The following is a 110,699-nucleotide window of genomic DNA, read 5'->3' as shown; positions in this document are numbered from 1 at the left end:
AGAGCTTCTCGCCAATGCCGACCGCGCCATGTACCGCGCCAAGGAACTCGGCCGCAACACATTGCAGCATCACGATGGCGGCAGCACGCCTGTCGGAATGCCGCTCGGCGAGCACGAGGAATTGCACCAGGCGATCACCTGCCACCAGCTGTTTCTGCAATACCAGCCGCAGGTCGATCTCGCCACCGGCCGCATCACCGGGCTCGAGGCGCTGGTCCGCTGGAACCATCCTGCCAAGGGCAGGGTGCCACCGGTCAATTTCATTCCGCTTGCCGAAGAGACCGGCCTCATCGTCCCCCTCGGTCTCTGGGTGCTGAACGAGGCCTGCCGCCAGGCGCGCAACTGGCAGGATATGGGCCTGACGCCGCTGACGATCGCCGTCAACGTCTCGGCCAAGCAGTTCGCCGATCCGGATTTCGCAACCCATGTCGCCGAGGCGCTGGAGCGTCACCGCCTGCAGTCCCGCTGGCTGGAGCTTGAAGTCACCGAAAGCGTGGTGATGCAGAATGCCGAACGCGCACTCGCCATGATGGAAACGCTGCGGGGACTTGGCGTGCGCCTGTCGATCGACGATTTCGGCTCCGGCTATTCCAGCCTTGCGGCGCTGAAGACCTTCCCCTTCGACCGCTTGAAGATGGACCGTTCGCTGGTCGAGGCACTGCCGGGCGACAAGACCGCCGTCGCCATCGCCTCGGCGGTCATTTCGCTGGCGCAGACGCTGAAGCTCTCGGTTCTCGCCGAAGGCGTGGAAACCGACGCCCAGATGGATTTCCTGCGCCAGGCCCGCTGCGAGGAGGCGCAAGGCTTCCGCTTCTCCCGGCCGGTCTCCCCGGAGGAGATCCCGGCATTGCTGCGGGCGCGTAGTCTGTAGTGCATGTCGCCCAAAGTGTGCAGCGGTTTTGGGAGAACGACATGCACAAAGGAAACATTGAAAGATCGATCAGGTCGATGTGAGGTCTTTCAAACCTTATTTTACAAGCTTGCCGATCGCCTCGATCTCATTCGTCCATATGCCCGCCGCATAGTTCTCAGGCAGCCGCGCCAGTTGCGAGGGGCGGTCGATGCCGGTGGAAAAATCGCTGCCGCGATAGGGGCCGAGCACGAAAACCTCGGTCCCGGCATCCGCCATCCGATCGATAAAACGATCCGGCCAGCCCCAGAGCCACGGCGCGATATTGATCGGCACCAGCATCATCGCCTGTTTGCATTCGTCCGGCAGCAGGCCGGTCCAGCCATAGCCGATATAGCCGAACAGGCAGCCCTTCAGGCTCTTGCGCGAGGCGGTCTTGATATCGGGCGCCATCAGGCGGAGCACGTCGATCGGCTCGTCACCGCCATAGACGATGATCTCGGCCCGTCTTTCCCGGGGAAGTCCATTGAGGACCGCGGCGAGCTTTTCGCCCTCGGAAGGATCGCGGCTCTTGATGTTGACGAGGAAGCGCCGATCCGGAAAGGTGGACAGCACCTCGGCAAGCGTCGGCATCATGCCGATGCCCCGGCCGCGAAAGGGAAAGGTCTTGCCGCCATCGGCGGTATAGCCATAGCCGATGTCGAGTTTCCTCATGTCAGCCATCGAATGCTCGCGGGTGACGCCATGCCCGTCGGTGCGGCAGTCGAGCGTCCAATCGTGAAAGACGGCAAATTCGCCGTCGGTCGAGGGATGCACGTCGATCTCGACGATATCGGCGCCGGCCGCAAAACCTGCCTGCATCGACGGAAGTGTGTTTTCCAGATAGTCGTGTTTCGGCGGCAGCATGCGGCGCGCCGTACAGGTGTCGTTCTTGAGATCGGTTTCGTCGAACCGCTGGGCGATGCCGCGATGGGCGAGCAGCACTGGTTTTCCGGATCGATGCTGCGCTAGCATACTGGTATTGTTGAGGTAAATTCCAGCCGCGGCAATGGCTATCACCGCCGCACAATAGAAAAGCTTCCTGCCCAATGCTGATCCCCCTGGTTGCATCGCAAGAGCTAGAAAGCGATTCCGGTTGTTCTTGGGCTGTTTTCCGGCTTTTCTATGCTGCGGCAACAATGAGTCTGATCGCTATGGAATTTGACGACGACGAGCTCACCCATTTCGAAGCGCATGGCGCCGCTCCGTTGCCGCCGGCGGCAGTCGACGGTCATGTCGCCCATGACGGCGCCCGTATCTGGTATGCGAGCTATGGCTCTGGCCCACCCGTCATTCTGCTGCATGGCGGCCTCGGCCACAGCGGCAACTGGGGCTACCAGGTCCCGGCGCTCGTGCGCCGCGGCCGCCGCGTCGTGCTGATCGACAGCCGCGGCCATGGACGAAGCACCCGCGATTCCCGTCCTTATAGCTATGAGCTGATGGCTTCAGATGTGCTCGCCGTCATGGACGAACTGCATCTCGACAAGGCGGCCATCATCGGCTGGAGCGACGGCGCCTGCATCGCTCTGATACTCGCCATGGCGGCGCCGTCGCGGGTCGAGGGCGTCTTTTTCTTCGGCTGCAACATGGATCCGAGCGGCACACGGGAATTCGTCGCGACTCCGGTCATCGACCGATGCTTCAGCCGGCACGCCAAGGACTATGCCGCATTGTCCACCACGCCGGATGATTTTAATCCATTCGTCGAGGCGGTCAGCCTGATGATGCGGACAGAGCCCAACTACCAGGCCGCCGACTTGGGCCTGATCCGCGTGCCGGTCGCGATCGTGCTTGCCGAGCACGACGAATTCATCAAGCCAGACCATGCCGAATATCTTGCCCGCAGCATTCCGAACGCTGAGATGATCTATCTCACAAGCGTCAGCCATTTCGCGCCGCTGCAGCGGCCGTCGCAATTCAATGCCGCGCTGGAATCCTTCCTTGATGGAATAGGGTCGTGACGATCGCCGTCGTTGAGCCGCGGCGCATTCGCCAGTCCCTTCTTCCTGCCCTCTGGCCTCGCGCCCATTTCCCGCTATCTCTCCATTCATGAGACCTGATGCGCTGCTTTATCCCGCCCCGGAGGGGCTCTATTGCCCGGAAGGCGGATTTTATGTCGATCCGGTGCGGCCCGTCGAGCAGGCGCTCGTCACCCATGGCCATTCGGATCATGCCCGCCCGGGCCATGTGAACGTGCTTGCCACCCGCCAGACGCTCGACATCATGCGCTTGCGTTACGGCGACGGTTTCTGCGCCAGCGAGCAGGCGGCAGCCTTCGGCGAGGAGCTGCTGGTCAACGGCGTCAAGGTAAGTTTTCACCCGGCCGGCCATGTGCTTGGCTCTGCCCAGATTGCCATCGAGAAGAACGGCACCCGCATCGTCGTCTCCGGCGACTACAAACGTCGCCCCGACCCGACCTGTGCCGCCTATGAGCCGGTTGCCTGCGATGTCTTCATCACCGAGGCGACCTTCGGCCTGCCGGTCTTCCATCATCCCGATCCGATGGACGAGATCGGCAAATTGCTGGCGTCGCTGCGTCAATTTCCCGAGCGCACCCATCTCGTCGGCGCCTATGCGCTCGGCAAGGCCCAGCGCGTCATCCGGCTGCTGCGCGATGCCGGTTATGCCGAACCGATCTATATCCACGGCGCCATGGAAAAACTCTGCGACTATTATATCGAGCAGGGCATCGATCTCGGCGAACTGCTGCCGGCGACGATCGAAAGCCGCGACAAATCCGCCTTCACAGGCGCCGTCGTCATTGGCCCGTCCTCGGCCTTCGCCGATCGCTGGGCCCGCCGCTTCAACGAACCGCTGCCGGCCTTCGCCTCCGGCTGGATGATGGTGCGCCAGCGCGCCAAGCAGCTCGGCGTCGAACTGCCCCTCGTCATCTCGGATCATTGCGACTGGCCGGAATTGACGGAAACCATCCGGGAACTGCACCCCGCCGAAGTCTGGGTGACCCATGGCCGCGAGGAGGCCCTGGTGCGCTGGTGCCAGCTACAGGGCATCAAGGCGAAACCGCTGCATCTGGTGGGTTACGAGGATGAGGGGGATTGAGAAGATGAGCAATATCCCGCGTCAAGACCCCTCCGAAGTCGGGAGGCACCCATGAAAGCCTTCGCCGACCTGCTCGACCGGCTGGTGCTGACCCCCAGCCGCAACGGCAAGCTGAAGCTGCTGACCGACTATTTTCGCGATACGCCGGATCCAGACCGCGGCTACGGCCTTGCCGCCATCGCCGGCACGCTGGAGGTTCGCAACGTCAAGCCCGCCATGCTTCGCGAGCTTGTGCTGGAGCGCATGGACGAGGTGCTGTTTCGCTATTCCTATGATTATGTTGGCGATCTTGCCGAAACCATCTCGCTCGTCTGGGACAATGAGAGGGATATCGACCGCTCGGCCCTTGCCCAGCCGCGTCTCGGCGAGGTCGTCACCGGCATGAATGCGCTCGGCCGCACCGAAGTGCGCAGCTACGTCCGCGACCTGCTCGACCGGCTGGATTCGTCCGGCCGTTTTGCCTTCATCAAGCTTGCGACCGGCGCCATGCGCATCGGCGTTTCCGCCCGCCTTGCCAAGCAGGCGCTCGCCGATCTTGGCGACAAGGACGTTATCGAAATCGAAACCCTCTGGCATGGCCTGCAGCCGCCTTACGAGACATTGTTCGAATGGCTGGCGGGTGGCGGCGAAAAACCGGTGCTGGCGACACCGGCGATCTTCCATTCCGTCATGCTCGCCAATGCGGTGGAGGAGGGCGACCTGACCAGTCTCGATCCGGTGAATTATGCCGCCGAATGGAAGTGGGACGGCATCCGCGTCCAGCTTTCGCGCTCCGGCGACAGGCGCAAGATCTATTCCCGCTCCGGCGACGACATATCCGGCGCCTTTCCCGATATTCTCGACGCCATCAATTTTTCAGGCGTCGTCGACGGCGAGCTGCTGGTCGGCGGCACGGCCCGCTCCAACAGCCCGACCCGCACCTTCTCCGACCTGCAGCAGCGCCTGAACCGCAAGACGGTGACGGCAAAAATGCTTGGCGATTACCCCGCTTTCATCCGCACCTATGACCTGCTCTTCGATGGCGATGACGATGTCCGCGGCCGCACCTATGTCGATCGCCGCGACCGGCTGACCGAGATCATCGACCGCGCCCCGCACGATCGTTTCGACCTCTCGCCGCTCGTGCCGTTCTCGTCATGGGAAGAGCTCGATGCTCTGCGCGCCGCCCCGCCCGATCCGGTCATCGAAGGCGTGATGATCAAGCGCCGCGACAGCATCTACCAGGCCGGCCGCATGAAGGGCCCCTGGTTCAAGTGGAAGCGCAACCCCTATAATGTCGATGCGGTGCTGATGTATGCCCAGCGCGGCCACGGCAAGCGCTCCAGCTACTATTCCGATTTCACCTTCGGCGTCTGGGCCGACGACGAGGACGGCGAACAGCTTGTGCCCGTCGGCAAGGCCTATTTCGGCTTCACCGATGCCGAGCTCGAGCTGCTCGACAAATTCGTGCGCAACAATACCACCGAGCGCTTCGGTCCGGTGCGCGCCGTGCGCGCCGACAAGGATTTCGGCTTCGTCGTCGAAGTGGCCTTCGAAGGCATCAACCGCTCGACCAGGCACAAATCGGGGGTCGCCATGCGTTTCCCCCGTATCGCCCGCCTTCGCCCCGACAAACCTTCCTACGAAGCCGACCGGCTGCGCACGCTGATCGCCATGATCGAGGCCAAGCCAGCGTGAAGTTGCATGCCCTGCGCAACAATGACGCAGGGCAATATTTTCAACAGCATGTGTATTGGCGGCAACGATCTTCCGGTGCAGATTCTGCGTGCCGGGGAAATGATGGATGCTGCGTTATGAGCTCGCGTGAACGAAATTCCCTTTTCCTCCAGCGCCGTGCCGTGCTGGCGGGTCTTGCCGGTGCACTTGTCCTGCCGCGTATGGCGGCCGCTTTCGATGTGCCGGACGAGCCGCGGCTTGCCAAGCGTGACTATGCCAAGGTCCGCCACCATTTCCGCACCAAGCTCTTGCAGAAGGGCCCGGCGCCTGACAAATACGAACCGCTGAATGCGCCTGCCGATGCCGACAAGATCTTCTACCGCTCGGGCTACGGCGAGCTGGAGCTGGCGGCCTGGGTCTCGAAATACAAGCGCGAGCGCGCCGCCAGGCCGGCCGTGCTCTTCCTGCACGGCGGCAATGCCATGGGCATCGGCCACTGGCAGCTGATGAAGCCCTATATGGATGCTGGTTACGTCGTGATGATGCCGTCGCTGCGCGGCGAAAACGGCCAGATGGGCAATTTCTCCGGTTTCTACGACGAGGTCGACGACGTTCTCGCCGCCACCGAACGCCTGGCGCATCTGCCGGGTGTCGACCCCGAACGGCTCTTCATCGCCGGCCACAGCATCGGCGGCACGTTGACCATGCTGACGGCGATGAGCACCCACAAATTCCGCGCCGCCGCGCCGATTTCAGGCAACCCCGATGCCTTCCGCTTCTTCAACCGCTATCCGCAGGATATTCGCTTCGACGATAGCAATGCGCATGAATTCGAGGTGCGTTCGGCGCTATGTTACGCCCACAGCTTCAAATGCCCGGTCCGCGTCGTCCACGGCACCGAGGAGCCGCATTTCAACGACCGCGCCGATCTGCTCGCCCGCCGCGCCCGCGGTGCCGGCGTTCATATCGAGACCGAAACCGTCGCCGGCAACCACACCTCGGCGCTGCCGGCCGAGATCGAACAGAGCATCCGCTTCTTCCACGGGGTGGCGGCCTGACTTTCGCCGCCGCCTTTCTCACCCCAACGCCAGCCTCGCGCCAGCCGCAGATGCCATCGTTCCGGCAGATATCGCTGTCTGCCGATCGTTGATAAGGGTGGTTCCATGAATTTTCTGCGCCGGGTCTTCCCGATTGCCGGGCTCGTGATTGCGGTTGCGTCGCTGAGCGGCTGCAACATCCTCATTCCCGATGTCGCCGCCGATTCGCCCGCCCGCTTCGTCCAGGAAACCTCGCCGGTCTTCTATCAGCCGCCGGGTGTCGATCCGCGCCGGGTGCGGCCGATCCCCGATCAGCCGGTGCCGCAGACGCGCGAGCTCTACAAGACCCAGTTCCACCAGACCTATGGCCTGCCGGTCACCAATCCCGTGCACATGGCAATGTATGGCCAGCTGCGGGACGAGGATTTCACCCTGCCGGCGATCCCGGTCAGCCGCGTACAGCCGCAGTTCCTGCGCCAGGAGGTCGATTATCAGACGGTCGAGCGTCCCGGCACCGTGGTGATCGATACCAAGGCGCGTTTCCTCTATTTCGTCGAGGGCAACGGCAAGGCGATGCGCTACGGCGTCGGCCTCGGGCGCGACGGTTACGCCTGGTCGGGCCGCGGCGTCATCCAGTGGAAGCAGAAATGGCCGCGCTGGACGCCGTCGGTCGAAATGGTCTCGCGCCAGCCTGAGGTTCGCCCCTTCGGGGCGGAGAATGGTGGCATGAATCCGGGGCTGATGAACCCGCTCGGCGCCCGCGCCATGTATATCTTCAAGGACGGGCAGGACACGCTCTACCGAATCCACGGCACGCCCGACTGGCAGTCGATCGGCAAGGCCACCTCGTCGGGCTGCGTGCGCATGTTGAACCAGGACGTCGTCGATCTCTACGACCGCGTTCCCGCCAAGGCCGAGATCGTTGTGATGTAGCGCTGCAACAGCGCTGCTGATATCGTCCGCTTCAGGCCGGACACGTCTGCGTGAAGCTATGGTTTATTTGGCGCAAGCCGATAGATCTCTCTTGTTGTTATCGGCATCGGACGAATCGCTGGTTTATGCGGCGTCTCGTCCGGCTTCCCGCATCAAAGGAAATCAGTCCCGCGTCATGAGCTTCGATAGACATCTTTCCCGCCGCAGCTTTCTTTCCTTTTCGGCGTTGACCGCAGCCTCCGCGCTCGCCGGCTGCGCCTCCTCGGCCAATACCGTGACATCAGGCGATACGACGATCATTTACCGTTCGCCCATGCGCCTGTTCCAGTCCCCGGGTGCGTCGAGCGTGCCGAGTGGGGCCGAACTTGCCGTCATGTATGGCCCGATCGAAGACGGCGGCTTTCTCATTCCAGCCGTTCCTTACGAGCAGATCGATCCGCGCTATTATCGCCAGCGCGTCGTCGATCCCACCGGCCAGCCCCCCGGCACCATCGTCGTCGATACGCCGTCGCGCTTCCTCTATCTCGTCCAGGGCGACGGCATGGCGATGCGTTACGGCGTCGGCATCGGCCGCGAGGGTTTCGCCTGGCAGGGCTCGGGCGTCATCCAGTGGCGTCAGAGATGGCCGCGCTGGAAGCCGCCGAACGAGATGGTCGCCCGCCAGCCCGAACTCGTCAAATATTCGATCGAGAACGGCGGCATGGAGCCGGGTCTCAAGAACCCGCTCGGCGCCCGCGCGCTCTATATCTTCTCGAACGGAGAGGACACGCTCTACCGCCTGCACGGCAATCCCGACTGGCGCTCGATCGGCAAGGCCGTCTCGTCAGGCTGCGTGAGGCTGATGAACCAGGATATCATCGATCTCTACGATCGCGTGCCGACCAAGGCGCCCATCGTCGTCTGGCAATGATCGTCACCGAGGCGGCCGCAATTCGGCCCGCCTCGGATCGATCGCTTTGCCCGGGCAAGCTGGCGCTTTGCCCCCGGGCAAGCCGATGCTTTGCCCCCGCGGAAAAGGGTGCTTTCCCCTGGGGCAACAGCCTCATTTTGTGCCCGCGAGAGAATTATTTTCCGAAATACCATTGCTTAATTCGGCAAATATCCTACATGGTGCGTATCGAATTGCTTGCGACCTTTGTCCACGCGCTTGAGCGCTCCGTCAGATATCCTCTCAACATCGATACGGCTTGTCGGATATCTTTCCGCAGGCGAACACAAACGGTTGAAAAGGAGATCGTTATGAATTCAGGCGTCGTCAAGTGGTTCAATGGCACTAAGGGTTTTGGCTTCATTCAGCCCGATGATGGTTCTACGGACGTTTTTGTCCATATCTCAGCGGTTGAACGCGCCGGAATGCGCGAACTCGTTGAAGGTCAGAAGATCCGCTACGATCTCGTCCGCGACAAGAAGTCCGGCAAGAATTCGGCCGACAACCTTCAGGCCGCATGATTTGTCATTCGCCTAGGCTGGCCATGTGCTGGCAGCAAGCTGACCAAGGATGTACTGGCAGCGAGCTGACCAGGGATGGCGGTGAGCTGCCCATACCGGCAGCGGGCTGAGTGACTGGAAGAGGTCGGGTCCGAGCCCGGCCTTTTTGCTTTGATCGCAGGCTTTTCCGGAATGCCCGGTCGTTCCTGAATGACCCCCGGTCGTTCTGATTGACCGATTGAGCAGCCGAGGAGTCGAAGGGACGCTGAAATGGGCAGACCAAACTATAAAGTCGGCGACATGATTGTGCTGAAATCCGGCCTCACCCGCACGGCGAAAGCTGACAAGCGGTGCCGGATCTCCAGCATCCTGCCCAACGACCATGGGCATGTGCAATATCGTGTCCAGTTCGACGCAGAGAATTTCGAGCGCCGCATCACTGAGGCCGACATCGATACCGGTGAATCTCCGTCGAGGGCTTCCCCTGAGGCGGCGGCCAAGTCCGACGGCGCCGAGCCCTGGCTGAAGTTTTCGAGCATCAAAATCGGGAAGTAGTTCCGGGTTTTTATTTTGGCCCGGGGTTTTAATTTTGAACAGTGCGGCCTCGCCGCCGCAACAGGAAGGATATCGTTTTGCAGGTACTCGTCAGAGATAACAATGTCGATCAGGCGCTCCGCGTGCTCAAGAAAAAGATGCAGCGGGAAGGCCTGTTCCGGGAAATGAAGGCGCGCAGCGCCTTTGAAAAGCCATCCGAGAAGCGCGCCCGCGAAAAGGCCGAGGCCATTCGCCGCCAGCGCAAGCTCGCCCGCAAGAAGCTGCAGCGCGAAGGTCTGTTGCCGGCACCGAAGAAGGTTCTCCGCCCCACCCGCTAATCCAGGCCGTGGGGCATCACGGCCCACTGTGGCATCACGGCCCAACCGTGAAATCACGGTTCAGCCGTGAATCATGGTTTCTGCCGTGGAGCCATGGCTTGCAGCGCCGCGCGTCTTTTCCAGGCGCGCAAGGAGGCTGTAACACTTGAATTTCAGCATAATTCCTTGAGCCGATTCCGATTTGAGGAACTATGCAGTAACGCCGCCATCACCTGGGAAAGGGGCACATGACCGCCACCAAGGGAGAATTCTTCAATCCCGCCAAGCTCTCGTCTCGCGACAAGGCGGAAGCGACCGATCACACGGCGCGCGCCATTATCGCCGCCGAGGCGTCGGCCCGTGACAAGAAGACGGAGAAGCTGAAGGCGCTGCGTTTGCAGCAGGAGGCCGAGGCCGAACCTAAAGCGGCGCCTGCAAAGAAGCGCCGGTCGCCGGCTAAGCCACGGCCCTGATCCCGGCGCGCATACCGGCTCTGCCGGGTAATGCGTTCAGCCGTCGCCCGTGCCGGCCCGCCCGAGATTGCCCCGCAGCCGATGCAGCATGTCGCGCATCTCGGCCATTTCCTGAAGCGTGCAGCCTGCGGCTTGCCCGATCGCCGTCATGATCGTATCGATCTCCCCCTTCATTGCCTGACCTTGCTGGGTCAGCGACACGATCACCTGCCGTTCGTCGCGCAGGTCGCGGATGCGTTTGATCAGTCCGCTCTGTTCCAGCCGTTTCAACAGCGGCGACAGCGTGCCGGAATCGAGATCCAGTTGCTCGCCGATCGTCTTCACCGGCAGCTCGCCGCGTTCCCAGAGCACCAGCATCACCAGATATTGCGGATAGGTCAGGCCGACCCTGTCGAGGATCGGCTTGTAGGCGCGGGTGAAAGCATGCGCCGTCGCGTAGACCGCGAAGCACAACTGCTTTTCCAGCCGCTTCTCCTCTTGCGGTATCTCGATCGTCTTCGTCGTGTGCGCTTTCATATCCATCATCCTTGAGGCTTGATTGTCCTCTTTTCGAATTCGAAATGCAATTTGCAAAATTCACTTGCGTACAATTTAATTGTGCGATAATAAAATCCAACCCGATCGAAGGGCCAACCAAAGGAGATCGTCATGCCTATTCTCTATACGACCAAAGCTTCTGCCACCGGCGGCCGCGCGGGCCGCGCCGTTTCCGAAAACGGCGTTCTGGACGTGACGCTGACCGTTCCCAAGGAACTCGGCGGCGACGGCGCGACCGGCACCAATCCCGAACAGCTCTTCGCTGCCGGCTACTCCGCCTGCTTCCTCGGTGCATTGAAATTTGTCGCGGGCCAGCAGAAGGTCAAGATTCCCGAGGATACGACGGTCTCCGCCAAGGTCGGCATCGGCCCGCGCGAAGATGGCGGCGGCTTCGGCATCGAAGTGGCGCTGACGGTCAACATCCCGGGTCTGGACCGCGAAACGGCTGAAAAGCTTGCAGCCGCAGCCCACATCGTCTGCCCCTACAGCCACGCGATGCGCACCTCGACCGAGGTCCCGGTCACCGTCGCCTGATCGGGCTTAAAAACTTGGTAGCCGTATCGGCTGCCGCCATCTGCCGGCCGGATAGCGTGTTTATCCGGCCGGTCTCGGCGTTTCTATCGTCATTCATGACAGCGCCTGCAGATCCTGCCGCAGCCTTGCGACGCTGCCATCCGGCAGCTTTCCGTCGATCATCGCATGCGTGCTTTCCCAGATCGGCAGCGCTTTTGCCAGCACCGCCTTGCCCTCAGGGGTGAGGCTCAGCAGCCGGCCGCGCCTGTCCCTCGGGTTCTCCATCACCGTCACCCAGCCCTTGCGCTGCAATGGCTTCAGCGCCGCCGTCAGCGTCGTCTGGTCCATGGCGAGCAGGGCGGCGACCGGCCCCATAGGCGGCGGCTCCGGCCGGTTCAGCGACATCATCAGCGAAAACTGCCCGTTGGTCAGCCCGGCCGGCCTCAGCGCATCGTCGAACAGCCGGGCAAGCGCGCGTGCTGCCCGCTGCACATGCAGGCAGAGGCAGGTGTCGCGCACCATCAGCGTCGTGGAAAAGGGAATCTCGATCGAATTTGACATGCTCCATTTCTATTGATATCAATGTATTTAGTCAAGGAGAAGGAGATGAGCCGGCTTCACCGGCAAGCGCCGGAGGAGGGCGCATTTCATGCAGAACGAGGTTGTTTCCCGCGAAGAGTGGCTCGAAGCCCGCCGTGCCCTGCTGGTAAAGGAGAAGGAGGAGACGCGGCTGCGCGACAGCGTCAACGCCGCCCGTCTGGCGCTGCCCTGGGTGAAGGTCGACAAGGATTATATCTTCGAAACGCCGGAGGGCAGGAAATCGCTCGCCGATCTCTTCGACGGCCGCAGCCAGTTGCTGATCTACCATTTCATGCTTGGCCCGGATTGGGATGCCGGCTGCACCGGCTGCTCCTTCCTGTCCGATCATATCGATGGCGCCCTGCCGCATCTGAACAATCACGACGTCACCTGGGTCGCCGTTTCGCGCGCGCCGCTCGACAAGATCGCCGCCTACAAGCAGCGCATGGGCTGGCAATTTCCCTGGGTCTCTTCCTTCGGCAGCGATTTCAATTTCGATTATCACGTTTCTTTCAGTCCCGAGGATCTTGCCAAAGACAAGGTCTTTTACAATTTCACACCGATGCAGCCGGCTGATGCCAATGACGAACTGCCGGGCCTCAGCGCTTTCTACCGCAACGACAAGGGCGAGCTCTTCCATACCTATTCGAGTTATGCCCGCGGGCCGGAAGAACTGATCGGCACTCTGATGATCCTCGACCGCGCGCCGAAGGGCCGCAACGAGGACAGCACGATGAATTTCGTGCGCCGCCACGACGAATATGAGGAGGCCGCCAAGGCGCCATCCTGCTGTCACTGAGCCGGAGCATGATGCCGAAAAGTGTAAGCGGTTTTCGGGCGACATCACGCTCTAACTATCCAGCAATTCCAGCAAGACTGCGTAGCGGTTTTGCGTCCGGAATGCGGAAAACAGACACCACCATCACTCAAGGGAGAAGAGGATGATGAAGACCGCTGAAGTGCTGAAGGAACATTCCTTCCTGGAAAGATTGCTCGGCGACTGGACCGTGACCGCACCCGACATGAGTGGCGGCGAGCCATGGACGGAGACCGTCCGCTCGCTGCACGGCATCTGGTTCGTCGCCGAAGGGACCGGCCGCATGCCTGATGGTAAGGAGGCGACCAGCATCCTGACGCTCGGTTACAACGACGCAAAAGGCAAGTATGTCGGCAGCTGGATCGGCAGCATGATGGACTATATGTGGGTCTACGAGGGTGCGGTCGACGCGTCAGGCAATGTGCTGGACCTCTATACCACGGGCCCCGACTTCAATGGCGAGGGGCTCGCCGATTACCGCGAGCAGATCATCTTCGTCGACGCCGATCACCGCACTTTCGTCTCCAGCGCCAAGCAGCCGGACGGCTCCTGGAAGCAGTTCATGGAAGCACATTACGCCCGCAAGATCTGACAATCGCGGCGCTCACCCTCGAGAAAAGGGGCCCCGCAAAGGGGGCCCCGAAGAGGGGCGTCGAAAAAGGGAGAGTAGGATGTCTGAGACGCATGGAAAGTTCATCTGGTGCGAGTTGATGACCCCCGACACATCAGCTGCCGCGAAATTCTACAGCTCGGTCGTCGGCTGGACCACCTCCGAAATGAAAATGGAGGGCATGCCCACCTACACGATCTTCGAGGCGAACGGCATCGGCGTCGCCGGCCTGATGGAATTTCCCGCCGAACTCGAAGGCAAGGGCATTCCGCCGAACTGGACGGGTTATGTCGACGTCGACGACGTCGACCAGACTGCCAAGGATTTTGCCGCCAATGGCGGTTCGGTCCGCCGTCCGCCGGAAGACATCCCGACCATCGGCCGCTTCGCCGTCGTCGCCGATCCGCACGGCGCGGTGCTCTGCATCATGACGCCGGCGCCGATGGATAAGCCCATGCCGGAACTGGCCTTCGACGCCCCCGGCAATATCGGCTGGCGCGAACTCTATGCCGGCAATGGCAAAGAGGCACTGGCCTTCTATTCCAAGCTGTTCGGCTGGACGAAGGACAGCGAGTTCGACATGGGCCCGATGGGCGTCTATTACCTTTTCGCCCATAACGGCAGGCAGACCGGCGGCATGATGACCAAGCCGGAAAACATGCCGATGACCTTCTGGTGCTATTATTTCATCGTGCCGACCCTCGATGCCGCGATCGAACGTGTCACCTCAGGCGGCGGCAAGGTCGTCAACGGCCCGATGGAAGTCCCCGGCGGCAGCTGGATCATCCAGGCCACCGACCCGCAAGGCGCCTTCTTCTGCCTGGTGGCGCCGAAGCGCTAGGTTTTAGCGCGTCGTTGGCGGCGTGCCGTGAGGCCCCCTCATCCGGCTGCCGCCACCTTCTCCCCGCTGGGGCGAAGGGATTTGCCGCAACGTCTCGACTCCCTCTTCTCCCCAGCGGGGAGAAGGTGCCCGTAGGGCGGATGAGGGGGCTGCACGGCACACCGTTAACAACAATTATGCTCCGGATCCCACCATCCATCATCCCCCAACCGAAGCAAAGAACCCTTCCGGGCTCTCCACCTCCACCAGCCGCTTCCTCTCGATCAGCCAGAACCGGTTTCCCACCGCCCGCACGAAACTGCGGTCATGCGAGACCAGCAGGCAGCTCGCTTCGTGCGCCATCAGCTCGCTCTCCAGCGCCTCCTGTCCGTCGATGTCGAGGTGGTTGGTCGGTTCGTCGAGCAGGTAAAAGTTCGGCTCCGTCAACCTCAACACCAGCATGCCGAGCCTGGCCTTCTGGCCGCCGGAGAGCTGGCCGATCGGTTTTGCCTGCATGTCGATCGTCATGCCGGCGCCTGCCAGCAAGCCCCGCGCCCGCTGGTCGCCGACATCGAAGCGGCGGATGATCGTGCCGATCGGCGTGTCGGTGTCGGCAAGATCGGCAAGCGCCTGGTCGCCATAGCCGAGTACCAGCGAAGGCGTCGCCTTGATGCTGTCGCGCGCCGTCTCCGGTCTTTCGATCGCCTGCTTCAGCATCGACACCAGCCGTGACTTGCCGGCGCCGTTGAGGCCGAGCAGCACGATGCGGTCGCCCTGGCAGATGAATTGCCGGCCGGTCTTGAAGAGCAGCGTTCCATCCGGCGTCGTCACCCCCGCATCCTCCAGCGTCACCAAAACCTTGGCATGCGTGCCGCGATTGGCGAGCCGGATGGCGCCGGCCGAGCGCTCGAGATGCGCCGGTTTTGCGGCGTCCTCCAGCTTCTCCGCCCGCTGCTTGAGCTGCTTCGTCTTGACGACGAGCAGGTCGCTGCCGGAATTGATGCCGATATTGTTGAGCTTCGCCGCCTGCTTGCGCAGCTGCTCCGCGACCTTCATGTCGCGCTCGTAGCGCCGGGCCTCTGACGCATCGGCCTCGTCGAGGGCGGCGCGCGCTCGTGTATAGGGCAGGGCGAAGACCGATGATTGCTCCGGCCGCAGGAACAGCGTCCGGTTGGTCGTCGCATCGAGGAAGGCGCGATCGTGGCTGGAGAGGATCACCGGCACGTCGCGCGGCAGCGCGTTCAGCCAGCCTTCCAGCTGCGCGATCTTTTCAAGGTCGAGATGGTTGGTCGGCTCGTCGAGCAGAAGCACGTCGGGTTCGCTCACCCAGGTGCGGGCAAGCATGGCAAGCCGCTGCCATCCGCCGCTCAACTGCTTCATTGGCCGGCCGCGCATGGCCTCCGGCACGTCGAGCGATTCCAGCACCACGTCGACCCGCCAGCTTTCGCTTTCGGCCTGATCGGCCGGCAGGGCCTGCAACACCGCATCGTAGAACGGCGTGTCGAAAAGGGCAGGTGGCACATTCTGCGCAACATGGCCGACGGTCAGCCCGCGCGCCTTGGTGATCTCACCGTCGCTCGGCTCCAGCGCGCCGGTGATGCAGGCAAGCAGCGTCGATTTCCCCCGCCCGTTGGCGGCGACGAGGCCGATGCGGTCGCCGGCATTGACGACGAGATTAAGCTTGGAAAACAAGGGATTGCCCAGCGTCACGCCGAGATTGCGGATATTGATGAGTGTCATGATCGTTCTCTGGTCTTGACCGGGTATCGAGTGCGATCCAAGGGCATTCAGCCATCACGGGATTGCGCGTATCGGATCCGGGAATTGAGAAAAATGCGCGCGCTATAATTTACGGCGCTGCATTGGCCACGAAGGGCAGACCAGGAAGAGATGTCGAGAAACGGTCTCTGGTCAGCCCTGCAAACGCATTTGCAGGGCGTTGACGGGACCACGCTGGCGAAACTGAAAACAATATTGCATTGCGTGATCCTCCTTTCTCAAAAAAGTTGCGTGATCCAAATAACATTGCCCGCAAAAAGAGGCAAGAGAGCCGGATGCAAGCCGATAGCCGGCCGATATGCGAGCTCGCAGGCGATCATACGATGACCAAGCCTCCATGCCGACCATTGCCACATCATCAAAATGGTCGGATATAGGATCAATTGATTTAATATCCGTCAGGAGGAAGATGTGGCAAGATCATAGCCGCAGAGTGCCATGTGGTCTCCGCTCGACACTGTGTTCGGTACGGTCGCAAGGGGTGAGGATCACCTCGGCAGCGATCTGGACATCGGCCTTGTCGCAGCCTGGGCCGAAGTCGTTCTTGCGAAATAGCCGCGGTGGCGCTGGCAGCAGCGATATCGCCCAAGTCCCGATTTATCCACTCAGCCCACCACCAGCCAGCTCCAGCCGCCGCGTTATCCCGATGCTCTCAAGGAAGGTCTCGTCGTGGCTGACGACGATGAGCGCCCCATCATAAGCGCGTAGCCCGGCCTCGACCGCTGATATCGAGTCGATGTCGAGATGGTTGGTCGGTTCGTCAAGGATCAACAGCGGCGGCGGTGCCGAGCCGAGAACGCAGGCAAGGCCCGCCCGCAGCAATTGCCCGCCGCTCAGCGTCGATACGGTCTGCAACGCGGCATCGGCCCTGAACATGAAGCGGGCCAGCGCCGCCCGGCAGGTATTTTCATCGGCAAGCGGATTGATCCGGCGGAAATTGTCGCGGATCGAGGCCGACGGATCGAGAAGACTGACTTTCTGATCGAGCATCGCGAAAGCGGTCATGACGCCGACCGTGCCGGCCCAGGGTTTCAACTCGCCGGTAATGAGCGCCAGCAAGGTCGTCTTGCCCGAGCCGTTGCGGCCGGTGATGGCGACCCGTTCCGGTCCCGTCACATCGAAGGAGAGATCGCGGATGACGGGATCATCAGGCTGGTAGCCCGATGTCACGCCATCCATCTTCAGCACGATCTTGCCGGTGGGCAGTCCGGTCGGGGGCAGGGTGACCGACAAGGGCTGCAGGATTTCGATCTTCTCGCGCGCCGCCTTTGCCTCTTCCAGCGCCTGGGCGCGCCGGCGTTCGGCAAGCCGGGCATTGTCGCCGCCCGTGGTTTCGCTCCGCTCCTTCATGCCGCCGAGCATGATGCGCGGAATGCCGCCCTTGGCGGCCGTCTTCCGGCCGGCGCTGTCCCGTTGCGCCTGACGTTCCACCGTCGCCTGCGCTTTCCTTGCCACCTCCGCCATGCGTTTTTCGGCTTCAGTAAGATCACGCTGTGCCGCCGCAAGCTCAAGCGCCTTGCGCTCGCGATAATGGCTCCAGTTGCCGCCGTAGCGGGTGGCACCGAGCGACGTCAGTTCGACGATCGCATCGACGCTTTCGAGCAGTTCCCGGTCATGGCTGACGATGATGGCGCCGGCCCGCCAGCCTGACATCAGCGCGATCACCGCCTCGCGGCCTTCTCGATCGAGATTGTTGGTCGGTTCATCGAGCAGCAGAAAATCCGGCTCGGTGAAAACAAGCGCCGCAAGCCGGGCACGGGTGCGCTGCCCGCCCGAGAGTACCGCAAGCGGCGTCTCCGGCGGCGCGTCGAGCCCGGTCCGAGTGAGCGCTGCGGCAATGCGCGCCTCCAGCATCCAGTCCGCCGATGCAAGCTCGTCGGCCGTTGCCCCGCCAACTTCGGCGCGGCGAAGAACAGCCAGCGCATCGGTGACGCCGAAGAGATCGGCGACCGTTTCGTCAGACGCCACCTGAACGCTCTGGCGCAACACGCCGAGACTGCCGCTGTGGGATATCGTCCCCGAGTGCGGCTGAATATCCCCGGAGACGAGCTTCAGCAGCGTCGTCTTGCCGACGCCGTTGCGCCCGACAAGACCGGTCCGCTCAGCCCCGAAACTCAGCTCGAGATTGGAAAAAAGCGGCCGCCCGTCAGGCGTGGACCACGAAAGTTGAGAGAGAGTGATGGATGCAGGCATGGATATGGATTTCCCCGTTGGCAAGGCGAACTGGCGTTGCGATCGGGTTGAAATCCATTGCGGCACACATCCTGTTGAAATGGTCGATGGCGGGGAATTTAGGGAGTAAAGGCTGAAGGTTCAAGCAAAAGAGCCGACTTTCCGCCCCGTTTTTCTCGGCGGGCTTCATCCTGAGATTGCCCCTCACCCTAACCTTGCCGGGGTCGAGCCACTGGTCTCGACCCGTCCTGCGGACCCCGTAAAAACGGGGAGAGGGGACGTGCCCTGCGAGAGGTTGGTGGCCCTACCGCTTCAAACTCCCCAATATCCCGCGCACCAGCGCCCGGCCGACTTGTGTCGCCACCGTGCGCGCCACGCTCTTCATCGCCGCTTCGACCACCGTTTCGCGCTGGTAGCCGGAAGTCCTGCCGCGCGACTGGCCGCGGCCTTGCTGGCTGTCGTCATTGCTGCCGCCGAAGCCGGGCAGGGTCCAGCCGGAGGTGGTGCCCGGTTGTTGCTCTGCCGCTTCTTCCTGCGCTCGCTTGGCGGCCTCGGCATCGGCCGCCTTCTTTGCCCGCGCCGCGAGCAGTTCGAAGGCGGATTCGCGGTCGACATCCTCGTCATAGACGCCGAGAACCGGGCTCCTGTCCATGATCTGCCGACGCTCGTCATCCGTCACCGGGCCGACGCGGCCGGATGGCGGGCGGATCAGCGTGCGCTCAACGATCGAAGGCGCGCCCTTGGCCTCGAGCGTCGAGACCAGTGCCTCGCCAGTGCCGAGATTGGTGATGACGGTGGCGCAATCGAAAGCTGGATTCGCACGGAAGGTATCGGCGGCGGTCCTTACCGCCTTCTGTTCGCGTGGCGAATAGGCGCGAAGCGCATGCTGCGCCCGGTTGCCGAGCTGGGCGAGCACCGTTTCCGGCACGTCGAGCGGGTTTTGCGTCACGAAATAGACGCCGACGCCCTTGGAACGGATCAGCCGCACCACCTGCTCGACACGTTCGGTCAGCACCTTGGGCGCGTCGTTGAAGAGCAGATGCGCCTCGTCGAAGAAGAAGACGAGTTTCGGCTTTTCGGGATCGCCCACCTCGGGCAGTTCCTCGAAGAGTTCCGAGAGCAGCCAGAGCAGGAAAGTGGCGTAAAGCCGCGGGTTCATCATCAGCTTGTCGGCGGCCAGCACCGAGATCTGGCCGTAGCCATTATGGCTGGTGCGCATGATGTCGGTGATCTTCAGCGCCGGTTCGCCGAAGAAATGCTCCGCACCCTGCTGTTCGAGGACGAGCAGCGCCCGCTGGATCGAGCCGACCGAGGCCTTGGAGATCAGCCCGTATTGGTTGGAAAGTTGGCTGGCGTTCTCGCCCATATAGTTCAGCAGCGAGCTGAAATCCTTGAGGTCGAGCAACGGCAGCCCGCCCTGGTCGGCGATCTTGAAGGCGATGTTGATGACGCCTTCCTGCGGTTCGGAGGCATCCATCAGGCGGGCGAGCAGCAGCGGTCCCATCTCGGCGATGGTAGTGCGCACCCGGTGGCCCTTCTCGCCGAACAGATCCCAGAAGATCACCGGAAACTGGTCGAATTCGTAGTCGGTGAAGCCGATCTGCTCGGCACGCTTCGTCAGGAAATCCTTGGGCTCGCCCTTGGCGGCGATGCCGGAAAGGTCGCCCTTGATATCAGCCGCAAACACCGGAACGCCGGCCCGCGAGAAGCCTTCGGCTAGCACCTGCAGCGTCACCGTCTTGCCGGTGCCGGTGGCGCCGGTGACGAGGCCGTGGCGATTGCCGAATTTCAGGTCGAGATATTCCGGCTTGTTGATGCTGTCATCGGGATTGCGGCTCGCGCCGATGAAAATCTTGCCTTCCTCGATCATTCGGAATGCTCCCTTGGGGCTCTGCCGCCATTTGTATGAGAAGGCGTGCTTCTGCCGCCTTCATCGAACCATCGTTTCCCTGTTATAAGCAGGCATGCGCATGCGGACAACTGTTTGCATTGAAAGCAAAACCGGACAAAGTGCGGCCCGGGGAGGGGCCGGCTTGAGTTGCGGTCGAATCTCGATTAACGTTGACGTTAACGTCAAAAACAGGAGGCTGACGATGAATGAAATTGTGACCCAGATCGCCGATCGCGTGGGTATTGCGCCTGATCTGGCCGAAAAGGCGCTCGGCATGATGCTCGGCTTTCTGCAGCGCGAGGCCGCCGATGGCCCGGTCGCCAAGATGATCGAAGCGATCCCCGGCGGCGCCGATCTCGTCGCCCAGTTCAACGGCGCCGGTGCCGGCGGCGGCGGTCTGCTCGGCGGGCTGATGAGCTCGCTCGGCGGCGGCGGCATCATGGGGCTCGGCCAGCAGCTGATGGGCGAAGGCCTCGGCATGGGCGAGATCACCTCGCTTGCCAAGGAGACCATCGCGATCGCCAAGCAATATGCCGGCGAAGAGGTGGTCGACGAGGTCGTCGCTTCCGTCCCAGGCCTCAGCCAGTTCGTCTGAGACGAGGGATCGGCAGGAGCCTCGCTTTGTCGCGGGGCTCACTGTTCTCGCCACACCGTGGTGAAAAGCAAGCGCTGTCCCTATGGAAGGAGAGCTCGTGACCGTCTGGCGCCCGTCGCAGCAGATCAGGGTGAAGGTGATCGGCCTCGCCTGGCGGAAAGACCAGTTGCTTGCCGCCGAAGTGGAGGATGACAGCGGTCGTATCAAGGGCGTTCGCCCGCTCGGCGGTGCCATCGAATTCGGCGAAAGCCGCGAAGAGGCCCTGCAGCGCGAATTCAGGGAAGAACTCGAGACCGATATCCGCATCGTCGGTCCCTGGCATCTGCTTGAAAACATCTACCAGCATCAAGGCGCAATCGGTCACGAATTCATCTTCGCCGCCGACATCGAACTGGCCGATGCATCGCTCTATGAGCGCGATGAAATCCGCTATTCCGAACTCGACGAGACGGCGGCGACGGCACGCTGGTTCGGCCGTGACAGGCTGCGGGACGCCGGCATCGATCTCTATCCGGCAGGTCTCGACAGGCTGCTGTCGCGCTGGCGCGATTGAACCTGATATCGATCGCTCTGAGGCGCCATATTTCGATCGCCAAACTTTGATCGTCCGCCCCCGCTACCGGGGGAACAATGAGGTCGTCCTGCTGTTTCTGTCGCATCGCTGAAACCATAGGGAATAGCATCATGCGTATGTTTCTTGCAGCAGCCTCGATCATTCTCCTCGGCTTCGCCGCTCCGGCTTTCTCCCAGGCGCTTGCTGATATGGACTCTAGCGGCCGCTTCGGCGGCATGCCACCCGGCACGGTGCCGGGGGCGGAATCCAGCGGCGGACTCATGATTCCGCTCGATTCAATCGAAACCGGTGATATCACCGTCGTCATTCCGTCCGATCGGACCACTTGCCCGCGGCCCGGAACGCGTCAGTATCGCGCGGCAGAGCGCGACGGTACGCTAAGCGACGCCTGCCGCTGACGGGATAGCCCAGATCAGAAAGCAGGACCGGCTATTTGTCGTTTCTGTGCAGCACGACGCCGAGTTCGTGCCACTGCCGTCTGTCGCGCTGGATCAGTTCATCGGCTGAGGCCGGTCCCATGCTGCCCGGCGCGTAAGCGTCAGGCACGCTCTGATCTGTAGCCCAGATATCGAGGAAGGGCTGCACCGCCGCCCATCCGGCCTCGATGCCGTCGGCGCGCTGGAACAGGGTCTGGTCGCCGATGAAGAGATCGTAGAGCAGTGATTCATAGCCGGTCGTCTTGGCAATGTCGAATTTGTCGGCATAGCGGAAATCGAGCGAGACCGGCACGGTATCGACGGAAAGCCCCGGCGATTTGATCGAGATTTCCATGCTCAAGCCCTCGTCCGGTTGCACCTGGATTACCAGCCGGTTCGGCGGCAGGCGGCGCTTGACGTCGGTCTCGCGAAACTGCGCGAAGGGAACCGGCTGGAAGGTGATGACGATCTCGGTGTCACGCGCCGTCAGTGCCTTGCCCGTCCTGAGATAGAAGGGCACACCGGCCCAGCGCCAGGTATCGGCATAGAGCTTCAGCGCCACGAAGGTCTCGGTCCTGCTGTCGGGTGAGACGTCCTTGGTATCGCGATAGGCCGCAAGCTCAGCACCATTGAGCGGGCCTGCGCCATAGGCGCCGCGCACGCCATGCGTCTTGGCCTCTTCCGGCGTATATATACGCAGCGCCTTTAGCACCTTGCTCTTCTCGTTGCGGATCGCTTCGGCATCGAAGCTGTTTGGCGGTTCCATGGCGATCATCGCCAGCAGTTGGAAGAGATGGTTCGGCACCATGTCGCGCAATGCGCCGGTTGCATCGTAGAATTTGCCGCGGCTGCCGACATCGACGATTTCGGCGGCGGTGATCTGCACATGGTCGATGTAGCGGCTGTTCCACAAGGACTCGATCATCATATTGGCGAAACGCGCCGTCATCAGGTTCTGCACCGTCTCCTTGCCGAGGAAATGGTCGAGGCGGTAGACTTGGCCTTCCCCGATCTGCGCGAGGATCTGTGCATTGAGCGCCTGCGCCGAGGCGAGATCGGTGCCGAACGGCTTTTCGATGGCGACGCGGCGGAAGGTGCCGTTGCTTTCATCGGTCAGGCCATGGACGGCGAGCTTCTCGACGATCGTGCCGAAAAAGGATGGCGGCACCGCGAGATAGAAGGCGGCATTGGCATGCGGCCCCAGCCGCTTGCCGATCTCGACGAAAATATCGTCCTTGGTGAAATCCCCGGACGTATAGGAAATGCGCCGGCGCAGGCTTTCCCAGGCCTCGTCCTTCACTGTCGGCTCTTCGCCGCTCAGATGGTTGAGGAATTGGTCGAGCCGCCCGCGCAGGAACTCGTCGTCACCCGGCTCTATGCCGATGCCGAGAATGTGGAGATCGTCGCCGACGAGGCGGCTGCGCGTCAGATTGATGATCGCCGGCACCAGCAGGCGGCGCGTCAGGTCTCCCGTGGCGCCGAAGATGACGAGGGTGACCGGCGGGGTAGGGGCAGCGTCCATGTGTCATCTCCTTGGATTTTCCGGCCGACTATAATGCGTGCCGGTCTCGCCGCAACATAGGCGGCGAGGGGTAACAGGCATTTGACGTCCTCTGGCGCTTGCGGCCGCCCCTCATCCGCCTGCCGGCACCTTCTCCCCGCAGGCGGGGCGAAGGGGATATGCCGCGACCTCTCCGTTCCCCGCCAGCCTCTCGCATGGCACGTCCCCTCGCCCCGTTTACGGGGAGAGGGTTAGGGTGAGGGGCAAGCCACACGGCAGGTTTTAGGGTGAGGGCTACCATCGGCGCGAACCGGACATGCCGGCAGCGGCCGCCTTTACCCCTTCACCGCCACCATGAACATCCTCGGAAACCGCAGCAGCACCCGCCCGTCCGACATCCTGGGATAAGCCTTTTCCAACCGCTCCAGATAATCCGCCAAAAATGCCGCACGATGCTCTTCGCCGGCATGGGCGAGATAGGGCATCAGCCCGGTTCCCTTCACCCATTCGACGATCGCCGCAGCATCCGCCATCGGGTGATTGTAGACGCTGTGCCAGATATCGACGCGCGCGGCTTTGGCGATCAGCCGGCTGTAATAGGTGGACGGCGGCGGCAGCGGCTTGCGGCGCACGCTCTTCGCCTCGAAGGCGGATTTCCACGGGCCGGCATAGGCGGTCTCCTCCATCGTCAGATGCGAGGGTTCGCCGAGATTGTCGGGCATCTGCACGGCCAGGACGCCGCCTTCGGAAAGCCCGTCCATCAGCCGGTCGAAGATATCGAGATGATCGGGCAGCCATTGGAAGACGGCATTGGCAAACAGCAGATCCGCGGGCTCAGTCGGCTGCCAGATGCCGAGATCAGCCTCGACGAAGGCTGTGCCCGGCAGCCTTTTGCGCGCCGCCTCCAGCATGTTGATGTCGCTGTCGAGGCCGGAGACGCCGGCAGCCCCATAACGCTCGATGATGAGTTCGGTGGAATTGCCCGGCCCGCAGCCGAGGTCGATGGCGCGAAGAAGACTCTGCAACGGCACCTGTGCCAGAAGATCGCGCGCCGGTCGCGTGCGTTCGTCCTCGAATTTCACATATTGGCTGGCGGACCATGCCATGGCGGTACCTCCTGGTGTCGGACCACGTCTTCCATGCGGATGGTGTCGGTGTTGCTGCCGTCGATCTTGACGGCACGGGCCAAGCCGTCACCCTCGATCTTCAGACACAAGTATTTTGTCGACGCGCCTCCCGTCGAGATCGATGACCTCGAAGCGCCATCCACCTCTCGTGAAGCTCTCGCCCAATTCGGGCAGATGTTTCAGCTCTTCCAAAACCAGGCCGGCGACAGTCTGATATTCCAGATCGTCATCGAGCCTGAGGTTTAAGAATTCAGCGAATTCGTCAATCGGCGTCCAGCCCGACACGAGATAAGAGCCGTCGTCTCGACGAGCGATGGCCTGTTCATCGACAGGTCCCTCCTGCAGAGCCCCCATGATTGCTTCCAGAATGTCACCTGACGAAACAATCCCCTCGAAGTGGCCGTACTCGTCGAAAACCAGCACCATGTGAACGGGCGATTTCCGGATGGCTTCAATGACATTGATGGCAGTTGAAAGGTCTGAAACCACCGGGACATCTTGCGTCAGAGCCTTGATGTCGACACTGCCGTGTTCGGACATCGAGTCGTAGAAGTCTTTGACCGGAAGAATGCCGATCACCTCGTCCGAACTGCCTTTTCGAACGGGCAACCGCGACCGCTTTGTCCTGTGCAACTGGGTCCGAATTTCATCGAGGCTGTCGTCAATATCAATGATTTCCACGTCCCGTCGGGGCGTCATAAGCGCTCGGGCGGTGCGGTCCGCCAGCCGCATGACGCCTGAGATCATCGCCGATTCTTCGCTTTCGATAACGCCAGCCGACTGCGCCTCGGCCAGAACAGTTTTGATCTCTGCATCGGAGACATTGTCGCCACCTTTTCCTGCCTGGCCCAAGAGCTTCAGCACAAGATTTCCGGAGGCGTTCAGAAGCCAAACGAGTGGCAGCGCGATTTTTGACAGGACTGCCATGGCGGGTGCGACCTTGGCCGCAACCGCTTCGGGTTCTCGCAATGCGATCTGCTTGGGAACAAGTTCGCCGATGATCAGCGAAAGATATGTGATTGCCACAACGACTGAACCGACGCCAATGGCATCAGCGGCCGTCGATGACATCCCTTGTGCCTCCAGCCATCCGCTCAGGCGAGCGCCGAGCGTGGCCCCCGAGAAAGCGCCGGATAGAACGCCGACCAGCGTGATGCCGATCTGCACCGTGGAGAGAAAACGACCGGGGTTTTCGGCAAGCTTGATCGCTTGAGCGGCACCCTTGCTCCCGTTGTCGGAGAGAACTTTTAGGCGGGCTGTTCGCGAGGACACAACGGCCAGCTCCGACATGGCAAGCACACCATTCAGGATGGTGAGAAACGCCACAATTCCAATTTCCAGAAACACAGGGACCCTATTCGTTGAGGTTATAATGCCGCATTCGTCAGGCGAAGCGACGAGGCATTCGAAGGGACGCTACTATAGACGCATCGCCTATCGTCTTTCTATCATCGTGTTGACATCAGTGCAGCTTCCATCAGACCGCTCGTCTGAAGTGAAAGTCAGAGGCATCGGTAAAATCGGGTAGGCCCGCGCGGCCACCGGTCATTGACAATGGTCTGGGAAGCGGTCCTCTCTGCGGGAGGCTTGATATGCCTGAGGCGAGGCGGAGGTCATCGCACCGTCTACAATGGTCGCCTGCTTCCTCGGCCGGGAGATCCCGGTTGGAATGGGCGGAGCTTGTACTGGATGGGTCGCTGTCAGGCATGTCGCAATTTTGACGGTGAAACAGTGCTGACGCAAGAGGCGCCGAACGAAAATCCTTATAGCGTCTTGATATGACAGTTTCGCCAACGGATTGCTTGTGAATGCGGCGCGAGACGCCGTGGGGTTTTACGAAGCGCTCGGATGGGCTGTCATTGAGGCCGGTCATGAAAACCCTGTGCTGACAAAGGAATTGCGAACCAGGCCTCAATGGTGAAGTATTGCGCTGACCGCGAGCTGCTCTGACGTTCTCGTGGAACCTCTCCAAAAACGACGAGGTCACAATGCTCATCATCTTTGGCGGTCTGCCTGGCAGTGGAAAGACGACGATTGCCCGCGCTTTGGCTGACCGGTTGAATGCGGTCCATGTGCGCGTCGATACCATCGAGCAAGCAATCCGCGCTTCCGGAATAGCCGATGATGCCGGGCCTGCAGGCTATATCGTGGCTTACGGTATTGCCGGGGACAATCTGACCCTCGGCAGGACCGTTATCGCCGACTCCGTCAACCCACTTCGGATAACCCGGTCGGCATGGCTTTCAGTCGCGCAAGCGGCCGGGGTGACGGCGGCCGAGGTCGAGGTCGTTTGCTCGGACAAAGCCGAACACCGCAAGCGCGCTGAAACGCGCCTCACCGACGTCGAAGGTCTGGTGAAGCCGACATGGCAAGAGATTTCCGAAAGAACCTATGACGAATGGCACGATGCAATCGTCATCGATACGGCTTCGAATACGGTCGATGCCGTTTTGGATGAACTGGTGAGCCGATTGAAATCGCTTGATGCGATGAATGAATGATCTCGTTTCCGAGCCGACACGTAAGGCGAGGCGGATCTCATCGCAGCGTCCTATAGCGGCCGCCTTCCTGGGCGGTGATTCCGGTTTGTCTGCCCAGTGGCCTCGTCTGTTTGGGCGCCCCGGCGTGGCTGATGGTAGCTTTGCTGGTGATTTCCGCAAAATCCTATCGTCCGATAGACAGGTTCCCTGTCGCCAATTCTGCCCGGCAAGCCTCACCAAAATCGAGGAGAAAGTTCATCTCGCCGGAACGCGCGAGATCGCGGATTTCAGAGAGTGAGCGATTGGGCGTCAAATAGGTCTCGACGATCCTTACCATTGCCAGCTCGGCTCCATCCACGACCGGACGGGATGCGATCAGACGCATGTGGGCGACCAATGCATAAAGCAGCACGAGGTCGGAGACGTCGTCCTTCTGGTGGCTTATTGCGTCACCATAAAGCCGCGTGGCTTCGGTGATGAAATCGGAAAACAGCTTTTCGCGTTTGGCAATCTCGGCCTCGCGTTGTTTTTCCTTCACCTGTGATCGATGCGTCATCCAGGTGGAGGCAAACGAGGTCAGGCTGCCAATCGCGATGCCGGCGAGCCCCATCAGAGCAGAGATGTATGCGTCCATGAGATTTCTCCTCTCGGAAAGAGCCGGCGCGAGCACCACGTAAATGACAGGGCGGGTGGCGGTTAGCCCAATGCCCAAGCGTGCTGGTCAAAAAGTCAAAGGTTTGCCAGCGCGAAGCTTGGGAGGCTCTACTCGGGAGCCGGAGGCCCGACCCAGACGCCGGCTGGTATCTCAGGGATACAATTTGCCAATCCGTCGAGCATGCCTTGCAAGACGCCCTCGGTCAGCTCCTCCATCTTGTCGCTGGGGCCGACGAGGCGGTCCACCAGCAGCAAAGTGAGTCCATGCATATGCGACCAGAATATTAGAATAGCCCCATCAATCTTACGTGTGTTTGCCGCGGTGTCTGGAATGAGGCGCCCGAGAGCGCCGTCGCATATCGCCTCTACCACAAGGGCTTTCATGTTATTTGCCGCGGTTCTTTCGATCGCGGGACGCCCATCCTCCTGACTGCCAAGGTAGCCGCCGAACATCAATCTGTAGAGCGCCGGATTGTTGACGCCGCCGGAGACATATGCACGCGCCATAGCTGCCAGCCGCTCGCGCGGACTGTCGAGTTCCTTGGTCGCTTCGGCCATCCGCTTCGCAAGGAGCTCAAATCCGACCGCCGAGACGGCTGCCAGCAATTCCCGCTTATCGGCGAAGTGTTTGTAGGGGGCGTTGTGACTGACGCCCGCCCGACGTGCGAGCTCACGAAGCGAAAACTCCGTGCTTTGAGACTCGCTGAGGACGTCCAGGGCGGCTTCTACGATCGCCCTATGCAGGTCGCCATGGTGGTACGGGCGCGGGTCTTTCGGGGAAATGTCTTGGGTCATGCCATCCATTTAGATTGTTAAGTTGCTCGCGTCAACATTCTGCCGAGCATATGTTGACATTGTCCACTCTAACACCTAAGTGGGCGATGTCAACATATGCTGCGGCCGATCTGGAACGGCAGTGGGATCAACAACCGAGGTAAACTGCATGGCCGCTCAACATCCCGTCAAAAACAACAGGCACCGCATAGCGGAGCGTCCGCCATTCGAGCGTATCGCGCTGCTGCTGCAAGGCGGAGGGGCGCTCGGTTCATATCAGGCCGGCGTCTATCAAGCATTGGCCGAAGCCGGTCTGCATCCTGACTGGGTCGCCGGCATCTCTATCGGTGCCATCAACAGTGCCCTGATTGCGGGCAATCCGCCTGAAAGACGAGTGGAGGCGCTCCGGGGCTTCTGGGAGACGGTAACCGCCCCGGCTCACGGGTTTCCCACTCTGTTTTCGGCGATGCTGGGGGCGATGGGGTTCCAGGGTGATTTCGCGCGTGGCCTGCTCAATCAGGCACATGCCTTCGCCACCCTTATGGACGGCGCCGCGGGCTTCTTCACGCCCCGTCCGGTGCCACCCTTCTTTTCCGCCGCCGGCAGTATCGAGGCGGAAAGCTTCTATGACGTCGCACCGCTGAAGGCGACGCTGGAACGGCTGGTGGACTTCGACCGCATCAATACAGGGACCATGCGTTTCAGCGTCGGCGCCGTTAACGTGCGCACCGGCAACTTCGAGTACTTCGACACCACCACCCACACTATCCGCCCCGAACATATCATGGCGAGCGGCTCCCTGCCGCCTGGCTTCCCGGCCACGAGGATCGACGGCGAGTGTTACTGGGACGGCGGCCTCATCTCCAACACGCCGCTGCAATGGGTCCTCGATAACGCGCCGCGCCAGGACACGCTGGCTTTTCAAGTCGATCTCTGGAGCGCGAGTGGCGAGTTCCCGCGTGACCTCCTCGGAATCGAACTGCGGCAGAAGGATATCCGCTTCTCGAGCCGCACGCGCGCGGCGACCGACCATTTCAAGACGCAACAGCGGCTGCGCCGCGCACTCGGCCATCTCGTGGAGCTCGTCCCGCAGGACGCGCTGCTGCAAGCCGACCCGGAGATCAAGCTGCTCGTCGATCAGGCCGACGAGAAGGTCTACAACATCGTACAGCTCATATATCGCGCCAAGAAATACGAAGCGAGCTCCAAGGATTACGAGTTCTCCCGGCTGACGATGGAGGAGCACTGGGCCTCCGGCTACAACGACGCCCTTCAAACATTGCGCCACCCCGAGGTGCTGCAGCGGCCCGGCACGCCGGACGGCGTCGCCATTTTCGACTTCGATTGAGATTTCACCCAAAGAGAAGAGCACGACTATGAAGATCGCCGCAGTCCGCGAAAACGCCTTCGCGATGCCGCTCAACAATCCGGCCTATCCGAGGCCACCATACAAATTCTACAACCGCGAATTTGTAGTCATCAACTACCGGACCGATCCGGAGACCCTGCGCGCCGTCGTGCCGGAGCCGCTGGAAGTGATCGGCGACACCGTCGCCTATGAATTCATCCGCATGCCGGATTCCACGGGTTTTGGCGACTATACGGAAACCGGGCAGGTCATTCCGGTGCGCTTCACGACGCCGTCGGGCAAGGTGCAGGAAGGCAGCTACGTGCATGCCATGTATCTTGACGACAACTCTCCGATCGCCGGCGGCCGCGAGATCTGGGGCTTTCCGAAGAAGCTGGCGACGCCGAAGCTGTCTCACGAGCAGGAGACGCTCGTCGGGACGCTCCACTACGGCTCGGTTCTCTGCGTGAGGGCGACCATGGGCTACAAGCATCGCGAGCTCCCGCTTGAGCCGCTGGCCAAGGCAATGGCGAAGCCCGCCTTCGTGCTGAAGGTCATCCCGCACGTCGACGGTTCGCCCCGGATTTGCGAACTCGTGCGCTACTATCTCGAGGATGTGACCCTGAAGGGCGCATGGGCCGGGCCGGCAGCCCTGCAATTGTTCGAACACGCAATGTGCGACGTCGCGCGTCTACCCGTGCGCGAAGTCACCTCGGCCAGCCATTACGTCGCCGACCTGACGCTCGGCCTCGGCGAGGTCGTATTCGACTACCTCCAACACGACTGATCTCCCGCAACTGAAAGGAACTATCCATGTCTCGATTTGATGGAAGAGTAGCGATTGTCACCGGAGCCGCGAGCGGCATCGGCAAGGAAATCGCGCTTCGCTTCGCAGCCGAAGGCGGCATTCCCGTGATCGCCGACCTCAATCTCGACGCCGCGAAGGCAACGGCCGCCGAGATCAAGGAGAAGGGCGGCGATGCCTTCGCCGTGGCGATGAACGTCGCCGACGAAGAGCAGGTGGAAAAGGCCGTCGGCGAGGTGATCGCCAAGTTCGGCAAGATCGACGTGCTGGTCAGCAACGCCGGCATCCAGATCGTCAAGCCGCTGGTCGACTTTCCCTTTGCGGACTGGAGAAAGCTGCTTTCGATCCATCTCGACGGCGCCTTTCTGACCACTCGCGCCTGCCTCAAGCACATGTATGCCGCCAATTACGGCCGGGTGATTTACATGGGCTCCGTGCACTCCAAGGAAGCCTCGAAGCTGAAGGGCCCCTATGTCACGGCCAAGCACGGACTGATCGGACTGGCCAAGGTACTGGCAAAGGAAGGGGCCGAACACAACGTCACGGCCAACGTGGTCTGCCCCGGCTTCGTGCGCACGCCGCTCGTCGACAAACAGATCCCCGAGCAGGCGCGGGAGCTCGGCATCAGCGAGGAGCAGGTGGTCAAGACGGTGATGCTCAAGGACACGGTCGACGGCGAGTTCACCAGCACCGATGACGTGGCCGACGCTGTTCTCTATTTCGCCGCGGCCAGGTCCAATTCCGTGACGGGTCAGTCGCTGGTCGTGAGCCACGGCTGGTTCATGCAGTAGGATCGATTGCGGACAGACGGACGGCACGCTTAGCGGCGCCGTGCGACAGAAACGCTCCAGCAACCCGGACCAACTCTACCTCGCGACGAGCCGCAGCGCGCTCGCGCTATCTCGTTTAGAGCAATTCCAGCAAAAGTGTGCAGCGGTTTTGCGTCGGAATTGCGTGAAAACAAAGAGATAGAGCATTTTTATGATTCGAAGAAAACGGAAATGCTCTAGTATCAAAGGAAATGAACATGGAAGTCTTTAATGGTTTGCGCCGGGCCTTCACGAAGGCCCGGCGACCTTCGGTGGCCACGAGTCGCTCTGTCGACGGCGCATGCGTGCATGGAGTGCCTGCGATACTGCGGAACGCTGTCCAGACTACTGCGCTCGGCATGTGCTTGGGATTCGCCGCACTGCCGATAGCCCGAGCGGATGAGCCGAGCCCGCCGGTAAAACGGGCGATCAGCGACGAGGCCGCGACCGCCGTTTCGCAGATGGGAAAGACGCTCCTTGCCAGGGATCTGACGATCACGGCGAGAACGATCAGCATTTACCTGGATCAGTCGGGACAACCGCTTCACATCTTCCATACGATGAAAATCACCGTGCGCCGTCCCGACCGGATCGCCGTCGAGTTTACCGGCGATGATGGCAGGCATGATCTGTTCTACGACGGCAAGTCGGCCTCGGTCTTCTTTCCCGACAGCAAGAAATACGCAACGATCCCGGCCTCGGGCGACATACCATCTGCGCTCAACGAGGTGGCAACCAAGCTGGACGTCGATTTTCCGCTCGGCGCCCTTTTTGCAGACTTTCCGGACAAAGTCCTGTTGGGCGATGCGTTGGCCGCCTGGCAGGTGGGAACGGCTACCGTCGACGGCGTCGAGTGCCGGCATCTGTTTTTCTCTCAGAAGTCCGGCATCGATCTGGAATTGTGGGTCGAGAAGAATGCCGCGGCGACGCCGCATCGTCTGGTCGTCACCTACCCCTTGCTGCAGGGCCAACCAAGCTTCGTCGCCGAATTCACCAGCTGGAAGACCAACCCCCCTCTGTCCGACTCCGAATTCACCTTTGAACCTCCCGCCGATGTGAAAAAGATCGACCTGACACCAGCCGTCGCGTCGGGAACGAAAGGAGGCAAGTGATGAACTATCTGAAGCGCACCTGCTTTGCCTTTCTCGCTTTCACGGCCATCACATCGGACGCGGCCTTCGGTCAGTTTGGGCCGCCGCCCGGCGGTCCACCGCCCCTGCCGTCCGGAGGGCCACCCCATTTCCCGTCGGTCGGGCCGGGCGGGCCCCCACGTCCGCAGATAGGCCGTACCCCGCGTCCGCCGATGGCGAGCCACCGTCGGCCGCCGGTGAGCGCGCAGAAACGTCCTCCGGCAAACCCACGTACTCGTATGCCAGGTGTCGGCGGCGCAAAGGGGCGATTGGCGGAGGGGCCCGGCCGCAGAGGGAGCAACGTGTCCGGAAAGATCCGCAACACGCTGAACTCGGGCGGTAACGTCAACGGGAGCCGCGCCTTCATGAACTCCGGGGGCAATATCGTCGCCAAGGACTCCGGCAACCTCACCGTTAACAATTCCGGCGATCTCAAGGTCTCGGGCAACGGCAACGGATACTTTGGCCGTGGATATTATGGTCGTGGAGACGGCGTCGGCGGCCATGGTCACGGAGAGTATGGCGGTGGAGACTATGGGCGTGGATATTATCGCCGCGGAGCCTACGTTCTGGGCGGGTATGCGGCAGGCGTCGTCACCGGCGCGGCAGCCGCCTCGAGCACCGGCGGAACGACATATTCTTCCTATGGAGATCAGTCTGGATCCTCTGCGGGTTCCTCCGGCGCAGCGTCCTCGAGTTCGTCCCAAGACAGCGCGGGCTCTGCTAACGCGGCGTCGTCTGGTCCGTCTCACGGGGCCTCTTCGGGTTCGTCTCACGCGAGATCTTCAGGCTCTTCTGGCGGAATATATGCGAGATCTTCCGACCAGAGCCGCGCCGGCCCGCCCGTTGACGGCGCGGAGGGCGGGGCGAACCAGGGCGGCCGCAATGGCAACTCCCAGTCCGTGAATCCCCTGATTGCCGGCCTGTTTGAGAGCCTGCCGCCGGAGGGCACGGCATGGACGTCGGAAGATGCGGTCGGTTGGCTTCAGGCCGCAGCCGCCAATCTACGGATCGTCTATAAGATCCAGGGAAACATCTTGGTCACAGGCGAAGTCCCACCGTCGGATTACAATCGCGTGCCTGGCGGGAATTAGATTCAGCTCAGCATGGCGAAGAGGTTGAGGCCGGACGTCGCACGACGTATCCGGCCTTTGCCGGCATCGAAAACTGCACAGCTCCGTCCGCTCTGACGTACCTCGCCAAATCAGGCCATTCGTCCCGAAGGCTGCACGAGTCCGTGCATGACGAGGTCAATGTGCGACTCCATAAGCGCCTTGCCATCGATCGGCTCTCGATCCGCAGACATCAGACGCCAGGCGGCAACCTGAAAAATCGAGCTCGCGAGCACGTCCGGCGTGTCGGCCGCTGTATCTTGTCTCAACTCTCCCGATTTCACGCCTTCTTTGACCAACGCCGTGAGGGCTGCAAGCGTCGGTGCGATGAACAGCTCATGACGACAATCGACCATTTCGGGAAGACGAGCTCCTTCGGCGACGGACAAGCGCAGGAGTTCTCTCGTCTTTCGGTCGTTGGCCGTGTTTTCATAAGCGATAAGCAGCAGGTCGCGGATCCGCTCCGCGCAGGATCCCCGGAGGCAGCCGATGGCGGTCGACAGATCTGCGGATGACGTTGCCGCATGGCGAAACATCTCCTGGAAAAGAACGTCCTTGGTCGGGAAATAGAGGTAGACCGTTCCCTTTGTTATCCGCAGTCGAGTCGCGATATCTTCAACTCGCGTTGCCGCATAACCTTTTGCCGCAAACTCCTCGAACGCGGCCTCCAGTATTTCATGAGGACGCCGCGCCTTCCGTTCCGCCCGCGATGTTTTTTTAACACCTCGTTCGATCATCCAATTGGAATTGTTTGGCTGTCCGGCGGCTAACCGCATCTGCTTCACCTATGTCCGTGTTGCGCGTGTCAACATTTTCTGACGGGGATGTTGACATCGTCTACTTTAACCCTTAAGTGGGCGCTGTCAACATCTGGCAACAGCCTGTTAGCAGCAGATTGAAGCTGGCCGATCAACAATGCGGCTCTCTTCGCAAAACCGTACCGGAGCAAAAAATGCGGTCCTCTCGATTGTTGGGAATTGGTCTCGCCTGCGCAGTTCTGGCTGCCTGCGAGGAGAAAGCTGAAGTGGCGCCGCCGCCGCAGCAGGTCCGCGTCGTTGCGGCGTCGAACGCGCAGTATCAACCGGGGGCGGAAATCACCGGCGAGGTGAAGGCAAGGGTTCAGACCGAACTCTCCTTTCGCGTCAGCGGCCGGGTTCTTGAGAGAAGGGTCGACGTCGGATCGCATGTCCACGCCGGCGACGTCCTTGCCCGGCTCAACGACACGGAACAGCAGGCGGACGTCAGCGTCGCCCGCGCCGCACTGGAGTCGGCGCAGGCCGTCACCAGACAGAAGACACTCGCCTTCGACCGGGCGAAGTCGCTCCTGCAGTCGCAGGCTGTTCCGCGGGCGGTCTTTGACGATGCACAGAAGGAGCTGCTGAGTGCGCAGGCTTCCCTCGAGGCGGCCGAGGCCGCGCTCGCGACGGCCGAGGACGCGCTGTCCTACACCGAGTTGAAAGCGGCTGCAGACGGCATCATCACGGCGCGCGGCATCGAAGCCGGGCAGGTGGTATCAGCAGCGCAGTCGGCCTTCACGCTCGCCCATGACGGACCGCGGGATGCGGTATTCGACGTCTTCGAGGCATTCTTTCTGGATGGCCGGCCGCTGAACGACGTCGAGGTCGCACCGGTCTCGGACCCATCGCTCGACGTTCATGCCAGCATACGCGAGGTTTCGCCCGTCATTGACGCGAAGGCAGGCACGATCCGGATCAAGGTGGGGCTTCAGGAGGGCGCGCCATGGCCGCTCGGAACGCCTGTGGTCGGCAAGCTGCGCGCCTCGCCGCGCGACGGAATCGTGCTGCCCTATACCGCGATCGCATCAGCCGAAGGCGAACCAGGTGTGTGGCTCGTCAACACCCAAAACCATTCCGTTTCGCTCCGGAAGATTTCGGTCGACCGATATCGCCAGAGCGATTTCGTCGTCACCGGCGGCGTCGCCGCACACGACCTGATCGTCACCGCAGGCGGAAAGTTCCTCAAGGAAGGCCAGGCAGTCGCCTGGGAAGGCAAGTGAGATGACCCTCAATCGCATATATACCGCTCTCCCGCTTCTTCTGTCAGTGTCATTGCTTGCAGGCTGCGATCAGAACTCCGTCGCCGGGGAGGCGGCGGCTCCCCGTCCTGTCAAAGTTGTCATGGCTACGGCCGAACAGGCCAAAATCGCAAGCTCGCCCGGCATGGTGCGGGCACGCATCGAGACTGACCTGGCGTTTCGGACGCTCGGGCGAATGGTCTCTCGCAAGGTCGATGTCGGCGACCTGGTGCACAAGGGCGATGTGCTGGCGGAAATCGATCCTCTCACTCTGCGGCTCGCGGTCAATAGCGCAGAGGCCGAACTGCGCAACGCCCAGGCGCAGTTGGAGAACGCCGCGACGACGGAAACCCGCAAGCGAAAGCTTATGCAGAGCAGCGCAGCAAGCATTGCAGATCATGATCTTGCCGAACAGCAGCTCAAATCTGCTGCCGCCAATGTCGCGAAAGCGACGGCCAGCCTTGCGAAGGCGAATGAGCAGCTCGGCTACGCCGAGCTGAGGGCCGAGTTCGATGGCGTCGTGACCGCCACGTCCGCAGAAATGGGACAGACGGTTTCGGCCGGCCAGCCGGTCTTGAAACTGGCACGTCTCGAGCAGCGCGACGTGGTCGTCGACGTGCCGGAAGCGCAGTTCAGTCGCGTTCGCCTGGGCGACCGCTTCAACGTCGCCCTCCAGCTCGACAGCAGGATCCAGGCCATTGGCGTCGTCCGCGAGATCGCGCCGCAGGCCGACGCCAATACCCGCACCTATCGGCTGAAGATCGGGATCGATCAGGCGCCGGACATCTTCCGCCTTGGCGCCGTGGTCACCGCGACGCCGCTTGCCGGAGAAAGGAAGCAGGCGATCACGCTGCCGCTCTCCGCCATCCGCCACGAAGGCGGTGGCAGCCAAGTATGGGTGGTGGATCGCGCCAGGGCCCAGGTCGTCCTGAGGACGGTTGAACTCAATGGCCCGGCGTCCGCCCCCCGTTCCGTCCTGGTTCAAGCGGGCCTGCGGGAAGGCGAAGAGATCGTCATCGCCGGAGTCGATGAACTCATCGATGGACAGAAAGTGCAACTCGGACAGGAGCCGCGCCCGTGAATAAATTCAACCTTTCTGACTGGGCGCTCGAGCATCGTTCGCTTGTCTGGTACTTCATGATCATGTTCGCGGTGGCGGGCGCCTTTGCTTATCTCGGCCTCGGCCGCGAAGAGGATCCGTCCTTCACGATCAAGACGATGGTGATCCAGGCCCAGTGGCCAGGTGCTTCTGCCCAGGAGGTGACGCAGCAGGTTACCGACCGCATCGAAAAGAAGCTCCAGGAGCTCGACAAGCTGGAACATACCCGCAGCATTACGACTGCCGGTCAAACGATCGTCTTCGTCGATTTGCTTCCGGATACGAATGCGCGGGACGTAAAGCCCACCTGGTCGCGGGTGCGCAACCTGATCGACGATATCAAGCACGAATTCCCCCAAGGCGTGGTCGGACCCTTCTTCGATGACCAGTTCGGCGACGTCTATGGCAATATCTTTGCCTTCACGACAGACGGCCTCAGTCAGAGGGAACTGCGTGATTTCGCCGAGAATGCCCGAACGCAGATCCTCAACATCCCCGACGTCGGCAAGGTCGACATCGTCGGCGCGCAGGATGAGGTGATCTACCTCGAGTTCTCCACCCGCAAGATCGCCGCCCTCGGCATCGACCGCTCCGCCATCATTGCCACGCTGCAGGCGCAGAACGCCGTCACCCAGTCCGGCTTTGTCGAAACCGGGCCGGAGCGGGTCGCTTTGCGGGTCGGCGGGCGCTTCATCTCCGAAGATACCCTGCGGGGGATCAATCTTCGGGTCAACGACCGTTTCTTCCCGCTGACCGACGTCGCCAGGATCACCCGCGGTTACGTCGACCCGCCGAGGTCGCTCTTCCGCTTCAACGGAAAGCCCGCCATCGGGCTTGCGATCGGCATGAAGACGGGCGGCAATGTGCTTGCCTTCGGCGAAGCGCTTGAAAAGACGATGAGCAAAATCACCCAGGAGCTTCCGGTCGGCGTCTCCGTCGAACAGGTGTCCGACCAACCGAAGGTGGTTGAGGAGGCCGTCGGCGGCTTCACGAAAGCCCTGTTCGAAGCGGTTGCGATCGTGCTCGCGATCAGCTTCATCAGTCTGGGGATGAGGGCCGGCCTGGTAGTGGCGATCGCGATCCCGCTCGTTCTCGCCATCACCTTCATGGTCATGTTCTACACCGGCATATCGCTCCAGCGCATCTCGCTCGGAGCGTTGATCATCGCGCTCGGTCTCCTCGTCGACGACGCCATGATCGCCGTCGAGATGATGGTTGCACGGCTGGAAGCGGGCGACAGTCTGACGAAGGCCGCCACCTACGTCTACACATCCACCGCCTTCCCGATGCTGACGGGCACGCTCGTCACTGTCGCGGGTTTCATCCCCGTCGCTTTCAACAAGAGCAATGCCGGCGAGTTCACCTTCACCCTTTTCGTCGTCATTGGGGTTTCGCTGATCGTTTCGTGGGTCGTGGCAGTCTTGTTCACGCCTCTCGTTGGCGTGACCATTCTACCGAAGACAATGAAGAAGCACGCCGAGCACAAGGGCCGTTTTGCCAAGATTTTTTCCAGCCTGCTGCAATTCTGCCTGCGTTGGCGCTGGATGACGATCATCGCAACTGTCGTTCTCTTTGCGGCATCGATCGCCGGCCTGTCGATGGTGCAACAGCAATTTTTCCCGAGCTCCGACCGTCCGGAACTGATCGTCGACTGGAACCTGCCGCAGAACAGTTCGATCGCCGAAACGAGCCGCCAGATGGCCCAGTTCGAGCAGGAGATGCTGACTGGCAACCCTGGCGTCGAGCATTGGTCGACTTACGTTGGCAGGGGTGCGCCGCGCTTCGTTCTTTCCTTCGACGTGCAGCCGGCTGACGTTTCTTTCGGCCAGACGGTCATTGTCACCAAGGGGCTCGACGTTCGCGATAAGCTGAAGCAGCAGATGGAAACCTACCTTCAGAAGACCTTTCCAGGGACGGACGCTTACGTGAAGCTCCTGGACATCGGGCCTCCGGTTGGCAAGCCGATCCAGTACCGTGTGTCCGGCGAAAATCTGCAGACGGTGCGTGATCTCGCACAGAAGCTGGGCTCGATCGTCGGCACCTATCCCTCTCTCAGGAACATTGCCTTCGACTGGAACGAGCCGGCTCGCGTCGTGAAGATTGACGTGCTGCAGGACAAGGCCCGACAGCTTGGCGTCTCGTCTGAGGACATCGCAATGGCGCTCAACACCGTCGTACAAGGAAATGCCGTCACCCAGGTTCGGGACGACATCTATCTGGTCGATGTTATCGGCCGTGCCGCGGAAAAGGAGCGCGGCTCGATCGACACCCTGCTTGACCTGCAACTGCAGAGCAGCAGTGGCCAATCCGTCCCGCTGTCATCCGTCGCAACCTTCCACTATGAGCTCGAACAGCCGACGATCTGGCGGCGCGACAGAATTCCGACCATCACGATCAAGGCCGGGATCGGCGATGCGACGCAGCCGGCGACCGTTGTAAAGGCGCTCACCGACAAGGTTTCGGCTTTCGAAAAGACGATGCCGGCCGGGTACTCCGTGAAGATCGGCGGCGCGGTCGAGGAAAGCGCCAAGTCGCAAGGTCCGATCGCGAAGGTGGCGCCGGCCATGTTCGTCATCATGGCGACGCTGCTGATGATCCAGCTTCAGAGCTTCCACAGGCTGTTCCTGGTCTTCTCGGTAGCGCCGCTGGCCCTCATCGGCGTCGTCGTGGCGCTGCTCGCCAGCAACTCACCGCTTGGGTTCGTCGCGCTCCTGGGTGTGCTCGCGCTGGTCGGAATCCTCATCCGCAACTCGGTGATCCTGATCGTGCAGATCGAGGAGTTGCGCGCAGAGGGAATGTCGGCGTGGAAGGCAGTGGTGGAGGCGACCGAACACCGCATGCGGCCGATCATGCTCACTGCCGCGGCCGCAACGCTCGCCCTGATCCCGATCTCGCATGAGATTTTCTGGGGTCCCATGGCTTACGCGATGATGGGTGGGATTGTCGTCGGAACGGCACTAACGCTTCTCTTCCTGCCGGCGCTCTACGTCGCATGGTTCCGGATTCCCCGCGAACTCGAGCAGCACTGAGATGACCACATCGCTCTCACTCCCTGGGCGCATTGCCCAGGGTCTCACCGGGTTTGGGTTTGGGTTCGCCAAGGCGATCGCTGCTCGCTTGGGCCGCGCCCTCCCGGTCCTTGTGGCCCTATCACTCGCTACATCGAGTTGCGCCAACCGGGTGCAAGATGTCCTTCAGCCTCTCGCTGTGACCCCGACCGGCACAAGCCGGGTCACCATGCTGGTCGCCACGACACGTAAGCCTTCGGAGAATCCCGGCAAACTCTTTTCCGGCGACCGCGGGACGGCGATTTCCCTTAACAGCGTCGACGTATCCATCCCGCCCGACCGGAACCGCAAGGCTGGAGAGGTGCAGTGGCCATCCCGCATGCCGCCCAACCCGCAAAAGGAGTTTGCGGTCACGCAGGTTGCCAAGGTGCAATCCGAGGGCCAGGCTTTTGACTGGTACCGGAAGAATAGAAACACGAAGCATCAGGTCATCATTTTCGTGCATGGCTTCAACAACACCTACGCCGACGCTGTCTTCCGCTTCGCGCAGATCGTCCATGACTCCGGAACCGACGCCGCACCGATCCTCTTCACCTGGCCATCAAGGGGCCGTGTCTTCGACTACCTCTACGACAAGGAGAGCGCCAACTATTCGCGTCGCGCTCTGGAGGATCTGATCCTCCAGGCTTCGAAAAGTCCCGACGTCTCCGATGTGACGATCCTTGCCCATTCCATGGGCGGCTGGCTTGCGGCCGAGGCCCTGCGCGGCGTCGCCATGCGCGAGAAATCAATCCCGACGAAGGTCAAGAACGTCGTTCTCGCGTCCCCGGACATCGACATCGACGTGTTCCGTCGCCAGTTCACCGAGATGGGGCCGAAACGGCCGCACTTTGCGATCCTGACGTCGACACGCGACAAGGCGCTGGAGATGTCGAGCTGGCTATCGGGTGGCGTCAGCCGCGTCGGCGGGTCCGATCTCAGACCTTACGCGCCTCTTCTCGACGAACTCGGCGTTTCCGTTATCGACACGAGCGCCATCGCGACGAACGATCCGCTCGGCCACAATGCCTTCGCCGACAGTCCCGAGATCGTGCGCCTGCTCGGGCGGCGGCTGGCAGGGCAGAGCCTCGAGGGAGGAAAGGCAAGCGTTGCCGATCAGATCGGGATGACAGCGGCCAATTTCGCCGGCTCGGCAGCGCGGGTAGCCGTTGCGGCTCCCGTCGCGGTCATCAGCCCGGAGGCGCGAGAAATCCTGAAGCGGGAACTCTCCTCGAATGAGGGGAAGATGGTGGATGGTCAGATTGCGTACTGATCGTCGGCCGCCTCGATCAGGCGCCGACTGAGACCCGTCCAGCGTGCGGACCAGATAGGATTGGCAAATGGAAGTTGGCACGACTGTAAAAGACCAGCCGCAGGCTGGCTATATGTCCTCGATCATTGAAGCCGGCACGGCAGCGTGCCGGCTGTATGGGCCCTCGAAAACAAACGTCGCCGATATCGCTCGACTGCTGGGGAAGTCGCCGGCATGTGTGTACAAAATCTTCCCCTCCAAGGCGGCGATTTGGGATGCTATTGCCGGGAATTTCTTCGAAACTGATCTCACCTTCACCCCATCTGCCGACGGCGAGCTTACCAGTGCGGCGCGCCGGCTGAAAGAAATCGCGCTCGAACAGCACCGCCTGATGCTGCAGGCACGTCACGGCGACAACCAGATGTTCAATCTCGTTGTTCTCGCCGCAGAAGGCAATTGGCCATCGTTCAGAGACCATATGAAGCGACTTCAGGCGCATGTCGGGGAGCTCGTTTGCACCGGCATCGCGACTAAAGAGTTCGTTCCGAGAAACATTGAGGCGGCCGCATCCTGCTTTTGCGCCTCAATCATCTCCTTATGGGACCCCAGAATTATTGGCACCCTGCATTCGAGCCACTGTGAGCTATCAGCTCATGAACTCGTTTCCTTCGCAGTTGCAGCTTTCAGCCAAGTTCCCCCACGCGAGGAGAGCATGGCCGCGGAGTGACGCCCCCAGATGCGGCCGTTAGGCCGCGAGGATGGTGATCCCGTAGGCGTTGGCGGCCGCGGTCAAGCGGGCGATGGTTTCCGCCGAAGGGCTGGCCTTCGGTGGCTCCGTCGCGCCTTCCGCTTCGATAAACTCGGCCATGTCTCGATCGACGACCGCGGAAAAGACCACCGGGACGGTTCCGCGGTTGGAGTAGCCATGCACCATGAAGGGCGGGATGGTGACGATGTCGCCGGCGCTGGCTTCAATCTCTTCGGGGCCGCTGTCGCTCAGGCGCCAGACCGTCAGCTTGCCCTCGATGATGCGGAACACTTCCGGGCTCGCATGCGCATGTTTCGGTGTCCGGCTGCCTGATGGCACTGTGACGTCGAAGATATTGAGCCAGGCACCGCTGGTTCTAAGCCGCCGCTCGACCCGGTCGCCGAGGACGAAAAACCGCTTGGCATCGTCGCTCGCAGGCAATTTCACAAATGAGTTGGACATCATGTCTCTTTCTTTTTCTTACAGGGCTTTTTCTTATGGGCTCTTTCTTGCGGGCGCAGCCGTTAGACCTTTGCGATGCCTTTGACAACCCGCCCTGTCGTTGGGGGACATCGCCGAACGCCTTCAAAGAAGCGGCCTACATCAGCCGAAGCGCTGAACAAACGGCTCCGTTGCCAGGGGTTCAGCGCTGCTCGCGCGCCAGTGCATCACGAGACCGTCAGACCCGATATCGGTACTTCGGGGCGTTTCCGCAAGGTCCGTCAATGCCGCATCAGCTATGCGGAAATGAGGGAGGCCGGAAGGGTCCGAAAGGCTCTGCGCCTGTAATACCGCCGACACAGAAGGGGCGCATAGAACGCGGCGGCCGTTCTTGGGGCCGTCCTTCCACGCCGTCCCGGCATTCAAATTGATCATTCACATTGATGGAGCGCATCCATGTCCTCTCTTCCCGTCGTCGGCGCCGCCATGACGCTCGATGAAGTCGAACTTCACCGTGATTGGCTCTTCGAAAAGTCCCGCGATCTCGAATTGCAGAGCTTCATCGATGCCGAGGTTCTGAACGGCGACTGGGCGCCGCTTGCCGCCCGCGCCAGGCGGCTTCTCGACGGTCATGGCGGCCGCCTCGGCATTCACGGCCCGTTCTGGGGCTTCACCATCGCCTCGGAAGATCCCGATATCCGCGCCGTCGTCACCCGGCGCCTGCTGCAGGGTCTCGATGTCTGCGCCGCCATCGGCGCGACCCATATGGTCATCCACAGCCCTTACACCTCCTGGTCCTACAACAATCTCGACGACAATGCCGGCGCCCGCGAAGCCTTGGTCGAGCGTACGCACACGACCCTGCGTGATGCCGTTCGGCGCGCCGAGGATATCGGCTGCACCATGGTCATCGAGAACATCGAGGACAAGGATCCGCATATTCGCGTGGCGCTTGCCGAAAGCTTCAATTCGCCTGCCGTCGCCGTCTCGATCGATACCGGCCACGCCCATTATGCCCACGGTTATACCGGCGCTCCGCCGGTCGATTATTACGTCAAGGCCGCCGGCAACAGCCTCCAGCATGTCCACCTGCAGGATGCCGACGGCTATGCCGATCGCCACTGGAGCCTCGGCGAAGGCACGATCCGCTGGCATGCCGTCTTTAGGGCCCTTGCCAAACTCGAAAGCAACCCGCGCCTCATCATCGAGATCAAGGACAAGTCGAAGATCCCGGCGTCTGCTGCTTTTCTCGCTTCGATTGGGGTGGCCGAATAGCGTCTGTTGCCCGGCCTGCTAAGGTCGCGGCTGGGCTCCCTCTTCTCCCCAGCGGGGAGAAGGTGGCCCGAAGGGTCGGATGAGGGGGCCACGCGGCAGAACCTTCATTATTCCTTGCCCTTCGCCTGCGCTACGAGCATTCGCGGCTCCGCCGTTCACCCCCTCATCTGCCTGCCGGCATCTTCTCCCCGCTGGGGAGAAGCGGACTCGTGGCAACGTCTCGCTCCCTTTCTTTCAGTAGGAGCAAGACATATCAGACGAAGTTGCTATTTGCTCGCTTCTACTCCCTCATGAAAAGCGGGTAATCACGCTGATCCCAGTGGCCTCAGCCTTGTCGAGCGCCATCAGCGCCGGGACGGCCTCCTCGAGGCTGACGCGGCGTCCGATCAGCTTCTGTGGCGCGATCTTGCCGGCGGCGAGCATCGACAGCATGGCGTCGTAACGCCAGGCCTGCATGCCATGGCTGCCGTAGATTTCCAGCTCGTGGCCGATCACCTGCGCCATGGGGATTTGCGGCGTCGCGTGTTCACCAAGCATCAGCCCCACCTGCACGTGCCGCCCGCGACGGCGCAGGTTCTTGATCGAGTTGAAGCAGGTGACGGGATGGCCGAGTGCGTCGATCGAGACATGCGCGCCGCCCTTGGTGATCTCGCGCACCGCCTCCGCCACGTCGGCGACGCCGGATGCATTGACCGTCGCTACCGCCCCGCAATCCCGCGCGAAGGCGAGCTTCTCCTCGGATATATCGATGCCGATTGCATTCGCCCCGAGCGCCGTGGCGATCATGATCGCCGACAGGCCGACGCCGCCGCAGCCATGCACGGCGATCCATTCGCCAGGCCCGGTGCGCGCCTGGTCGGCGACGGCGCGAAACGAGGTGGCAAAGCGGCAGCCGAGGCTTGCCGCCGTCGCATCGTCGATCGTATCGGGCAGGTGCACCAGATTGGTGTCGGCATAATCGATCGCCACATATTCGGCAAACGACCCCCAATGGGTGAAGCCCGGCTGGAACTGGTTCGGGCAGACCTGCTGGTTGCCGGAATGGCATTCGCTGCAATGGCCGCAGCCGGAAACGAAGGGCACGGTCACCCGGTCGCCTACCTTGAAACGCATCACGCCGCGGCCGGTGGCGACGATCCGCCCGGCAAGCTCATGTCCCGGCACATGCGGCAGGCGGATATCCGGATCGTGGCCCATCCAGCCGTGCCAGTCGCTGCGGCAGAGCCCGCTTGCGCCGACGGATATGACGACACCGTCCTCGGCAGGCGTCGGATCGGGCAGGGTGCGGATTTCGGGCGCCTGCTCGAAGGCTTCGTAGAACATGGCTTTCATCGGCGTCTTCCCCTTACTGTCTCTGAGATTCCATCCATCATCGCATGTGGCAGCCAGCCGTTCCAACATTCCATTCCATCATTTTTGCTGATGCACCCATCGCTGAAGGCCGGCTCGCCGCGCACGAATATTGCGGCCCGACGCTGTTCCCCGGCATTTTCTTGCTTCCGTCTTTCCGGCCCGGATTTGTCCTTGACCGGGCTTGCCGCGGAGGTTTTTCCTTTGCCGGCTTTATAGGGAGGGCAGCATGGCCGTCGATACATCACCCCGTTCAACCACCTGGACTCATGTCGATGGAGAATGGCTCCCCGGCAACCCACCGCTGATCGGGCCGACCTCACATGCCATGTGGCTCGGCTCGACGGTCTTCGACGGCGCCCGCTGGTTCGACGGCATCGCGCCAGATCTCGATCTGCATTGCCAGCGCATCAACCGCTCGGCGCTCGCTATGGGCCTGAAGCCGGTAAAATCAGCCGAGGAAATCGCCGCACTTGCCTGGGAAGGCGTTGCGAAATTTGACGGCGCCACGGCGATCTATATCAAGCCGATGTATTGGGGCGAACACGGCGCGCCCGGCAGCGTCGTGTCCGTCGACGCGGACTCGACCCGCTTCGCGCTCTGCCTGTTCGAGGCTCCGATGGGCGGCCATGGCGGCACCAGCCTCACCGTCTCGCCTTATCGCCGCCCGTCGCCGGAAACGGCGATGACCGAGGCGAAAACCGGTTCGCTCTATCCGAACAGCGGCCGCATGATCGCCGAGGCGCGCAGCCGCGGTTTCGACAATGCGCTGGTGCGCGACCTGAACGGCAATGTCGTCGAGACCGCCTCTTCGAACGTCTTCATGGTCAAGGATGGCGTGGTGATGACACCGGCCGCCAACCGCACCTTCCTCGCCGGCATCACCCGCGCCCGGGTCATCGGCCTGCTGCGCCAGGCCGGTTTCGACGTCCATGAAGCAACGCTCTCCGTCGAGGATTTCCTCGCAGCCGACGAGATCTTCACCACCGGCAACTATTCCAAAGTCGTCGGCGTCACCCGCCTCGACGACCGCAACCTGCAGGAAGGCCCGGTCACCCGCAAGGCGCTGGAACTCTACATGGACTGGGCCCACGGCAGGAGTGAGAGCGAAGAGTGAGCAGCGGTTCGGCGCAGCCGAAGCAATCGATCCAGTGAATCGATTGCAGCGCCGAACGCCCGAAGCGCAAGCGCAGGGCCGGGGCGTTCCCTGGCAGAATCGAGATCCGCATCCACCCCCCTCTGCCCTGCCGGGCATCTCCCCCACAAGGGGGGAGATCGGCAAGAAGCGATGTCTCGCCCTAAGTTCACGATTCATATGACGGCCAGTTGTTTGGGGAAGCCATCACGCCCAACCAATCTCCCTCCTTGTGGGGGAGATGCCCGGCAGGGCAGAGGGGGGTCCAGCCACACCCGAGCCCATTCGAAAAAATGCGAGAGCAGGCCTACCCGGGCGGCCCCACTCACGTCATCCACTTCCGATGTTCCGCAAATCTCTCCGCCAAGAGATCGATGAACAGCCGCACCTTCGTCGGCAGGTGGCTCCGGTTGGGATAGACCGCGTTGATGTTGAATTCCACCGGCCTGTAGTCCGGCATGATCTTCACCAGTCGCCCTTCGGCGATGTCGTCGAACACCACGAAGCTCGGCGCCAGGAAGATGCCCCGCCCGGTCAGCGTCAGGAAGCGCAGCATCTCGGCGCTGTTGGAGACGACGTTGCCGCTGATCTTGACGCTTTCCTTGTTGCCGTCGCCATCCTCGAAGCGCCAGTCGTCGCCATAGGGATAATAGGCATATTGCAGGCAATTGTGCTCGGCGACCTCGGCCGGCGTCTTCGGCATCGGATGGCTCTCGAAATAGGCCGGCGAGCAGACGAGCATATGGCGCCACGGCGTCAGCTTGCGGGCGACGAGCGATGAATCCGGCGGCGGTACGGTGCGCATCACCAGGTCGTAGCCGTCCTCGATCATGTCGACCATCCGCTCGCCGACGCTGAAATCGAGTGAGATCGACGGATAAAGCTCCATAAATTCGCTGACCACGGGCAGCAGGAAACGCACGATGGCACTGCTGGTATAGACCTTCAGTGTGCCGCGCGGCGTCGTGCTCAGAGCGCCGGCCGTCCGGTCCGCCTCATCGAGTTCGGCCAGGATCTGCGACGAGCGCTCATAGTAATATTTGCCGGTTTCCGTCAGGCTGACCTTGCGCGTCGTGCGGTTAAGCAGCCGCACGCCGAGCCGGTCCTCAAGCGATTGCACGTGATTGCCGACCATGGTGACGGACATGTTGAGCCGGCGCGCGGCCGCGGAAAAACCGCCGCATTCCACCACCCGGCCAAAGACTGTGAGGCTTGTCAGCCGATCCATATTGCCCTCGGATTATCCGCTGAGAGTTGATGATCCTTCCCGATTTAAGCAGATTATCAAAATGAATGTCAGGGTGCATTTTCCTTCGCATCGAACAGGGCCTCTCACAGAGCTGGCCAACGGTGAAGGAGAATGACGATGGTCGAGTTGCCCCGCAAAGACGTTTTTGAAAGTGCGAGGGAGGCCGAGCAGATCTTGGCCGAGGAAGCCGCCAGGGCGCCTGCCGCCGAGGCGCCCCCCATGCCTGTCTCCGAAGCGCCGGTCACCGAAGCTTCGGTCGCGGACGTTCCCAAAAAGACTGGGCGCAGGATCGTCAAGCGCGCCGTCATCGCCGCCGTCCTACTTGCCGGTGTCGCTTTCGCCGGCGATTTCGGCTACCGTTATTGGACGGTCGGCCGCTTCATCGAATCCACCGACGATGCCTATGTGAAGGCCGATTACACCACTGTCGCCCCGAAGGTCGCCGGCTATATCAGCCAAGTGCTGGTCAACGACAATGACGCGGTCAAGGCCGGTCAGGTTCTCGCCCGCATCGACGACCGCGACTTCCAGGCCGCACTGTCGCAGGCGAGAGCCGATGTGAAGGCCGCCGAAGCCGCCATCACCAATATCGACGCCCAGATCTCCCTGCAGCAATCTGTCATCGAGCAGGCGAGGGCGACGATCGATGCCTCGCAGGCATCGCTCGATTTTGCCGTATCCGATGCCGCCCGCTCGGCCCGCCTGATCACCAACGGCGCCGGCACCCAGTCTCGCGCCGAACAGACCCAGTCGGCCCGTGACCAGGCCGCTGCCGCCGTCGAGCGTGACCGGGCAGCCCTCGTCACGGCTCAGAATAAGGTGCCTGTGCTGCAGACTGAGCGCGAACAGACCGTTGCCCAGCGTGATCGTGCGGCAGCCGCCGCCCAGCAGGCAGAGCTCAACCTCTCCTATACGGACATCGTCGCCGCCGTCGACGGCACGGTCGGCGCCCGGTCGATCCGCGTCGGCCAGTATGTCACCTCGGGTACGCAACTGATGGCGGTCGTGCCGCTGCATGCGGTCTATGTCGTCGCCAACTTCAAGGAAACGCAGCTGACCTATATCAGCCCCGGCCAGTCGGTCGAGATCAAGGTCGACAGCTTTCCCGACATCTCGATCAAGGGTCATGTCGACAGCGTTTCGCCGGCAAGCGGCCTCGAATTCTCGCTGCTGCCGCCGGACAATGCCACCGGTAACTTCACCAAGATCGTCCAGCGCATCCCGGTCAAGATCGTCATCGACGACGAGGCGCTGAGCGGCCTGCTGCGCTCGGGCATGTCGGTCGAGCCTGAAATCGATACCAAGGCTGTGCAGACCTCCGCGGCAGCTAAGGAGGGATCATCCAACCCTGCTGGATGATCCTTTCCCCTTTTTCCGAATGATCCCGATCATTCCCTGAATGATCACCCGAACCCCGCATGAGAGAATATTCCGCAAGAGCCGGAAGGAGATAGGTCATGGCCACTCTTCAGATCGCCGCAAACGGCAATTCGTTGGCGCGCCCCGCCGCCGCAGCGCCCGCGGCACCTGCCGTCATGAGCCCTCTGCGCATGTGGGCAGCCGTTGTCGGTTCGACGCTCGGCGCCTTCATGGCCGTCCTCAACATCCAGATCGTCAATGCCTCGCTTGCCGATATCCAGGGCGCGATCGGCGCCGGCACGGATGACGGCGGCTGGATTTCGACCTCCTATCTGATCGCCGAGATCGTCGTTATCCCCTTGAGCGCCTGGCTGGCGCGCGTCTTCTCGCTCCGCAACTACCTGCTCACCAACGCCATCCTCTTCCTGATCTTCTCCGTCGCCTGCGCCTTCGCGGCCAATCTGCAGCAGATGATCATCCTGCGTGCCATACAGGGCTTTTCCGGCGGCGTGCTGATCCCGATGGCCTTCACAATCATCATCACGCTGCTGCCCAAGGCCAAGCAGCCGATCGGTCTCGCGCTCTTTGCCCTGTCTGCCACCTTCGCGCCGGCGATCGGCCCGACGATCGGCGGTTATCTCACCGAGAACTGGGGCTGGGAACATATCTTCTATGTCAACCTGGTGCCCGGCGCGCTGATGGTCGGCCTGCTCTGGGCCTCGCTCGACCGCGCGCCGATGAACCTGAAGCTGCTCGCCAAGGGCGACTGGCCGGGCATCATCACCATGGCGATCGGCCTGGCAGCCCTGCAGACCGTGCTGGAAGAGGGCAACAAGGAAGACTGGTTCGGCTCCGATTTCATCCTCCGCCTATCTGTTATCGCCGCCGTCTCGCTGACGCTGTTCCTGATCATCGAGCTGAAGACCGCCAATCCGCTCCTGAACCTTCGCCTGCTGGTGCGCCGCAATTTCGGTTTCGGCATCGTCGCCAATTTCCTGCTCGGCATCGCGCTTTACGGCTCGGTCTTCGTGCTGCCGATCTATCTGACCCGCATCCAGGGCTATAATTCCGAGCAGATCGGCATGGTTCTCGCCTGGACCGGCATCCCGCAGCTGCTGCTGATCCCGCTGGTGCCGCGGCTGATGAAGCATTTCGACGTCCGCTTGCTGATCGTCGTCGGCTTCGCCCTCTTCGCCGCCTCGAACTTCATGAACGTGCATATGACCGGCGACTATGCCAGCGATCAGCTGTTCTGGCCGAACATCGTCCGTGCCATCGGCCAGGCGCTCGTCTTCACGCCGCTCTCGGCGATCGCCACCGCAGGCATCGAGCGGGAGAATGCCGGTTCGGCGTCCGCGCTCTTCAACATGATGCGCAATCTCGGCGGCGCCGTCGGCATCGCCTCACTGCAGACTTTCCTGTCGAAGCGCGAGCAGTTCCACTCGAACATCCTGACCCACTCGGTCTCGATCTTCGAGGAAGCCACCCGCGATCGCATCGCCAGGCTCACCGGCTATTTCATGAGCCATGGCGTCAGCGATCAGGCGCTTGCCGGCCACAAGGCCGTCGTCGCCATCGCGCTCAAAATACGCAAGCAGGCCAATATCATGGCCTTCAGCGACACCTTCTTCCTGCTCGGCGTCGCTCTGGTCGTCGCCCTGCTTGCAACCCTGCTTCTGAAAAAACCCGGTCAACTCTCCGGCGGCGGCGCCCACTAGCGCCGTGCGGCCCTCAAGGAGGAGAAAGCCATGACGTCAGCGATCTATGCTCCCGATGCCGACAGGCTCCAGCCCAAGGCCGCCGGCCATGCCGTCAGCGTCGGCGCACTGCTCTCGATCATCGAGTGGCTCTCCGGCGACGAATGCCACGCGCTCGACGAAGCGGGGCTGGTCTCCGGCCTCGGCCGCCGGCTTCAGGCACTCGGCCTGCCGGTCGACCGGTTGACGCTGCATCTGATGACGCTGCATCCTGAATTCATCGGCCGCACCATCGCCTGGGCGCCGGGCGAACCGGTCGAGATCCACGACCGCGAACACGGCGCCCGGGTCGCCATCGCCAATACGCCGCTGCGCAAGGTCATGGAAACCCGCGAACCGCTGGTGGTCGATACCAGAGAAAGCGTGCATGGCCGCTGGCAGCATATCGATGTCTTTGCCGATCGCGGCCTGATGCAGCTCGTCATCGCGCCGCTCTGCAATGTCGACGGCCCGGTCAGCGCCGCCGTCTTCGGCACGAAGCGGCCGGGCGGCTTCACCGCCACCGAACGCCAAGTGATCGATCGCATTCTGCCGGCGCTGCGCAACACCAGTGAGTTGCGCATTCTTCGCCAGGTCGAGCTCAGCCTGCTCGATACTTATATCGGCCCGCTGACGGCAAGCCGAATCCTGGCCGGCCGCATCCGCCGCGACGAGATCGAATCGATGGAGGCAGCCCTGCTGCTTTGCGATCTGCGCGGCTTTACCGAGCTGTCGAACCGGCTGCCCGGCAGCACCGTGCTCGGGCTGCTCAACGCCTATTTTGACAGGATCGTGCCGGCCATCACCCGCGAGGGCGGGGAAGTGCTGAAGTTCATGGGCGACGCCGTGCTCGCCTTCTTCCCGGGTTATGATGCCGCCCATTCCTGCGGCGCCGCCCTGGCATCGGCCCGCGCCATTATCGAGGAGATCGACCACTTCCAATATGAGGGCATCGGCGTGAAAGCCGGCATCGCCCTGCATTACGGCGAGGTCAGCTACGGCAATGTCGGCTCCGGCCGGCGCCTCGATTTCACCCTGATCGGCGGCGACGTCAATCTGGTCAGCCGCATCCAGACCGCCTGCAGCGAGTTGGGAGAGGCCGTGCTGATGTCAGCGCCGTTTCGCGACGAGGCCGGGGCAGGGGATGTGGTGTCGGTCGGGGCGCACGGGCTGAAGGGTTTTGCGGATCCGGTCGAGCTGTTCACGATCGTGCGGTAGGGGAAAGCCTATGCAGCTGGCAGAATCCAAATCTCCGGTCCGCCCCTCATCCGCCTGCCGGCACCTTCTCCCCGCTCGCGGGGAGAAGGGATATGCCGCAACGTCTCTACTGTCTTCCACCGTTGCTTGAGGCACGTCCCCTCTCCCCGTCAGAACGGGGAGAGGGTTAGGGTGAGGGGCAGCTTTATTGCTGTGAGGTCAGGCAGTTCATTCCTAAGCCGCCAACGCCCCCTTGCATAAAATGCATGGCAGGTTTGCCCGAAACGGTTTCGTCTTCCCCCATCTTTTCGCCATAGTGGCGCCGAAATTCCGTACGCGGGGAGGAAGAGGCTTATGACTGTGCTGTTCGACGAACAAGGCGAGATCATCCGCGAACTGGGTGTCGCCGCCGACATCGACGCTGAGCGGGAGATCGAACGGCGAACCGCTTTCCTCAAGGATTATCTCGTCGCCTCCGGCATGCGCGGCTACGTCCTCGGCATCAGCGGCGGTGTCGATTCGCTGACGGCGGCGCTGCTGGCTCAAAAGGCGGTGCGCGAGCTGCGTGACAGCGGTCATGCGGCCGAATTCATTGCCGTGCGCCTTCCCTATGGTGTTCAGGCGGACGAGGCCGATGCGGTGAGGGCGCTGGAAACGATCGGCGCCGACCGCGCGATGGTGGTCAACATCAAGGCGCCGGCGGATGCGATGCTTGCCGCCGCGCAGGACGGCGGCCTCGCCTTTGCCGATGCCGGCCGCCAGGATTTCATCCTCGGCAATATCAAGGCGCGCCAGCGCATGATCGCCCAGTTCGCCCTGGCCGGGGCGCTGGGCAGCCTCGTCATCGGCACCGATCATGCGGCCGAGGCGGTCATGGGCTTCTTCACCAAGTTCGGCGATGGCGCCGCCGATATCCTGCCGCTCGCCGGCCTCAACAAGCGCCGCGTCCGCCTGCTGGCAAAGCGGCTCGGCGCCCCGGACGAACTGGTGTTCAAGGTGCCGACCGCCGATCTCGAGGACCAGCGGCCGCTGCGCCCCGACGAGGAGGCCTATGGCGTCAGCTATGACGAGATCGACGATTTCCTCGAAGGCAAGCCGGTCGGCGAGATCGCCCGCCGCCGCATCCTCGCTGCCTATCGGGCGACCGCCCACAAGCGCGCTTTGCCGGTGGCCGTGAGCGCGCTTTGATGCTCGTTCGGCCGAGGCGGTGTGGGCCTGCGGTGTGAAAGAGACGCCATCCGCATGTTCGCGGCATCGCCTTTAATCCGAGGCGGATGCCTTCGCATCCCTCGGCCGCACCATCCAGGCATAGGCCGCACCGGCGAGAAGCAGCACGGAGGTGCCGAGGAACACCGCCCGCATGCCGATATGCCCGCCGACAAAACCGCCAAGGATCGGGCCGGCCACCTGGCCGACATATTGCGAGGAAATCGAGAGCCCGAGAATGCCGCCGGCCGCACTATCAGGCACGCTGTGGCGGATGACCGCGGCGATGCAGGGCAGCAGCCCGCCAAGTGCTGCGCCCATCAGGAAACGCAGGATGATCAGCTGCCAGGCGCTGGTGACGAAGGCCTGCGGGATCAGCAATAGCCCGGCGACGGCAAGCGCGCCTGAAATCACCGGCCAGTGGCCAATCCTGTCGGCGAGCTTGCCGAGCCATGAGGCCGACAGAATGCTGCCGAGGGCGGCCGCCGACATGACGACGCCCGATACCATCGTCACCTGGGATTCGACGGGCACGAGCTGCGCGACATAGACGGTGATGATCGGCTCGATCGACATATTGGCAAACATCAAGAGCATGCCGGTCGCCAGCATGGCGATGACGGGCCGCTTGTCGGCAATGGATTTCCAGCCACCGCTTGCTTTGGCCGCTTTTTTGCGGGCCGGCGATTTCTCCTCCTTGATCAGGAAGGCTGTGGCGAGGAAGGCGAGGAAGATCATGCCGCCGGCGGCGAGGAATGTGCCGCGGATGCCGATGATGGGCGGCAGCGCGCCGCCGATCAGCGGCCCGACGAGATTGCCGGCCATGATGCCGGAGGAGAGCACGCCGAGCGCCCAGGCCGAACGATCCTTCGGCGTCTGCGTCGCCACCAGCACCATCGAGCCGGAGGCATAACCGCCGGCAAGCCCGACGAAGAGGCGCAGCGCCACCAGCTGCCAGACATTGCCGGCCATGCCCATCAGCGAGATCGCCAGCGTCATGCCGAGGCTGGCGCGCACCAGCATCAGCTTACGGCCGTAAATATCGCCGAGCCGGCCCCAGAGCGGCGCGACGAGAGCCGCGGCGAAGAAGGTGGCGCCATAGGCGATGCCCGACCATTGCACGATGTCAGCATGGTCGCTGACGCCGAGTTCCTCGACATAAAGCGGCAGGAAGGGAAGCAGCAGCGTCATCGCCACGATGGTGGTGAAGGAGCCGATCAGCGAGATGGTGAGATTGCGCTTCCAGTGGATCGAGCCCGGCCTGGCGCTGGCGGCGTCCAATTGCGTATCGGTCATTCTCTCGGCCTCGGCATTGATCGCGCGGCGAAGTTCCGCGCGGCTGATGAAACGATGTGCCCATTGCCGCGGCGATAAGATCGGCGCGGGTGAATCTGTCCTGAAGATCGAGCTTTTCGAGGTCGAGCGCATAGGCCGTAGCGGTGCATGCGCTCGCCGTTCCAGGGCGGGCACGCACGGATATAACCGCGCTATGGCCCATCCTTCAAGACGGCGCTTTCGCATCGATGACCTGTCTTTGGAAATGAGAGCCGCAATCTGGACCCTCACGGGCAAAAGTGCTAGAACATAACCGATTGCATGATGCAATCGGTTAATCCAAGGACATCGCCATGAGCGACATGCGCACATCCCGAGAGCAGACCGTCCGTCATCTCTACGCCGCCTATCTCGACGACCGCAAGGATATCGTCGGCGCCATGTTGACGGAGGATTTCACCTTCTCCAGTCCGCGCGACGACCACATCGACCGGGCGACCTATTTCGAGCGCTGCTGGCCGAAGGAGCCGGTCTTCCGCGGCTTTGACATCGAATTCCTGGCGATCGACGGCGACGAGGCAGTCATCCGCTACCGCGCCGAAAAACGGGACGGCGGCAGCTTCCGCAACATCGAGAGCCTTCGCTTCCGCGGCGACAAGATCGCCTCCGTGGATGTCTATTTCGGCCGGAATCTGTAATCCCGGCGAGGCGGTCTTCACAGGAGCCGCATCGCCGAAGTGCCGATGATGATCATCGACACCGCCACCATCAGCGGCTGCACCGGCAGCCGTTTCACGAGGATCGCGCCGAAGGGGGCGGCAATGACGCCGCCGATGATCAGGCCGATCGCCGAATCGAGTTCCGACCAGCCGAGCGTCAGGATGAAGGTCAGGGAAATCGTCAGGGTCACCGCGAATTCGGTGAAATTGGTCGAGCCGATCACCCGCTTCAGGTCGTGGCCGCGGCTGACCAGCGAACTGGTAACGATCGGCCCCCAGCCGCCGCCGCCGATCGCATCGAGCACGCCGCCGAAAAGCCCGACCGGCGGCACCATCCAGTCGCGAACGTCCCGCTTCGGCGGCGGCCGAAAGGCCTTGTAGAGGATCACCAGCCCGATCGCGATCAGATAGGCCGACACGAAGGGCTCGATCGCCTTGCCGTCGATATTGGAAAGCAGATAGGCGCCGATCGCGCCGCCGATCATGCCGGCCGGTGCAAGCCGCGCCACCAGCCGCCAGTCGACGTTGCGATGATAGGCATGCGAGATGCCCGAGGCGGCGGTCGTGAACATTTCCGCCACATGCGTCATGGCGCTGGCGTTGGCCGCCGGCACCCCGAAGGCGAGAAGGCTCGTCGTCGACAGCACGCCAAAGGCCATGCCGAGCGCGCCGTCGACGATCTGCGCGCAGAAACCCACGACGATGAAGAAGAAGAAATCCGATGTCATGCAGTCCCCTCAGACGAACGGTAGCATCAGAATAGGCGACGCGGGGAAAAAGTTGCGGTCTCAGTCGGCAAGTCCGCGCTGCTTCAGCCGGATGATCTTGAAGAAGCCGTTAGGAAAGACCGGCAGGATATCGGTCGCGGCAAAATCGCCGCGGCGCTCGGCCCAGGCGACGATGCGGTGAATGCGGAAGGCGGAGGACCAGCCGATGTGACGCACCAGCGGCGCCACTGCCGTCTCGATCGCACCCTGCAGACCGGCGCCGTCGCCAAGCTTGCTGGCAAGGATGATTTCGCCGCCTGGCCTCAGCACTCTCGCGCATTCGTCCAGCGCCCGTTCGGGTTCGGGGATGAGCGTGATGACGAAGGGCAGGCAGACCGCATCGAAAGACCGGTCGGCAAAGGTGAGCGCATGTGCATCCATCACCTCCAGCGCTTGCACATGCTCAAGGTTTTCGCGTTTCGCCTTTTCACGCGCCCGCGCGATCATGTGTTCGGAAATGTCGATGCCGGTCACGCGGCAGTGGCGCGGGTAATGCCCGAGCGTCAGGCCGGTGCCGACGCCGATCTCCAGAATATCTGTGCCGGCCGCGGCGGCGAGGGCTGCAAGCTTGCGGTGGCCATCGCGCAGTATGCCGCGATAAACCCGGTCATAGACCGGTGCCCAGCGCTGATAGATTTTCTGCTGATCTTCCGCCCTGCTGCGAAGCTCTGACATGCCGGCACCTCCCCAGAAAATTCCAGGAAAAGTGAAAAGCGGTTTCCAGGAATTGCATAAAACAAAGATTTCAGCGGTTCTGCGCTTCCATAAAATAGCGCCAGCCGCCGTAAAGGCCAGGCTTTCAACTCCTAAGGGTAGGCTCCGGTTCCCACGAAATGTGACGCAAGGCACAGATTCTCACCTGCGACCGCTTTGGGGGCGCCTGTGCGCATTCCCCGGCCGCCTATTTTGCCGGCATCAGCCCAAGCTGTTGGGAGTCCAGTTCGCTGCCGATCTCGACGGTCTTCTTTTGCTTGTCGTAGACGCAGATCTGGGCGATCCGCCCCTTGGCGCCCTTCGGCTTGCCGGTCACCAGGGCAAGCCCGTAATGCGAGCTGCCAAAGGGATCGACGGTGGCGCTGGGCTTCTCGATCGTGACCGCTGCCTTCTTGCATTTGGCCTCGACGTCGGCGGCGAGCTGCTTCCAGGCGTCATCGGAGGAGGCATGCGCCGCACCTGACAGCGAAAGCAGTACGGCGGCAGCGAGAGCCTGGATTATATTCCTGTTCATATCGGGTCTCCGTTGATCTCCATAACGGGCAAAGTGGTTTTCGGGGCGAGTATTTCCATTGATTTGCCCAGGCGATTTCTACGCACGACACCAACCCTGCAACTGAGGCAAATTTTCCTCCGGCCGGTCGTTTTTTGATAATTCGCCGGTTGCCTCTCCCCCTTTCCCCTCCTATGTTCCGCCTCACCTGCCGAGACGCAATCTATTGCCAAGAGGAGATCTGACATGGCTTTCGAATTGCCTGAACTTCCCTATGACTACGAAGCGCTTGCTCCCTTCATGTCGAAGGAAACGCTGGAGTTCCACCACGACAAGCACCACAAGGCCTATGTCGACAACGGCAACAAGCTCGCCGCCGAAGCCGGTCTTTCGGACATGTCGCTCGAAGACGTCGTCAAGAAGTCCTTCGGCACCAATGCCGGCCTCTTCAACAACGCCGCCCAGCACTACAATCACATCCATTTCTGGAAGTGGATGAAGAAGGGCGGCGGCGGCAACAAGCTGCCGGGCAAGCTCGAAGCCGCCATTACCTCCGATCTCGGCGGCTACGACAAGTTCAAGGCCGATTTCGCTAATGCCGGCGCCACCCAGTTCGGCTCCGGCTGGGCCTGGGTTTCCGTCAAGAACGGCAAGCTCGAAATCTCCAAGACCCCGAACGGCGAAAACCCGCTGGTTCACGGCGCCACCCCGATCCTCGGCGTCGACGTCTGGGAACATTCCTATTACATCGACTATCGCAACGCCCGCCCGAAATATCTCGAGGCCTTCGTCGACAGCCTGATCAACTGGGACTACGTCCTGGAACGCTACGAAGAAGCCACGAAGTAAGCGGTACCAGACTCGCCGCCATGGCGGCGATGTCGTCCGCCTTTCTGAATTGACACCCGGCGCGTCCAAAACGCCGGGTGTTTGGTTTTCACGCGAAGCCGTCACATGCCTGTCATCGGCTGCTCCTAATCACGCCCCATGTCTTCCTCTGCTTCTCCCCTGTTCCGCTTCGGTATCATCGCCGACCCGCAATATGCAGCGGTCGCCCCGCATGTGGCCATGGATCGCTATTACGCCAACACCCTCGCCAAAGTCGCCGAGGCGGTCGAGATATTCAACGGCGAGGAGCTGAGCTTCGTCATGACGCTCGGCGATGTCATCGACCGCAGCTTTTCAAGCTTCGACGATATCCTGCCGGTCTACGGGAAGCTCAGGCACGAGGCGCTCTTCCTGCTCGGCAATCACGATTTCTCGGTCTCTGCAGGACATCTGTCCGAAGTCGCCGCGCGTCTCGGCATGCCGTCGCCCTATTACAGCTTCTTGCGCCGCGGCTGGCGCTTTATCGTGCTCGACGGCAACGAGGTCAGCATCTTCGCGCCGCCCGAAGGCCATCATCATCGCGCGCTTGCCGCTGAGATGCTGGCGGAGCTGCAGGCCAAGGGTGCCAGAAATGCCCATCGCTGGAATGCCGCGCTGAGCGATGAGCAGTTCGCCTGGCTCGGCGATGAAATCGCAAAAGCCGCCGAGGCCGGCGAGAAGGTGATCGTCATGAATCACTATCCGGTGCATCCGCCCAGCGACCACGGCATGTGGGACAGCGACCGCATCGTCGCGCTGCTCGCCTCGCAGGCCAATGTCGTCGCCTATCTCAACGGCCACGACCATGTCGGCAATTACGGTATGGCCGGCGCCTGCCACTTCGTCAATTTCAAGGGCGTCGTCGACACCGAAACGCAAAACGCCTTCGCGATCGTCGAGGTCCATGGCGACCGCATCGAGATCCGCGGCTTCGGCCGCGAGGTGAGCCGCACGCTGTCTTATTAGCGGCGAAAGATTGCTGACGAAGTCAGCCTCAACCTCGTTATGCTTGGGCTTGCGCACTGTCGTTCGGTTCGCGCGAATAGCTGCCCCTCACCCTAACGGGGCGAGGGGACGTGCCTTGCGAGACGTGGGCGAGGAACGGAGAGGTTGCGGCATATCCCCTTCGCCCCGTTTACGGGGAGAAGGTGGCGGCAGCCGGATGAGGGGCGGGCGCCACCCATCAAACCGGCACAGCCTTCTCCGTCCACCCACTCGTCCACAATTCCCGCAGCCTATCGCCGTCGCCCTTGAAGAAATCCTCAGCTGCCGCACACCGCTCCACCCGGTCGCTGCGGAAATTGCGGATCGCCTGGCGCAGCTCGCACCAGGCGACGATATTGGCGGTCTGCGAATAATAGATCAGCGCGACCGGCCGGATCGTCCGTTCGCTGGCGCGGCCAAGCTCGTCGCGGTAGCCGAGCATCAGCTTGCGTTCGTCGCGGATCGCGCGGCGCACGATCGCCAGGTCGAAGCCGGCCGGCTGCGCAATCGAGCCCCAGGCGTAAAGCGCCTTGTTGTCCATCGCCTGGCGCAGCGGCGCCGGCACGGCGCCTGATATCTTCCGGTTGACCCGGCGCGCGGCCTGTTTCAGCTCTTCGTCCGCCGTCCGTTCGAGCAGCGCCAGCGACAGCACGATAGCCTCCATCTCCTCGATCGAGAACATCAGCGGCGGCAGGTCGAAGCCCGGCCGCATAATGTAGCCGATGCCGCGCCCGCCTTCGATCGGCACCCGCATTGCCTGAAGGGCTGCGATGTCGCGATAGATCGAGCGCACTGTTACCTCAAGCGTCTCGGCCATCGTCGCCGCCGTCATCGGCCTTCTTGCCAGCCTGAGGATCTGAATGATCTCGAAAAGCCGCGAGGCCTTGCGCATTTTACCTCTCCATCCGTCACGCTCCTGACAATACACTGTCAGTTGGGTTCCCGTATAGAGCCGCCTATCAGATTGAAATCAATCAGGGTCTTTCAAAACGGCTCGCAGAAATCAAGGCGGTAACTGACATGAACTACCATGAAAACCTCTGGCTCTTCTTCACCCTTCTCTTCGGCATCATCATCGTGCCGGGCATGGACATGCTCTTCGTGCTGGCCAATTCGCTGACCGGCGGCGTCAAGCGCGGGCTGGCAGCGACCGGCGGCATCATGGCCGGCGGCGCCGTGCATTCTGCCTATGGCGCGGCCGGCGTCGGCGTGCTTGTCACCATGCTGCCGCAGCTTTTCAACGTGCTGCTCTTTGCCGGCGTTGCCTACATGATCTGGATCGGCATTTCGCTGATCCGCAGTTCGATCACCGTCGAGGCGGTTGGGCCGGGAACGGCGCGCTCCAGCTGGCGCGCCTTCCGCCAGGGGGCCGTCACCTGTCTGGTTAACCCGAAGGCCTATATCTTCATGTTTGCCGTCTACCCGCAGTTCCTCAGGCCGGAATATGGCCCGATCTGGATGCAGGGGCTGATCATGGGCGCCATGACCGTCGTCACCCAGTTCGCCATCTACGGCACGCTGGCGATGACGGCCGGCCGCAGCCGCGACCTGCTCGTCGCAAACCCTGACGTTACGGCCTTTGTCGGCCGCTTCGCCGGAGTGCTGCTGGTTGTGGTCTCCGCCTTCAGCCTCTGGCAGGGGTGGAAAAGCGCCTGAACCACCCCGCCTATCACATTGTTTTTATGATGATCCGGCAAAACGTGACTGCCCGGATGCATGGATTTTGTCATGCTGCCGGTGCAGATTGGCCATCGGCCGGTTTGGCCGAGGAAAAGGGAGAGCAGTATGAATTGGAAAGCAGCAGCTGCGGCCGTTGCCATGGCCGGCATGGCCTTCGGTTCGGTGACCGCCGCCGACGGTACCCATGAGTCGCGCAATGCGCTGATGAAGCAGATCGGCGGTTCGGCCGGGGCCTTGGCAGCCATCGCCAAGGGCACCAAGCCCTATGACGCCGAAGCGGTGAAGGCGGCGCTGACGACGATCGCCGCAACGGCCAAGGTTTTCCCCGACCAGTTCAAGCCGGGCACGGAGACGGGCGACGAAGCGGCGAGCCCGAAGATCTGGGAAAACATGGACGACTTCAAGGCGCGCGCCGCCAAGCTTTCCAGCGATGCAGAAACTGCACTCGCCCAGCTTCCGGCCGATCCTGCTGCCGTCGGCGCCACGGTCAATACGCTCGGCGCCAATTGCGCCGGCTGTCACAAGGCCTATCGCCTCGGCAAGTGAGCGATAGGCCGTTTTCGTCTGGAGCAATTCCCGCAAAGTGTGCAGCGGTTTTCCGTCCGGAATTGCGTAAAGCAAAAGATACTGGATCCGCGCCGGCCTTGCCGTCGGCGCGGATCGCCTTATTCTCCGCCTGCGCCGACTGGTCGCGGGATCCATCGCAAGGAAATGTCGGCAACAGGGGAGGCGGCGCATGGTCCGCAGGTTCATCCGGGTACTGCTCTGTCTGATCGGCGTCGCCGTTCTCGGTGGGGGCGCCTTCTATCTCGTCACCGCACCCGATCCGCTGCCGGAGAGCCATTGGGCCGGTCTCGGCGCGCCGGATCCGGCCAATGGTCAGATGGTTTTCTGGGCGGGCGGCTGCGTCAGCTGTCATGCCGCGCCCGGTTCCGAAGGCGATGCCAAGCTGACGCTGTCAGGCGGCCTGGCGCTGAAGAGCCCTTTCGGAACCTTCCACGTGCCGAATATCTCGCCCGATGAAAAGGCTGGCATCGGCGGCTGGACACTTGCTGAGTTCGGCAACGCGATGAAGCGCGGCATCGGCCCGGGCGGGCAGCATCTTTACCCGTCCTTCCCCTATGGCTCTTATTCCCGCATGAGCGACAAGGACGTCAACGATCTCTATGCCTTCCTGAAAACCCTGCCGAAGAGCGCAAACGTCGCACCGCCGCATGAACTGCCGTTTCCCTTCAATATCCGGCTGGCGCTCGGCGGCTGGAAATTCCTCTATCTCAACGACCAGCCGCGCGTCGCCCTGGCAAAGAGCGACGACAAGATCAAACGCGGGCAATATCTCGTCGAAGGCCCCGGCCATTGCGGCGAATGTCATACGCCGCGTGATGCGCTCGGCGGCTTCAAGGCGGATCAGTGGCTTGCCGGCGCGCCCAATCCCGAAGGCAAGGGCCGCATACCCGATATCACCCCGGCCTCCGAGAGCATCGGCGGCTGGAGCGAGGCCGATATCGCCAGTTACCTGGAAACCGGCTTCACGCCCGATTTCGATTCCGTCGGCGGCTCGATGGTCGATGTGCAGCAGAACATCGCCCATCTGCCGGCCTCGGACCGCGAGGCGATCGCCGCCTATCTGAAGGCCGTGCCGGGTCATTAGCGATGGCGGGGAGCCGATCGTTTATCAAGCGCGCTCTAGCGGCGCTCGACGCCCTTTGCCGCCAGGATGTCGTCAACGGCTGTCGACGTCAGAAATTTCGACAGCTGTTGGGCAGCTTCTGCATCCGTTGAATCGGCGCTGATGCCGATGGCGAAGTCGATGTAACTTCGGAGTTCTGCCGGAAACTGACCGACAAGCATGACCTCGGGAGCGGCGGCGAGAATCGACGTCACGGGAACGACCCCAAGCTCGGCTTCCCCACGGCCGACGGCCGGCGCCGTCTGCCCTCCTGATATGGCCACCAGCTTGGGCTTGACCTCATCGGCTATTCCCAAGCTTTCCAGCAAACCGGAGAAGTAGCCGCCGCTGGTTCCGTCACTGGCGTAGGCGATGGATCTGGCGCTCTTCAACACATGCACAAATGCTTCGACGGACCCGATGTCGAGCGGTCGGCTGCCGGCCTTTGCCGCTACCCCCATCGCTATCCGACCGAACGCGACCTGGCTCCCCGGCTTGATTTTTCCCAAGGCGGTCAGATCCAGAACCAGGTTCGGATTGGTGATGACGAGGTCAAAAGCTTCCCCCGCTTCGATCTGCCTCTTTACAGCAGGATTAAGCGCCCACTGGGCCGCAACCGTGATTCCCGTGGCAGTTTCGAACTGGGATAGGAGAGGAAGAACGGCGGGCCGGACCGCAATAGCACCAAAAAGTCGAATTTGCTGATTCATGGGCTAACCTGCAAACGGTTGAAACGACCTTGCGATTCCCAGTGACCCGATGGCATCCATCGTGTCGGTTGCCGAAACAAACCGACACTCAATGGATCATACAAGAGTCATACTGGGAATGCACTTATCGAACGCCCTTCTCAAGCGATCGACTGCATGTAGCGCATGCCGGTCACCGGACGCGGGGTGAAATCCAGCTGTTCGTAGAAGCGGTGCGCCAGCACGTTTCCGGTGGCGGCGCTGACGGAGAGGTAGCCGCAGCCGGCATTGCGGGCGGTCTCACGCGCCCGGTCGACGAGCAACTGGCCGGTGCCGTGGCCGCGATGGCCGTCACGCACGAAGAGGTGGTGCAGGTCCATGCCGCGCTTGCCTTCCTGCGCCCTGTAGAGCGGCACGAGAATGGCGTAGCCGATCAGTCCTTCGCTGGTCTCGGCGACGAGCGCATTGATCCAGGGCAGAGGGCCGAAGAGGTCGCGCTCCAGCTGCTCCGGCGTTGTCGCAGAAGCGTCGCCGTGATGGGCGGCAAGCAGGGCGATCATCTCGCCGAGTTCGGGCAGGTCGCGCGGCTTGGCGGCGCGGATCGTCACCACCGATGGGCGCATCAGTGAAATTTCGCTGTCTTCGATTTCGGTCATGGTCTTCGCGTCCTTTGATAGTCTGCCGTCAGGACGCTGCCGATACAACAAAGCCACCTGACGGCGGCTTGTTGACAATATGATCTTGTCCGGCCGCCCTTTACAGGTACAGCCAAAAATACGAGCGGCTCTGGTGCGCGTTCTTGATCATGGACCATAGATCGTCGGAAACGCGGGTTTTGTCAATGGCGGATCAAGCCCATCACAAGCTTTGAGCCCCAGCTTCACTCTTGATAGTATACCCCCCTATGCTATACGAGAACTCATCATGTCCCACACCACCCTGCAGAAAAAGAAGCTCGTTGCCCGCATCAGCCGCCTGAAGGGGCAGATGGAGGCGGTCGAGCGCGCGCTCGAGGCCGAGCGCCCCTGCGGCGAGATCCTGCAGTTGCTCGCCTCGATCCGCGGTGCCCTGACCGGGCTGACCGGCGAGGTGCTCGACGATCACCTGCGCGAGCATGTGCTGAATGCCGCCGACGATGCGGCAAGGGCCGAGGCGGTCGAGGAAATATCGGAAGTCTTGAGAACCTATATCCGCTGACCGCGCCGACGAAGGAGCCTGTCATGAGTGCCGGAATCGACAAGCCTGGAATGGATGCCCTGGAACACGATCACGTCTTCCTCGGCACCGATCATGCGCGCAACGAGCGGCGCATCTGGCTGGTGATCGCGCTGACGGCGGTGATGATGGTGGCGGAAATCGCTGCCGGCACCGTCTACGGCTCGATGGCGCTGGTCGCCGATGGCTGGCACATGTCGACCCATGCCAGCGCCTTGCTGATTTCGGCGCTCGCCTATCTCTTCGCCCGCCGGCAGGCGCGCAATCCACGTTTCACCTTCGGCACCGGCAAGCTCGGCGATCTCGCGGGCTTCGCCAGCGCCATCGTCCTCGCGCTGATCGCCCTGCTGATGGCCTGGGAAAGCCTGCTGCGCCTTTCCAATCCGGTGCCGATCGGCTTTGCCCAGGCAATCGCCGTGGCGATCATCGGTCTTGCCGTCAATCTGACAAGCGCTTGGCTGCTGGCCGGCGGCGGCCATGTCGCGCATGGCAATCATGCGCACCATCACCATGGCCATCATCACGGGCATGGCAATCATGCCCATGCCCATCACGGTCATGCCCATCATGGACATGGCGACCATGCCCATCCCGCAAAGACCGGCGACAACAATATCCGCGCCGCCTATCTGCATGTCATCGCCGATGCCCTGACCTCCGTGCTCGCCATCGCGGCCTTGACGCTCGGGAGTCTTTACGGCTGGCTCTGGCTCGATCCCCTGATGGGCATCGTCGGCGGGTTGGTGATCGCCAACTGGTCCTGGAGCCTGATGAAATCTTCGGGCGGCGTCCTTCTCGACGTCGTTCCCGAAGGCGAGACGCTGCCGGCGGAAATCCGCGGCGCCATCGAGACGGAGGGCGACCGGATCACCGATCTGCATGTCTGGCAGGTCGGCCCCGGCCATCATGCCGCAATTGTCGCCGTCCTCACCTCGCAGCCGCGCGACCCGGCTTTCTACAAAGGCAGGCTTTCGGCGCTGGAGGAACTGTCGCATGTGACGGTCGAGGTCACGCGCGCTGCCTGATCGGTGTGGGCGGATGATAAGGTCGCAGTGGGGATAACTATCGGTGCCGCCAAACCTTCACAGCTGAAATCAGAAGGATCACAGCGAGGGCTGGAAGCAGAAGACCATTCGGCACGAGGCCGAGCAGCCGCCCGCCGATGAAGGTTCCAACGATCGATCCCGCAGCCATCACCAACAGGAAGGTCTTGTTGCGACCGAGAACCGAAAAACTCTGATCCCGGCTATACCGCGTGAAGCCAACCAGCATTGTCGGCAGGCTCACGGCCAGGGAGAGGCTGCCGGCGAGTTTGATATCCGCACCGAAGAGCAGCACCAGCGTCGGAATCAGCAGCTCGCCTCCCGCCACGCCGAGTAGGGATGCGACAATCCCGATGACGAAGCCGGCGACAACGCCGGCAATCATCTGGGCATTTCCAGTCAGGAAAGGCTGACCCGCTGTCGCATCATGGCCAATGACCAAGACGATAGCGATTGCGACGAGCATCGCTGCAATCACCTTGTACAGCGTTTCCGATTTCAGCCATGTTGCCCATCCCGCTCCGAACCATGCGCCCAGCAAGCTTCCGGCAAGGAGATTGACTACGATCGGCCAATTCCCGGCAATCGCTCCAAAAGGTACCGTTGCTGCCCGGAACGGCAGGGCGGATGCAACGACAACGAGGCTCATGGCCTTATTGAGAATGACCGCTTCGAGCGCCGCGAAGTTGAAAAGCCCGATCAGGAGCGGCAGCCGAAATTCGGCGCCGCCAAGGCCGATCAAGCCCCCGAGAGCGCCAATAATTCCACCGCCGCCAAACGCCATAGGAAGGGCGCGGGGTTTCGAAAATGAAGCGACCGTTTCCTTAGGCATCGTTATAGTCCATAGAAGATATCGCTTCTTCTAGCCGGATATTTCCCGGTGCGCCAGTTGGGACACTGATGCCGGATTTCTAGCGCGATAAGATCGGCGCGGCGGACGACAACATCGCGCGAGACGGACGACAAAGACGACGTAGGGACTATAAGTCGCCGCAATCGCTCCTTAGCTCTGTCCTCCCGCCGGAGGATTCGATCCTCCTCAGCCGCCGGAGGATTTCATGGATATCAGCCTTACCCGCCGCCTGATGATAGGCGCGGCGCTTTGCCTGCCTGCGCTGGCGCTTGCCGCGCATGCAGAGGATAGTGCCGGAGAGGGCGACGACATCGAGCGCCGCCTTGCAGCGCTTGAAAAACGCACCGGCGGTCGTCTCGGCGTCTCGGTGCTCGATACCCAGACGAGCATCTCCTTCGGCTATCGCGGCAGCGAGGCTTTTCCTATGTGCAGCACCTTCAAGGCGCTGGCCGCGGCTTTCGTGCTTGCCCGTGCCGACAAGGGCGAGGAGAACCTCGACCGGCGGGTGAGCTACGGCAAGGACAAGCTCGTCGATTATTCGCCGCTCAGCGAAAGACACGCCGGAACCGATGGCATGACCCTTGCCGAACTCTGCGAGGCGGCGGTGACGGTCAGCGACAATACGGCCGGCAACCTGTTGCTCGAAAGTTTCGGCGGTCCGGCGGGGCTGACCGATTGGCTGCGCTCGATCGGTGACGGCACGACGCGTCTCGACCGCACCGAGCCAACGTTGAACGAGGGCAGGAAGGGCGATCCGCGCGATACGACGACACCGGATGCGATGCTCGACACGCTCGGCAACCTGACGCTCGGCTCGGTCCTGGCCGAGGCCTCCTCAGACAGGCTGATTGCCTGGCTGGTGGCGAGCACGACAGGCAAGGAGCGGCTCAGGGCCGGCCTGCCGGCCGATTGGAAGGTCGGCGACAAGACCGGCACCGGCCCGAATGGCTCTCTCGGCGATATCGCGGTGATCTGGCCGCCGGATCGCGGCCCTATCGTCGCAGCCGTCTACATCGCCGAGGCGACCGCGTCGGCGAAGGAGCTCAACCCAGTCTTTGCCGAGGTTGGGCGTATGATCGTCGAGATGGTTTGAACCGGAGAAAGCTGAAGCGGGTTTCCCGCGAGTGTATGCAATCGCTGAGAACAGCCCCTCATCCGCCTGCCGGCACCTTCTCCCCGCGCGCGGGGCGAAGGGACATGCCGCACCGGCTTCCTTCTACCGCGGCGCCGCCTTTCGCACGTCCCCTCTCCCCGCGAGCGGGGAGAGGGTTAGGGTGATGGGCTGCCATTGGCGCGAACCGAAGAGCCTTGAGCCATCAAGGCAGCGTATAGGCGATCACATAATCGCCGGGCTTGGTGCCGACCGAGCCGTGGCCGCCGGCGACCATGACGACATATTGTTTGTTGTCATCAGCCGTATAGGTCATCGGCGTCGCCTGGCCGCCGGCGGGAAGCCGCGCCTGCCAGAGCTCTCTGCCGTTCGTCACGTCATAGGCGCGCAGGTAGTTGTCGACCGCAGCACCGAGAAAAGCGACGCCGCCCTTGGTCAGCATCGGCCCGCCGATGCCCGGCACGCCGACCTTGAAGGGCAGGGGCAATGGCGTCATGTCGCGCACGGTGCCGTTCTTGTGCATATAGGCGATCTTGCCGGTGCGCAGATCGACGCCGGCGACATAGCCCCAGGGCGGCGCCTGGCAGGGGATCTGCAGGAGACCGAGGAAAGGCCCCATGAAGACGCCGTAAGGCGCGCCGTCATTGCGGTTCAGCCCCTGTTCGCTGCCCTTCTCGTCCTGGCCTCTCGGCGGAATATCGGCAGCCGGCACCAGGCGCGAGGTGAAGGCGAGATAGGTCGGCATGCCGAACATGATCTGCCGCTCCGGATCGACCGCCACCGAGCCCCAGTTGAAGGTGCCGAAATTGCCGGGATAGACGATCGTCCCTTTAAGCGAAGGCGGCGTGTAGCGGCCCTCATAGCGGTAGCGGTGGAAGTCGATGCGGCAGGCGAGCTGGTCGAACAGCGACACGCCCCACATGTCTTTTTCCTTCAGCGGCTCGGGCGAGAAGGTAAGGTCGGAAATCGGCTGCGTCGGCGAGGTGTGGTCGCCGGTGATCGCGCCGCCTGGCGCCGGGATTTCCTTGACCGGGATGATGGGCTCGCCGCTGCGCCGGTCGAGCACATAGAGGTCGCCCTGTTTGGTCGGGCCGACCAGGGCCGGAACCACGGTGCCGTCCGGCTTCGTCAGGTCGATCAGCGCCGGCTGGGCCGGCACGTCCATGTCCCAGAGATCGTGATGCACCGTCTGGCGCACCCAGCGCAACTGCCCGCTGGCGATATCGAGCGCGACGATCGAGGAGGAGAATTTCTCGACATTGTCGCTGCGGCCGATGCCGAGCTGGTCGGGCACCTGGTTGCCGAGCGGGATGTAGACCATGCCGAGCGCCTCGTCGACGCTGAAGACCGACCAGCTGTTCGGCGAGTTGGTCGTATAGGTCTGGCCGTCGGCGAGCGGCGTCGTCACGTCGGGATTACCGGAATCCCAGTTCCAGACGAGCGCGCCGGTGTTGATGTCGAAGGCGCGGATGACGCCGGATTGTTCCTCAGTCGAATAATTGTCGTTCACCGCCCCGCCGACGATGATCTTGCCCGCCACCGCGACCGGCGGCGAAGTGGAGTAGTAATAGCCGGCCGGGTTGTAGCGCATGCCGGTTTCCAGATGCAGCACGCCCTGGTCGGCAAAGCCGGTGCAGACCTTCCCGTCCGCGGCATCGAGTGCGATCAGCCGGGCGTCTGAGGTCGGCAGGTAGACGCGCTCGGCGCAGGGCTGATCGGCGGCAACGGCGGGATCGGCATAATAGGTGACGCCGCGGCAGGTCTGATGCTGTCGGTCGGGGTTCATGCCGGAGTTGGCGTCGTATTTCCATTTCTCCTTGCCGGTCTTGGCGTCGAGCGCGATCGCCCAGTTATGCGGTGTGCAGAGATAGAGCGTGTCCTTCACCTTGAGCGGCGTCACCTGATAGGTCGTCTCGCTGATATCCTCCGGCCGCTTGACGTCGCCGGTCTGGTATCGCCACGCTTCCTTGAGAGTGGAGACGTTCTCGGCGGTGATCTGGTCGAGTGGCGAATAGCGCTGGCCGAAGGGCGTGCGGCCATATTGATGCCATTCGCCGTCCGGCACGCTGCCACCGAAGGCGGGATTGGCGGCGACCGTATCCTTAGGCAGCTCGCCGGCAAGATCATGCGGGTCGGTCGTCATCGAATAAAGGGCGACGAGAATGGCGAGGATGACAGGCACGGCGAGCGGCCAGGGGTTCGCGGCATAGGTGATGCCCGTCGGGCTGCGCAGGCCGAGCGGCCGGCGGATCCAGGGCGTCAGCAGCCAGAGCCCGAGCAGGATGATCATGCCGCCGCGCGGCCCAAGCTGCCACCAGTCGAAGCCGACCTCCCAAACCGCCCAGGCGAGTGCTGCGACGACGAGCACCGCATAGACCCAGAGCGCCACCGCCTTGCGCATCAGAAGCAGCCCGGCGGTAATCAGGAACATCAGCCCGGCGAACAGATAAAAGACGCTGCCGCCGAGCGTGACGAGCCAGAGCCCGCCGCCGCCGAGCGTCAGTCCGATGATGATGAAGAAGATGGAGGTGACGATGATCGCCATAAGGCTGTCTCCCGCTGAGGTTAGCCGGGGTGAAGGATCGGCGGAAAAGTCCCGCCGATCAGCCAGATAGCGCGAAGGAGATGCCTTTCAACGGCCACAATTGCCGCAGGGTGCGGATGCGTCGAACGGGGCGCTGGGCCGGATGGAAGCGGATCGCTGTGGCGCAACTGCCGCCCCGAAAACGATCGAAGCGCCTGTCACGTTCCGCAGAAGGTAGCAAGCACCCGTTCGCTGGGCTTCGGCGGTTCCCTATAGGCGGCAAAGCTCGGCTGTTCCTCATAGGGTTTCGAAAGCACGCTCAGCAGCGCCTCGAACAGCGAAAAATCGCCGTTCTCGACGGCGGCCTCGATCGCCTGTTCGACCCGGTGATTACGCGGAATGAAGGCCGGATTGACGCTGCGCATCGCAATAGCGCGCTCACTGGCCGTCTGTGGATCGCGTGAGAGCCGCTCGCGCCACTGCGTAAGCCATGCGCCGCCGGCTTCCGGCTCGCGGAAACTCGCCGCAAATTCAGGCTCTGCGGCATCATCGCCGGCAAGATCCGACAGCCGCCGGAAGGCCAGGGTGAAATCGGCACCCTGCGCCTGCATCAGCGACAGCAGCGCCTGCACCAAGTCGAGATCGCCGTCCTCTTCGCCGACAAGCCCGATCTTATCGCGCATGCCGGCCAGCCAATGCGCCTGGAACCGTTCGCCGTAACTCTTTATCACCGCATTGGCCTTGTCGACCGCACTGTCGGGTTCGGCGTCGATCAGCGGCAGCAGCGTTTCGCCGAACCTTGCGAGGTTCCATTGGCCGATGCCGGGCTGGTTGGCATAGGCGTAACGACCATGCTGGTCGATCGACGAGAAGACGGTCGCCGGATCATAGGTATCCATGAAGGCGCAGGGGCCGAAGTCGATCGTCTCGCCGGAGACGGTCATATTGTCGGTGTTCATCACGCCATGGATGAAACCGACATGCAGCCAGCGGGCAATCAGCGCCGCCTGGCGTTCGGAGACCGCTTCGAAAAGCGCGAGATAGGGGTTCTCGGCCTCTTTCAAGGCGGGATAATGCCGGTCGATCACATAGTCGGCTAGCGCCCGCACGCCGTCGGTGTCGCCTCTGGCGGCGAAATACTGGAAGGTGCCGACCCTGATGTGACTGGCCGCGACACGGGTGAAGACCGCACCCGGCAACACCTCTTCGCGATAGACCGGCTCGCCCGTCGTCACCGCCGCCAGCGCCCGCGTGGCGGGAATGCCGAGCGCAAACATCGCTTCGCTGATGATATATTCCCTGAGCACCGGCCCGATCGCCGCCCGGCCATCGCCGCGCCGCGAAAAAGGCGTTGGCCCGGCGCCCTTCAGCTGGATGTCGTAGCGCTTGCCGCTGCGGTCGATGACCTCGCCGAGCAGGATCGCCCGCCCGTCACCGAGCTGCGGCGAGAAGCCGCCGAACTGATGCCCGGCATAGGCCATCGCCAGCGGTTCGGCCCCTTCGGGTACGAGATTGCCGGAAAAGATCGCCGCACCGTCGCGGCGCAAGGCCTCGACGTCGAGCCCGAGTTCGGCGGCGAGCGCCTCGTTGAGCTTGATCAGCCAGGGCTCCGCCACCGCAGTCGGCGCTTGCGCCGCAAAGAAGCGTGGGGGCAAGCCGACATAGCTGTTGTCGAACGGAAAGGCCGCACCGGGCCGGTTTTTCTGCAGGGCGGAGGTCATGGTTCATAGGTAGGGCCGGGGTGTCTGTGGCGCAAGCCGAACCTTCACGAAGAACAGACCCATGCAAGGAATCGTGACCTGCCTTTACCTCTCGTCAAAGCAGCTTTGCCATAAACGACATAGCGCCGCCATGATCGCGGGCGTATAGCAAATCGTCTCCCCTTGGCTTTGCGCCATGTCATCCCCCGCGGCCTTGCTGCCTTGTGTGCTCCGCCGCGCCACCGCGAGTGATCCCGGACGATGTCGGATCAGATTTACCAGGCGCCGATGGTTCGGCGCGCCACGCCCAATTTCCGGGTGATCGCGATGATTGTCGCGAGTGCGATGCTGATGGAAAATATCGATGCGACCGTGCTTGCGACCGCGCTGCCCACCATGGCGCGCGATTTCGGCGTCAGCGCCCCGGCCATGTCGATCGCCCTGACCTCCTATCTCTTGAGCCTTGCGATCTTCATTCCGGCAAGCGGCCGGATGGCCGACAGTTTCGGCTCCCGCACCGTTTTCCGCTCGGCCATCGCCGTCTTCGTCGCCGGCTCCATCCTCTGCGCGCTGGCGCCGACGCTGTCCTTCCTGGTGCTGGCGCGGCTGCTGCAGGGCATCGGCGGCGCGATGATGATGCCGGTCGGGCGCCTGGTGCTGATGCGCAGCGTCGACCGCAAGGATATGGTCAGCGCCATGTCCTGGCTGCTCGTGCCGGCGCTGATCGGCCCGATCGTCGGCCCGCCGCTCGGCGGCTTCATCGTCACCTATCTCGACTGGCGCTGGATCTTTTATATCAACGTGCCGATCGGCATCATCGGCATTATCTTCGTCTCGATCTACATCGACGAGGTGAAGGGCAAGGCAAGCGGTCCGTTCGATACGATCGGCTTCATCCTCTCGGGCATCTCGCTCGGCTCGCTGCTCTTCGGCTTTGAAATGTCGAGCCATGAGGGGGAGGGCGCCTTCTCGATCTTCCTGATCGCGCTCGGCCTGCTCTTCGGCATGGCCTATCTCAGGCATGCCCGCAAGCATCCGTCGCCGATCATGGATTTCTCGCTGATGAAGGTGCCGAGCTTCGGCACGTCTGTTATCGCCGGTTCGCTGACCCGCATCACGCAAGGGGCGCAGCCCTTCCTCCTGCCGCTGCTCTTCCAGATCGGCTTCGGCCTGTCTGCGGCGGCGGCCGGCCAGATCATCATCGCGACCGCGCTTGGCGCTCTCGCCATGAAGCCGATGGCGAAGTTTGTCTTCCGCCGGCTGGGCTTCCGTCGAAGCCTCGTCCTCAACGGCATCCTCGGTACCATCGGCTATGGCCTCTGTGCCGCCTTCCGGCCGGATTGGCCGATGCCGCTGGTCTTCGTCGTCCTGGTGCTCAGCGCCTTCTTCCTGTCGTTCCAGTTCACGGCCTATAACACCATTGCCTATGACGAGATCAGCAAGGAGCAGATGAGCTCGGCCACCAGCTTCTACACCACCTTCCAGCAGCTGATGCTATCGCTCGGCATCTGCATCGGCGCCTTGGCGCTGCACGGCTCCATGGCCTTCAACGGTGCCGAAACGCCGGCCCTTGGCGATTTCTCGGCCGCCTTCATCGTCGTCACGATCATCTCGATCACCGCCACCTTCTGGAACCTGCGCTTCTCGCCGACCGCCGGCGAGGAGATCACCGGCTACAAGGCCAAACAGACGAAAGGCGCCGAAGGCTGACGTTGCCCCTTGCCGCCGATCGGCAAAGAGCTGGTGGCGCCGCACCGTCATTTCTCTCTCTGAGCTTTGTGCCGTGCCAGCCCCCCTCTGCCCTGCCGGGCATCTTCCCCACAGGTGGGGAGATCACAAGTGGCTTGAACTTCGTCCCCCTCTACCGTTTCGCCGTCCTGAACGCTCATTGTTTGGGGAAGCCAGTGAGCCCAGCCGATCTCCCCACCTGTGGGGGAGATGCCCGGCAGGGCAGAGGGGGGCTGGCACGGCATGCCTTAACGGATAGGGTCAGCCGTCGCCGCCTTTCCCTTCGTCAGAATCCGACCGGCTCCCGCAGCCGCCTGCGTCGCAAGGGTCGGCCCTCGCGCCGGTCCGCCTCGAGCCCGTAGGTCATCGCGCCGGGCAAGCTCCCGAAGGCGAGATCACTATCCTGCAGCGCCACCTCCACGGTCGCCTCAGGCTCAGTGCGCCTTTGCCGTCCCGTGATCGCAAGCCACAGATCGTGCCAGCGGTGCTCACGCATCATCGTGCCCATCATCGACAGTGTCCTTTCCTCCCCCTCAGGTCGTCATGCCGCCTGCGGCAGGCATGACTCGCAGATCGCCGCGACATGGCGGTGGTCGGTGCCGCAGCAGCCGCCAAGCACGCTGAGCGCTGGCATGCGGTCGATGAGCTTGCGGTAGCGGCGGCCGAGATCTTCGGGATCGCCCGCATCCAGCGTTTCGCTATTGTCCAGCTGCTCATGGCTCATGGTCGAGGCATTGGCGCGGAGGCCGGAAATGCGCTTCACCCAGGCGCTTCCAGGATCGAGTGCTGTTTCGAAATGTGTCGGATGGGCACAGTTGATCATGTAATAGGCCGGCGCTCCGCCGGTCGCCGCATCCGTCGTCTCGATGGCGTCCTGAATGCTGCGGCCCGTCACCAGCCGGCCATCCGTCTCCAGCGTGAAGGAGATGGCCGAGGGCATGCCCAGCGACTGTGCCGCCCGCGCCACGCCGATCGCCTCGTCGATATTGGTCAGCGTGAAGGCGCTCACCATGTCGGCTTGCGTGCCGGCGAAAGCCCCGATCTGGAAGGCGTGGTAGTCTTCCGCTTCGGCCGCATCCATGAAGCCCGCCTTGTAGCCGTCGCCGCGCGGGCCGATCGCGCCGCTGATGACGATCGGCTGCTCCGGCCGCTCATAGGCGCTGCGCAAGCCGACGAGCAGGTCGACGGCCTTCTCGTTGACCGCCTTCAGAGCTTCGCTGGTATAGCCGAGCTTCTGCCCCCAGTCCGGATTGGCCCGCCATGTGGCGGTATCGAGCACGAAGCCCGTGCCGTGCCGCAGTGCGATATCGAGATAACGGCGATAGTAATTCCGCATGCGCTGCCGCCCCTCTTCGGAAGCCAGCAATATGAAGGCGGCGAAATGCGGAAGCTCGATCCCTTCCTGGAAGATCATCGTCGTTTCCATGCCGCCATCGGTAATGAAGGTGCCGCCTTTGAGCTGCGGCAAACCGTTTCTGTACTTTGCCATTGTTGAAGCCTCTCCCTCGCGGCACCCGATTGGCTGCCGTCGATGAATGATGTTCTGGCGCTTATTCGGCTGCCAAACTAGGCGACTTGCGGTATACTGGCGGCGGTTTTGGTTTTTGCGGATTGATATCAATCGCTTGCCTCAACCGATCCTGCCGGAGGCGGAGGCAGGTCTGAACGTACGATGCTGAAAACTGTACCGCCGGTACAGGAGGGGACATGCGAAAGGGCGAGGAAACGCGGACCCGCATCCTCGATGTGGCCGAAGCGGCAGTCTTGCAGAAGGGGTTCGGCGGTACCTCCATCGAGGAACTCATCGCCGAGACCGGCATCACCAAGAGCGGCTTCTTCTATCATTTCAGGGACAAGAACGAGCTCGCCAAGGCACTGCTCAACCGCTACATCGAAAATGACGAGCGCATTTACGATGAGATCTTCAGCCGCGCGCGCGAGCTGACCGGCGATCCGCTGCAATCCTTCCTGCTCGGCCTGAAGCTGCTGTCCGAACTACTCTCCGACCTGCCGAACGGCCATCCCGGCTGCCTCGTGGCGACGGTCTGCTATTACGAGCGGTTGTTCGACCGGGAGATACAGGAGACCAACCGGAATGCGGTCCTTGCCTGGCGGCGCCGTTTCGGCCGCATGCTCCGGGAGATCATGGAGGTCTATCCGCCGCGCGAACCCGTCGACGTCGACCAACTCGCCGACATGGTGTCCTCTGTCCTGGAAGGCGGCATCGTTTTGTCGAAGACGCTGAAGGAACCGAACACGCTGGCCGAGCAGGTGCTGATGCTGCGGACTTTCGTGAAGATGCTCTTCCTGCCGGTGGCGGAGATGCCCAGGGCGTCGAGGGCCTAGTTGCCTTCCATATCAGCCGCTATCTCCGCGAGCTTGCGCACGGTGTTGAGATTGCGCGAGCTTCCCCGCTTCAGCGCCGGCAGCTTCAGCTTCGAGCGGCCGGAACCATTGGGATAATGCACATAGATTTCCCGGCCGGCGAGCTTCGCCTCCTCGCCGTCGGGCGCCACCATCTTTTCCAGCGCATCGCCGGGCGCCTTTTCAGGCAGGAAATAGACCAGCAGGAAATTCGGCTTGGCGTCGGGAAAGGGGGCGTCGGCGGCAATCTTGTCGAGTTCTTTGCGGCTGCGCACCATGACGCCTGGCCGCTTGCCCATCTTCTTGCCGAGCGCCTCGTCGAGCCGCTCCTCCACCATCTTTTCCGCTTCATCCGAACGGAAAAGCACGTTGCCGCTCTGGATGTAGGTCTTCACGTCGGAAAAGCCCAGGCCCTCGCAGATCGCCTTCAGCTCGGCCATCGGCAAAGAGCCGGTGCCGCCGACATTGACGGCGCGGAGTAGGGCGATGTAGACGGGCATTTCGTTGTCTCCCTTGGCCTGTTGTGCCGTGTCAGCCCCCCTCTGCCCTGCCGGGCATCTCCCACAGGTGGGGAGATCACAAGTGGGTTGGCCTTCCTGCTCATCCACCGTTTCGCCGTGCTGCAACGCTGATCGTTTGGGAAGCCGGTGCGCCCAGCTAATCTCCCCACCTGTGGGGGAGATGCCCGGCAGGGCAGAGGGGGGTGCCACTAGGCACGCCCCCAACCCTTCACATCTTGCCGGCAACCTTGATTGCAAACGCATACTCAAAGGCGATCTCTTCCAGCCGCTGGAAGCGGCCCGAGGCACCGCCATGGCCGGCATCCATATTCGTCTTCAGCAGGATCGGCGCGTTCCCCGTCGTCTTCTCGCGCAGCTTCGCCACCCACTTGGCCGGCTCCCAATAGGTGACGCGCGGGTCGGTCAGGCCGCCGAGCGCCAGGATCGGTGGGTAGGCTTTTGCGCCGACATTGTCATAGGGCGAGTAGGATGCGATCTGCTCGTATTCTTGCTTGCTGTCGATCGGATTGCCCCATTCCGGCCATTCCGGCGGGGTGAGCGGCAAAGTGTCGTCGAGCATGGTGTTGAGAACGTCGACGAAGGGAACGGCGGCAATGAGACCGGCGAACTTCTCCGGCGCCATGTTGGCAACCGCTCCCATCAGCATGCCGCCGGCCGATCCGCCCTCGGCGATGATCTTCGTGTAAGACGTGAACTTCTGTTGATTCAGATAATCGGCGGCTGCGACGAAGTCCTTGAAGGTGTTCGTCTTCTTGTCCATCTTGCCATCTTCGTACCAGGCAAATCCCTTGTCCTTGCCGCCGCGGATATGGGCAATCGCATAGACGAAGCCGCGATCGGCGAGCGACAGGCAGTTGGTGTTGAAGCCGGCTGGAATGGTGATGCCGTAAGCGCCATAGCCGTAGAGCAGGCAGGGCGCGCTGCCGTCGAGCGGGGTATCCTTGCGATAGAGCAGGGTGACCGGCACCATCTCGCCATCCCAGGCCGGCGCAAAGACGCGGCGCGTGACGTAGTCGTCGGGATTGTGGCCGGACGGCACTTCCTGCGTCTTCAACAGCGTGCGCTCGCGCGTCACCATGTTGTAGTCGTAGAGCTGTGATGGCGTCGTCATCGAGGAATAGGAGAAGCGGATGATATCCGTGTCGTATTCCGCAGCACCCTGCAGTCCCAGCGAATAGGCTTCCTCGGCAAAAGCGATCGCATGTTCCTCGCCGGTTGCCCGGTCGCGGATCATGATCTGCGGCAGCCCGTCCTTGCGCTCCAGCCACAGAAGATGGCGGGCATAGGCCATGTGGCTGATAATAAGCGTGCCGGGCTTGTGGGCGACCACTTCGCGCCAGTTTTCCTTGCCCGGCTCATCAACCGGCGCTTCCATGATCTTGAAATCCTTGGCGCCGCCGTCATTGGTGAGGATGTAGAAGACGTCGCCGCCCTCGGTTAGCGAATATTCGATGCCTTCCTCGCGCGCCGCCACCAGCTTCGGCTCGGCTGTCAGGTCCTTGGTCGACAGCAGCCGGTATTCGCTGGTCTCGTGGTCGTGGATGTCGATATAGATGAAGTCGTCGAGCAGCGAGCCGCCGACGCCCATGAAGAAGCCGGCATCGGCTTCCTCATAGACCAGCCGGTCTTCCGACTGCGGCTGGCCGAGAATGTGGTGGAACACCTTCGACGGCCGGTGGTTCTCGTCGAGCGCCGAATAGAAGAAGCTCTTGCCGTCGGGCGCCCAGACGCCGCCGCCGCCGGTATTCTCGATCCGATCATCGAGGTCCTCGCCGGTTGCGAGGTCGCGCACCTGCAGCGTGAAGAATTCCGAACCCTTGTCGTCATAGCCCCAGATGCCGCGGCTGTGGTCGCTCGTATGGTCGAGGCCGGCGAGGCGGAAATAGGCCTTGCCGGCGGCTTCCTTGTCGCCGTCGAGCAGCACCGTGCGGATCGTTTCGTCGGCGACATTGCCGTCGCGGGCGATACGGAAATAACGCGGCTGTTCGCCGCCTGTCACATAGAAGGTGCCGTAGGCATAGGCGCCGTCCTTCATCGGCACAGAGCTGTCGTCTTCCTTGATGCGGCCGCGCATTTCGGAAAACAGCACCTTCTGCAGCGGCTTGGTGTCTTCCATCGCCGCGTTCATATAGGCGTTTTCGGCTTCGAGATGCCGGCGGATCTCGGGGTCGAGGATCGACGGATCCTTGAACATCGCCTGCCAGTTGTCGGCGCGCAGCCAGGCATAATCGTCCGTGCGGGTGATGCCGTGACGCGTGTCGGAGATCGGCTTCTTCGGTGCGGCAGGCGGTGTCGGCAGGCTTTTGAAAACGGACAAGGAATGGCTCCGGTGGGAATGTCGGGTTGGCAAGAGATAGAGGTGCACTGGCCCCGGATCAAGCGGTAAGGGTGCGCCAAGGGTACAGGTGCCCTTCCACAGACAAGGAGGACGCTCAGCCCATTTTGCCTTGATGTCACCACAATATTTAAGAAAGTCCGCTCTCGTCGCGCGAAATTTGCACACGCCAAGCCTCCGGCAAGCTGCCCGGGGCGGGGTGAAGAATGGACAACAGTAAGGGATTTCTCCGCAATGCCGAAACGTCTGGTCCTGTTTCTATCCCTCGCAAGCCTTGCTGCTCCCGCCTTTGCCGTCGATCCCGCCATCAAGAAGCAGCTGGAAAAACTCGATCCCTCGACCCGCCTGGAACAGAGCTGCGACACCGAGGCGATGAGCCGCATCAACAAGGACAGCACCGGCTTCAAGCCCGACAAGGTGATCGCCTACACCTTCAAAGACCCGATCCTCGGCGACAATTCGCTGGACGCGCCGGGCGCTGTCTTCCGCAGCAAGGGCGACTGGTACCATCTCTCCTACAATTGCATCACCGGTCCGCAGCATATCAACGTGCGCGAGCTCAATTACGAGATCGGCGAGAAGGTGCCGCGCGAGAAGTGGAACAAGTATTATCTTTATGATTGATGCTGGCCTGTCCGGGCGGCTGCGGTGACATCCGGCCGCATGGCGCCGGGGGAGAGCCGCCGCTAAAATCGGCAGCTCGAATCATAGAAACCCCATTGTATGAACCGCATCCTGCTCGCTTCGGCGTTCCTTCTCGTCAGCATCCCCGCTGCATTCGCGGACGGAATTCCGTCAGCGCCGCCGGCCACGGCAGTTCTCAGGCCGGCCCCGAAGGCGCCGGCGCCAAAACTCGTCGAGCCGTATCTGCATATCGCCCGTTCCAATGTCGTCGGCCATGCCCGCGTTGCTCTGACCTTCGATGCCTGCATGGGGCAGGCGGACGAGCGCATCCTGTCGACGCTGGTGCGTGAACGCATCCCGGCAACGATCTTTGTCACGGCGCGCTGGCTGAAGCGCAATCCCGCTGCCGTCGCCGTGTTTCTGCAGAACCCCGATCTCTTCGAACTCGAAAACCACGGCGAGAACCATATTCCGGCCGTCGACACGCCGACGCTGATCTATGGCATCGCGTCTGCCGGCTCGCCACAGGCGGTGCGACAGGAGGTCGAAGGCGGCGCTGCTGCGATGGTCGCGGCCGGCATCCCGGCGCCGCACTGGTTCCGCGGCTCGACCGCCAAATATGATCTTTCCGCCATCGGCGAGATCCGCGCCATGGGCTATCGCATTGCCGGTTATTCCGTAAACGGCGACGGCGGTTCGCTGCTGGGTGCTGTTATCACCGAAAAGCGCATCTCCTCGGCCAAGGACGGCGATGTCGTCATCTCCCACGTCAACCAGCCGACCCATGCGGCCGGCGAGGGGGTGGCGAAGGCGCTGGTCGATCTCAAGGCGAAGGGCACGCAATTCGTCCGACTCCAAGATGTCGAGGACACTGGTGACGACAAGACGACCGAGTGATTGAAGGCGTGCCGTGGGACACCCCCCTCTGGCCTGCCGGCCATCTCCCCCACAAGGGGGAGATCGGCAAGAAGCCATTCCTCGCCTTAAATTTACGACTCATATGACGGCCAGTTGTTTGGGGAAGCCATCACGCCCAGCCAATCTCCCTCCTTGTGGGGGAGATGCCCGGCAGGGCAGAGGGGGTGCCCCACGCCGCGACAGTCAATGTGAGGCCTTATACTTACCTCAGCTCCTTCCCGGCCCGCGCCATACCCTCTCCAAAACGCGCCAAACCCGGCCCATCCCTGTCGAGCGCAAAATCCTCGAACCAATCCCGTTGCATGCCGGCCAGCATGGCGCCGATCATCTGCGCCGCGAGGTAGGAAAAGGTAATGCCGTTGCCGCCGTAGCCATAGGCAGCAAACACATGCGGCGTCTCCGGGACCGGGCCGATCAGCGGCAGACCGTCGACCGTCTCGCCGAAGGTGCCGCACCAGGCGTGTTCCACCCGCGTATCCGCTTTCGGCCATAGCCGCTTCATCTTCTCCTGGATGGCTATGGTCTTTGCCGGCAGCTTGCGGTCGCGCGCCTCCGCATCGATCGTCTCGTCATCCTCGCCGCCGGCGACGATGCGATTGTCAGCCGTCGTGCGCATGTAGAGATAGGGGTGGCTGTCCTCCCAGATCAGCGCCCTGTCGCGCCAGAAATTTGCCGGGTCCTGCGGCACGGTGGCGAGCGCCCAGCTTGAACTCGAGCGGTGCAGCTTCGGCATGTCGAGACCCGGCATCGAATAGCCGGTCGCCAGCACGACATGCCGTGCCTCGATGACCTGGCCTCCATCGGTCTCTGCCGTGATGTGATCGCCTTCGCTGTGAAGCGCGGTCACGGAAGCGTTGACCAGCCGCGCGCCGCGCCGCACCGTCATCTCGATCAAGGCCCAGGTCAGAAGCAGCGGATCGCACTCCGCCGAACCCGGCGAATAGATCGCGCCATCCCGGTCGAGCTCGAATTGTGTAAAGAGATCGGGATGTTCGAGATAGACGCCGGGCAGGCCGGCCCGGCGGCGAAGCTGGCGCTCCTCCAAGAGGTCGCGCGCGCCTTCGCGGCCGTCGGCCAGATAGAGCGTGTTGCGCGACCGGAAGCCGCAGGCGATGCCGTTGGCGGCGATCAGCTTGGAAAGGCCGGCGACCGCGGCACCGCTGCGGCGGTAGATCCCGGCCGCGCGCTCGAAGCCGTAATAGTCCTCGAGTTCGGTGAGCGTGCTGTCGATTTCCCATTGCAGCATCGCCGTGCTCGCCGCGGTGCTGCCGAAACCGGGCTCCTCCCGGTCAATGAGCGCCACGGAAAAGCCGCGCGCCGTCAAATGTTCGGCAACCAAGGCGCCGGTAATGCCGCCGCCGATCACGGCGACGTCGGTGGAAAAGCTCTGCTCGATCGGCCGCCATTCCGGCCTTATGCCGCTTTTTCCCCAGAGGGAACGGCCGCTGACCATCTGGTCGTGATCGGATTCGTTGAGATCGAGATCAGCTGCCACGAACGTTTCCCCGGTTGATTATTTCGGCAATTGCGGCTGCGGCTTTTCCTCAATCAGCAATTCGTCGATAATAGTCATGACGATCAGCGAAAGCGGCAGCGCCAGCATGGCGCCGACGGCACCCCACATCCATGTCCAAAACAGGATGGCGAGGAAGACGACGAAGGGATTGATCTCAAGCCGCCGTCCCATCACCGCCGGGAAGATCAGGTTCTCCATGAGGAGATGCACGGTGAAGAAGGCTGCGGCCGGCATCAGGCCGATGAGGAGGCCATCATGGGTCAGGATGCCGGCGACCGCAACGGCAAGCGTCATCAGTGTGATGCCGAGATAGGGGATGAAGCTCGACAGGAAGGCGAAGAAGCCCCAGAGCACCGGGGCCGACAGCCCGCCGGCATAGGCGATGACAGTCATGACCACGCCGAGCCCGACATAGATCAACGAGGCCGTCGCGAAATAGAAGCCGAGCACCTGCTCGACGGCATTGATGACTCGGATGGCCGCCAGACGCTGCGTGCGGGTGCGGAAGGTCATGATGATCGTCTTGCGCAGGTTGACCCGACCAGCGAGGAAGAACAGCAGCGCCGCAAAGAAGATCATCCCCTGTATCAGGGCCGGCGTCAGGTTAGTCGTCACCACGTGCAGCACGCTGCCGGTGTTTTCGAGCAGCGCACCGATCGACATCGATCCGCTTTCGAATGTCGCCGGCGTGATATGCAGCCATCTGATGCGCTCCAGATAAGGCATCAGGCGGTCTATGGTGCGTTCGGCGAAGGCCGGACCCTCATTGGCAAGTGTCATCAGCGGGTCGGCGAGCGAGTTGATCAGCAGGAAGATCACCAGCGCCACGCTGCTTGATAGCATGAAGGCGTTGGCAAGCCGCGGCACGCCCATCTTGCTGAGCTTTTCTGCCGCCATGCCGAGGATCATGCCGACGACGACGGCCAGCGTGATCGGGATGAGGATCAGCGACATGAAATAGACGGCGGCAAGGAAGAGGATGCCGAAGATGCCGATGATCGCCCAGGCCATGGTAACATCGAGCCCGTCCTTTTCCAGACGGTGCAGCGGTGGCGGTGGCGGCAGCTCTTCCGCCGCCTCCTTCAACGACTGTGCCCAGGCGCTGGTATGGCGTTCGCCGATCGCGATCTTCTTTGCTTGTTTGCGGATGCCATTGGCGATACCCATGCGGTGAGGTCCCCGAAGCCCCATTGCTTCCTCACGGAAACGCGCTGACAAGGTTCCGGTTCCGGTTCCGTGACGGGAATGACCGTCCGGTACGCTGCATGCCGCATGTCTTTGCGCCGACGGCATTGCTCCATGGCGTGAGCGCCTTTAACCGCTACGGCTGACCCGCAGCAACCTGGAAAACTACGCCGAAAGTGTCAGGCCGATGCCCCAGGGATCGCTGAGGAATACGCCGCCGTCGCGCTTATCGCTTTTGATCTCCAGTGCATCGAGCTTGGAGACCGCCGCATCCAGCGTCGCCTTGTCGTTGAAACGGATCTTGTAGTCCGAAAGCCCGGTCATATTGCCGGCGCGTGCCATGGCACCGCGGCTGTTCCAGATATTGGCGCCGAGATGGTGATGATAGCCGCCGCTCGCAAAGAAGCTCGCGCCCGGATAACGCGCCATCAGCTTAAGGCCGAGGACGTCGCGGTAGAAGGCGTCCGCTTGTGGAATATCGCCGACCTGCAGATGCAGGTGGCCGATCGCCGTCCCTGCAGCCATGCCGTCCCAGCGCTCATCAGGCGCGCTGTTGTAGAGCGCCTGCAGGTCGAGGCGCAGCGTCGCCATCTCCACCATGCCGTCCTCATGGAATTTCCATTGTTCGTGCGGCCGGTCGGCATAGATCTCGATGCCGTTGCCTTCGGGGTCGGAAAGATAGATCGCCTCGCTGACGAGATGGTCCGAGGCGCCGTCGAGCGCGACGTTGTTCTGTGCCGCATGGCGCAGCCAGCGTGCGAGCTCCGTCCGGTCCGGCATCAGGAAGGCGGTGTGGAAAAGGCCGGCGGCATTGCGTGGCGCGATCATGGCATTCTTTGCGGTGGTCAGGGTCAGCAAAGGGAGATCGCCGACACCCAGCACTTCGCCGCTCGCCGTCTTCTCGATCACCTTCAGGCCGAGCATCGATTGGTAGAAGCCGGAAACCAGACCGAGGTCGGTCACGACCAGATGCGACTGGTCGATATAGGCGGGCCGCGTCAGCGCATAGGAAGTTTCGGTCGTCATGGATTGTTCTCCTGCCTCTGAATTGGCCCGTAAGATAGAAGGCGTACCGGCGGTGGCGGCAAACATGCCGCCCGTGGCAAGCCCGAGGAAGTTTCGCCGGTTCATTCGCTTCTGATCTCCCCTCGGCTGCCGTACGTGAATTCTATATGGCGCATCCCGATTGTTCACAAAAGACCTGTTTTTGAGGATGAAGCGTTGAGCAGATGTTGACGATGACTTGCGCCCACTTGATCGCGATCAATGCGTCCATATCTTATTTAGAGGAAGCTTATGCATCGCAGTCATGGAGGGAAGCCATGTACAGAAAGATCATCGTAGCGGTCGCGCTCGGCGGCATCGAAAAGGGAGAAAAGATCCTCCGCAAGGCCGCGTCCTTGCTCGATGACGGCGGCGAGATCATCGCGCTCAATGTCGTCGAGGATGTGCCGAGTTATGTCGCGATCGAACTGCCGGCCAATATGGTCGAGGACGTCATGAAGGACAGCCGCGGGCAACTGGAAGCGCTGGTCGCCGCAGCCGGTGTTGCGGCAACTGTCGAGATCGGCAACGGCCCGCCCGCCAAAGCGATCATCTCGGCCGCCGAAAGCCACGGCGCCGACCTGATTATCGTCGCCTCGCATGTTCCCGATTTTTCCAACTACTTCATCGGCGCCACCGCCGATCGGGTCGTGCGCCATGCCAAATGCTCGGTGCTGGTCGACCGGCAGAAGGTTTGACTTTACACCCTGCTGCCTGTCACGAAGATTTACCGCCCGTGCGCTTTGCCGGAGTTGCGCGCCCGTCCGTTCAATGCGACGATTGCAATCGGGTATGAAACGGATTGGCGTGCATGGGCGAGTTCAACGGCATTCGCTGGGCTTATGATAGATATGAATTGATCGCCGACGGTATCGTCCATGGCGTCGGTCTTGTGCTGGCGCTGATCGGGGCCACCGTGTTGATCTTCTACGCCACCGTCTGGAGCTCCTATGGCGCGCTCGCCGCCGCCTGGATCTATGGCGTCGGGCTGGTGCTGACGCTTGCCATTTCTTTTTCCTACAATGCCTGGCCGGTCTCGCGCACGAAATGGTATCTGCGCCGCTTCGATCATTCGGCGATCTTCCTCTTGATCGCCGCCACCTATACGCCCTTCCTCGAACGCGGCGCCGACGATCCGCTGCTCTTGTTCATGCTGATCGCGATCTGGCTGTTTGCTGCTGTCGGCATCGTCTTGAAATGCGCCTTTCCCGGGCGTTTCGACCGTCTTGCCATCCTGCTTTATCTCGCCATGGGCTGGAGCGGCGTGCTGGTGGCCGAGCCCGTCGCCTCGCGCATTCCCGCCGCCTCGATGCTGCTGATCGTCATCGGCGGCGTCATCTATTCACTCGGCGTCATCTTCCATGTCTGGGAGAAGCTGCGCTTCCAGAACGCCATCTGGCATGGTTTCGTCGTCACCGCCGCGGCGGTGCATTATTCGGCGGTCTTCACCTGTTTCAGCCTGTCGGCGCCGCGCCTCTGAACGACGACCGTGCCCGAGGCCGTTCCTATTTCGCATCCGCCGTTTACATCTTTCCAGGCGGGGCGTATGCCCGCCTTCGCAAACAATATGAACCCGAGCATCATGACAGACGCTGTCCTCCTCCGCGACGCCACAGAAGCCGATCTTTCCGCCATTCGCGATATCTATAATCACGCCGTCGAGCACACGACGGCGATCTGGAACGATACGCTGGTCGATCTCGAAAACCGGCTGGAATGGTTCAGGGCGCGCCAGGCGCGCGGCTTTCCCGTCATCGTCGCCGAAATGTCGGGCAAGGTCGCAGGCTACGCCTCCTATGGCGACTGGCGGCCCTTCGACGGCTACCGCCACACGGTCGAGCATTCCGTCTATGTCGACAAGGATTGCCGGGGTGGCGGCATCGGCGAGCGCCTGATGCGGGAATTGATCGCGCGTGCTGTGGCCGGCAATATCCATGTGATGATCGCCGGTATCGAGGCGGAGAACACCGCCTCGGTCAGGCTGCACGAAAAGCTCGGCTTCCGCATCGCCGGCAGATTTTCCGAGGTCGGCACCAAATTCGGCCGCTGGCTGGACCTTACCTGCATGGAGCTTCGCCTGCCCGGCAAGGCGGATTGATCCACCTGCCAGGTAAGGTGGATACCACCTGCCAAGAAAAGCCGGACAGCAATCCATTGTGAACGGCGCTCGCCATCTTTTTATTGTAGTCTGAGCTGTGTAAGAAAATGGAAGGCTGCTTCGCGAAAGGCGGCCTGAAAGCGTCATCTAAGCGTCATGGGGGTGAACTGTTCAATGGCAATGCACGGATCGTCACTCGGTCTCCTTGCCCTCGTCCTTTTGGCATTTCCGCCGGTTGCCGCACGGGCCGCCGATTGCGGCAGCCTGGCCTCGCCGAAGCTCGACTGGCAGGAATGCACCAAGAAGAACCTGATGCTGCAGGGCAGTGACCTCGAAGGCGCCAATCTCTTCGGCACCGATTTCTCGCTGACCGATCTCGCCGGCGCCAACGTCAAATCCGCCAATCTGGAGAAAGCGACGCTGGTGCGCGCCTCTCTCGAGGGTGCACACGCCGAAGGCGCCAATTTCGCCAAGATCGAGGCCTACCGATCCAGCTTCGCCAAAGTCGCCGCCGAGGGCGCTTCCTTTGCTGGCGCCGAACTGCAGCGCGCCAATTTCGCCGGCGCCCAGCTCTCCGGCGCGAGTTTCGAAAAGGCTGAACTCGGCCGCGCCGATTTCGACAAGGCGGTGCTGACGGGGGTGAAATTCTCTTTCGCCAATCTCTCCCGCGCCGATCTCTCCAAGGCCACCTTCGAAGGCCCGGCGACCTTCGAGCGCGCCTTCATGTTCTTGACCCGCATCGAAGGCCTCGACCTCTCGGCCGCCGCCGGGCTCGAACAGGCGCAGATCGACCTTGCCTGCGGCGATGCCTCGACCAAGCTGCCGGCAGGCCTTTCGGCACCCTCGACTTGGCCATGCCCTGCCGATCACGATTGATTGGTTGGGGTTTTGCCGCGATACCGAGCGGTTGGTAAGCCCCTATGGGCAACAATGGCTGGCGGATACGCAACCATCTGCTGGGACTGTGGGATTCGATTTAGTGCAATCGCAACTCGCCCATGACGCGACGCCATTCGTTCAGTCCGATCAGCCGCTGGTGGCTATAGCGAACGGAATGCAGCGGCCCCTCAAGCTTGGACTGCCAGAAATCCAGGAATCTGTGCATTTCCGGAAAGTCGGGGGCGAGATCGTAATCCTGCCAGACATAGGTCTGCAGAACCGACTCAAAATCCGGCATGCGGTAAAGGATGTGCGCGGGGGTAAGGCCGTAACCGTTGAGCTGGCGCTCTATGTCCGATGAAAATTCCATGCTTCATCTCCGTTTCGCAATAACGAGAAGGTGGCGCATATTTTTGCCTCCATCAACTGGTTTCTCAACGCGGAAACAGTGTTTGTTGTTCCTTCTCAGTATGTTAGCAGCCATTTCCGGCGAGTGCTAATTTTTTTCGCCACCCCCTTGAAATGGAAAAACCGCAAAACCAGATCATTCCGCGCAAAACGCTCGACAGAGGTTTGCACCCGCCCGGACCGGTCATCCGGTCCGGCCAGGGAACAACGTCATTATTGTTTGTCCATTGGAGGAAAACATGTCGTTCCGACCGCTTCATGATCGCATTCTCGTCCGCCGGGTCGATTCAGAGGAAAAGACCAAGGGCGGCATCATCATTCCTGATACCGCCAAGGAGAAGCCGCAGGAAGGCGAGGTTATCGCCGTCGGCCCCGGCTCACGCAACGACGCCGGCCAGATCCAGGCGCTCGACGTCAAGCCCGGCGATCGCATTCTGTTCGGCAAATGGTCCGGCACCGAGATCAAGATCAACGGTGAAGATCTGCTGATCATGAAGGAAAGCGATGTCATGGGCATTATCGAGGCTCAGGCCGCCGAAAAGATCGCCGCCTGAGGCGTTCTCAGCGCATTAGTCAAGAAAAGCTGCCTATCGAAGGAGTGAAAGAATGGCTGCGAAAGAAGTCAAATTCCATACCGATGCCCGTGAACGCTTGCTGCGTGGGGTCGATGTCCTGGCCAATGCCGTGAAGGTGACGCTCGGCCCGAAAGGGCGCAACGTCGTCATCGACAAGTCCTTTGGCGCGCCGCGCATCACCAAGGACGGCGTTTCGGTCGCCAAGGAAATCGAACTCGAAGACAAGTTCGAAAACATGGGCGCCCAGATGCTGCGCGAAGTTGCATCCAAGACGAACGATCTCGCCGGTGACGGCACCACGACTGCGACGGTGCTGGCCCAGGCAATCGTCAAGGAAGGCGCCAAGGCGGTCGCTTCCGGTATGAACCCGATGGACCTCAAGCGTGGCATCGACATCGCCGTCGACGCCGTTGTCAAGGAACTGAAGACCAACGCCCGCAAGATCTCCAACAATTCCGAAATCGCCCAGGTCGGCACGATCTCCGCCAACGGTGATTCCGAGATCGGTCGTTACCTCGCTGAAGCAATGGAAAAGGTCGGCAATGAGGGTGTCATCACCGTCGAAGAAGCCAAGACCGCCGAAACCGAGCTCGAAGTCGTCGAAGGCATGCAGTTCGACCGCGGCTACCTCAGCCCCTACTTCGTCACCAATCAGGACAAGATGCGAGTCGAGCTCGAGGACCCCTATATTCTCATTCATGAGAAGAAGCTCTCGAACCTGCAGTCGATGCTGCCAGTTCTCGAAGCCATCGTCCAATCCGGCAAGCCGCTCCTCATCATCGCTGAAGACGTCGAAGGCGAGGCCCTCGCAACACTCGTCGTCAACAAGCTGCGCGGCGGCTTGAAGATCGCTGCCGTCAAGGCCCCCGGCTTCGGCGACCGCCGCAAGGCCATGCTCGAAGACATCGCTATCCTGACCGGCGGTACCGTCATCTCCGAAGATCTCGGCATCAAGCTCGAGAACGTCACGCTCGACATGCTCGGCCGTGCCAAGAAGGTGTCGATCGAGAAGGAAAACACCACCATCATCGACGGTGCTGGCTCGAAGGCGGAGCTTGACGGTCGCACGGCTCAGATCCGCGCCCAGATCGAAGAAACCACCTCCGACTACGACCGGGAGAAGCTGCAGGAACGCCTCGCCAAGCTCGCCGGCGGCGTTGCCGTCATCCGTGTCGGCGGCTCGACGGAAGTCGAGGTGAAGGAGAAGAAGGACCGCGTCGACGACGCGCTTCATGCAACCCGCGCGGCGGTGGAGGAAGGCATTCTGCCGGGCGGCGGCGTGGCGCTGCTGCGCGCCGTCAAGGCGCTCGATAATCTCAGCGTGGCCAACCAGGACCAGCGCGTCGGCATCGAGATTGTGCGCCGCGCAATCGAAGCCCCGGTACGGCAGATCGCCGAAAACGCCGGCGCGGAAGGCTCGATCGTGGTCGGCAAGCTGCGGGAGAAGAGCGAATTCTCCTATGGCTGGAATGCCCAGACCGGCGAATATGGTGATCTCTATGCGCAGGGGGTTATCGATCCGGCGAAAGTGGTGCGCACCGCGCTTCAGGATGCCGCCTCCGTTGCCGGTCTTCTGGTGACGACGGAAGCGATGATCGCCGAGAAGCCCAAGAAGGAGGCCGCTCCGGCCATGCCCGCCGGCCCCGGCATGGACTTCTAAGCGATCGCTCGGCCCGCCCTGCTCTTAAGGGCGGGCCTCCCCACGCACTATCGAATGAACCAAGTTCCATCGGTCAACATCAGTGGAGCCAAGCTATGAGAAAGGAAAGCACCAGCAATTCCATACAGCAGGAAGCCACGGCGGCAATCAGCGCGGCGCATCTGCTTTATCCGGCCAAACATTTCGGTCACCCGCGTGACGTGCTTACCGCCGCCGACATCGGCAATGACGAGAAGCGGGCCATTCTGGCTTCATGGGCATCCGATATTTTCGCGATCGAATCCGCACCGGCCCTTCGCCTTTATCCCGGGGCGGAAAGAGCTGTTTCCTATGACGAGATCCTTGAAGCGCTGAAGACGTTGGACAAGGACGATCGGCAAGCTGAGAAGCAAGCTGCGTCGACTTCCTCGACGGCCCGCAGGACCCTTCGCCGAAAACTGCCGGCACGCCGGCTTCCTGGTTTTGGCTTGTGCAGCTATTGGAAGGGGGGACGGCGCCGACAGCTACTCGAAACCTGACCTCCCATCTGACCTGCCGCGCGCCTCGTAAGGACGCAGGCATGATTTTTGCCGACGACTCTTTGCTCAACAGAGGAGGTTACAATGGCTCGATCTGGCCACATGACAATGTCTTGATCGCCAGCGGCCTTGCCCGCTATGGCTACCGCGTCGAAGTCGCGCGGATATTCGAGGGTTGTTTGCCGCCTCGACCTATATCGACCTGCGGCGGCTCCCCGAACTCCTCTGCGGCCTGCCGCGCCAGCGGGCACGAGGGCCGACCTTCTATCCGGTCGCCTGCTCCCCTCAAGCATGGGCGGCAGCCGCTCCTTTATCGCTGCTGCAATCCTGTCTCGGCCTCGACTTCGACCCGAATGGCTTGCACATCAGCTTCAACGTACCGAGGCTTCCCACATTCCTCGACGAGATGATCTTACGACGCCTGTCGATCGGTATTGGCTCGGCTGACGTCGCCATTCGCCGGTCGGGACGCCAGGTCGTGGTCGATGTGATGGACCGCAACGGCAATGTTCAGGTGCTCACGATAGCATGACGGACCAGTCGGGGAGGCGAGTCATCCGCCTTTCCTATTCCAGTTCCTCTTCATCCGAACTCAGCAGATCAACAAGCGCAGCAACCCTGCCTGTTGGCAGAGGCCGGCCTTCACCCATCAAGGCTTCGTCGTTGCTGGCCCACCCAAATGCCTCGGCGAGTTCAGCCTGGGTGGCGCCCGTCGCGATGACCTCGGCCACGAGCGTTTCATCGGCGGGCCCGAGGACGGCGATGACGTCCTTTGAAGTCATTGTCATAACCATTTCTCCTCTCTCAAGCTCAGCCCAGATATGGTGGTGCCTTCGAAGAAAGCAATTTTTTCGCTGAGAAATTCTCTCCTCTTGAAACGGTAAACTGCTGAATTATATCAGTATTGTCGATCGCCGAGCAGGGATCGACAGGTCCAGGAGACGCCTGTCGCTCTTGGCGTCTCCTGTATCCATGTTGCTTGTAAGGAGGATATGGCTATGAGGACAAACCTCGATTTCTCTCCCCTGTTCCGGTCGAGCATCGGCTTCGAGCGGATGTTGAACGCACTTGACGCTGCAAGCCGCGCCGAGACAATCGACAACTGGCCGCCTTACGATATCGTCAAAACCGGCGAGGACGAATACCGCATTGCCATGGCCGTGGCGGGCTTCTCGCAGGACGAACTGGCGATCATCCAAGAGCAGAACATGCTCGTCGTCTCAGGGCAGAAGGCGAACGGCGAAGATGTTCAATACTTGCATCGCGGCATTGCTGATCGAAGCTTCCAGCGTCGGTTCGAATTGGCCGACCACGTCAAGGTCGTGGATGCCGGACTCGTCAACGGTCTGCTGACCATCGACCTCAAGCGTGAAATTCCTGAAGAGATGAAGCCGCGCCAGATCGAGATCGGAACTGGAAATGCAATGCCGAAGGCCGAGACCAAGCAGATCGAAGCCGAGACGCAGGCAGCCTGAGCCGTCAGGAATGCCCAAGAACCACCAGAAAGGAGTAAGCCATGAGTGTTCGTGATTTGATTCCTTGGGGCCGCAATAACGGCCACCAGGTTCCGAGTCTCCTCCGCGAGGACGACCATGATCCTTTCCTGTCGCTCCATCGCGAGGTCAACCGTCTGTTCGACGATGCTTTCCGCAGCTTCGGCTCTGGCCTGCCGTCACTGCGGGGCGCCAGCGGTTTCGGTGCTGGCTGGCCGAGTGTCGAGATCTCCGACACCGATAAGGATATCAAGGTGACGGCCGAGGTCCCCGGCCTTGAGGAAAAGGACATCGAGGTCATTCTCGATGATGGCGTTCTGACGCTGAAGGGTGAAAAGCGTTCGGAGACGGAAGACAAGGAGAAGCAGTTCTCGGAGCGCTACTATGGCCGCTTCGAGCGACGCATCCCACTCGGGACCGAGGTCAAGGAAGATCAGGTCGACGCGACCTTCAAGAACGGCGTCCTGACCGTCACCTTGCCCAAGAGCGAAAAGGCGCAGTCACAGGTCAGGCGCATCGCCATCAGAAGCTGATCGAAACAAGGGCGGCGGCCGACCACCTGGCGGCCGCCGCTACCATGTCGTCCATGGTGGCACGGAAATTTCCGTCGCGCTTAGTCTCCTCATGGCCGCGGGATCGGCAGATACCGATCGCAGGTTCAGGCCTATTTCCCCGGCTCGAACACCATCGAGTGGCCGTTGATGCAGTAGCGCAGGCCGGTCGGCGGCGGGCCGTCGGGAAAGACGTGGCCGAGATGGGCGTCGCAGCTGCCGCAGCGGATTTCGGTGCGCACCATGCCAAAGGCCGTGTCGCGATGCTCCGTCACCGCTTCGGGCGATACCGCTTCGAAATAGCTCGGCCAGCCGCAGCCGGCATCGAATTTGGTGTCGGAGCGGAAAAGCGGCGCATTGCAGCCGACGCAGCGGTAAAGCCCCGTCTCGAAGGAATCCCAATAGGGGCCGGTAAAGGCGCGTTCGGTGCCGTGCTGGCGCGTGATGCGGTATTGCTCGGGGGTGAGCTGCTCTTTCCATTCGGCGTCGGTCTTGTGGATCTTGGCGGTCGTCGCAGTGTCGGACATGAGGTGCTCCTTTCGCCGAGGGGCGGGTTCCGTTTCGCGAGAAAATGTGGTGCGCCGCGTTCAGTTCATCAAGTCTCCCGCGGCGCGCCATGAGATTGGCGGCATACCCAATTAGGGGAAGAGGCTTGCTTTTACATCCGTTAGGGGTTTTCTGTTAGGGTTAATGTTGCGTGCATTGGAGAAACACTGGTGTTTGAAACAGCAATCGTCCTGCTCTACGGCCTTGTGGCCGTGGCCGCCATGGCCGTCACGCTGTTGGAAGGCTGGGCCAATCATGACGGTTTGACGCTCCATCGTCTCGCCGGGCTCCTCGCTTGCCTGCTCTGGCCGCTGACGCTTCTGGTCTTCATCCTGCACGGTTGCATCGCCCGGCTGCTGACGCGTCTTTCCAGATCGACGGCCTGATCGGCTTTGAACATCGCCATGCGGTGCGGCTTGCGGCCGAAATCACTTGAGACGCTCCCCCGTTTCGCCTAAGCCAGAAGACAGGCCGGTTTTCTTCGGCTTTTCGTCTGTTGCCTTTACAGCGCCGCGCGCCTTGTCGGACGTGCAAAAGCCTGTAACATTTTGAATTATGCGGTAGAGGAGGGGATATGGCCGATGTCACGGCTCTGACATTTCTGGCCCTATGTCTGCCGCTTGCCGGCGCTCTTGCTGCCCCCTTCGTCATCCGCATCTTCGGCGCAAACGGTGCCTGGCTCCTGGCGATCGCTCCCTTGCTCGCCTTCCTGCATTTCCTGCGTTTCATTCCCAAGATCGCGCGCGGCGAGGTCGTCACCGGCGGCTATTCCTGGGTGCCGAGCTTCCATCTCTCCTTTTCCTGGTTCCTCGACGGCCTGTCGCTGGCTTTCGCGCTGCTGATCACCGGCATCGGCACCCTGATCGTGCTTTATGCCGGCGGCTACCTCAAAGGACACAAGGATCAGGGCCGCTTCTTCTCCTTCATCTTCCTCTTCATGGGCGCGATGCTCGGCGTCGTCGTTTCCGACAGTTTCCTGATGCTCTTCGTCTTCTGGGAACTGACATCGATCACGTCCTTCCTGCTGATCGGCTTCGATCACGAGCGTGAGGCGGCTCGCCGGGCTGCCCTGCAGGCGCTTGTTGTCACCGGCGGGGGAGGGCTCTGCCTGTTGGCCGGCCTGCTGTTGCTCTGGAACATTTCAGGCGTCACCGACATGTCGCTGCTTATGGGAGCCGGCGATGCGGTGCGCGAAAGCCCGTTCTATCTCGCAGCTCTCATCCTGGTCCTCGGCGGCGCCTTCACCAAGTCGGCGCAGTTTCCCTTTCATTTCTGGTTGCCGAACGCCATGGAGGCGCCGACGCCGGTTTCGGCTTATCTGCATTCGGCCACCATGGTGAAGGCGGGCGTCTATCTGCTGATGCGGCTCAACCCCGTCATGGGGGCAACCCCTGCCTGGGAAATCCTTCTGCCCTTCTTCGGCGGGCTGACGTTGGTGGTCGGCACCGCGCTCGCCATCCGCCAGACAGACCTGAAGCTCAAGCTTGCCTATACCACCGTCTCCTCGCTCGGCCTGCTCGTTATGCTGATCGGCTTCGGCTCGGACCATGCGATCGAGGCGGCGGCGCTCTATCTGGTGGCGCATTCCCTCTTCAAGGGCGCGCTCTTCATGGTCGCCGGCATCATCGATCATGAGACCGGCACGCGCGATATCACCAGGCTCAGCGGCCTGATGCGGGCGATGCCGCTCACCTGGATCATCGCGCTTGCGGCCGCCTTCTCCATGGCCGGCCTGCCGCCCTTCTTCGGCTTCCTCGCCAAGGAGGAGATCTATACGGCACTCGTCGGCGGTGATGTCCGCGCACTCACCTTTACCGCCATAACCGTCTTCGGCAATGCGCTGATGTTCGCCGTCGCCTTCGCCGTGGCGTTGAAACCCTTCCTCGGCCGGCCGGTGGAGACGCCGAAACCGCCGCACGAAGCCCCCGTCCTGCTTTGGCTCGGCCCCGCCGTTCTTGCTATCCTCGGCCTGCTCGCGGCGATCTTTTCGACCCTCACCCATTCCATCCTGTCCTCGCCGATCGCATCCGCCATCCGCCAGACACCCGTCGAAATCGACATTTCGTTGACGCCGCATATCGGCCTGCCCTTGGCGCTCTCCGCCCTGACCGTGCTGCTCGGTATCGGCGTCTACTGGCAACTCGCGCGCGCCCGTTTCCTGATGGCCGTCTTCCTGCGCGCGGCCGGACCTGGGCCGGACCATGGCTTTGATGTCGCCATATCGGGCCTTGTCCGCTTTTCCGGCCGCGTCATGCGTGTGCTCCAGCCGGGGCGGCTGGAGATCTATGTCACCTGCACCTTCCTCTGCGTTGCCGCCATCCTCATGATCCCGCTCGTCGTCTATGGCGAACTGCCGCGTCTGCCGGCCTGGCCGACCGATGTCAGGCTGCATGAATGGGCGGTCTTCCTGATCGCCGCCTTCGGCCTTGCCGCCGTGCTCGCCGCCCGCGATCGGCTGACGGCAATCGTTTCGCTCGGCATCCAGGGTTTCGCTGTCGCCATCATCTTCCTGCTGTTCGGCGCGCCGGATCTGTCCTTCACCCAGTTCATGGTCGAAACCCTTTCGGTGGTGATTCTCGCCCTGGTCATGACCAGGCTTCGTCTCTCGCCCGACGATCAGCGGCCGCTCGGCCGCAAGCTCTTCGACGGCGCGCTGGCGCTTGCCTGCGGCCTCGGCTTCACGCTTCTGCTGATGCGGGCAACCGAGGCACCGTTCAACGACGCGCTGACGGCTTTCTTCAACACCTATTCCAAATCGATCGCCCACGGCGCCAATGTCGTCAACGTCATCATCGTCGATTTCCGCGGCACCGACACGCTCGGCGAAATCGCCGTCGTCGCGGTCACCGGCCTTGCCATCCTGGCGCTGATCCGCATCCGCGCTGGCAGCGAGCGCAAGCTTGCCGCCAATGATCCCGCGGCGGAGGGTTGAGCGCGTGAACACCCTCATCTTCCGCACCGCCGCCCCGTTTCTCACCGCGCTGATGCTGCTTTTTTCCGTCTTCGTGCTGCTGCGCGGTCATAACGAGCCGGGCGGCGGCTTCATCGGCGGGTTGATCGCTGCCTCGGGGCTGGCGATTTACGGCATTGCCCGCGGCGTTGGCGCCGTTCGCCGGGCGCTGTTTTTCCATCCGCTGTCGATTGCCGGCTTCGGCTTGCTTCTGTCGACGGTGGCCGGTCTTCTCTCCATCCTGTTTGCCGTTCCCTTCATGACCGGCCTCTGGATCTATCCGACGCTATTCGGCGCCGAGGTGCCGCTGTCCAGCGTCATGCTCTTCGATGTCGGCGTCTATCTTGTCGTGCTCGGTGCCATCACCTCGATCGCTCTGGCGCTGGAAGAAAAGGAGGTGGAATGATGGAGCCGCTTCTGGCGATCCTCGTCGGCCTGTTCTTCGCCGCCGCCATCTACCTGATGCTGTCGAAATTCTCGATCCGCATCATGCTCGGCATCGCCATCCTCGGCAACGCCGTCAACCTCCTGCTCTTTACCGGCGGCCGGCTGACGCGCGAGGTGCCGCCGATCATCCCGGCCGGTCTCGACAGCCTGCCCGCAGGCACGGCCAACCCGCTGCCGCAGGCGCTCATCCTGACCGCGATCGTCATCTCCTTCTCCTTCCTTGCCTTCCTGCTGGTGCTGACCTACCGCGCCTATCAGGACCTTGGCACCGACAACACCAGCGACATGCGCGCCGCCGAGCCCGACGACCGGCCGCTGCCGCCATTGGGGTATTGAGGCGGATGGTTGTGCGGATGCTCACCCCAAGGCAACCCCTCTCTCGTGGTAGCGGAGGCATCACCTGATGGCCGCCCCCACCTCTATCATCGATCTCTCCACTGCCCGGATCACCACCGCGGTGCGGATGCTCACCCCCCTCTGCCCTGCCGGGCATCTCCCCCACAAGGGGGGAGATCGGCAAGTGGCGAAGCCTCGTCTAGGCCGATCGGCCTTGATCAGCCTGCAGGGTAATGACAGCAGCCGTACAGCTACAGGCGTCGACGCCGATGTTGGGCGAAGCCTTGGCCACCTATCGATCTCCCCCCTTGTGGGGGAGATGCCCGGCAGGGCAGAGGGGGGTACCCCACGGCAGGCCCTCTCTCGCGATAACGGAGGCGCCATCTGATGGCCGCCCCCACCACCGTCGATCTCTCCGCCGCCCTGATCACCGCCCCGGTGCCCATCGGTCATTGGCTGGCCATCCTGCCGGTCGCCCATTGCATTACGCTGGGTGCCGTCCTGCTGATGCTGCGCGGCTATCCCCGTCTGCAGGCCTGGCTTGCCATCCCTGGCCTTGCGGCCTTGGCGCTGATCGATGCGGCGTTGCTGGCCAAGGTCGCGGCCGACGGGCCGCTGACCATGGTCATGGGTCGCTGGCTGCCGCCTTTCGGCATCGCCTTCACCGTCGATCTCTTCGGTGCGCTGATGGCCTTCACCGCAGCCCTTGCCGCGCTCGCCGGCGGCATCTATGCGCTGGCCGATATCGGCGAAAGCGGCCGGCGATACGGCTTCTTCCCGCTGCTCATGCTGCTGATGGCCGGCGTCACCGGCGCCTTTCTGACCGGCGATATCTTCAATCTCTACGTCTGGTTCGAGGTGCTGCTGATCTCCTCCTTCGGGCTGATCATCCTTGGTTCCGAACGTGAGCAGATCGACGGCGCGCTGAAATATGCGGTGCTCAATCTGATCGCCACGACCCTGTTCCTGGTCGGCGTCGGCATTCTCTATGCCGCCTTCGGCACGCTCAATATGGCCGATATCGCTGCAAAAGCTGGGGATTTGCGCGGCACGGCGCCGCTGATGACGCTGGCAAGCCTCTTCCTGCTTGCCTTCGGCATGAAGGCGGCAGCCTTCCCGGTCAATTTCTGGCTGCCCGCCGCTTACCATACGCCGCGCATCGTGGTCTCGGCGCTGTTTGCCGGCCTGCTGACCAAGGTGGGCATCTACGCGCTGATCCGGGTGATGGTCATGCTGCTGCCGGTGGAACGCCAGGAATTGAGCTTGGTAGTCGCGCTCGCCGCCGCCGCGACGATTGTCGTCGGCGCTCTCGGCGCGCTTGCCGAAAACGATATCCGCCGGCTGTTCGGCTATGTCGTCATATCGGGCATCGGCAACATGCTCGCCGGCGTCGCCCTCGGCGGCCTTGGCGGCATCAGCGGCGCGGTCTTCTATGCGCTCCATTCCATGGTGCTGATGACGGCGCTTTATCTTGCCGCCGGCGAGATCGCCCGGCGCGGCGGCGGCTTTTCGCTATCGGCCCTCGGCGGGCTCTACAGGCAAAGCGGCGGCTTCACCGCACTCTCCCTCGTGCTCTTCCTTGCCGCCTGCGGCCTGCCGCCCTTTTCCGGCTTCTGGCCGAAAGTCATTCTCGTCAAGGCCTCGCTCGATCTCGGCGCCTGGTGGCTGGCGGCCTCGATCCTCCTCGGCGGTTTTCTGACGACGATTGCCTTCGGCCGTCTCTTCCTGCTCGCCTATTGGCGCCCGGCGCCGATGGCCCTGACGTCGACAGCCCTGAGGCCGCCCGGTGCCCGGTGGCGCACGGGCCTGCCACTCGCGGCACTGACAGCGCTGGTCGTCGGTTTTGGCATCCTGCCGGAACAGTTGCTGGCGCTGTCGCAATCGGCCGCGGCCGGCCTTGCCGATCCCCAGGCCTATCTTCATTCGGTCTTCCCGGACGGAGGCGCGCCATGATCTTCTTTCTCTTCAACCTGCTGCTTGCCATTGCCTGGGTCACTGTGACCGGCAGCGCCTCGTTGCACAATCTCGTCCTCGGCTTGCTGCTCGGGGCCTTGGCGCTGCTCATCATCCGCGAATCCTTCGGCGGCAAGGCACATATCCCTCGCGTTCTCCCGGTGCTCTCGCTCGCCGCTCTGTTCCTCAAGGAATTGTCGCTGTCGGCCTGGAAGGTCACGGTCACCGTCCTCTCTCTCGATATGAAGCTGAAGCCCGGCATCTTCGCCTTCCCGCTGACGGTGACGAGCGATTTCGAGATCACTTTGCTCGCAAACCTCATCACGCTGACACCCGGTACGCTTTCGGTCGACGTCTCGCCCGATCGTCGCACGCTCTATGTGCATGCGCTCGATTGTTCCGATCCCGAGACGACCAAGCGTGATATCGCCAACGGTTTCGAACGCAAGATCATGGAGGCCTTCCGGTGATCACACCTGCCGCCATCGTCGCGGTCGCATCCTCGACGGCACTCGTCATCCTCGGCCTGGCGTTGATTCTGAGCGTCTGGCGCGTCGTTGCCGGCCCGACATTGCCGGACCGCATCCTTGCCCTCGACATGCTGACCGGCATCGCCATCGGCTTCATCGCCGTCATCGCGGTCAAGACCGGTTTTTCGCTCTATATCGATATCGCCATCTCGCTCGGCCTCGTCGGTTTCCTGGCGACCGTCGCCTTCGCCCGATTCGTGCTGTCACGCGGCAACATCAAATCGAAGCCGCCCGCCACTGCGGCAAATGGCAACACGCAAAAGCGCCGGGCAGGGGGGAAGAAGCGATGATCGATTATATCATGGCTGCCATGACCGCCCTGCTTTTGATCGTCGGCGCGCTCTTTGCGCTTGCGGCGGCGATCGGCCTGGTCCGGCTGCCTGATCTCTATACGCGCATGCATTCCGCCTCGAAGGCGGGGACTGTCGGCTCCGGGCTGTTGCTCCTTGCCGCCGGCCTCTATTCAGAGGAGCCGGCGATTCTCGCCCGCGCCATTGCTGGTTTCGTCTTCTTCCTGCTGACGGCGCCGGTGTCTGCCCATCTGCTTGCCAGAGCTGCTCATCGTTCGGGATATGATCTCGGTGCACTCTCGGTCCGTGACGATATCAGGGATCGTTGAGCCTATGCTGTTCGGCGACTTTACCAGATTTATGCAAAACTTATGCACAGGAAGCTGTGAGTAAAGCTTGCCGGAAAGCCCCTCAATTCTTCATCTGTCATTTTTTCTCAAGAAAAACGACAAATAATAATTGGCCTTTCGACCAAACGATGGTATTTGAAAATGCAAGTAGAGTTCTGATTGTGAATTGCAATCGTACTGCTTCCAGGTCCCTCAGTTTTGATTTTTAATGTCTAAACTGAGGCCATCGCCTGGGGCATGACGTAGTGGTTTCCAGTCAGGCAGTATAAGAACAGGTCACGCTCTTCGGAATCTAGGGGTGGATTTCGCGTTTTTCGAAACAGAAGGTCGCTTCCTGTGCTTTTGCTGTTCGCTTCTACGAGGCGGGTCTTTGGCGTGTCAGTCAAAGACCGTTTGAGCATGCTAACAGGAGAAAGAATATGACGGATATAGCGACCGGCAATGCGCCGGAGCTGCTTGTGGAACTGACAGCCGACATTGTCGCGGCCTATGTCAGCAACCATGTTGTACCGGTCAGCGACCTGGCCAACCTGATTTCCGACGTGCATTCGGCACTGAGCAACACGTCCGTACCGCAGCCTGCTGCGGCGATCGTCGAAAAGCAGAAGCCTGCAGTTTCTGTCCGCAAGTCCGTACAGGACGAGCAGATCACGTGTTTGGAATGCGGCGGCAACTTCAAGTCCCTCAAGCGTCACCTGATGACGCATCACAGCCTCTCGCCTGAAGAATACCGCGAGAAGTGGGACCTGCCGACCGATTACCCGATGGTGGCGCCCGCTTATGCCGAAGCGCGTTCGCGCCTGGCAAAGGAGATGGGCCTGGGTCAGCGCCGCAAGCGCGGCCGCGGCTGAGCTTTTTCAAAAGCATCGACGACAAAAGCCGGGTTTTGTGCCCGGCTTTTTTGTGCCTTCGCAAGACGAAGAATACCTTTCGGGTATTTCGAGCGTCGCAACTGATTCGGCCGGACGCCACGGCAGCGTAAGACATCCCGTCCTATGCTTTGCCGACAGGCTTAGAATGTATTCCTGTACTATGAGTAAGTGTTAATATACTGGATTGCGGCTCTCAAAGCCGGCCAGCCACGAGCACGGTCAAGCCGCAGCGCGGACTCTTGCCTCTTCGCGGATCCTGTTCACCATCGACCGCAATCCGTTCGAACGCTGCGATGACAGGTTCTCCACCAGGCCGATCTTCGAAAATATCTCGAAGGCATCGAGCCCGGCGATCTCCGATGCGGTCTTGCCGGAATAGGTGGCAAGCACGATGGCGACGAGGCCGCGCACGATATGGGCGTCGGAATCACCCTCGAAGCTCATGACGGGATTGTCGGGATCGCCTGCCGTATGGGTCACCAGCCACACCTGGCTGGCGCAGCCCATCACCTTATTCTCCGAGGTGCGCTTCTCCTCGGCCAAGTCCGGCAACGCCTTGCCGAGTTCGATGACATAGCGGTAGCGGTCTTCCCAATCGTCCAGGAAAGCGAAGTCGTCGATGATCTGGTCGAGGGATGCCATGCGGAAGCCTTTCACTATTGAAGCAGTTCCAGCAAAAGTGCGCAGCGGTTTTGCGTCCGGAATGCGTCAGGAAATGCTCTAAGACTGCATATAGGTGAAAGACCGGCAGATTTGAACCGCTAAAGCAATTCCAGGAAAAGTGTGAAGCGGTTTTCCGTCCGGAATTGCGTAAACAAAAGACCGAAGCACTTCCAGGCAATGCACGAAGCGGTTTTGCCGGATTTGCGTAAACTGAGATAGAAAAAACGCCGTGAGGGATGGGCATCCTCACGGCGCAGCAACATGCTGAATTAAACAGGGCAGGCACGTCAGGCATGGGGCACTTCCGCGTCATGCGGACCACCGATGCAAGCTCAAAGCAATTCCAGGAAAAGTGCGAAGCGGTTTCCGTCCGGAATTGCGTAAGAACAAATGCGGTGCGAGCGAGCACCCGCAGAAATTTCGTCAGGTCGCCGGCTTCGGTGTCGGCAGCGGAATAGCGCCTGTTATCACCGTCTCAGGGGAGGCATCGTCTTCGACCGGCGGACGATAAGGCATCGGCTGGTTGAGTGCTGCCTTGGCCTCGCGCACCTTTTCCTGGATGGCAGGCGTGGTGAGGGAAGGCATGTTGAGCGCCACCGGCATCTGCGGTTCGGCAAACTTTGCGGTCGCCGGTGCCTCATCCTTGAACTGGCTGTCGAGAAGTTCATAGGCAACGCGGGCGCCTTCACGCGCCCGGTAGCCGAGTGCGGTCAGGGTCTCCGTGCCCTTGACGCAGACCTCGGGCTTCTCCGAGCACATGCCGGTCAAATAGTCGTAGGCGCCGCTTGCCGCCGTGAACGCGTCGGACAGCTGCAATTGCGGGCCGTTGGCGAGCTTGTCGGAACTCTCCGTGCTGAAGACGGAAAGAAGCACGAGCACGAGGCCAAACCAGAAGGATCCTTTGATCAGAAACCACATTGTCGTCGCCCATCCTGTTTTCCCCGTCCGGTTCTTGTTGCCGAATCAGGCCGGTTGTCCGGTGTGTTTTCACCCTACCGCCAAGTTGCGAATGCCGCTTTTCGAAACTTACGCGCATTTGCGGCAAATTTAGTTCAAATTTTAGCGAACGGCATTTGAACCGCATTTTAGTCGAATGCGAGCGATCGCCGTTAAGCATCAGGGCAGCACCTGCTTGCAATTGCAGGACTTTTGCCGGCTCGCCTTGCCACAGGAGTTAACGCAATGCTGAAATATGAGGAAAATCCGTCGCTTACCCCCTATTAACCACAAAGGGCAAAGAGCCTTCCAGATGCTTCAAAACGAGAATTTCGGCCGTTTCAGGCTGTGAACAGCGCTTTTGCCTTATCCTTTCTTTAAGTCGCCAAGGCCTATTGTCCGGATCGATAGACAGCCTTTCGGGCGGGTATTGCGTGCGTGTATTGAGTAACATTGGCGGCTGGATGACGGCCCTCGTAGACCGGGCAGCGACAAGCTGGCTCTCCCGGACGGGCGGCGGTGAAGCCGTGCGCCAACGCGAGCTCGCAATCCTGCGCCGCCTCGTGCTGCTCTCGTCGGCCGCTCTCGTTGCCGCTCCGATTGGCCTTTCGGCGGTCACCAGTCCTGCCGTGGCGCTGCCGGCGGGTGTCGCCATGGTCTGCGCCGCCTTTCTCTTTTCCGCCGTCGGCAGCATCGCGCTCGCTCGTCAAGGTTCGTCCGCCGGTATCGCCACGCAGTCGGCCGAGGATTTCTTCCTTGCCGCCACCCCGGGCCTCGTCTTCTTCCTCGACCCGCACGGCAGTGTGGCGACCGTCGGCGGTCGCGATCGGCGCGATTTCCTCGCCTGGATGCGCGATCCCAAGGGCAGGGGCTTCCTGGAGCAGGTGCATGTCTCCGACCGCATCCTTTTCCTGCAGGCGCTCGATGGCCTGCGCCGGGGCGAGGATGCTCAGAGCGTCGATCTGCGCCTCGACCGGCCCTCGGTCTCGCGTGATCAACGCCAGTTCGCCTATCTGAGAATGGACATGACGGCCCGGCGCGATGCCGACGGCGAACTTGCCGCCATCATTGCCCAGCTGCGCGATGTCTCCGTCGAGCAGCAGCTGCGTGACGAAGCCCAGAACCGCGCGGCCGATGCCGAATCCGCAAATGACGCCAAATCGCGCTTCCTCGCCGCCGTCAGCCATGAACTGCGCACGCCGCTGAACGCCATTCTCGGTTTTTCCGATATCCTGATCGGCGAATATTTCGGCAAGTTCGAAAATGACCGCCAGCGCGAATATGTCGGCTTGGTCCGCGAATCCGGGGCGCATCTGCTATCCGTCGTCAACACCATGCTCGACATGAGCAAGATCGAAGCCGGCCGCTACGAGCTGATCCTCGAAGCCTTCGACATATCAAGCTCCGTCAAATCCTGCGAATCGATGCTGGCGTTGCAGGCCAAGACCAAGGGCCTTACCCTGACGAGCCGTATCCAGCGCGGTCTCGGCGAGATCGTCGCCGATCAGCGCGCCATCCAGCAGATCCTCATCAACCTCGTCGGCAATGCCATAAAGTTCACCGAGGCCGGCGGCGTCGTCTCGGTCGATGCGGCAGCGCGCGACGGCATCCTCAAGCTGACGGTCAGCGACACCGGCATCGGCATTCCGGCCGACAAGCTGGCATTGCTCGGCCAGCCCTTCGTCCAGATCCAGAACGACTATACCCGCCGCTTCGAAGGCTCCGGCCTCGGTCTCTCCCTGGTCAAAGGGCTGGTGGCGCTGCATGGCGGCTATTTCGCCATCGCCAGCCAGCCGGGCGAAGGCACGATCATCACCATCGAGATCGCGGTGGACGGCTCGGGTGCTCAGCACGCCGCAGACGCCGGTCATGGCGCGACTGTCGAGTTTCCGCCGCGGCTGAAGGGCGCGGTCAACACAGGCGCAGAATTGGAAGAGGGGCGTTTCGATGGCCGCGCGCAAGCGAAAATCGCCTAAGGGAAAAAGGGGACGGCAGCAGCCGGGCCTTCTGATGTCAGGCGCTGCCGCCCTCGGCGGGCTCGGCCTGCAGGGTGCCTCCGTGCTCGGCGGCGTCATCGGCCGCAATCCGTCGGTCGCCGGCGGCACGATCACCTTCGCCGTCATCTTCTCCTTCGTCGCCGCCAATGCGCTCTGGTATCAGCCGGGCCTGCATCCGCATCCGATCTTCCGCACCCGCGATCCGCAGTCTCCAACCGTGCTCGGCGCCCGCCGCCCGGCCGAGGAGCAACAGGGCGACGTTACCACCTTCCGCATCGAGCGGCCGCAGGATACCGCCACCACCAACGCGACACCGGCGCCTGCCGCACCCGGCCAGCAGCCGAGCCAGCTCGTCATGGACATCCAGCAGCAGCTGGTGCGCCGCGGCCTCTATAACGGCATACCCGACGGCATCATCGGCCCTCGCACCAGTGCGGCCATTCTCTTCTTCGAGGAGACCGTCGGCATGACCCAGACCGGCGATCCGACGCCGGAGGTCCTAGTGGCGCTGAAGACCGATGCCGCCGGCCCCTCGGCCGTGCCCGCCGAAAAGCCGCCCGAGGATGTCAGCTCGAAGGCGGCGGCGGAAGATCCGGTGGCAGCAGCGATCCGCAGCGCCGAAAAGACCGTCAAAACGGCTCCATCGGCGGCAAAGCAGGTTCCATCAAGCCAAATCACCAATGTCGATCTGGTGCTGAAGATCCAGAAGGGTCTTTCCAATATGGCCTATGCCAATGTCGGAGTCGACGGCGTCGCCGGCGAGCAGACCCGCGCGGCTATCCGCCATTTTCAGAAGCACTACAACCTGCCCGAAGACGGCGAGCCGAACCAGGCGGTGCTGAAGAAACTCAAGGAAATCGGCGCGATCTAGCCGGATATGTTGCCGTAGAACCGGCTGTGACCTACAACCTAAGTCTAAGGCGCGGCTGCCGTTTGCAACTTATTAACCATGTTGCCTGAAGCTTTTCTGATTGGGGCGGGAGAGCGTCGGTCATGCATGCGCTGAAGGCGATAGACGATTTGGCTGGAGAACCGGCGGTCGAAGCGGGAGGGCCGGATCGCGAGGCGCTGCGCCACATCCTGTTGCGCCTTGCCGAAGAAGCCTCCACCCTTGGCATTGATCTCGTCGATATCGCCGGCGCCATCCAGGACATGGCGGGAATGTCGGCCCGGCATGCCTCCGCCTTCGATCATGTCACCCGCACCGCGCTTTCGATTGCCGAGACCAACCGCTCGGTCGCCGTGTCGCTGCGCGAGACCGACCGCACGGCGGCCGAAGCCCGTCACATGCTGAAAGAATCAGCTGACCGCCTGACGGGCTCCGTCGCCGAGATCGGTCACATGGTCCAGTCCTCCAACGAGATCAGCGCGGAGATAGCCGGCTTCTCCAAGTCGCTTGCCGATGTCGACAATATCGCCGAGGAGATCAGCACCATCGCCCGCCAGACCAACCTGCTGGCGCTGAACGCCGCGATCGAGGCGGCGCGCGCCGGCGATGCGGGCAAGGGTTTTGCGGTCGTCGCCGCCGAGGTCCGGGCGCTTTCGTTGCAGACCTCGAAGGCGACCGGCTCCATCCAGCAAACGCTGGACGAACTGCGTGTGAAGATCGACCGGCTGTCGGCCGTCGGCAGCGTTGCGCGCGACAGTGCCGCCGGCGTGCGTGACAAGTCGGAGGCGATGCGCGGGGCCTTCGAAAGCATGGAACATGTCATCACCCGCATCCTCGACAGTTCGACTGTCATGGCCAACACCACCGAGGCGGTCGACCAGCAATGCGCCGGCTTCGTCGAGAAACTCGGCGAGATGTCGGCCGAAGTCGCCGGCTCGAATGTCAGGCTGCAGCAGGCGGCAAAACGCGTCGACAGCGTCGTCGGCCTCTCGGAAACCCTGATCCAGCTGACGGCGAGCGCCGGCGTCAAGACCGCCGACAGCCGTTGGATCGAGGAGGCGCAGTCGGTGGCAAGACAGATTTCCGGCGCCTTCGAACGCGCCGTCGCAGAAGGCCAAATCGGGCTCGATGCTCTTTTCGACCGACGGTATCGGCCGATACCGGGCTCTGATCCGGCACAGATGATGGCAGCCTTCACCGAACTCACCGACCGCCTGCTGCCGCCGATCCAGGAACCCGTCACAACCTTGGACGAGCGCATCGCCTTCTGCGCGGCGATCGACGAGAACGGCTATCTGCCGACCCACAACCGGAAATTCTCGCAGGCCCAGCGGCCTGGCGACACCGTCTGGAACACCGCCAATTGCCGCAATCGCCGCATCTTCGCCGATCGCGTCGGCCTTGCCGCCGGCCGCAGCACCGCGCCTTTCCTCGTCCAGACCTATCGGCGCGACATGGGCGGCGGCAACTTCGTGATGATGAAGGATATCTCCGCTCCGATCACCGTCCGCGGACGGCATTGGGGCGGATTGCGGCTGGCAGTCAAGGTCTGACTCGGCGGTCAAGATTTGACCGCGGATTGCCGCCGCCCGCGCCGGTCTAAAGCATGTCGCAATCTCGTCTCGCGCTTAAGTCTTTATTTTTCCGCATGTCGTTATCGCGCGACATGCTTTATACCGCCCCAATGAGATTACGCGCCGACATCTTCGTTTCCGCCCTCCTGCGCCGCGTCTTTGCCAGCGGCGATTTCGCCGCCGTCGAGAAGAAGGGTGCGGAGGAAGCAGGTGCGGTCTTCATCCGTCAGCATTTCCGCAACGGCCTGGAAACGCTTTACGCGCCGGCGCCGCAGTCCGCCTTCGACGAGGGCCAGGCCGGCGACCGCCTATTCGAGATCCGCCTGTCGCGCAGCGATCCGGAAGCGGTGCGGGCGATGCTGGAGCGCGAACGCAAATTCGACCCCGATCTCTGGATCGTCGAGCTGGAGGCGGAGGAGCTGGGGGATATGATCCCGCTTGCCAGGGACGGCTGACAGCCGGGGCGCGTCAGCTCCTCACCATTTCGAACAGCTCACCATGCGGTGAGGTTAGTCGTTCCAGCTCAGCGAGAACGCCGCCCCATGACACGCATGTCGCGCTGCGGCGGCGCCTGGCGGATGAAGCGATAGTCGGGCGTTGCAGCCGGTGCGGGCGTATCGGTCGCTTCCGGCTTATAGGTGTAGCGATCGGCACGCCGCCAGGCTTCGACGCGTTCGTGGCATTCTTCCGGGTCGAGCGCATCGAGCACCATCCAGCCGCGGGTGACGTTGTGCTGCTGTTCGGCAAGGTGCGGATAGAGCCTTTCGAGCACGAAGACGGCATCGAGAAAGCCCATGCCAAGGCTGGTCAGCGTCGTGGCGAGCTGTTGGCCGGAAAGATCGAGCATGATGCGCTCGGCAAGCCAGCGGCTGGCGGAAAGCGCATCGGCAAGTGCGGTTGCGAAATGCGTCGCCTCGCGCGAGCGGGCGAAGCGCACCAGCAGCGCCTCCTGAATGTCGGTGAGCGTGCGCAGTCCGAGCCTGTCCTCGTCGGCACGGCCGAGATGGCCGGCAAGCCCGAGGATGCGCTCGCGCAACGCCTCTTCATTGGCAACCCGCTGTTCCTCCAGCGCATCCGCCTCGTTGGTCTCGGCCGGCGCCGGCGAAAGCGGCACCGCCGGCGATTCCATGACCGGCGCCCATGCGGCCGTGGACCGCGGCTGGCTTTGGCGCAGCGCCACCAAAGCATCGATGACCTTCGGCGAGAGTGAATCGCGGCTGACGATCGCCTTGACATGCGCCGCACCCTGCATCCGCGCGATGGTGATCAGCGTATCGTCGGCGATTGCCTTTGATGCGGCAAGAAAAGGAGCTGCGATCTCGATCGGCTGGTTGCCGATGAACAGTGCCACGGCGGCCGGCATGTTCTCGCATTGAGACAGCGCTGCGACCGCCTGGCGCTTGGCCTCGTCGGAGGAGGCCTGGAACAGCGGCATGAAAAGTTCGGCGAATTGGCGCAGTTCGGACCGTGTCGGATGAGACAGGTTCTCGAAACTGCTGACAGTCGCCATTAATACCACGTCCTTTTTCCTGACGGCCAAGGGGCCTTCTAGGTCTCGAAACCGGTCACGCACAAAAACACCCCGAAAACGCAGAACAAGGGGACCAAGGCCGATATGCGCTGGCGGAACGCATGTCAGGCCATACGGTTATGAACAAATCCTACACCGGTACGGTTAATGCATGCTGAAGATTTTATTAAAATGCAACAGAAATATACACGCTGAGCGTGTGGCGGTATAGTTAGCCGGCAATATAAAAATGCGCGGTTTGGAAGGCATGCTGCGAAGTTTGCGCATCGCCGCCGTGATGGTTGAAAAACTCAGGCGATCCTGTGATCGCGCAGCGCGTGCAGCAGCTTTTCGCGGCTGTCGTAACCGGCCTGATAAAGGTCGAGCGCTGCGGATGCCGCGAACTGCGCGTCGACGCTTTTGATGTCGATGCGCCGTTCCGAGCACCAGGCATCGAGCGCACTGCGCAGCACGTCGAGATCTTCAGGCGAGAAAGATGAATTCACCAGCAAAGACATCGCTTGACCTCCGCATTCCGGCAAGGACTGGAATCCCCGATCGATCGGAGCCGGAAACGTGTGACCGACGTGAGAGACCATACGCGTATCTGAACGCCTCGCAATTAAATATTTTCATGATGTATTTTTGCAACATCGCCTTTTTCCCGGAAGGCGGATTGCGGCGCCGATGCCAACTATATGAATTGTTTCTAATTTTATCTCTCGATCTTCAGCCGGCCGTTTGCGCAGGCGGCGTGAAACCAAATCAACTCTTCGAGCGTTAAAGGGAGGTAACGTGAACTGTGTCTGGCATATCCCGAACATTAGTAAACTGTTAACTGTCATCTGTCTCAATTCGGATAGGAACGACGCGATTTGAGTATTTGGATCGTTGAAACTCCGCATCACGGTATTTCAATCAGGTGCCGTGGGAAAGGCGCGAATGCCCTCGGTCCGGTCATCCCGGCACTGCAGGACGCGCCGGCCCGCACATTGGCGGGCAGGGTGAAATCCATCGCAACTTCATCCGTCTCGGGCAGTGCATGGAGACGAGAATGGCAATAGTAGTCGCATTGGCGGATCGGCGACCGCGGGCGCCGCGTCGCCCGGACAAAGAGCCTCGCGAAGCTAAGATTCTTTGGTTCACCGGCGTCCGCTACGAGCGGTTGACCGAGAGCCCGAAACATCGTCCGGCGCCTGCGCCGCGCGTCAACAAGAAGTAACCGCTCCTCAACCTCAGCGAGCGGCGAATTGCTCGCAGCCGGCTTCCGTCAGGAAGTTCCGCGCGGCCTCATCGAAGCTCGCCTGCGGCGCCAGCGTCCGCAGCACGGCATAGCCGTCCGGCCGTGCCATTTCCACCAGGATCGCCTGCTCCAGCTCCTGCGGCAAGTTCTTGCGCAGGTCAGTCAGCTGGATGGGACTGCCGGCCAGCACATCGAGCGCGCCACCGACCGATGTCCTGTCGTTCATGCTGAAGACCTCGTTGGAGGCGCTGTCGTAGATCGCGATCGACCAGAAGGGCACATTGCCCTTGGCGGTAAAATGCACCGGCGCATCCTCGACGTCGAAGGAGCAGACGGCGGTGCGCAGGAAGGGGTCGCCATTGGCAAGGCCAGCCTCATCATACCGGTCGCCGAGCAGGTAGAAATTGTTGAGGTCGCCCTCCGCCTCCACGCGGGTCGCCGCATCCCTGCCGGTGAAATGCGGCAGCGACAGGATGATGACGAGATGCAGCAGCGCTGCGCCGAAAAGCCCGGTCAGGACGGCGAAGAATATCCTAAGCATTGCCGCATCCGGTCTTGGTGAGCTTCGGCATGGCGAGATCGATCACCCCGGAACTGCCGGCGGTCGGTGTGTCGAACAGCGTCAGCACCAGCCGAAAAGTGCCAGCCTCCGGCAAGGCCAGCCAGTTGCCCGGCTGTGCGACGGCGGAGATCTCGACCGAGAAACTGCTGTCTTGATTGCGCAGCACCGTCCAGGAATTGAGCGCTGAGGGATGCCCGGTCTTCACCGCTGCCGGATTGCCGCCATTGTCGGCGGTAAAGAGGGTCCAGAGCCGGGCAGGCGGCGTCTGCCCGCTGATGCGGTAGCGGCAGCCGGCATTCAGCCGCGCGCCGTCGTCGTCGACGCTCGCCGTGAAGGTCAGGCCCTCGGCGCTGCCATAGAGCAGCTTGCCGGCGCGCGCCCGGTGCGACTTGGCGTAAGGATCGGCCTCGACCGTCTGCAACGCTGGAAAGGCCTCCCAGGCGCCGAGCTTGATCGCTCCAAAACCCTGTGTCGCGTCCAGCGCATAAAGCGAGATCATGATCCCGCCGCCAAAGGCGACGATCAGCGTGATCGCGATAAAAAGGGGGAATCGAAACACGTCATGACCTTGGAAACCATATCGGATGAAAGGGTTACCACTGATTCTGGCAGGGTGGAATGCCGCGCCGTGACATGAGCGCTGATTGATCCACGGTCGTGCCGCGTGCAGCAATGGCATCATGCCGATGTATCGACGTGGACTGACGGTGATTTCGGGATCGGGGCGCCAGATGCTGCCGGCTATTCCACGCTCGCCACCTTCGCCGGCGCGAGCGGGGTGGCATCCTTCAGCTTTTCGCCGAGCTTCTTGAGGATGCCAGTCGATTGAACCGACAGCATGCGCGGCCGGATGAGCTGCGGCAATCCGTCCTGCGGCTTGGCGGCGGCGGTTTTGGCGAGATCCTTTTCCGAGGGCAGGGGGTTTTCGACGCCGGGGATGGCCCGCAGCGTGACACCCTGATGGGCGTAGTCCATGGCGCGTTTGAAGGTCATCGCCGGCAGCGAACCGCCGGTCATCTCGTTGGTCGAGGTGTAGTCGTCATTGCCGAACCAGACGGCGCAGGTGTAATTGCCGGTGAAGCCGACGAACCAGGCGTCGCGATAGGCCTGGGTCGTGCCGGTCTTGCCGGCCGTCAGGATGCCGTTGTCGAGGGCCGCCTTGCGCGCAGTGCCGACATAGGGAACGCGCGACAACATCTGGTTCATATAGGCATCGGCCTGTTCGGAGAGCACACGCTTCGGCGCCGGCTCGTCGCGGTCGAAATCGTAGAGCACGTCGCCGTCGTAATCGAGGATCTGGGTGATGCCGTGGCGGCGCGACTGGTAGCCGCCGGCCGGGAAGGTGGCATAGGCGGTCGCCTGGTCGAGCACCGTCACCTCGGAAGTGCCGATCGGGATGGTGACGTCGTCGCGGATCGGCGTTTCGACGCCGAGGTTTTTCGCCATCGCCCGGATCGGCTGAATACCGAGTTTTTCCTTGGCGAGCCGCACCGGGATCGTATTGATCGACTGGGCGATCGCGGTCTCGAGCGTGATGCGGCCGACATAGCGATTGGCATAATTGTGCGGGCTCCAATTGCCCCAGTAGATCGGCGCATCGACGATCGTCGTCTGCGGCGTCATGCCGCTCTCCATCGCCACCGCATAGGTGTAGACCTTGAAGGAGGAACCCGGCTGGCGCAGCGCCCTGGTGGCGCGGTTGAACTGGCTCTCGCCGTAGTCCCGGCCGCCGACCATGGCGCGCACGGCACCGCCGTTTTCGATCATCACCATCGCGCCCTGCTTGGCGTGATAGGCCTCGCCATATTCGCGCAGCGACGTCTCGACCGAAT

112 protein-coding genes and 1 pseudogene (2 of these 113 cut by a window edge) are annotated in these 110,699 nt (G+C 62.0%); 71 read left to right on the top strand and 42 right to left on the bottom strand.

Going from position 1 to position 110,699, the window contains the following annotated elements:
• Positions 1-871, top strand: the final stretch of a protein-coding gene (locus OIU37_RS12890; RefSeq protein WP_240602241.1) for an EAL domain-containing protein. Its footprint begins 1,427 nt before the window's first position; 871 of the gene's 2,298 nt are visible here — the last part of the coding sequence; the start codon falls outside the window, past its left edge; its stop codon occupies positions 869-871.
• Between the two features lie 96 nt (positions 872-967).
• Here the strand turns inward: OIU37_RS12890 and OIU37_RS12885 are convergent, their stop codons facing one another.
• Complete coding sequence (locus OIU37_RS12885) at positions 968-1,939, bottom strand: glycerophosphodiester phosphodiesterase family protein (protein ID WP_264257640.1); 972 nt, start codon at positions 1,937-1,939, stop codon at positions 968-970.
• A gap of 104 nt (positions 1,940-2,043) precedes the next feature.
• On the opposite strand from OIU37_RS12885, the gene OIU37_RS12880 reads away from it, so the two are divergent.
• From OIU37_RS12880 to OIU37_RS12835, 10 genes are all read left to right on the top strand, one after another.
• The gene (locus tag OIU37_RS12880) at positions 2,044-2,850 is read left to right on the top strand and encodes an alpha/beta fold hydrolase (protein ID WP_264258480.1); all 807 of its coding nucleotides are present in this window, start codon (positions 2,044-2,046) and stop codon (positions 2,848-2,850) included.
• A gap of 88 nt (positions 2,851-2,938) precedes the next feature.
• A complete protein-coding gene (locus OIU37_RS12875; RefSeq protein WP_264257639.1) occupies positions 2,939-3,949 on the top strand; it encodes a ligase-associated DNA damage response exonuclease in 1,011 nt (336 codons plus the stop codon).
• A gap of 51 nt (positions 3,950-4,000) precedes the next feature.
• Entirely contained in the window at positions 4,001-5,626 is a 1,626-nt protein-coding gene (locus OIU37_RS12870; RefSeq protein WP_264257638.1) for a cisplatin damage response ATP-dependent DNA ligase, read from the top strand.
• 116 nt (positions 5,627-5,742) lie between these two features.
• Positions 5,743-6,663, top strand: coding sequence for a S9 family peptidase (locus OIU37_RS12865; RefSeq protein WP_264257637.1), 921 nt, complete (start codon positions 5,743-5,745; stop codon positions 6,661-6,663).
• A 105-nt stretch (positions 6,664-6,768) separates the two neighbouring features.
• Complete coding sequence (locus tag OIU37_RS12860; protein WP_168312469.1) at positions 6,769-7,575, top strand: L,D-transpeptidase; 807 nt, start codon at positions 6,769-6,771, stop codon at positions 7,573-7,575.
• A 175-nt stretch (positions 7,576-7,750) separates the two neighbouring features.
• Positions 7,751-8,485, top strand: coding sequence for a L,D-transpeptidase (locus tag OIU37_RS12855; protein WP_129418393.1), 735 nt, complete (start codon positions 7,751-7,753; stop codon positions 8,483-8,485).
• Between the two features lie 329 nt (positions 8,486-8,814).
• A complete protein-coding gene (locus OIU37_RS12850) occupies positions 8,815-9,024 on the top strand; it encodes a cold-shock protein (protein ID WP_003546468.1) in 210 nt (69 codons plus the stop codon).
• 249 nt (positions 9,025-9,273) lie between these two features.
• Complete coding sequence (locus tag OIU37_RS12845) at positions 9,274-9,558, top strand: hypothetical protein (RefSeq protein ID WP_012756578.1); 285 nt, start codon at positions 9,274-9,276, stop codon at positions 9,556-9,558.
• Between the two features lie 77 nt (positions 9,559-9,635).
• Entirely contained in the window at positions 9,636-9,875 is a 240-nt protein-coding gene (gene rpsU, locus OIU37_RS12840) for a 30S ribosomal protein S21 (RefSeq protein ID WP_003546477.1), read from the top strand.
• Positions 9,876-10,102: 227 nt separating this feature from the next.
• The gene (locus tag OIU37_RS12835) at positions 10,103-10,327 is read left to right on the top strand and encodes a hypothetical protein (RefSeq protein ID WP_003546479.1); all 225 of its coding nucleotides are present in this window, start codon (positions 10,103-10,105) and stop codon (positions 10,325-10,327) included.
• 36 nt (positions 10,328-10,363) lie between these two features.
• Here the strand turns inward: OIU37_RS12835 and OIU37_RS12830 are convergent, their stop codons facing one another.
• Positions 10,364-10,852, bottom strand: coding sequence for a MarR family winged helix-turn-helix transcriptional regulator (locus tag OIU37_RS12830; RefSeq protein ID WP_264257636.1), 489 nt, complete (start codon positions 10,850-10,852; stop codon positions 10,364-10,366).
• Between the two features lie 123 nt (positions 10,853-10,975).
• Here OIU37_RS12830 and OIU37_RS12825 point away from each other — a divergent pair, with 123 nt between their 5' ends.
• Positions 10,976-11,398, top strand: a complete 423-nt coding sequence (locus tag OIU37_RS12825) for an organic hydroperoxide resistance protein (RefSeq protein ID WP_003546481.1) — start codon at positions 10,976-10,978, stop codon at positions 11,396-11,398.
• A 93-nt stretch (positions 11,399-11,491) separates the two neighbouring features.
• On the opposite strand, the gene OIU37_RS12820 is transcribed toward OIU37_RS12825, so the two are convergent.
• The gene (locus OIU37_RS12820; protein ID WP_168312473.1) at positions 11,492-11,938 is read right to left on the bottom strand and encodes a MarR family winged helix-turn-helix transcriptional regulator; all 447 of its coding nucleotides are present in this window, start codon (positions 11,936-11,938) and stop codon (positions 11,492-11,494) included.
• A gap of 88 nt (positions 11,939-12,026) precedes the next feature.
• On the opposite strand from OIU37_RS12820, the gene OIU37_RS12815 reads away from it, so the two are divergent.
• The 3 genes from OIU37_RS12815 (at position 12,027) to OIU37_RS12805 (ending at position 14,224) form a co-directional block, all read left to right on the top strand.
• Positions 12,027-12,755, top strand: coding sequence for a thioredoxin family protein (locus OIU37_RS12815; RefSeq protein WP_171601183.1), 729 nt, complete (start codon positions 12,027-12,029; stop codon positions 12,753-12,755).
• A gap of 142 nt (positions 12,756-12,897) precedes the next feature.
• A complete protein-coding gene (locus OIU37_RS12810) occupies positions 12,898-13,365 on the top strand; it encodes a DUF1579 domain-containing protein (protein WP_264257635.1) in 468 nt (155 codons plus the stop codon).
• A 79-nt stretch (positions 13,366-13,444) separates the two neighbouring features.
• Positions 13,445-14,224: a VOC family protein gene (locus OIU37_RS12805; protein WP_264257634.1), complete on the top strand. Its 780-nt coding sequence runs from the start codon at positions 13,445-13,447 to the stop codon at positions 14,222-14,224.
• 198 nt (positions 14,225-14,422) lie between these two features.
• Here OIU37_RS12805 and OIU37_RS12800 read toward each other — a convergent pair whose 3' ends face one another.
• From OIU37_RS12800 to OIU37_RS12790, 3 genes are all read right to left on the bottom strand, one after another.
• Positions 14,423-15,943 (bottom strand): ABC-F family ATP-binding cassette domain-containing protein, encoded by a 1,521-nt coding sequence (locus tag OIU37_RS12800; protein ID WP_264257633.1) that lies wholly within the window; start codon positions 15,941-15,943, stop codon positions 14,423-14,425.
• A gap of 636 nt (positions 15,944-16,579) precedes the next feature.
• Positions 16,580-18,175 (bottom strand): ABC-F family ATP-binding cassette domain-containing protein, encoded by a 1,596-nt coding sequence (locus tag OIU37_RS12795; RefSeq protein WP_264257632.1) that lies wholly within the window; start codon positions 18,173-18,175, stop codon positions 16,580-16,582.
• Between the two features lie 283 nt (positions 18,176-18,458).
• Complete coding sequence (locus OIU37_RS12790) at positions 18,459-20,024, bottom strand: helicase HerA-like C-terminal domain-containing protein (RefSeq protein ID WP_264257631.1); 1,566 nt, start codon at positions 20,022-20,024, stop codon at positions 18,459-18,461.
• Between the two features lie 223 nt (positions 20,025-20,247).
• On the opposite strand from OIU37_RS12790, the gene OIU37_RS12785 reads away from it, so the two are divergent.
• The 3 genes from OIU37_RS12785 (at position 20,248) to OIU37_RS12775 (ending at position 21,612) form a co-directional block, all read left to right on the top strand.
• Positions 20,248-20,640 (top strand): hypothetical protein, encoded by a 393-nt coding sequence (locus tag OIU37_RS12785; RefSeq protein ID WP_003546502.1) that lies wholly within the window; start codon positions 20,248-20,250, stop codon positions 20,638-20,640.
• 97 nt (positions 20,641-20,737) lie between these two features.
• Positions 20,738-21,193 carry an NUDIX hydrolase gene (locus OIU37_RS12780; RefSeq protein WP_264257630.1) on the top strand — a complete coding sequence of 152 codons (456 nt, stop codon included), beginning with the start codon at positions 20,738-20,740 and terminating at the stop codon, positions 21,191-21,193.
• Positions 21,194-21,324: 131 nt separating this feature from the next.
• Positions 21,325-21,612, top strand: a complete 288-nt coding sequence (locus tag OIU37_RS12775; RefSeq protein ID WP_372353360.1) for a hypothetical protein — start codon at positions 21,325-21,327, stop codon at positions 21,610-21,612.
• A 31-nt stretch (positions 21,613-21,643) separates the two neighbouring features.
• Here OIU37_RS12775 and zwf read toward each other — a convergent pair whose 3' ends face one another.
• The 3 genes from zwf to OIU37_RS12760 form a co-directional block, all read right to left on the bottom strand.
• Positions 21,644-23,152 carry a glucose-6-phosphate dehydrogenase gene (gene zwf / locus OIU37_RS12770; protein ID WP_264257629.1) on the bottom strand — a complete coding sequence of 503 codons (1,509 nt, stop codon included), beginning with the start codon at positions 23,150-23,152 and terminating at the stop codon, positions 21,644-21,646.
• A 314-nt stretch (positions 23,153-23,466) separates the two neighbouring features.
• The gene (gene tam, locus OIU37_RS12765) at positions 23,467-24,237 is read right to left on the bottom strand and encodes a trans-aconitate 2-methyltransferase (RefSeq protein WP_264257628.1); all 771 of its coding nucleotides are present in this window, start codon (positions 24,235-24,237) and stop codon (positions 23,467-23,469) included.
• 87 nt (positions 24,238-24,324) lie between these two features.
• Positions 24,325-25,605, bottom strand: a complete 1,281-nt coding sequence (locus tag OIU37_RS12760) for a hemolysin family protein (RefSeq protein ID WP_168312486.1) — start codon at positions 25,603-25,605, stop codon at positions 24,325-24,327.
• Between the two features lie 641 nt (positions 25,606-26,246).
• On the opposite strand from OIU37_RS12760, the gene OIU37_RS12755 reads away from it, so the two are divergent.
• Entirely contained in the window at positions 26,247-26,759 is a 513-nt protein-coding gene (locus tag OIU37_RS12755) for an AAA family ATPase (protein ID WP_264257627.1), read from the top strand.
• Positions 26,760-26,922: 163 nt separating this feature from the next.
• Here the strand turns inward: OIU37_RS12755 and OIU37_RS12750 are convergent, their stop codons facing one another.
• Complete coding sequence (locus OIU37_RS12750; protein WP_138328978.1) at positions 26,923-27,372, bottom strand: hypothetical protein; 450 nt, start codon at positions 27,370-27,372, stop codon at positions 26,923-26,925.
• A 128-nt stretch (positions 27,373-27,500) separates the two neighbouring features.
• Entirely contained in the window at positions 27,501-28,187 is a 687-nt protein-coding gene (locus OIU37_RS12745; RefSeq protein WP_264257626.1) for a TetR/AcrR family transcriptional regulator, read from the bottom strand.
• Positions 28,188-28,335: 148 nt separating this feature from the next.
• Here OIU37_RS12745 and OIU37_RS12740 point away from each other — a divergent pair, with 148 nt between their 5' ends.
• The 5 genes from OIU37_RS12740 to OIU37_RS12720 all read left to right on the top strand — a co-directional run bounded on the left by OIU37_RS12740 (position 28,336) and on the right by OIU37_RS12720 (position 33,352).
• Positions 28,336-29,514 (top strand): patatin-like phospholipase family protein, encoded by a 1,179-nt coding sequence (locus OIU37_RS12740; protein WP_264257625.1) that lies wholly within the window; start codon positions 28,336-28,338, stop codon positions 29,512-29,514.
• Positions 29,515-29,542: 28 nt separating this feature from the next.
• Positions 29,543-30,301 carry an acetoacetate decarboxylase gene (locus tag OIU37_RS12735; protein WP_168315710.1) on the top strand — a complete coding sequence of 253 codons (759 nt, stop codon included), beginning with the start codon at positions 29,543-29,545 and terminating at the stop codon, positions 30,299-30,301.
• A 26-nt stretch (positions 30,302-30,327) separates the two neighbouring features.
• The gene (locus tag OIU37_RS12730) at positions 30,328-31,110 is read left to right on the top strand and encodes a 3-hydroxybutyrate dehydrogenase (RefSeq protein ID WP_264257624.1); all 783 of its coding nucleotides are present in this window, start codon (positions 30,328-30,330) and stop codon (positions 31,108-31,110) included.
• Positions 31,111-31,346: 236 nt separating this feature from the next.
• Complete coding sequence (locus OIU37_RS12725) at positions 31,347-32,240, top strand: DUF2092 domain-containing protein (RefSeq protein ID WP_264257623.1); 894 nt, start codon at positions 31,347-31,349, stop codon at positions 32,238-32,240.
• Between the two features lie 320 nt (positions 32,241-32,560).
• A complete protein-coding gene (locus tag OIU37_RS12720; RefSeq protein ID WP_264257622.1) occupies positions 32,561-33,352 on the top strand; it encodes a hypothetical protein in 792 nt (263 codons plus the stop codon).
• Between the two features lie 110 nt (positions 33,353-33,462).
• Here the strand turns inward: OIU37_RS12720 and OIU37_RS12715 are convergent, their stop codons facing one another.
• Positions 33,463-34,146 (bottom strand): TetR/AcrR family transcriptional regulator, encoded by a 684-nt coding sequence (locus OIU37_RS12715; RefSeq protein WP_244956093.1) that lies wholly within the window; start codon positions 34,144-34,146, stop codon positions 33,463-33,465.
• A 176-nt stretch (positions 34,147-34,322) separates the two neighbouring features.
• Between OIU37_RS12715 and OIU37_RS12710 the strand changes: the two genes are divergently transcribed.
• The 5 genes from OIU37_RS12710 (at position 34,323) to OIU37_RS12690 (ending at position 41,530) form a co-directional block, all read left to right on the top strand.
• Positions 34,323-35,387 (top strand): efflux RND transporter periplasmic adaptor subunit, encoded by a 1,065-nt coding sequence (locus tag OIU37_RS12710; protein WP_264257621.1) that lies wholly within the window; start codon positions 34,323-34,325, stop codon positions 35,385-35,387.
• Position 35,388: 1 nt separating this feature from the next.
• Entirely contained in the window at positions 35,389-36,486 is a 1,098-nt protein-coding gene (locus OIU37_RS12705) for an efflux RND transporter periplasmic adaptor subunit (RefSeq protein ID WP_264257620.1), read from the top strand.
• Positions 36,483-39,533 carry an efflux RND transporter permease subunit gene (locus OIU37_RS12700; RefSeq protein WP_264257619.1) on the top strand — a complete coding sequence of 1,017 codons (3,051 nt, stop codon included), beginning with the start codon at positions 36,483-36,485 and terminating at the stop codon, positions 39,531-39,533. The genes OIU37_RS12705 and OIU37_RS12700 overlap by 4 nt, the downstream gene beginning before the upstream one ends.
• Position 39,534: 1 nt before the next feature.
• Positions 39,535-40,824 (top strand): alpha/beta hydrolase, encoded by a 1,290-nt coding sequence (locus tag OIU37_RS12695; RefSeq protein ID WP_264257618.1) that lies wholly within the window; start codon positions 39,535-39,537, stop codon positions 40,822-40,824.
• A gap of 67 nt (positions 40,825-40,891) precedes the next feature.
• A complete protein-coding gene (locus tag OIU37_RS12690; protein WP_264257617.1) occupies positions 40,892-41,530 on the top strand; it encodes a TetR/AcrR family transcriptional regulator in 639 nt (212 codons plus the stop codon).
• Between the two features lie 18 nt (positions 41,531-41,548).
• Here OIU37_RS12690 and OIU37_RS12685 read toward each other — a convergent pair whose 3' ends face one another.
• On the bottom strand, positions 41,549-42,016 hold the full coding sequence (locus tag OIU37_RS12685; protein ID WP_264257616.1) for a cupin domain-containing protein: 468 nt from the start codon (positions 42,014-42,016) through the stop codon (positions 41,549-41,551).
• A 432-nt stretch (positions 42,017-42,448) separates the two neighbouring features.
• Here OIU37_RS12685 and OIU37_RS12680 point away from each other — a divergent pair, with 432 nt between their 5' ends.
• Complete coding sequence (locus tag OIU37_RS12680) at positions 42,449-43,267, top strand: sugar phosphate isomerase/epimerase (protein WP_264257615.1); 819 nt, start codon at positions 42,449-42,451, stop codon at positions 43,265-43,267.
• Positions 43,268-43,555: 288 nt separating this feature from the next.
• Here OIU37_RS12680 and OIU37_RS12675 read toward each other — a convergent pair whose 3' ends face one another.
• The gene (locus tag OIU37_RS12675; RefSeq protein ID WP_171601158.1) at positions 43,556-44,599 is read right to left on the bottom strand and encodes a zinc-dependent alcohol dehydrogenase family protein; all 1,044 of its coding nucleotides are present in this window, start codon (positions 44,597-44,599) and stop codon (positions 43,556-43,558) included.
• 247 nt (positions 44,600-44,846) lie between these two features.
• Here OIU37_RS12675 and OIU37_RS12670 point away from each other — a divergent pair, with 247 nt between their 5' ends.
• On the top strand, positions 44,847-45,734 hold the full coding sequence (locus tag OIU37_RS12670) for a branched-chain amino acid aminotransferase (protein ID WP_264257614.1): 888 nt from the start codon (positions 44,847-44,849) through the stop codon (positions 45,732-45,734).
• 343 nt (positions 45,735-46,077) lie between these two features.
• Here the strand turns inward: OIU37_RS12670 and OIU37_RS12665 are convergent, their stop codons facing one another.
• A complete protein-coding gene (locus tag OIU37_RS12665) occupies positions 46,078-46,980 on the bottom strand; it encodes a LysR family transcriptional regulator (RefSeq protein ID WP_264257613.1) in 903 nt (300 codons plus the stop codon).
• Positions 46,981-47,118: 138 nt separating this feature from the next.
• On the opposite strand from OIU37_RS12665, the gene OIU37_RS12660 reads away from it, so the two are divergent.
• From OIU37_RS12660 to nadE, 4 genes are all read left to right on the top strand, one after another.
• Entirely contained in the window at positions 47,119-48,360 is a 1,242-nt protein-coding gene (locus OIU37_RS12660) for an HlyD family secretion protein (RefSeq protein WP_171601155.1), read from the top strand.
• A gap of 98 nt (positions 48,361-48,458) precedes the next feature.
• Complete coding sequence (locus OIU37_RS12655) at positions 48,459-50,078, top strand: MDR family MFS transporter (RefSeq protein ID WP_264257612.1); 1,620 nt, start codon at positions 48,459-48,461, stop codon at positions 50,076-50,078.
• A 30-nt stretch (positions 50,079-50,108) separates the two neighbouring features.
• Entirely contained in the window at positions 50,109-51,314 is a 1,206-nt protein-coding gene (locus tag OIU37_RS12650; protein WP_264257611.1) for an adenylate/guanylate cyclase domain-containing protein, read from the top strand.
• 333 nt (positions 51,315-51,647) lie between these two features.
• Entirely contained in the window at positions 51,648-52,481 is an 834-nt protein-coding gene (gene nadE / locus OIU37_RS12645) for an ammonia-dependent NAD(+) synthetase (protein WP_171601152.1), read from the top strand.
• A gap of 72 nt (positions 52,482-52,553) precedes the next feature.
• On the opposite strand, the gene OIU37_RS12640 is transcribed toward nadE, so the two are convergent.
• The gene (locus OIU37_RS12640; protein WP_171601151.1) at positions 52,554-53,795 is read right to left on the bottom strand and encodes a multidrug efflux MFS transporter; all 1,242 of its coding nucleotides are present in this window, start codon (positions 53,793-53,795) and stop codon (positions 52,554-52,556) included.
• 332 nt (positions 53,796-54,127) lie between these two features.
• Between OIU37_RS12640 and OIU37_RS12635 the strand changes: the two genes are divergently transcribed.
• Positions 54,128-54,472 (top strand): nuclear transport factor 2 family protein, encoded by a 345-nt coding sequence (locus OIU37_RS12635; RefSeq protein WP_018446277.1) that lies wholly within the window; start codon positions 54,128-54,130, stop codon positions 54,470-54,472.
• Positions 54,473-54,489: 17 nt separating this feature from the next.
• Here the strand turns inward: OIU37_RS12635 and OIU37_RS12630 are convergent, their stop codons facing one another.
• The 3 genes from OIU37_RS12630 to OIU37_RS12620 form a co-directional block, all read right to left on the bottom strand.
• Positions 54,490-55,221 carry a sulfite exporter TauE/SafE family protein gene (locus OIU37_RS12630; protein WP_171601149.1) on the bottom strand — a complete coding sequence of 244 codons (732 nt, stop codon included), beginning with the start codon at positions 55,219-55,221 and terminating at the stop codon, positions 54,490-54,492.
• 60 nt (positions 55,222-55,281) lie between these two features.
• Complete coding sequence (locus tag OIU37_RS12625; protein WP_168316775.1) at positions 55,282-55,935, bottom strand: class I SAM-dependent methyltransferase; 654 nt, start codon at positions 55,933-55,935, stop codon at positions 55,282-55,284.
• 226 nt (positions 55,936-56,161) lie between these two features.
• On the bottom strand, positions 56,162-56,488 hold the full coding sequence (locus tag OIU37_RS12620) for a hypothetical protein (RefSeq protein WP_171601148.1): 327 nt from the start codon (positions 56,486-56,488) through the stop codon (positions 56,162-56,164).
• Positions 56,489-56,713: 225 nt separating this feature from the next.
• Between OIU37_RS12620 and OIU37_RS12615 the strand changes: the two genes are divergently transcribed.
• Positions 56,714-57,316, top strand: a complete 603-nt coding sequence (locus OIU37_RS12615; protein WP_264257610.1) for a superoxide dismutase — start codon at positions 56,714-56,716, stop codon at positions 57,314-57,316.
• 138 nt (positions 57,317-57,454) lie between these two features.
• Complete coding sequence (locus OIU37_RS12610; protein WP_264257609.1) at positions 57,455-58,300, top strand: metallophosphoesterase; 846 nt, start codon at positions 57,455-57,457, stop codon at positions 58,298-58,300.
• A 217-nt stretch (positions 58,301-58,517) separates the two neighbouring features.
• Here OIU37_RS12610 and OIU37_RS12605 read toward each other — a convergent pair whose 3' ends face one another.
• Positions 58,518-59,210: a YafY family protein gene (locus tag OIU37_RS12605; RefSeq protein ID WP_182209947.1), complete on the bottom strand. Its 693-nt coding sequence runs from the start codon at positions 59,208-59,210 to the stop codon at positions 58,518-58,520.
• 128 nt (positions 59,211-59,338) lie between these two features.
• Here OIU37_RS12605 and OIU37_RS12600 point away from each other — a divergent pair, with 128 nt between their 5' ends.
• The 3 genes from OIU37_RS12600 (at position 59,339) to OIU37_RS12590 (ending at position 61,649) form a co-directional block, all read left to right on the top strand.
• On the top strand, positions 59,339-59,974 hold the full coding sequence (locus tag OIU37_RS12600; RefSeq protein WP_171601145.1) for a LysE family translocator: 636 nt from the start codon (positions 59,339-59,341) through the stop codon (positions 59,972-59,974).
• A gap of 129 nt (positions 59,975-60,103) precedes the next feature.
• Positions 60,104-60,544, top strand: coding sequence for a cytochrome c (locus OIU37_RS12595; protein WP_180693428.1), 441 nt, complete (start codon positions 60,104-60,106; stop codon positions 60,542-60,544).
• A gap of 190 nt (positions 60,545-60,734) precedes the next feature.
• Positions 60,735-61,649 (top strand): cytochrome c, encoded by a 915-nt coding sequence (locus tag OIU37_RS12590; RefSeq protein WP_171601143.1) that lies wholly within the window; start codon positions 60,735-60,737, stop codon positions 61,647-61,649.
• A 35-nt stretch (positions 61,650-61,684) separates the two neighbouring features.
• Here the strand turns inward: OIU37_RS12590 and OIU37_RS12585 are convergent, their stop codons facing one another.
• Positions 61,685-62,377, bottom strand: coding sequence for a substrate-binding domain-containing protein (locus tag OIU37_RS12585; protein ID WP_264257608.1), 693 nt, complete (start codon positions 62,375-62,377; stop codon positions 61,685-61,687).
• A gap of 140 nt (positions 62,378-62,517) precedes the next feature.
• The gene (locus tag OIU37_RS12580) at positions 62,518-63,012 is read right to left on the bottom strand and encodes a GNAT family N-acetyltransferase (RefSeq protein WP_168312294.1); all 495 of its coding nucleotides are present in this window, start codon (positions 63,010-63,012) and stop codon (positions 62,518-62,520) included.
• 268 nt (positions 63,013-63,280) lie between these two features.
• Between OIU37_RS12580 and dmeR the strand changes: the two genes are divergently transcribed.
• Together dmeR and dmeF are read left to right on the top strand one after the other, a co-directional pair.
• Positions 63,281-63,553 (top strand): Ni(II)/Co(II)-sensing transcriptional repressor DmeR, encoded by a 273-nt coding sequence (gene dmeR, locus OIU37_RS12575; protein ID WP_171601141.1) that lies wholly within the window; start codon positions 63,281-63,283, stop codon positions 63,551-63,553.
• Positions 63,554-63,576: 23 nt separating this feature from the next.
• A complete protein-coding gene (dmeF, locus tag OIU37_RS12570; RefSeq protein ID WP_240602267.1) occupies positions 63,577-64,596 on the top strand; it encodes a CDF family Co(II)/Ni(II) efflux transporter DmeF in 1,020 nt (339 codons plus the stop codon).
• 37 nt (positions 64,597-64,633) lie between these two features.
• Here the strand turns inward: dmeF and OIU37_RS12565 are convergent, their stop codons facing one another.
• Entirely contained in the window at positions 64,634-65,446 is an 813-nt protein-coding gene (locus OIU37_RS12565; RefSeq protein ID WP_240602268.1) for a sulfite exporter TauE/SafE family protein, read from the bottom strand.
• Between the two features lie 226 nt (positions 65,447-65,672).
• Between OIU37_RS12565 and bla the strand changes: the two genes are divergently transcribed.
• Positions 65,673-66,560 (top strand): class A beta-lactamase, encoded by an 888-nt coding sequence (gene bla, locus OIU37_RS12560; RefSeq protein WP_264257607.1) that lies wholly within the window; start codon positions 65,673-65,675, stop codon positions 66,558-66,560.
• Positions 66,561-66,783: 223 nt separating this feature from the next.
• Here bla and OIU37_RS12555 read toward each other — a convergent pair whose 3' ends face one another.
• Together OIU37_RS12555 and OIU37_RS12550 are read right to left on the bottom strand one after the other, a co-directional pair.
• Positions 66,784-69,123, bottom strand: coding sequence for a glucose/quinate/shikimate family membrane-bound PQQ-dependent dehydrogenase (locus tag OIU37_RS12555; RefSeq protein WP_264257606.1), 2,340 nt, complete (start codon positions 69,121-69,123; stop codon positions 66,784-66,786).
• Positions 69,124-69,320: 197 nt separating this feature from the next.
• Complete coding sequence (locus OIU37_RS12550) at positions 69,321-70,823, bottom strand: YdiU family protein (RefSeq protein WP_264257605.1); 1,503 nt, start codon at positions 70,821-70,823, stop codon at positions 69,321-69,323.
• A gap of 240 nt (positions 70,824-71,063) precedes the next feature.
• Between OIU37_RS12550 and OIU37_RS12545 the strand changes: the two genes are divergently transcribed.
• Positions 71,064-72,512, top strand: a complete 1,449-nt coding sequence (locus OIU37_RS12545; protein WP_264257604.1) for an MFS transporter — start codon at positions 71,064-71,066, stop codon at positions 72,510-72,512.
• A 304-nt stretch (positions 72,513-72,816) separates the two neighbouring features.
• Here OIU37_RS12545 and OIU37_RS12540 read toward each other — a convergent pair whose 3' ends face one another.
• Both OIU37_RS12540 and OIU37_RS12535 read right to left on the bottom strand, forming a co-directional pair.
• Positions 72,817-73,041 (bottom strand): hypothetical protein, encoded by a 225-nt coding sequence (locus OIU37_RS12540; protein WP_240602273.1) that lies wholly within the window; start codon positions 73,039-73,041, stop codon positions 72,817-72,819.
• A 30-nt stretch (positions 73,042-73,071) separates the two neighbouring features.
• On the bottom strand, positions 73,072-74,019 hold the full coding sequence (locus tag OIU37_RS12535) for a homocysteine S-methyltransferase family protein (protein ID WP_264257603.1): 948 nt from the start codon (positions 74,017-74,019) through the stop codon (positions 73,072-73,074).
• A gap of 218 nt (positions 74,020-74,237) precedes the next feature.
• On the opposite strand from OIU37_RS12535, the gene OIU37_RS12530 reads away from it, so the two are divergent.
• Complete coding sequence (locus OIU37_RS12530) at positions 74,238-74,876, top strand: TetR/AcrR family transcriptional regulator (RefSeq protein WP_138328525.1); 639 nt, start codon at positions 74,238-74,240, stop codon at positions 74,874-74,876.
• Here the strand turns inward: OIU37_RS12530 and OIU37_RS12525 are convergent.
• Both OIU37_RS12525 and OIU37_RS12520 read right to left on the bottom strand, forming a co-directional pair.
• Positions 74,873-75,394 (bottom strand): DUF1697 domain-containing protein, encoded by a 522-nt coding sequence (locus tag OIU37_RS12525; protein WP_171601133.1) that lies wholly within the window; start codon positions 75,392-75,394, stop codon positions 74,873-74,875. The genes OIU37_RS12530 and OIU37_RS12525 overlap by 4 nt on opposite strands.
• A 229-nt stretch (positions 75,395-75,623) precedes the next feature.
• Positions 75,624-77,732 carry a S9 family peptidase gene (locus OIU37_RS12520; protein WP_264257602.1) on the bottom strand — a complete coding sequence of 703 codons (2,109 nt, stop codon included), beginning with the start codon at positions 77,730-77,732 and terminating at the stop codon, positions 75,624-75,626.
• Positions 77,733-77,984: 252 nt separating this feature from the next.
• On the opposite strand from OIU37_RS12520, the gene OIU37_RS12515 reads away from it, so the two are divergent.
• Positions 77,985-78,374, top strand: a complete 390-nt coding sequence (locus OIU37_RS12515) for a DUF930 domain-containing protein (protein ID WP_168312281.1) — start codon at positions 77,985-77,987, stop codon at positions 78,372-78,374.
• 99 nt (positions 78,375-78,473) lie between these two features.
• Complete coding sequence (locus OIU37_RS12510; protein ID WP_240602275.1) at positions 78,474-79,271, top strand: polysaccharide deacetylase family protein; 798 nt, start codon at positions 78,474-78,476, stop codon at positions 79,269-79,271.
• Positions 79,272-79,494: 223 nt separating this feature from the next.
• On the opposite strand, the gene OIU37_RS12505 is transcribed toward OIU37_RS12510, so the two are convergent.
• The 3 genes from OIU37_RS12505 to OIU37_RS12495 form a co-directional block, all read right to left on the bottom strand.
• Positions 79,495-80,787: an FAD-binding oxidoreductase gene (locus OIU37_RS12505; RefSeq protein ID WP_168316758.1), complete on the bottom strand. Its 1,293-nt coding sequence runs from the start codon at positions 80,785-80,787 to the stop codon at positions 79,495-79,497.
• Positions 80,788-80,805: 18 nt separating this feature from the next.
• The gene (locus OIU37_RS12500) at positions 80,806-81,975 is read right to left on the bottom strand and encodes an AI-2E family transporter (protein ID WP_180693414.1); all 1,170 of its coding nucleotides are present in this window, start codon (positions 81,973-81,975) and stop codon (positions 80,806-80,808) included.
• Positions 81,976-82,158: 183 nt separating this feature from the next.
• Positions 82,159-83,124, bottom strand: a complete 966-nt coding sequence (locus OIU37_RS12495; RefSeq protein WP_180693413.1) for a VOC family protein — start codon at positions 83,122-83,124, stop codon at positions 82,159-82,161.
• A gap of 191 nt (positions 83,125-83,315) precedes the next feature.
• On the opposite strand from OIU37_RS12495, the gene OIU37_RS12490 reads away from it, so the two are divergent.
• From OIU37_RS12490 to OIU37_RS12475, 4 genes are all read left to right on the top strand, one after another.
• Complete coding sequence (locus OIU37_RS12490; RefSeq protein ID WP_264257601.1) at positions 83,316-83,735, top strand: universal stress protein; 420 nt, start codon at positions 83,316-83,318, stop codon at positions 83,733-83,735.
• Positions 83,736-83,848: 113 nt separating this feature from the next.
• Positions 83,849-84,517: a hemolysin III family protein gene (locus tag OIU37_RS12485; RefSeq protein WP_240602278.1), complete on the top strand. Its 669-nt coding sequence runs from the start codon at positions 83,849-83,851 to the stop codon at positions 84,515-84,517.
• Positions 84,518-84,583: 66 nt separating this feature from the next.
• Positions 84,584-85,135, top strand: coding sequence for a GNAT family N-acetyltransferase (locus OIU37_RS12480; protein ID WP_240602289.1), 552 nt, complete (start codon positions 84,584-84,586; stop codon positions 85,133-85,135).
• Between the two features lie 174 nt (positions 85,136-85,309).
• On the top strand, positions 85,310-86,011 hold the full coding sequence (locus OIU37_RS12475) for a pentapeptide repeat-containing protein (RefSeq protein ID WP_264257600.1): 702 nt from the start codon (positions 85,310-85,312) through the stop codon (positions 86,009-86,011).
• Positions 86,012-86,111: 100 nt separating this feature from the next.
• Here OIU37_RS12475 and OIU37_RS12470 read toward each other — a convergent pair whose 3' ends face one another.
• Positions 86,112-86,384: an usg protein gene (locus OIU37_RS12470; RefSeq protein ID WP_264257599.1), complete on the bottom strand. Its 273-nt coding sequence runs from the start codon at positions 86,382-86,384 to the stop codon at positions 86,112-86,114.
• A gap of 277 nt (positions 86,385-86,661) precedes the next feature.
• On the opposite strand from OIU37_RS12470, the gene OIU37_RS12465 reads away from it, so the two are divergent.
• The 4 genes and pseudogenes from OIU37_RS12465 to OIU37_RS12450 form a co-directional block, all read left to right on the top strand.
• The gene (locus OIU37_RS12465) at positions 86,662-86,976 is read left to right on the top strand and encodes a co-chaperone GroES (protein WP_264257598.1); all 315 of its coding nucleotides are present in this window, start codon (positions 86,662-86,664) and stop codon (positions 86,974-86,976) included.
• Between the two features lie 52 nt (positions 86,977-87,028).
• On the top strand, positions 87,029-88,657 hold the full coding sequence (groL, locus tag OIU37_RS12460) for a chaperonin GroEL (RefSeq protein WP_264257597.1): 1,629 nt from the start codon (positions 87,029-87,031) through the stop codon (positions 88,655-88,657).
• Between the two features lie 95 nt (positions 88,658-88,752).
• Positions 88,753-89,175, top strand: a complete 423-nt coding sequence (locus OIU37_RS12455; RefSeq protein WP_264257596.1) for a hypothetical protein — start codon at positions 88,753-88,755, stop codon at positions 89,173-89,175.
• Positions 89,176-89,255: 80 nt separating this feature from the next.
• Positions 89,256-89,707: pseudogene (locus OIU37_RS12450) on the top strand (amylo-alpha-1,6-glucosidase); the annotation flags it as partial.
• A 34-nt stretch (positions 89,708-89,741) separates the two neighbouring features.
• Here OIU37_RS12450 and OIU37_RS12445 read toward each other — a convergent pair.
• On the bottom strand, positions 89,742-89,963 hold the full coding sequence (locus tag OIU37_RS12445) for a hypothetical protein (RefSeq protein ID WP_180693406.1): 222 nt from the start codon (positions 89,961-89,963) through the stop codon (positions 89,742-89,744).
• Between the two features lie 210 nt (positions 89,964-90,173).
• On the opposite strand from OIU37_RS12445, the gene OIU37_RS12440 reads away from it, so the two are divergent.
• Together OIU37_RS12440 and OIU37_RS12435 are read left to right on the top strand one after the other, a co-directional pair.
• Complete coding sequence (locus OIU37_RS12440) at positions 90,174-90,650, top strand: Hsp20 family protein (RefSeq protein WP_264258471.1); 477 nt, start codon at positions 90,174-90,176, stop codon at positions 90,648-90,650.
• 41 nt (positions 90,651-90,691) lie between these two features.
• A complete protein-coding gene (locus OIU37_RS12435) occupies positions 90,692-91,201 on the top strand; it encodes an Hsp20/alpha crystallin family protein (protein WP_097617351.1) in 510 nt (169 codons plus the stop codon).
• Positions 91,202-91,332: 131 nt separating this feature from the next.
• Here OIU37_RS12435 and msrB read toward each other — a convergent pair whose 3' ends face one another.
• Complete coding sequence (msrB, locus tag OIU37_RS12430) at positions 91,333-91,746, bottom strand: peptide-methionine (R)-S-oxide reductase MsrB (RefSeq protein ID WP_171601128.1); 414 nt, start codon at positions 91,744-91,746, stop codon at positions 91,333-91,335.
• Positions 91,747-91,935: 189 nt separating this feature from the next.
• Between msrB and OIU37_RS12425 the strand changes: the two genes are divergently transcribed.
• The 9 genes from OIU37_RS12425 to OIU37_RS12385 all read left to right on the top strand — a co-directional run bounded on the left by OIU37_RS12425 (position 91,936) and on the right by OIU37_RS12385 (position 99,472).
• Positions 91,936-92,151, top strand: a complete 216-nt coding sequence (locus tag OIU37_RS12425; RefSeq protein ID WP_011651078.1) for a hypothetical protein — start codon at positions 91,936-91,938, stop codon at positions 92,149-92,151.
• Between the two features lie 188 nt (positions 92,152-92,339).
• The gene (locus tag OIU37_RS12420; protein ID WP_264257595.1) at positions 92,340-94,697 is read left to right on the top strand and encodes a putative monovalent cation/H+ antiporter subunit A; all 2,358 of its coding nucleotides are present in this window, start codon (positions 92,340-92,342) and stop codon (positions 94,695-94,697) included.
• Between the two features lie 4 nt (positions 94,698-94,701).
• Positions 94,702-95,121 (top strand): Na(+)/H(+) antiporter subunit B, encoded by a 420-nt coding sequence (locus OIU37_RS12415; RefSeq protein ID WP_017959625.1) that lies wholly within the window; start codon positions 94,702-94,704, stop codon positions 95,119-95,121.
• A complete protein-coding gene (locus OIU37_RS12410; protein WP_032994420.1) occupies positions 95,121-95,498 on the top strand; it encodes a Na+/H+ antiporter subunit C in 378 nt (125 codons plus the stop codon). Before OIU37_RS12415 ends, OIU37_RS12410 begins: the two co-directional genes overlap by 1 nt.
• A 387-nt stretch (positions 95,499-95,885) precedes the next feature.
• Entirely contained in the window at positions 95,886-97,451 is a 1,566-nt protein-coding gene (locus OIU37_RS12405) for a Na+/H+ antiporter subunit D (protein ID WP_264257594.1), read from the top strand.
• Positions 97,448-97,921, top strand: a complete 474-nt coding sequence (locus tag OIU37_RS12400) for a Na+/H+ antiporter subunit E (protein ID WP_171601125.1) — start codon at positions 97,448-97,450, stop codon at positions 97,919-97,921. Before OIU37_RS12405 ends, OIU37_RS12400 begins: the two co-directional genes overlap by 4 nt.
• The gene (locus OIU37_RS12395) at positions 97,918-98,271 is read left to right on the top strand and encodes a cation:proton antiporter (protein WP_171601124.1); all 354 of its coding nucleotides are present in this window, start codon (positions 97,918-97,920) and stop codon (positions 98,269-98,271) included. The genes OIU37_RS12400 and OIU37_RS12395 overlap by 4 nt, the downstream gene beginning before the upstream one ends.
• Entirely contained in the window at positions 98,268-98,600 is a 333-nt protein-coding gene (gene mnhG, locus OIU37_RS12390) for a monovalent cation/H(+) antiporter subunit G (protein WP_171601123.1), read from the top strand. Before OIU37_RS12395 ends, mnhG begins: the two co-directional genes overlap by 4 nt.
• Before the next feature lie 440 nt (positions 98,601-99,040).
• Entirely contained in the window at positions 99,041-99,472 is a 432-nt protein-coding gene (locus OIU37_RS12385; protein WP_003557810.1) for a MucR family transcriptional regulator, read from the top strand.
• 240 nt (positions 99,473-99,712) lie between these two features.
• On the opposite strand, the gene OIU37_RS12380 is transcribed toward OIU37_RS12385, so the two are convergent.
• Together OIU37_RS12380 and OIU37_RS12375 are read right to left on the bottom strand one after the other, a co-directional pair.
• Positions 99,713-100,135, bottom strand: coding sequence for a SufE family protein (locus OIU37_RS12380; RefSeq protein ID WP_003557812.1), 423 nt, complete (start codon positions 100,133-100,135; stop codon positions 99,713-99,715).
• A 444-nt stretch (positions 100,136-100,579) separates the two neighbouring features.
• Complete coding sequence (locus OIU37_RS12375) at positions 100,580-101,074, bottom strand: DUF5330 domain-containing protein (RefSeq protein ID WP_264257593.1); 495 nt, start codon at positions 101,072-101,074, stop codon at positions 100,580-100,582.
• 413 nt (positions 101,075-101,487) lie between these two features.
• Here OIU37_RS12375 and OIU37_RS12370 point away from each other — a divergent pair, with 413 nt between their 5' ends.
• From OIU37_RS12370 to OIU37_RS12355, 4 genes are all read left to right on the top strand, one after another.
• Positions 101,488-103,068, top strand: a complete 1,581-nt coding sequence (locus tag OIU37_RS12370) for a HAMP domain-containing sensor histidine kinase (RefSeq protein WP_206679615.1) — start codon at positions 101,488-101,490, stop codon at positions 103,066-103,068.
• Positions 103,040-103,960 (top strand): peptidoglycan-binding protein, encoded by a 921-nt coding sequence (locus tag OIU37_RS12365; protein WP_180693398.1) that lies wholly within the window; start codon positions 103,040-103,042, stop codon positions 103,958-103,960. The genes OIU37_RS12370 and OIU37_RS12365 overlap by 29 nt, the downstream gene beginning before the upstream one ends.
• A gap of 122 nt (positions 103,961-104,082) precedes the next feature.
• A complete protein-coding gene (locus tag OIU37_RS12360; RefSeq protein WP_171601119.1) occupies positions 104,083-105,531 on the top strand; it encodes a methyl-accepting chemotaxis protein in 1,449 nt (482 codons plus the stop codon).
• A gap of 131 nt (positions 105,532-105,662) precedes the next feature.
• Positions 105,663-106,007: a DUF1491 family protein gene (locus OIU37_RS12355; protein ID WP_171601118.1), complete on the top strand. Its 345-nt coding sequence runs from the start codon at positions 105,663-105,665 to the stop codon at positions 106,005-106,007.
• A 68-nt stretch (positions 106,008-106,075) separates the two neighbouring features.
• Here the strand turns inward: OIU37_RS12355 and OIU37_RS12350 are convergent, their stop codons facing one another.
• From OIU37_RS12350 to OIU37_RS12330, 5 genes are all read right to left on the bottom strand, one after another.
• Positions 106,076-107,125, bottom strand: coding sequence for a DUF2336 domain-containing protein (locus OIU37_RS12350; protein WP_182209926.1), 1,050 nt, complete (start codon positions 107,123-107,125; stop codon positions 106,076-106,078).
• 248 nt (positions 107,126-107,373) lie between these two features.
• The gene (locus OIU37_RS12345; protein WP_020049194.1) at positions 107,374-107,580 is read right to left on the bottom strand and encodes a hypothetical protein; all 207 of its coding nucleotides are present in this window, start codon (positions 107,578-107,580) and stop codon (positions 107,374-107,376) included.
• A gap of 717 nt (positions 107,581-108,297) precedes the next feature.
• On the bottom strand, positions 108,298-108,846 hold the full coding sequence (locus OIU37_RS12340) for a DUF1254 domain-containing protein (RefSeq protein ID WP_180693395.1): 549 nt from the start codon (positions 108,844-108,846) through the stop codon (positions 108,298-108,300).
• Positions 108,839-109,426, bottom strand: a complete 588-nt coding sequence (locus OIU37_RS12335) for a DUF1214 domain-containing protein (RefSeq protein ID WP_025393831.1) — start codon at positions 109,424-109,426, stop codon at positions 108,839-108,841. The genes OIU37_RS12340 and OIU37_RS12335 overlap by 8 nt, the downstream gene beginning before the upstream one ends.
• A 182-nt stretch (positions 109,427-109,608) precedes the next feature.
• Positions 109,609-110,699, bottom strand: partial view of a transglycosylase domain-containing protein gene (locus OIU37_RS12330; protein ID WP_264257592.1) — the 3' end only. 1,108 nt of this gene lie beyond the right edge of the window; only the last 1,091 of its 2,199 coding nucleotides appear in the window; the start codon falls outside the window, past its right edge; the stop codon is at positions 109,609-109,611.

The organism is Rhizobium sp. BT-226 (genome assembly GCF_025847085.2).
Classification (GTDB): Bacteria; Pseudomonadota; Alphaproteobacteria; order Rhizobiales; family Rhizobiaceae; genus Rhizobium; species Rhizobium sophorae.
Note: the sequence above shows the minus strand (reverse complement) of the source record. Positions and strands in the feature narration are given on the sequence as shown.

Bases quoted from the DNA above. Each gene is read 5' to 3' on its own strand.
- OIU37_RS12880 (WP_264258480.1), top strand. From the start codon at position 2,044: ATGGAATTTGACGACGACGAGCTCACCCATTTCGAAGCGCATGGCGCC.
- OIU37_RS12875 (WP_264257639.1), top strand. From the start codon at position 2,939: ATGAGACCTGATGCGCTGCTTTATCCCGCCCCGGAGGGGCTCTATTGC.
- OIU37_RS12870 (WP_264257638.1), top strand. From the start codon at position 4,001: ATGAAAGCCTTCGCCGACCTGCTCGACCGGCTGGTGCTGACCCCCAGC.
- OIU37_RS12865 (WP_264257637.1), top strand. From the start codon at position 5,743: ATGAGCTCGCGTGAACGAAATTCCCTTTTCCTCCAGCGCCGTGCCGTG.
- OIU37_RS12860 (WP_168312469.1), top strand. From the start codon at position 6,769: ATGAATTTTCTGCGCCGGGTCTTCCCGATTGCCGGGCTCGTGATTGCG.
- OIU37_RS12855 (WP_129418393.1), top strand. From the start codon at position 7,751: ATGAGCTTCGATAGACATCTTTCCCGCCGCAGCTTTCTTTCCTTTTCG.
- OIU37_RS12850 (WP_003546468.1), top strand. From the start codon at position 8,815: ATGAATTCAGGCGTCGTCAAGTGGTTCAATGGCACTAAGGGTTTTGGC.
- OIU37_RS12845 (WP_012756578.1), top strand. From the start codon at position 9,274: ATGGGCAGACCAAACTATAAAGTCGGCGACATGATTGTGCTGAAATCC.
- OIU37_RS12835 (WP_003546479.1), top strand. From the start codon at position 10,103: ATGACCGCCACCAAGGGAGAATTCTTCAATCCCGCCAAGCTCTCGTCT.
- OIU37_RS12830 (WP_264257636.1), bottom strand. From the start codon at position 10,852: ATGATGGATATGAAAGCGCACACGACGAAGACGATCGAGATACCGCAA.
- OIU37_RS12825 (WP_003546481.1), top strand. From the start codon at position 10,976: ATGCCTATTCTCTATACGACCAAAGCTTCTGCCACCGGCGGCCGCGCG.
- OIU37_RS12820 (WP_168312473.1), bottom strand. From the start codon at position 11,938: ATGTCAAATTCGATCGAGATTCCCTTTTCCACGACGCTGATGGTGCGC.
- OIU37_RS12815 (WP_171601183.1), top strand. From the start codon at position 12,027: ATGCAGAACGAGGTTGTTTCCCGCGAAGAGTGGCTCGAAGCCCGCCGT.
- OIU37_RS12810 (WP_264257635.1), top strand. From the start codon at position 12,898: ATGATGAAGACCGCTGAAGTGCTGAAGGAACATTCCTTCCTGGAAAGA.
- OIU37_RS12805 (WP_264257634.1), top strand. From the start codon at position 13,445: ATGTCTGAGACGCATGGAAAGTTCATCTGGTGCGAGTTGATGACCCCC.
- OIU37_RS12800 (WP_264257633.1), bottom strand. From the start codon at position 15,943: ATGACACTCATCAATATCCGCAATCTCGGCGTGACGCTGGGCAATCCC.
- OIU37_RS12795 (WP_264257632.1), bottom strand. From the start codon at position 18,175: ATGCCTGCATCCATCACTCTCTCTCAACTTTCGTGGTCCACGCCTGAC.
- OIU37_RS12790 (WP_264257631.1), bottom strand. From the start codon at position 20,024: ATGATCGAGGAAGGCAAGATTTTCATCGGCGCGAGCCGCAATCCCGAT.
- OIU37_RS12785 (WP_003546502.1), top strand. From the start codon at position 20,248: ATGAATGAAATTGTGACCCAGATCGCCGATCGCGTGGGTATTGCGCCT.
- OIU37_RS12775 (WP_372353360.1), top strand. From the start codon at position 21,325: ATGCGTATGTTTCTTGCAGCAGCCTCGATCATTCTCCTCGGCTTCGCC.
- zwf (WP_264257629.1), bottom strand. From the start codon at position 23,152: ATGGACGCTGCCCCTACCCCGCCGGTCACCCTCGTCATCTTCGGCGCC.
- tam (WP_264257628.1), bottom strand. From the start codon at position 24,237: ATGGCATGGTCCGCCAGCCAATATGTGAAATTCGAGGACGAACGCACG.
- OIU37_RS12755 (WP_264257627.1), top strand. From the start codon at position 26,247: ATGCTCATCATCTTTGGCGGTCTGCCTGGCAGTGGAAAGACGACGATT.
- OIU37_RS12750 (WP_138328978.1), bottom strand. From the start codon at position 27,372: ATGGACGCATACATCTCTGCTCTGATGGGGCTCGCCGGCATCGCGATT.
- OIU37_RS12745 (WP_264257626.1), bottom strand. From the start codon at position 28,187: ATGACCCAAGACATTTCCCCGAAAGACCCGCGCCCGTACCACCATGGC.
- OIU37_RS12740 (WP_264257625.1), top strand. From the start codon at position 28,336: ATGGCCGCTCAACATCCCGTCAAAAACAACAGGCACCGCATAGCGGAG.
- OIU37_RS12735 (WP_168315710.1), top strand. From the start codon at position 29,543: ATGAAGATCGCCGCAGTCCGCGAAAACGCCTTCGCGATGCCGCTCAAC.
- OIU37_RS12730 (WP_264257624.1), top strand. From the start codon at position 30,328: ATGTCTCGATTTGATGGAAGAGTAGCGATTGTCACCGGAGCCGCGAGC.
- OIU37_RS12725 (WP_264257623.1), top strand. From the start codon at position 31,347: ATGGAAGTCTTTAATGGTTTGCGCCGGGCCTTCACGAAGGCCCGGCGA.
- OIU37_RS12715 (WP_244956093.1), bottom strand. From the start codon at position 34,146: ATGCGGTTAGCCGCCGGACAGCCAAACAATTCCAATTGGATGATCGAA.
- OIU37_RS12710 (WP_264257621.1), top strand. From the start codon at position 34,323: ATGCGGTCCTCTCGATTGTTGGGAATTGGTCTCGCCTGCGCAGTTCTG.
- OIU37_RS12705 (WP_264257620.1), top strand. From the start codon at position 35,389: ATGACCCTCAATCGCATATATACCGCTCTCCCGCTTCTTCTGTCAGTG.
- OIU37_RS12695 (WP_264257618.1), top strand. From the start codon at position 39,535: ATGACCACATCGCTCTCACTCCCTGGGCGCATTGCCCAGGGTCTCACC.
- OIU37_RS12690 (WP_264257617.1), top strand. From the start codon at position 40,892: ATGGAAGTTGGCACGACTGTAAAAGACCAGCCGCAGGCTGGCTATATG.
- OIU37_RS12685 (WP_264257616.1), bottom strand. From the start codon at position 42,016: ATGATGTCCAACTCATTTGTGAAATTGCCTGCGAGCGACGATGCCAAG.
- OIU37_RS12680 (WP_264257615.1), top strand. From the start codon at position 42,449: ATGTCCTCTCTTCCCGTCGTCGGCGCCGCCATGACGCTCGATGAAGTC.
- OIU37_RS12675 (WP_171601158.1), bottom strand. From the start codon at position 44,599: ATGAAAGCCATGTTCTACGAAGCCTTCGAGCAGGCGCCCGAAATCCGC.
- OIU37_RS12670 (WP_264257614.1), top strand. From the start codon at position 44,847: ATGGCCGTCGATACATCACCCCGTTCAACCACCTGGACTCATGTCGAT.
- OIU37_RS12665 (WP_264257613.1), bottom strand. From the start codon at position 46,980: ATGGATCGGCTGACAAGCCTCACAGTCTTTGGCCGGGTGGTGGAATGC.
- OIU37_RS12660 (WP_171601155.1), top strand. From the start codon at position 47,119: ATGGTCGAGTTGCCCCGCAAAGACGTTTTTGAAAGTGCGAGGGAGGCC.
- OIU37_RS12655 (WP_264257612.1), top strand. From the start codon at position 48,459: ATGGCCACTCTTCAGATCGCCGCAAACGGCAATTCGTTGGCGCGCCCC.
- OIU37_RS12650 (WP_264257611.1), top strand. From the start codon at position 50,109: ATGACGTCAGCGATCTATGCTCCCGATGCCGACAGGCTCCAGCCCAAG.
- nadE (WP_171601152.1), top strand. From the start codon at position 51,648: ATGACTGTGCTGTTCGACGAACAAGGCGAGATCATCCGCGAACTGGGT.
- OIU37_RS12640 (WP_171601151.1), bottom strand. From the start codon at position 53,795: ATGACCGATACGCAATTGGACGCCGCCAGCGCCAGGCCGGGCTCGATC.
- OIU37_RS12635 (WP_018446277.1), top strand. From the start codon at position 54,128: ATGAGCGACATGCGCACATCCCGAGAGCAGACCGTCCGTCATCTCTAC.
- OIU37_RS12630 (WP_171601149.1), bottom strand. From the start codon at position 55,221: ATGACATCGGATTTCTTCTTCTTCATCGTCGTGGGTTTCTGCGCGCAG.
- OIU37_RS12625 (WP_168316775.1), bottom strand. From the start codon at position 55,935: ATGTCAGAGCTTCGCAGCAGGGCGGAAGATCAGCAGAAAATCTATCAG.
- OIU37_RS12620 (WP_171601148.1), bottom strand. From the start codon at position 56,488: ATGAACAGGAATATAATCCAGGCTCTCGCTGCCGCCGTACTGCTTTCG.
- OIU37_RS12615 (WP_264257610.1), top strand. From the start codon at position 56,714: ATGGCTTTCGAATTGCCTGAACTTCCCTATGACTACGAAGCGCTTGCT.
- OIU37_RS12610 (WP_264257609.1), top strand. From the start codon at position 57,455: ATGTCTTCCTCTGCTTCTCCCCTGTTCCGCTTCGGTATCATCGCCGAC.
- OIU37_RS12605 (WP_182209947.1), bottom strand. From the start codon at position 59,210: ATGCGCAAGGCCTCGCGGCTTTTCGAGATCATTCAGATCCTCAGGCTG.
- OIU37_RS12600 (WP_171601145.1), top strand. From the start codon at position 59,339: ATGAACTACCATGAAAACCTCTGGCTCTTCTTCACCCTTCTCTTCGGC.
- OIU37_RS12595 (WP_180693428.1), top strand. From the start codon at position 60,104: ATGAATTGGAAAGCAGCAGCTGCGGCCGTTGCCATGGCCGGCATGGCC.
- OIU37_RS12590 (WP_171601143.1), top strand. From the start codon at position 60,735: ATGGTCCGCAGGTTCATCCGGGTACTGCTCTGTCTGATCGGCGTCGCC.
- OIU37_RS12585 (WP_264257608.1), bottom strand. From the start codon at position 62,377: ATGAATCAGCAAATTCGACTTTTTGGTGCTATTGCGGTCCGGCCCGCC.
- OIU37_RS12580 (WP_168312294.1), bottom strand. From the start codon at position 63,012: ATGACCGAAATCGAAGACAGCGAAATTTCACTGATGCGCCCATCGGTG.
- dmeR (WP_171601141.1), top strand. From the start codon at position 63,281: ATGTCCCACACCACCCTGCAGAAAAAGAAGCTCGTTGCCCGCATCAGC.
- dmeF (WP_240602267.1), top strand. From the start codon at position 63,577: ATGAGTGCCGGAATCGACAAGCCTGGAATGGATGCCCTGGAACACGAT.
- OIU37_RS12565 (WP_240602268.1), bottom strand. From the start codon at position 65,446: ATGCCTAAGGAAACGGTCGCTTCATTTTCGAAACCCCGCGCCCTTCCT.
- bla (WP_264257607.1), top strand. From the start codon at position 65,673: ATGGATATCAGCCTTACCCGCCGCCTGATGATAGGCGCGGCGCTTTGC.
- OIU37_RS12555 (WP_264257606.1), bottom strand. From the start codon at position 69,123: ATGGCGATCATCGTCACCTCCATCTTCTTCATCATCATCGGACTGACG.
- OIU37_RS12550 (WP_264257605.1), bottom strand. From the start codon at position 70,823: ATGACCTCCGCCCTGCAGAAAAACCGGCCCGGTGCGGCCTTTCCGTTC.
- OIU37_RS12545 (WP_264257604.1), top strand. From the start codon at position 71,064: ATGTCGGATCAGATTTACCAGGCGCCGATGGTTCGGCGCGCCACGCCC.
- OIU37_RS12540 (WP_240602273.1), bottom strand. From the start codon at position 73,041: ATGATGGGCACGATGATGCGTGAGCACCGCTGGCACGATCTGTGGCTT.
- OIU37_RS12535 (WP_264257603.1), bottom strand. From the start codon at position 74,019: ATGGCAAAGTACAGAAACGGTTTGCCGCAGCTCAAAGGCGGCACCTTC.
- OIU37_RS12530 (WP_138328525.1), top strand. From the start codon at position 74,238: ATGCGAAAGGGCGAGGAAACGCGGACCCGCATCCTCGATGTGGCCGAA.
- OIU37_RS12525 (WP_171601133.1), bottom strand. From the start codon at position 75,394: ATGCCCGTCTACATCGCCCTACTCCGCGCCGTCAATGTCGGCGGCACC.
- OIU37_RS12515 (WP_168312281.1), top strand. From the start codon at position 77,985: ATGCCGAAACGTCTGGTCCTGTTTCTATCCCTCGCAAGCCTTGCTGCT.
- OIU37_RS12510 (WP_240602275.1), top strand. From the start codon at position 78,474: ATGAACCGCATCCTGCTCGCTTCGGCGTTCCTTCTCGTCAGCATCCCC.
- OIU37_RS12500 (WP_180693414.1), bottom strand. From the start codon at position 81,975: ATGGGTATCGCCAATGGCATCCGCAAACAAGCAAAGAAGATCGCGATC.
- OIU37_RS12495 (WP_180693413.1), bottom strand. From the start codon at position 83,124: ATGAACCGGCGAAACTTCCTCGGGCTTGCCACGGGCGGCATGTTTGCC.
- OIU37_RS12490 (WP_264257601.1), top strand. From the start codon at position 83,316: ATGTACAGAAAGATCATCGTAGCGGTCGCGCTCGGCGGCATCGAAAAG.
- OIU37_RS12485 (WP_240602278.1), top strand. From the start codon at position 83,849: ATGGGCGAGTTCAACGGCATTCGCTGGGCTTATGATAGATATGAATTG.
- OIU37_RS12480 (WP_240602289.1), top strand. From the start codon at position 84,584: ATGCCCGCCTTCGCAAACAATATGAACCCGAGCATCATGACAGACGCT.
- OIU37_RS12475 (WP_264257600.1), top strand. From the start codon at position 85,310: ATGGCAATGCACGGATCGTCACTCGGTCTCCTTGCCCTCGTCCTTTTG.
- OIU37_RS12470 (WP_264257599.1), bottom strand. From the start codon at position 86,384: ATGGAATTTTCATCGGACATAGAGCGCCAGCTCAACGGTTACGGCCTT.
- OIU37_RS12465 (WP_264257598.1), top strand. From the start codon at position 86,662: ATGTCGTTCCGACCGCTTCATGATCGCATTCTCGTCCGCCGGGTCGAT.
- groL (WP_264257597.1), top strand. From the start codon at position 87,029: ATGGCTGCGAAAGAAGTCAAATTCCATACCGATGCCCGTGAACGCTTG.
- OIU37_RS12455 (WP_264257596.1), top strand. From the start codon at position 88,753: ATGAGAAAGGAAAGCACCAGCAATTCCATACAGCAGGAAGCCACGGCG.
- OIU37_RS12445 (WP_180693406.1), bottom strand. From the start codon at position 89,963: ATGACAATGACTTCAAAGGACGTCATCGCCGTCCTCGGGCCCGCCGAT.
- OIU37_RS12440 (WP_264258471.1), top strand. From the start codon at position 90,174: ATGAGGACAAACCTCGATTTCTCTCCCCTGTTCCGGTCGAGCATCGGC.
- OIU37_RS12435 (WP_097617351.1), top strand. From the start codon at position 90,692: ATGAGTGTTCGTGATTTGATTCCTTGGGGCCGCAATAACGGCCACCAG.
- msrB (WP_171601128.1), bottom strand. From the start codon at position 91,746: ATGTCCGACACTGCGACGACCGCCAAGATCCACAAGACCGACGCCGAA.
- OIU37_RS12420 (WP_264257595.1), top strand. From the start codon at position 92,340: ATGGCCGATGTCACGGCTCTGACATTTCTGGCCCTATGTCTGCCGCTT.
- OIU37_RS12410 (WP_032994420.1), top strand. From the start codon at position 95,121: ATGGAGCCGCTTCTGGCGATCCTCGTCGGCCTGTTCTTCGCCGCCGCC.
- OIU37_RS12405 (WP_264257594.1), top strand. From the start codon at position 95,886: ATGGCCGCCCCCACCACCGTCGATCTCTCCGCCGCCCTGATCACCGCC.
- OIU37_RS12400 (WP_171601125.1), top strand. From the start codon at position 97,448: ATGATCTTCTTTCTCTTCAACCTGCTGCTTGCCATTGCCTGGGTCACT.
- mnhG (WP_171601123.1), top strand. From the start codon at position 98,268: ATGATCGATTATATCATGGCTGCCATGACCGCCCTGCTTTTGATCGTC.
- OIU37_RS12385 (WP_003557810.1), top strand. From the start codon at position 99,041: ATGACGGATATAGCGACCGGCAATGCGCCGGAGCTGCTTGTGGAACTG.
- OIU37_RS12380 (WP_003557812.1), bottom strand. From the start codon at position 100,135: ATGGCATCCCTCGACCAGATCATCGACGACTTCGCTTTCCTGGACGAT.
- OIU37_RS12375 (WP_264257593.1), bottom strand. From the start codon at position 101,074: ATGTGGTTTCTGATCAAAGGATCCTTCTGGTTTGGCCTCGTGCTCGTG.
- OIU37_RS12365 (WP_180693398.1), top strand. From the start codon at position 103,040: ATGGCCGCGCGCAAGCGAAAATCGCCTAAGGGAAAAAGGGGACGGCAG.
- OIU37_RS12360 (WP_171601119.1), top strand. From the start codon at position 104,083: ATGCATGCGCTGAAGGCGATAGACGATTTGGCTGGAGAACCGGCGGTC.
- OIU37_RS12355 (WP_171601118.1), top strand. From the start codon at position 105,663: ATGAGATTACGCGCCGACATCTTCGTTTCCGCCCTCCTGCGCCGCGTC.
- OIU37_RS12345 (WP_020049194.1), bottom strand. From the start codon at position 107,580: ATGTCTTTGCTGGTGAATTCATCTTTCTCGCCTGAAGATCTCGACGTG.
- OIU37_RS12340 (WP_180693395.1), bottom strand. From the start codon at position 108,846: ATGCTTAGGATATTCTTCGCCGTCCTGACCGGGCTTTTCGGCGCAGCG.